This window comes from Pseudomonas sp. KH_017, from assembly GCF_057840285.1.
Window position 1 is genome coordinate 1,631,085 of record NZ_CM174509.1, and the last position, 113,303, is coordinate 1,744,387.

Below are 113,303 nucleotides of genomic sequence, written 5' to 3' on the forward strand. Positions count from 1 at the left end.
GTGTTCGGCGCGGCCAGCGGCGGTAGCCAGAGCTACAACATGGTCGATGCCAAGGGCAACTCGATCGGCACCGGCACCATCGTTCCCGGCCAGAGCAACACCCTGAACCTGAAAGTGGGCATGGTCGATGCCAGCGGTGCGCCGATCATGGACACCAGCGTCACGCCAGCCGTGCAGAAGACCTTCACCGTGCAGACCACGGTCGGCGCCACGCCCGCCAGCGGCGAAAGCTTCACCATCAACCTGACCGGCGCGGCGTCTTCGGACAACCGCAACGCCCAGGCGCTGGTGGGGCTGCAAACCAGACAGACCGTAGACACCGGCACGGCGAGCAAGGGCATCAGCCTGACCGATGCCTACAACAAGCTGGTGACCAACGTCGGCGCCAAGGCTGCCCAGGGCAAGTCCGACAGCGACGCCACCACGGCGATCCTGGACAACGCCAAAGGGGCACGGGATTCGAACTCCGGGGTCGACCTGGATGAAGAAACCGGCAACCTGGTCAAGTACCAGCAGTACTACACCGCGTCTTCGCAGATCATCAAGGCTGCGCAGGAAATTTTCACCACGCTGATCAACAGCCTTTAAGGAGTCGTAATTCATGCGCATTTCCACCGCCCAGTATTACGAAATCACCGCTGCCAACTACCAGCGCAACTTCAACAAGGCCATCGCGACCAGCAACGAAATCAGCAGCCAGATCCGCGTCAACACTGCCGCCGATGATCCGATCGGTGCCGGTCGTTTGCTGCAACTGGGTCAGCAGAGCGCGATGCTTGGTCAGTACGGCACCAACATCAACACCACCAAGAGTGCGTTGAGCCTGCAGGAAACGACGCTCGACTCCATCGGTACCGCTTTGCAGCGCGCCAAGGAACTGGCCCTCGCCGCCAGCAATGGCATTGCCACCGACGCGGACCGCAAGGCCTATGCGTCGGAGTTGGGCCAGATCCTGCAACAAGTGCTGGGCCTGATGAACACCAGGGACTCGAACGGCAACTACCTGTTCTCCGGTTCGAAAACCGACACCGCGCCTTACTCGCAGAACTCCGACGGCACCTACAGCTACAACGGTGACCAGACCACCATCGACCTTGGCATTGGCGATGGCATGACGGTCGGGACCAACACCACTGGCTGGGATGCGTTCCAGCAGACCATCAATACCAGTCGCACCCAGACCACCATGACCGCTCCGGCGGTGGATGACGGTCGCGTGGTGCTGTCCAACGGTACGGTCGGCACCAGCTCCACCTACAACGCGAAGTTCACGGGCGGCCAGCCCTACACCGTCAGCTTCCTCAGCAGCACCCAATTGAAGATCACCGACGCGCTGGGCAACGACGTCACCGCCGAAGCCAGCCAGAACGGCGTGATCAGCAACTCCAATGGTGCCAACCAGACGGTCAGTTTCCGTGGTGTCGACCTGAAGTTGAACATCAACCTCAAATCCACTGATACCAACCCGGATGCGGTGATCGCCGGTCACAGTTTCAATCTGTCTTCCACGTCGGACACCTTCAACGCGTCGCGCAGCGCCGGTAACCCGTCGACCGCGGTCATCACCGGTTCCAGCGTGACCAACCCGACGGATTACACCAACGCCTTCCCGTCGGGCGGGGCGATCCTCAAGTTCACCAGCGCCACCAATTTCGACCTGTATGCCGCGCCGATCACTGCCGACAGCAAGCCGGTGTCGTCGGGCACCATGGTGGGCGGCAACGCCACTGCGGCGGGCGTAACGTTTGCCCTGGGTGGCGGCACCCCGGCGTCCGGCGACCAGTTCGTGATTCAGAACAACAACCATCAGACCCAGAACGTGCTCGACACCCTGGGCCAGATGATCACCGCGCTGAACACGCCGATCGACGGCGACCCGGTGGCCAAGCAGAAGTTACTGGGGGCCATGGAATCGGGAATGGGCAACATCGACAGTGCGGCCAACCAGATCGGCTCAGCCATCACCACGATCGGTGCCCGCGGTCAGGCACTGGATAACCAGACCGCGACCAACGAGAGCCTGACCCTGGCGAACAGCGCGAGCCAGAAGTCAATTCGCGATTCGGACCCGGCTGAACTCATGACTCGCCTGACCTTGCAGCAGACCATGTTGCAGGCGGCGCAGCTGGCGTTCAGCAAGATTTCCCAGCTGGGCCTGTTCAACAAGATCTGACGGTGGTCGGGCGCGCAGGCGCCCGATGGCCTTGCCCCTTCAGTATTTATCGTCTTTTTTGCGGTAACAAAGGGCTCGCTTTTCAGGGCGGGCTCGCGCCGCCTGTGAGCCCGCCGTGAATTCACTTCCGCTTGTCAGCCTGGTCATTCCCGCCTTCAATCCGCGCTTTTTCGGTCGTGCCTTGCACACGGCTGTGAGCCAGAGCTACGGCAATCTGGAGATCATCGTTTGCGATGACAGTCGTGGTCAGGAGATCGAAGACATCGTGGCGTCGGTGGTCGAGCAGGGCGCGACCGTGCGCTATGTGCGTAACCCGCGGACCCTGGGGCTGGTGGGTAACCTGCAGGCTTGCCTGGAGCAGGCGCAGGGCGAGTACATCAAGTTTCTGTGTGATGACGACCAGTTGTTTTCCGCCTGCATCGAGCGTCAGGCCCAGGTGCTCATCGATTGTGCCGACGTCAACCTGGTGGTCGCCCAGCGCCTGCTCTGGGATGCCGACGACATGCCGCTGCCTTCGCGCCTGGAAAACACCCCGCTTTCCCCGGTGGGCGGGGTATTCAAGGGCGAGGACCTGCTGGCGATCTTCGAAAACTTCCCGGTCAACATCCTCGGTGGTTTCAGCAACGCCATGTTCCGTCGGGCTGACGTGCTCGAACTGTTCCCGGCACTGACGCAGCCCGGCCATTGCTTCGTCGCGACCCTCGATTTCGCCTTGTACGTCTGCCTGATGCGGCGCGGCAACCTGGCGGTGTCCAATCACGTGCTCGGCGTCGAACGCCTGTACCCCGAACGTTTGAGCAGCCAGCAGTCGATGAAGGACGCAGCCGAAACCGAACGGCAATGGCTGTCGCAGATGCTCAAGGCCCGTAGCGGCGAATCAGCGCCGGCCCAGGGTTGGGTGCGCTATGTGCCACTGACCAAAGTGGAAGAGTCACCGCGGGTTTGGGAAGAGTTGCCGTTGAGCCGGACCCTGGGCACCAAGCAGACCACCCAGGACTGGCATGTCGGCATCGCCAGTGTCAGTTTCGCGCAACTGTATGCCCAGTGGTTGGCGTGCCGCAGTCTCACCGACGGTCAGCGCGAGCTACTGGCGGATACGTTGGAGGCTTGGCCAAGCAGACCCAGAATCGTTCCGGTCATCATCGATGAGCAAGGCAGCCGTTCGGCACTGGAGCTCACTCTGCAATCGCTGGCGGATCAGGATTACGCCCCTGAACTGACGCTGGTGCTGTCGGCATCGTGCACAGAAGCCGTGCTGGACGAGCGAGTGTTCCGCTTGCCGTTGCAGGACGACTGGCAGCAGCAGATCAACGCCCTGTTGCCGCAACTGGAAGGCACTGGCTGGTTCTATCTGCTGCGTGCCGGTGATCGTCTGGTGGCGCCGGCCTTGCTGGTCATGGCTGAACGCATTGCGCTGTCGCGCTCGCTGACCTGCCTGTACAGCGACGAAGGTGGGCTGCATCAGGGTGAGTCGGCCGAACCTGCATTCAAGCCGGACTTCAACCTGGACCTGATGCGCAGCTATCCCTACGTGGGGCGAGCGCTGGCATTCGAGCGCGAACAGTTCCTGGCGCTGGGTGGTTTCGATTCGGTGTACGGCGAACTGGCGCCACACGATGTGTTGTGGCGAATGGTCGAGAGTGCAGGCACGCACGTGGTCGGGCACATTTCGGAGGTGTTGCTGGAGTCGGCGTTCGACCTGGCCAAATGGCTGTCGCTACCGCAAGTGGTGGACAGCAATCCGCGGTTGCTCGAGGCGCACTTGCAGCGCCTGGGTGTCGCCCACGACATTCGCCAGGGCAGTTCGGCGCTGCTCAATCGGGTCGATTATCAGCATGCTGATCGGCCGCTGGTGTCGATCGTGATCGTCAGCAAGGATCAGACCCTGGCGTTGCAACGCTGCGTCGAGAGTCTGCTGGAGAAAACCGCCTACGGCGAATACGAGTTGCTGTTGGTGGACAACGGCAGCGAGAGCGCCGAGGCGCTTGACTGGTTCGCCGGCATGGCGCAGTTGGGCAGCGAGCGGATCCGGGTGCTGCGCTGCGAGTTGCAGGGCAATGCGGCGGCGGTGCGCAACTTCGCCGTGCAGCAGGCGGCTGGCGAGTACGTGCTGATGCTCAACCCCTACACGGTGATCACTCAGGCGCAATGGCTGGGTGAACTGCTCAATCATGCGCAGCGTCCGGAAGTCGGCGTGGTGGGGGCCAAGCTGTTCAACCCCGATGGTCGCGTGCTGCATGCCGGCCTGATTCTCGGGTTGCAAGGGCCGGCCGGGATGCCGTTCCATGGTGAGATGCTGCACGCAGCGGGGTACATGTACCGCTTGCAGGTCGCTCACAATTTCAGTGCCGTCGGCGGCGATTGCCTGATGGTGCGCAAAGCGGTCTTTGACGTCGTCGGTGGTCTGGATGAGCAGGGCCTGGCGCAGTCCCTCAACGAAGTGGACCTGTGCCTGCGGGTTGGCCAGGAAGGTTATCTGGTGGTGTGGACGCCTCACGCGCAACTGGCCTTGGGCGCGCAACCGGCGGTGGCTGCGCAAGAAGGTGACCAGGCCCGGGGCGAGCAGGAGCAGGAAGTTTTCTATAAGCGCTGGCTGCCGATCGTGGCCCGTGATCCGGCCTACAACACCAACCTGGCGTTGCAGGGATTGGGCGGGGCAAGCTTCAGTCTCGAGCCCGGCTTGCGATCCGGTTGGAGCCCGTTTTCCAAGTCTCAGCTGCCGAAGATTCTCGCGTTGCCGGTCAACGCGTCCGCCATCGGCCATTACCGGGTCACGCAACCGTTGATCGAGCTGGAGGCCGCCGGCAGGGCGCACGGGCGGATTCATTACAACCTGCCGACCATCATCGAAGTCGAGCGCCATTCGCCTGACGTGATCATCTTGCAGGGGCGCTATTCCGAAGGTCCGATCAACGAAATCCCGAGCCTGCAAAAATACTCCAGCGCACGGCGCATCTATGAGCTGGATGACTTCGTGATCAACGTTCCGCACCGCAATGCGCATATCCGCAATATGCCGGGCAAGGACGAAATGGAGGCGCTGGTGCGGCGTGCCATCGGCATGTGCGATCGCGTGGTGGTCTCCACCGAGCCGCTGGGTAACGCGCTGTTGGACATGCATCAGGACATTCGCGTGGTGCCCAACATGTTGGCGTCGCACTTGTGGACCGATCTGCGCAGTCAGCGTCGCACATCGAAAAAGCCCCGGGTCGGCTGGGGGGGCGGCACCAGCCACCACGGTGACCTGGCGGTCATCGCCGATGTGGTTCGCGAACTGGCCAATGAAGTCGACTGGGTATTCTTCGGCATGTGCCCGGACGATTTGCGCCCGTACATGCATGAGTTTCACGGGGTGATCGGGCTGGATGTGTACCCGGCCAAACTGGCCAGCCTGAACCTGGATCTGGCATTGGCGCCGTTGGAGTTCCACATCTTCAACGACTGCAAGAGCAACCTGCGCCTGCTGGAGTATGGCGCCTGCGGTTACCCGGTGATTTGCACCGACACCGAAGCCTATCGCGGCTACCTGCCATGCACCCGGATCAAGACCAACTCCACGGATGAATGGCTGCAAGCGATCCGCATGCACCTGGCCGATCCGGACGCCAGCTATCGCATGGGCGATGAGTTGCGCGAGATCGTGCTGCGTGACTACGTGCTGCGCGGCGACAATTTGCGCTACTGGGAAAATGGCTGGCTGGCGGACTGACCGTTCGCGCATCGATCCCGACCAGGCAGGCGACGTTGAGTCGCCTGCCTTTTTTTTGCCGCCAGACTTTGCAATCAGCGTTGAAAATGCCCGCCAAGCATTGCCCGGTAGCGGATTGAAAGAGCTGGCGCGTTTCCTGCAAGTCCCCCTTATATCGCCATAAAACGAGCACTTCCGGTGAGTCCGGATGCGCCCTGAACGGCGGCAGGTTTAACCCTGATGGCCCGCAAAAGCTTGATACAGCTTGGCTGAGCCCTGTGACGAACAAGAGAGGAAGGGGATGAAGGCAGTTATTTTGGCGGGTGGCCTGGGTACGCGGATCAGCGAGGAGTCGCACCTCAAGCCAAAGCCGATGATCGAGGTCGGCGGCAAGCCAATTCTCTGGCACATCATGAAACAGTACTCCGCCCACGGGATCCACGATTTCGTGATCTGCCTTGGCTACAAGGGCTATGCGATCAAGGACTTCTTCGCCAACTACTTTCTGCACACCTCCGACGTCACGTTCGACATGTGCAACAACCGCATGGATGTTCACCAGAACTACAGCGAGCCGTGGCGCGTCACGCTGATCGATACCGGCGAAGAGACCATGACCGGTGGCCGTTTGCGCCGCGCCCGACGCTACCTCGAAGACGAAAAGGCCTTTTGTTTTACCTATGGCGACGGCGTGTCTGACCTCAATATCGGCGCGTTGGTGGATTTCCATCTCCAGCACGGAAAACTGGCGACCGTCACCGCAGTGCAACCACCCGGCCGATATGGCGCGCTCAATCGCGATGGCGACCGTGTCCTGGGCTTCACCGAAAAGCCTCGCGGCGATGGTGGCTGGATCAATGGCGGGTTCTTTGTCCTGTCGCCCAAGGTGCTGCCGCTGATCGACGGCGACGAGACCTCGTGGGAGTCCGGCCCGCTGGACGGCCTGGCCGAGCGCGGTGAGCTCATGGCGTTCCAGCACGACGGTTTCTGGCAACCGATGGACACCCTGCGTGACAAGAATCACCTGGAAGCGTTGTGGCAGAGCGGGGAGGCCCCATGGAAGCAATGGGGCTGAGCCCGCAATTCTGGCGCGGCAAGCGGGTGCTGGTCACCGGCCACACCGGGTTCAAGGGCAGTTGGCTGACGTTGTGGCTGCAAAGTCTGGGTGCCGAGGTCAGCGGGTTTTCCCTCGATCCGTCCACCGAGCCGAGCCTGTTCGAACTGGCGCGGGTGCATGAAGGCATCAACGATCAGCGCGGCGACTTGCGTGACCTCGGGGCCTTGCTGGAGCTGATCGCCGAGGCCCGGCCGGAAATTGTCCTGCACCTGGCGGCCCAGCCGCTGGTGCGCGAAGGTTATCGCGACCCGTTGGGCACCTATTCCAGCAACGTCATGGGCACGCTCAACCTGCTCGAAGCGATCCGTCAGGTGGGCGGTGTGCGCGCCTGCGTGCTGGTAACCACCGACAAGGTCTACGCCAATCAGGAATGGCTGTGGCCGTACCGCGAAAACGAAGCGTTGGGCGGTCACGATCCCTACAGCAGCAGCAAGGCTTGCTGCGAATTGCTGGCGCAATCCTATGCCGCCTCGTTCTTTGCGCCGCAAAAGCACGCCGAGCATGGTCTGGCGCTGGCCACGGCGCGCGCCGGCAACGTGCTCGGCGGTGGCGATTTCGCCCCGGAGCGGCTGATTCCCGACGTGCTGCGGGCGTGGTCGGCGGATGAACCCGTGACCTTGCGCTATCCGCAGGCGGTGCGCCCATGGCAGCACGCGCTGGAACCGCTGGCCGGCTATCTGCAATTGGCTGCCGGCCTTTACGAGCAAGGCCCGCAATTCGCCGGGGCGTGGAATTTCGGTCCTGGCGAAGCGGATATGTGCAGCGTCGGTGAAGTGGTCGAACTGCTCGCCAGCCGCTGGCCGCAGGCACGCGGGCTACGCATCGAACCGAGCGATTTGCATGAGGCCGGCCTGCTGCGCCTGGACAGCAGCCGCGCCCGTCAATTGCTCGGCTGGCAACCGCGCTGGTCGTTGCAGCAGTGCCTGACCCAGACCCTGGATTGGCATCTGGCGTGGCAGAACGGCGATGACATGCGCGCCATCAGCCTGGCGCAATTGAACCTGTACCGAGGCGCGCTGTGAGTGAATTTCTGCTGAAGGCGTTGCCGCTGAGTGGTTTGTTCTGCGTGCAGCACAAACGCTTCGAAGACGAGCGCGGGCACTTTTCCCGGTTGTTTTGCGAAGGCAGCCTCGGTGCGTTTGGCCAGGCGTTTCATATCCGCCAGATCAATCACTCCTGCACCCGCGAACGCGGCAGCGTGCGTGGCCTGCATTACCAGAATGCCCGTGCGCCGGAAGCCAAATTGATCACCTGCCTGCGCGGTGAAGTCTGGGATGTCGCGGTGGATCTGCGTCCCGACTCCGAGACCTTCCTGCACTGGCACGCCGAACACTTGCGTGCCGGTGATGGCCGCAGCCTGTTGATTGCGGCCGGGTTCGCCCATGGCTTCCAGAGCCTGAGCGCCGACGCCGAGCTGCTTTACCTGCACAGCAACGACTACACGCCGGAACACGAAGGCGGGTTGTCGGTGCTCGATCCACGGCTGGCGATTGCCTGGCCGTTGCCTGTCAATAATCTGTCGGCGCGCGATGCGAGTCATCCGGCGCTCGATGAACACTTTGCCGGAGTGCGTCTATGAACTGCCGTGGTTGCGCGACTGCGCTGACCCTGCCGCTGATCGACCTGGGCACCTCGCCGCCGTCCAACGCCTACGTGCGTGTCGACCAGCTGGAGCAGGCCGAACAATGGGTGCCGTTGAAGGTTGCCGTGTGCCAGCAGTGCTGGCTGGTGCAAACCGAGGATTACACCAGCGCCGACAGCCTGTTCGATGCCGAGTACGCCTATTTCAGTTCGTTCTCCAGCACCTGGCTGGCCCATGCCGAGCGTTATGTGGTCGAGATGGTCGAACGCTTCGGCCTGAGCGCCGACAGCCGTGTGGTGGAAGTCGCGGCCAACGACGGTTACCTGTTGCAGTACGTGGCCGGGCGTGGCATCCCTTGCCTGGGCGTCGAGCCGACCCGCAGCACCGCGCAAGCGGCGCGGGAAAAAGGCCTGGAGATCCGTGAACTGTTTTTCGGTCGCGACACCGCCGCGCAACTGAAAAGCGAAGGCTGGGGCGCCGACCTGATGGCCGCCAACAACGTGCTGGCGCATGTGCCGGACATCAATGATTTTCTCGGCGGCTTTGCGACCCTGCTCAAGCCGACGGGTGTGGCGACCTTCGAATTTCCGCAACTGCTGACGCTGATGGCTGGTCAGCAGTTCGACACGCTGTACCACGAGCATTATTCCTACTTGTCGTTGACCGCTGTGCAGACCTTGTGCGAGCGCAATGGCCTGCAAGTGTTCGACGTCAGTCAGCTCCCGACCCATGGCGGTTCGCTGCGGGTGTTCGTCCAGCGGCTGGACGGCGAGCGTCGCCAAGTGCAACCGGCGGTCCGGCAACAACTGCAGGCGGAACTCGCCGCCGGGGTGAAAACCCCTGAGTTCTACGCGACCCTGGCGCCCGCCGCCGAGCGCATCAAGCATGACCTGCTGCGTTTCCTGTTGCAGGCCAGGGCCGATGGCAAGCGCGTGGTCGGCTACGGCGCCGCCGCCAAGGGCAATACCCTGCTCAACTACGCCGGGGTCAAGCCGGACCTGCTGGCCTGGGTGGCCGATGCCAATCCGCACAAGCAAGGCAAATACCTGCCCGGTAGCCGCATTCCGATCGTGTCGCCGGCACAGATCGACATCGAAAAACCGGACTACGTGCTGGTGCTGCCGTGGAACCTGCTGGATGAGATCACCCAGGCCTTTGCCGGCATCCGTGCATGGGACGGTCGTTTTGTCATTGCCATTCCCGAGTTGATCATTCGATGAGCCGAATTCATTACACCAAACCCAGTGTCGGTGAGCTGGAAGCTGACTACGTACTCGATGCCGTCCGCCATGGTTGGGGAGAGCGCTGCTACGAGTACCTGACGCGCTTCGAAAAGTCCTTTGCCGAGCACCTGGGTGCGACGTACGCGATTGCAACGTCCAGTTGCACCGGCGCGTTGCACATGGGCATGGCGGCGCTGGGCATCGGTGCCGGCGATGAGGTGATCCTCGCCGATACCAACTGGATCGCCTCGGCCGCGCCCATCACCTATCTGGGCGCGACGCCGGTGTTCGTCGACGTGCTGGCCGACAGTTGGTGCCTCGACCCGCAGCAGGTTCGCCGGGCAATTACCCCACGGACCAAAGCGATTCTGGCGGTGCATCTCTACGGCAATCTCTGTGACATGGATGCGTTGCTGGCCATCGGTCGCGAGTTTGGCCTGCCGGTCATCGAAGACGCGGCCGAGGCTATCGGTTCGCAATGGCGCGGTCACGCGGCCGGCTCCCTGGGTGCGTTCGGTGCGTTTTCCTTTCACGGCACCAAGACCATGACCACTGGCGAAGGCGGCATCTTCGTGACGTCGGACAAGGCCCTGTATGACCGCGTACTGACCCTGTCCAACCATGGCCGGGTGGCCGGAAGCAGCAAACAGTTCTGGCCGGATTTCCTCGGTTTCAAATACAAGATGAGCAACCTGCAAGCGGCCGTCGGTTGCGCACAGGTCGAGCGGATCGACGAGTTGATCGAACGCAAGCGCGCGATCTTCGCCCACTACGCCGAGGCGCTGGCGTCGTTGCCGGGCTTGTCCATGAACCCTGAACCGGAACACGCGCGCAACGGTTACTGGATGCCCACCGTGGTCTTTGACCGCGAGCTGGGGATCACGCGGGACATGTTGAGCGCAGCCTTCCAGGCCGCCGATATCGACGCACGGGTGTTCTTCTGGCCGCTGTCGGCCTTGCCGATGTTCAGCCAACTGACGGCCGACTCGCCCGTGGCGCATTCGCTGCCGGAGCGCGCGATCAATCTGCCGAGTTACCACGACATGACCGATGACGATCAGCACCGGGTCATCGAGGTGTTGCGCGCGCTGGTACTCAAAAGGACCCGGCTATGAAGGTTTACCTGCTGGGGGCAGCCAATCCTGAAGCGGTACGGATGATCCTCACCCTGCAACGCAGTCAGCCGGACGTGCAGTTCGCCTTTCTCGATAACGATCCGGCCAAGCAAGGCACGCTGTTTCATGGCGTACCGGTGGTGGGTGGTACCGACAAGGTGGCCGAGCTGAAAGGCCCCGACGCACGCTTTGTCAATTTGATCACCGGCAGCACGGCGCTGCGTTACCGGACCACCTGCGAGATCGTCGAGGCCGGCGGCACCCTGGGCAACTTCATCCACCCAGGCATCGATCTGACGATGATCACCATGGGCGTCGGCACCTATCTGCAAGAGGGCGTGATCATGCAGGCGCAAGTCAGCCTGGGTGACAACACCAGTATCAGCGCCGGCAGCGTGGTCGGGCATGAGGGGCAGGTCGGCCATTCGGTGTTCATGGCGCCGGGCGTCTGCATTGCCGGTTGTGTCGAGATCGGTGACGGCACCTTCATCGGCACCAACGCCACGATCCTGCCGCGTTTGCGCATCGGTCGTTGGGTCACCATCGGTGCGGGCGCCGTGGTGACCAGAGACGTTCCAGACTATGCGGTTGTGGTGGGCAGCCCCGCCAGGACCATCAAGACCAATCCTGCTTCCTTTCAAGACGGTCGGGTTTTCAAGTAACCACCGCGACTAATTTCCGGAGAGTCTGTAATGAATCCTCATGAGCAGTTTCGTGAAGAAGTAAAAGACAACATCGAAGGCCTGCAACAGGACAAAGCCTTGCAAGCCACGTCGCTGGACTGGGTTGGCACCACCGCCAGGCATAAGTACACCTACAACTTCAGCTGGATGGGCCGCCCGATCATTCAGTTCCCCCAAGACATGGTCGCCATGCAGGAGATCATCTGGGCGCTGCGGCCGGACATCATCGTCGAGACCGGTATCGCCCACGGTGGCTCGCTGGTGTTTTACGCCTCGATGCTGGAACTGATCGGCCATGGCGAAGTGCTGGGCGTCGACATCGATATCCGCCAGCACAACCGTGAGGCGATCGAAGCGCACCCGATGAGCAAGCGGATCCGGATGATCCAGGGTTCGAGCATTGATCCGGCGATCGTCGAGCAGGTTCGCCAGCGCGTCGAAGGCAAGACAGTGCTGGTGGTCCTGGACTCCAACCATACCCACGAACACGTACTCGAAGAGCTGCGTGCCTATGCACCGATGACCTCGGTGGGCAGCTACTGCGTGGTGATGGACACCGTGGTTGAAGACATGCCGGAAGACGCCTTCCCGGACCGTCCGTGGGGCAAGGGCGACAACCCGAAAACTGCGGTATGGGCCTACCTGGAAGAAAACCGCGATTTTGAAATCGATCAGGCCATTCACAGCAAGCTGCTGATCACCGTCGCGCCGGATGGCTACCTGCGTCGCGTGCGGTAATCGACAAGACATCGTTGGGTTTTTTCGGCGATTCGCCGTTGTGGGGAAATGTATGCAAGGCAAGAACAATTCTGAACACGGGTTGGCACTCAACGAACAGTTGACCGTGGTGCTGATGTCTCACGAGCGGCCGGCATTTTTGCGCCGGGCGGCACGTTTCTACAGCGGCTTGCCTTGCAGGATTCTGGTGCTGGACTCTTCGACCGAAGGCCAGCCAAGCCTGGCCGGGCAGTTTGAAAATGTGGATTACCAGCATGTCCCGCAGTTTGGCTACTGGGGCGTTCGCGCCAAGCTGGCCTTTGGCGTGGAGCAAGTGACCACACCGTTCATGGTGTTCGCCGCCGACGATGACTTCCATGTGCATGATGCCCTGCGCGCCGCCGTGGCATTCATGGAGGCCAATCCCGACTACGGCCTGTGTCACGGTTACAGCATGATGTACCTGTCGCAACCCAACAGTGTCAGCTACTTTCGGCGTGACAAGAAGGTTTGCGAAGACTATTCGTCCGAGCACGCCGAGGAACGTGTGCTCAATTACATGCACCAGTACCTGCCGCCTTTTTATGCCGTACAGCGCACCGACCTGGTACGTGACTGGTATCAGGTGATGCCTCGGGATACGTCCTTCCAATGGCAGGAAATCGGTCACACGTACTACATGCTGGCGCGGGGCAAGGCGCGGATTCTGCCGATCCCGTATGTGGTGCGGGAGATGAACTACGGGTACTCGGACCACAACACCGAGATCTTTCACACGCTGGCGCATACCGATGCCAAGACGGTCGCCGAGCGTGAAGCCTTTGCCGATTTCCTCTTCGGGCTACCGACTCACGTTCAAAACGAAGACCCGGAGCAAGGCCGGCAGTTCGCGCTGCAAAGCTTTGAAGCCCTGGCCGATAGCTTGCGCACCGGTCGCGCACTGACCACCGAGCTGATTATCGAGTCCGCATGGACGAGTGTCGAGAAAGGCCCAGGGCGCCGTTTCGGCCCCAAGCAATACGTCGAAATGCCGTTCTACAATCAGCAGTTTTTCGATCAGTTGACCCAGTTCGAATTCCTGTTGCACGCCATGCCGGCCGGTCGCGTTCAGTTGGCAGGCCTGGAGGGTATCTGGACCCGTCAGCAGAGCCTGATGCTGGCGCGCAACAATGACACGCCGGAAAGTGTGGTCGACCGTTTGTGGCAGGCCCACGACAGCAACGTGTTCAATCGCGTGGTGGTCAAGCGTCTGGCGGCTCAGTTGGAATTGCTGGGTGAAGACGAAGAGGCTCAGACCCTGCGCGACTGGGCTGCACGTCTGGAGGCGGTGTCGGTCGAGGGTAATCGTGCAACGTTCGACAAGATGCTCTCCGGTCGTTTGCTCAAGTGGCTTGCGCCCCGTCAGCCCGATGCCCATGAGGCAGAGTCGATCGCCCAGCACCTGGCGGCCAACGACGGCGGCCCGCAGTTCGGGATCTTCCTGCTGGACCTGGATAACGATATCGACAAGCTGCAAGTCTCTCTCGACAGCCTGCTCGAAGGCCACGGCAAGGCGTTCAAAATCGTGGTCTTCACCACCGGTGAAGCACCGGCGGCGACCACGGCGCAGAACACTCTGCACTTTGTCCGTGTCACCCAAAGCAATTACGTCGACAAGCTGAACCAGAGCGCTCGTCAGTCGCCTTGCGACTGGTTGATGCTGGCTGAAGCCGGCGACGAATTCACCGCCGGTGGTCTGTTGCGTGCCAGCCTGGAACTGTTGTCTGCCGCGGACTGCCGTGCCGTCGCTACCGACGAAATCCAGCGCACCGCCGAAGGCGCATTGGTGGACGTGTTCCGCCCTGGCTTCAATCTGGATTTGCTGCAAAGCCTGCCGGCCTTGATGGCGCGTCACTGGTTGATCCGTCGGGAAGTGTTCCTTGAAGTCGGCGGCTACCAGCCTGACTTCAGCAAGGCCCTGGAATTCGACCTGTTATTGCGCATCATCGAGCAGGGTGGCCTCAACGGGCTGGCCCACCTGGATGAGCCGCTGGTGATTGCCCGGGCGCCGGCGCTGGTAGAAAACACCGATGAGCGCCTGGCGTTGTTGCGCCACCTGGGTAATCGCGGCTACAAGGCCAAGATCACTTCGACGGTGTCGGGTACTTATCAGATCGATTACCGCCACACCGAGCGTCCGCTGGTGTCGATCATCCTGCCGGCCGGGGATGACCTGGTGGCGCTGCAACAGTGCCTGCAAGCTGTGTTGCTGCGTACCCGCTACATCCAGTACGAAGTGCTGATTGCGGCCAACCCGAATCAGTCAGCCGAGGTCAATGACTGGCTCGGTACTTACCAGCATCCAAAAGTCAGCGTGCTGCGTGCCGACCAGACCCAGAGCGACGCGGCGTTGTACAACGCGGCCAGCCAGCAGGCGCAGGGCGAGTACCTGGTGCTGTTGGCCGCCGACAGTGAAGTGGTCAACCCGAACTGGCTTGAATCGCTGCTCAATCACGCCCAGCGTCCGGAAGTCGGCGTGGTCGGTCCCAAGTTGATCGACCGCGACGGCAAGGTTACCCAGGCCGGGCTGATTCTCGGCATGAACGGTGGTGTGGGCTCAGCCTTTGTCGGTGAAAAACACGACGCCGAAGGTTACCTGCACCGGTTGGCGCTGGAGCAGAACTACTCGGCGGTGTCGAAGGTGTGCCTGATGGTGCGTAAAGCGTTGTTTGACGAACTGGACGGTCTGGACAGCGTGACCTTCGCCGACGGCTTCAGTGATGTCGATCTGTGCCTGCGGGCCGGTCAGGCCGGTTACCTCACCGTGTGGACGCCGCTGGTACAGGTCATTCATTCGGGTGCAGTGCCACAGGTGCCGCAGGCCCTCGATGCGCTGCGTGACAAGTGGGCGGCAGCCTTTGCCCAGGACCAGGCCTATAACGCCAATCTGGCCTTGAGCGGCAAAGGCTTTGCCCTGGGCGAAAGTGCTTCGGTGAACTGGGCGCAGATGCTCGGCTAGGCCCGGCGAAAAGCTATAAGGGATTCAAGGCATGTTCAATGGTAATTCGATTTTCATCGCAGGCCGGACCGGTTCGTTCGAGCGTCAGATCATCCGGGACGCGCTGGTGCGTGTCTGGTTGCCAACATGATTCCTTACGCTCGGCAAAGCCTCGATCAGGCGGACATCGACGCCGTGGTCGGTGTATTGCAGTCTGACTGGCTGACCCAGGGGCCGACCATCGAGCGCTTCGAGCGCGCGATGGCCGAACGCTGCGAGGCCGGTTTTGCCGTGGCGGTGTGCAATGCCACGGCGGCCCTGCACATCGCTTGCCTGGCGGCGGGGCTCGGCCCGGGCGATTGGCTGTGGACGACACCGAACACTTTTCTCGCCTCGGCAAACTGTGGTCGCTACTGCGGTGCCGAGGTGGATTTTGTCGATATCGATCCGCTGACCTGGAACCTCGATGCCGCTGCGCTGGCCGTCAAGCTGGAACGGGCCGAGCGTGAAGGCCGGTTGCCGAAAGTCCTGGTGGCCGTAGCGTTCTCCGGGCAGAGCTGCGACATGCGCAGGATTGCCGCACTGGCCAGGCGATACGGCATTACGGTGATCGAAGACGCGGCCCATGCCGCTGGTGCGTCCTACGCCGGGCGCCCGGTGGGTTGTGGCGAGTTTGCCGCGATGACCGTGTTCAGCTTTCATCCGGTGAAGATCATCACCAGTGCCGAGGGCGGCATGGTGATGACCAACAGCCCGCAACTCGCCGAGCGTTTGCAACGCTTGCGCAGCCACGGCATGACCCGGGATCCGCAGCAAATGACCGGACCCAGCCACGGCCCCTGGTACTACGAGCAGGTGGAACTGGGCTTCAACTACCGCATTACCGACCTGCAAGCGGCCCTTGGTTTGTCGCAGTTGAGCAAACTGGATGAGTTCATCGAGCGTCGGCGTGAGCTGGCGGCGCGTTATGAGCGCTTGCTGGCGTATTTGCCGCTGACCCTGCCCGGTGCACAACCGGAGGCCGAGTCGTCATGGCATCTGTATGTGGTGCGCCTGCAACTCGATCAGATCAGCCTCACTCATCGTGAGGTGTTCGAGGGCTTGCGAGCTGCCGGGGTCGGTGTGAACCTGCACTACATTCCCGTACATTTGCAGCCTTACTATCGTGATCTCGGGTTCGCCGAAGGTGATTTTCCGCAGGCCGAACGTTACTACGCCGAAGCCATCAGCCTGCCGTTGTACCCGTTGCTCAGTGATGAACAACAGGACTACGTGGTCGAGCAGATGCGGCAGCTGATCGAAATAATCCAGCCATTGCGGCGCGTGGGAAATGTGTGATGCGTGAACTGACCGAACAGGAAACATTCTGGCAGGGCGAATTCGGCAACCAGTACGTTGAGCGCAATCTCGGGCAGCCGCTGGTGGCCGCCAACCTGGCGTTGTTCGCCAAGGCACTGACCCGGGTCGGGCACATCGACAGCCTGGTGGAACTGGGCACCAATGCCGGCAACAACCTGCAGGCACTGCGTCAGCTGTTGCCGCGCTGCGAATTGTTCGGCGTGGAGATCAATGCCAGTGCCTGTGCCGCGGCCCGGGCGTTGGGTATTGCACAGATCTGGCAGGGTTCGCTGTTCGATTTCCCCCGGAAACGCACCTTCGACCTGACCCTGAGCAAAGGCGTGCTGATTCACCTGGCGCCGGAGTTGCTGCCGGCCGCGTACGCGCAACTGTATGAGCTGAGCCAGCGCTACATACTGATCGCCGAGTACTACAACCCGGCGCCGGTCGAGGTCCCGTATCGCGGCAACAGCGGCAAGTTGTTCAAGCGCGATTTTGCCGGTGAAATGCTCGATCGCTATGACGACCTGCAACTGGTCGACTACGGTTTCGGTTACCACCGCGATCGGCAATTCCCGGTGGATGACATCACCTGGTTTGTCCTGGAAAAACGCCGTTGAACAACGTCGCCATTATCCCGGCCCGCGGTGGTAGCAAACGTATACCCCGCAAGAACCTCAAGCCGTTCGCCGGTGTGCCGATGATTGCCCGCTCGATTCAGGTAGCCCTGGAGTCCGGGTTGTTTTCCCGGGTGGTGGTCAGCACCGACGACGAGGAAATCGCCGGGCTGGCGCGGGACTGTGGCGCCCAGGTGCCCTTCATGCGCCCGGCGGTACTGGCCGATGATTTCACGGGGACCGCCGCGGTGATCGCCCATGCCCTGAAAGCCTTGGGTGAACAGGGTGATAAGTTTGATCATGCCTGTTGCATCTACGCGACCGCGCCGTTGTTGCAATCGCGATTTCTTGCCCAGGGGCTGAGCCTGCTGGAACAGCATCCCGACAAGTCTTTCGCCTTCTCGGTGTGCGACTTCGGTTTCCCGGTTCAGCGAGCCCTGACCCTTGATGATCACGGTGCATTGACGGCACTGTATCCGCAGTATCGCGATACCCGCTCCCAGGATTTGTCGATCGCCTTTCAGGATGCCGGGCAGTTCTACTGGGGCCGCAGCGATGCCTGGCTGCGGGGCGAAGTGCTGTATTCGCCGTACAGCCTGCCGGTCATCCTGCCGCGGCATCTGGTGCAGGACATCGACACACCGCAGGACTGGAAACGCGCGGAGTACCTGTATGCCGCGCTCAAAGCCGGAGGTGAGCTGCAATGAGAGTGCTGATTCGTTCCGACGCCTCGCCGACCATCGGCAGCGGCCACATCGCGCGCTGCCTGTGCCTGGCCCGGGTATTGCGCAGGCAGGGCAGTCATGTGGCTTTCGCCTGTCGCCTGTTACCAGGGCATCGGCTGGAGGCACTGCGGGCCGAAGGTTTCGAAACCTTCGCGCTGCCCGAGCGCTACAGCGATGAAGACCCGCAGCAAGCCATCGAATCCATGCTGCCCTGGCAGGCGGACATCGCTGCGCTCGAGCCGTTGCTGGAGCTCCAGCCGGCGTTTGACTGGATCATTGTCGATCACTACGGCCTCGATCATCACTGGCAGACGGCTGCGCGGCGCTGGGCGCCACGGATCGCCGTGGTGGATGACCTCGCCACGCGGACCTACAGCGCTGACTTGCTGCTGAACCAGAATCTCTCGGGCACGCCAGTGGCTTATACGTCGCTGCTGGCGCCAGGCTGCCGGACATTGTTCGGCCCCCGGTTTGCCATGTTGCGCGACGAGTTCTGTTGCCCGGCCATCGAAATCAAGCCCCAGGCCCGGCGTGTGCTGGTGAATTTCGGCGGTTTCGACGCAGCCATGCAGACCTATCATGCGATGCAGGCGCTGGCGGACTTTGCCGGGCTGGAAGTCGATTTTGTCGCCGGTGCGGGTAATCCGGCCTGGGCACAGATGCAGGTGATGGCGGCGAGTCGCCCGCATTGGCGCCTGCACAGTTTTGTCAGCGACTTTTATCGATTGATGACCGAAGCCGACCTGTTTGTCGGGGCGGGTGGCGGCACCAGTTGGGAGCGGGCGGCCATGGGACTGCCGACGATTTGCATTGCAGTATCGAACAACCAGCAGGCCAACGGCGAGGTCATGGCGGCCGCGGGCGCCCATGTGTTCATGGGCGCTCGCGAGCAGGTCAGTGTCGAGCAGCTGCGCCTGGCCATTGGCTTTGTCGCGGGTAACCAGGGTCTGCGCCAGAGCCTGGCGCAACAATCTCGACTGTTGGTCGATGGTCGTGGCGCGCAGCGGGTAGCGGCTGCGCTGGCCGGCGCGGTGCTGAGGATGCGCCCGGCAACCCCGGGTGATGCGCAGCTGTTGTTCGACGGGCGCAACACCGAGGCCGTGCGCCGCTGGTCGCTGGAGACCGGCGTGATCGAATGGCCCGCGCATCAGAACTGGCTGACGGCGAGCCTGAGCAATCCCCGGCGGCTGTTGTTGATTGCAGAGGCCGATGACGGCCCGGTCGGTGTGCTGCGTTATGACCTGCGTGGTTTTACCGCCGAGGTGTCGATTTATCTGTTCGAAGGCCGGTTCGGCCTGGGCTGGGGCAGGGCGCTGCTGGACCGTGGGGAGGACGTTGTGAAGGCTCACTGGCCAGAACTGGAGTCGCTCACCGCCCAGGTGTTGCCCGCTAACCAGCCGTCGCTGAAGGTCTTTCGCGAAGCCGGTTTTACCCAGAGTGCCTGCGCGTTCACGCGCGTATTGAAGGATCACGCAGATGACTAGCTTCAAGATTGGCGAGCGCCTGATCGGTGCCGATGCGCCGCCTTTCATCATTGCCGAGATGAGCGGCAACCATAACCAGTCCCTGGACATGGCGCTGCAAATCGTCGAGGCCGCGGCCAAGGCCGGTGCCCATGCGTTGAAGCTGCAGACCTACACCGCCGACACCATGACCCTGGACCTGGCCGAGGGCGAGTTTTTCATCAAGGACCCGAACAGCCTGTGGGCCGGTACTTCGTTGTACGCGTTGTACGAAAAGGCCCACACGCCCTGGGAATGGCATGCGCCGATTTTCGCTCGCGCCAGGGAACTGGGCCTGCTGGCGTTCTCCACGCCATTCGATGACAGCGCCGTGGACTTCCTCGAAAGCCTCGACGTGCCGGCCTACAAGATCGCCAGTTTCGAAAACACCGACCTGCCGCTGATACGCCGGGTGGCCGCGACGGGCAAGCCGCTGATCATTTCCACCGGCATGGCCAGCCTCGCCGAACTCGATGAAACCGTGCGCACCGCCCGCGAGGCCGGGTGCAAGGATCTGGTGCTGCTCAAATGCACCAGCACCTATCCGGCATCACCCACGAACAGCAACCTGCGCACGATTGCGCATTTGCGCGAATTGTTCGATTGCCAGGTGGGGCTGTCCGATCACTCCATGGGCGTCGGTGTGTCCGTGGCGGCGGTCGCACTGGGGGCAACGGTGGTGGAAAAGCATTTCACCCTCGACCGTGCGGCGGGTGGCGTCGACGCCAGTTTCTCGCTGGAGCCTTCCGAACTGGCCAGCCTGGTGATCGAAACCGAGCGCGCCTGGCAAGCCATGGGGCAGGTGCATTACGGCGTCACCGAGGCTGAGCGCCAATCCCTGGTGTACCGTCGGTCGTTGTATGTGACCCGGGACATGGAGGCCGGTGAGCCCTTCGACGGGACAAATCTGAGAGCCATCCGTCCGGGGCTCGGGCTGGCGCCCAAGCATGCGCAAAGCCTCCTGAAACGCCGTGCCCGTCAGGCCATCAAGCGTGGAACACCGCTGGACTGGTCGTTGGTCGAATGACCCGTTGCCGGGCTGATTCGGCAAAATAGCGTGACCTGCGAGTCAGAACGGGCATCTTCACTGTATTGTATTGACCGGGAAGACGGCGCCTGACCCTTTATCGGGTTCAGTGATGGCCCTTTATGCTTCCCGGCCGTCGCCTTGGGGTGGCGGAAATCCAGGTATGTCGGCGCCCCTCGATTGCTGCGAGTGGTGGTATTGGGCTGTTTATTATTGGGAAGCCGTAATGATTGGCATAAAGAGCATTGCGAGCTACGTTCCTGTAGCCGGCGTGGACAATTACGCACAAGGTGCAAAATTCGAGAAGGATGAAGAATTCATCCTGGGCAAGATCGGTTCGGCTTTCCTGCCGCGCAAGGGCGTTGATCAGGAAACTTCCGATCTGTGCGTTGAAGCGGCCAATGCGCTGTTTGCCAGCAACCCTGATCTGAAACGTGAATCCATCGATGCGTTGATCGTCGTCACCCAGAACGGTGACGAAGAAGGCCTGCCGCATACCGCGGCCATCGTGCAGGACAAACTCGGCCTGCCGACCAGCGTCGCCGCGTTCGATATTTCCCTGGGCTGTTCCGGTTACGTCTACGGCATCTATGCGATCAAGGGCTTCATGGAAGCCGCTGGCCTGAAGAACGGCCTGCTGATCACGGCCGACCCGTATTCGAAGATCGTCGACCCCGAAGACCGCAACACCACCATGCTGTTCGGCGATGCGGCCACGGCTACCTGGATGGGTGATAACCCGACCTGGGCACTGGGCAAGGCCAAGTTCGGCACCGATGGTTCCGGCGCTCCACATTTGAAAGTCACCGACGGTGTGTTCTTCATGAACGGTCGCCAGGTGTTCAACTTCGCACTGCTCAAGGTGCCGGCACATTTGCATGAGTTGCTCGGCGAGTCGCAACTGAGCGCCGACGACATCGATGCGTTCTGCATTCACCAGGGCAGCGCGGCGATTGTCGATGCAGTCGCGCGACGCTTCGAAGAGTGCCCGCAGAAGTTCATCAAGGACATGGTCGAAACCGGTAACACGGTGTCGTCGAGCATTCCATTGCTGCTGGAAAAGCATATTCTCGATTCCGAATGGAAGCGCGTTGCGCTCAGCGGTTTCGGTGTGGGGCTGTCATGGGGTTCGGCGATCATCTATCGCCCTTGAGTGAAAGTCCTTCAATAAAAAGGCCGGTACAAAAAAGCGCTCAAGGGTTAACCTTGAGCGCTTTTTTGCTTGTAAGGAATGCGAGGTAGCATGAGCGAATGCTTTGAAGACAATGCTCAGGTTATCCAGCGGCGCTGGCCGTCGCTGTATGCGCGATTGAAAACGGAAGATCGCCTGGCCGTCGAGGTCGACCTGATCGAGGGGCGGGACTCGACGTTGTGTGTGGGTGGCATCCAGCTCACCAGTCGTCATGGTCGCCTGCACGAGGCCCGCCTGCAGGCCGCCAGCCTCCCGCTCGACAAGCCACAGCTGCACGTTTACGGCACCGGTTTCGGGGATCTTCCTTCAGTTTTGCTGGAGCGCACCGGGCTTGAGAAGCTCTATGTCCATATCCTCAACGGCGCGCTTTTCGCACTGGTGTTGCAGCTGATCGATCAGCGTCAGTGGCTGGGCGATCCGCGTGTGCAATTGCTCTACGCCGGCGATCTGTCCGACATATTCACACCGTTTTTTGCCTTGCCCGCCGAAATGCTGCTGGCCGATGACTACAGTGCGAAGATCCGTGATCGCCTGGTCAGTGAAGTGCACTTGAGTTTCAACAATCGTGATTTCGACCCGCAGTCGCCGGTCATTCTGCAGCGTCTGCAGGACACCCTCGGACTACTGCTTGCCGACGACGATGTGGCTCGGCTGTTTGGCACTTGTCCCGAGCGTGAGGTTTATGTGATTGCCACCGGGCCTAGCCTGGAAGGGAATTTCGAGCGCTTGGCAGCGGTGCGCAACCAGTCCCCGCGACCTCTGTTCATTTGTGTCGATACGGCCTACAAGCCCCTTCGCGAGCACGGAATCACGCCTGACCTGGTCGTGAGCATCGACCAGCGCATCAGCGTGCTGCACCTGCCCGGTGAAGCGTCCGAGGATATTGCGCTGGTGTACTTGCCATTGAGCGATCCACAAATGCTCAATGCCTGGAAAGGCAAGCGTTACAGTGGTTACTCCGCAAGCCCGATCTACGCCACGTTGCGCGAACAGCATCCCCGTGCACTGCTGAACGTGGGCGGCAGCGTGATTCACCCGGCCGTGGATCTGGCGGTGAAGATGGGCGCGCAGCGCATCACGCTTTTCGGCGCCGACTTTGCCTTTCCAATGAACCGGACCCACACCGGCTGGAACGATGGTGACCTGGGGCCGCCGGTGAATCAGGCCAAATACTGGGTGCACGATGGTCACGGCCAGAAGGTCAAGACGCAGTTGAATTTTCGCGGCTATCTGTGCGAGCTGGAACGTTACATTGCCAGGCATCCCCAGGTCCTTTTCCTCAACAGCAGTCGGGCAGGGGCAATGATTGCCGGTACGCAGTTCAATCAGGATTTCGTGCAATGAAGTCTCAAGCGAAAGGTATCGAGCAATACCGGCAATGCGCCGGATTGTTCCGCCTGGGGCGTGATGTCGAAGCGGCGTTGAACATGGTCGATCTGTTCGATGAGGCGCAGCGCCTGTTTTTGCAGGCGCCTCAGGACGTGCAGCAGGCGTGGGCATCCTTGCTCAGTCAAATGCTCGCCTGTCAGGAGCGCCAGGATTGGCTGGGGCTCGCCGATTTCATGGAGTATGAGTTGATCGAGCTGCTCGAAAACCTGCCGGACTGAGGGGCATCAACTGCTTTGGCACGGGCGTTTGCGGGCTGGACAGTTTTATGGCGTCATTTTTTCGTGGTTGAGGGGCGCTAAGCCCTTGTTTTCTCGGGGGTGGCAGGGTGATGGCATTTTTTTTAAAAAAAGCCCTCAAGCAACCTGCCAACCCGACGATAACTATTACGAAGGTTCTCTAGGCCATACCCGGCGGTTGCCAGGGCCGGAAGCCGCAGTACCCAACCAACGAGGAATTCGTCATGGCTTTAACAGTAAACACCAACACCACGTCGTTGAACGTTCAGAAGAACCTGAACCGTGCTACCGACGCTCTGTCGACTTCGATGGCTCGCCTGTCTTCCGGCCTGAAAATCAACAGCGCCAAAGACGACGCCGCTGGCCTGCAGATCGCAACTCGCATGGCCGCACAGATTCGTGGTGGCAACCAGGCAGTGCAGAACGCCAACGACGGTATCTCCGTTGCCCAGACCGCTGAAGGCGCGCTGCAAGCTTCGACCGACATTCTGCAGCGTATGCGTGAACTGGCTGTTAAAGCACGTAACGGTACCAACAGCACTGCTGACCAGACCGCTACCAACTCCGAATTCGCTCAGATGTCTGACGAAATCACTCGTATCTCTGCCTCTACCAACCTGAACGGCAAAAACCTGCTGGACGGTACGGCGGGTACCATGCAACTGCAAGTTGGCGCCAACACTGGCTCGGCCAACCGCATCGACCTGGTACTGAGCTCCAAGTTCGACGCCGTATCCCTGTCCGTAGGCAGCGGTACTGTTGTTCTGACCGGTGCGACTTCCGCGACCCTGTCTGCCAACATCGACAACGCGATCACCGCGATCGACGCTGCTCTGGCATCGATCAACGCCACCCGCGCAAACCTGGGTGCTTCGCAGAACCGTCTGACCAGCACCATCTCCAACCTGCAGAACATCGTGGAAAACACCACTGCTGCACAAGGCCGTGTACAAGACACCGACTTCGCCGCAGAAACCGCGAACCTGACCAAGCAGCAAACCCTGCAACAGGCTTCTACCTCGGTTCTGGCTCAAGCCAACCAACTGCCTTCCGCTGTACTGAAGCTGCTTCAGTAATTTCGGCATGAGTTTAAGCGGGGGAGTGTGCTGGTCACGCTCTCTCGCTTTTTACGTTAAGAGGTGATGGGCATGGAGATGAGCGTAAAGCTTGGCGTGTCTTATCCGGCTCCCCAGCCAGCGAGCGCTGTCTCGGATAAAGCGCCGGAAAAGCCTGAAGCCGCCAAAGTGACGCCAGTGGCGGATAAAAAAACGGATGTGGATGACGCCCATTTGAAGCAGGCGGTGCAGCAGATCGAAAAGTTCGTACAGTCGATCAAGCGCAATCTGGAGTTCTCGATAGACGAGCAATCCGGAAAGGTCGTCGTCAAAGTGATTGCAAGCGAAACGGGCGAAGTCGTGCGACAGATCCCCTCCGCAGAAGCCCTCAAGCTAGCGGAAAGCCTGAGCAATGCGAGTCACGTATTGTTCGACGCCAAGGTCTGATAGCTGGCATGAATAGTGTTTGTACGTTCTTGGGCGCAGGTATTGGTCAAAAGAGTGGCAGTAACCTGAAGGGAGACGAAAAATGGCAAGTCCAATTTTGCCGGGTACGGGCTTAGGTTCTGGCCTGGATATCGGTGCGATCGTCACTGCGCTGGTCAACGCCGACAAATCGGCGAAACAGACGCAGATCGATACTCAGACCAAAACCAACACGCTGAAGATTTCCGGTGTCGGTTCCCTGAAAAGCGCACTGACGGCCTTTCAGACGGCGCTGACCAATCTCGGTAGCAAGACCAACCCTGCGTTTGCCGGCTATGCCGCCACTTCGGGTACCCCGTCGATCCTGGGTGCAACTTCCGACAACACCGCCGTTGCCGGTACCTACAGCGTCGTTGTGAATAACCTGGCCACCAGCTCGAAAGTCGCCAGCGCTTCTTTTGCCGGCGGTGCCGCCAGTGCCATTCCGAGTGGTACTTTGAAAATCAGTCAGAATGGCACTGATTACGATGTCACGATTCCAGCCAATGCGACCTTGCAGAGCACCCGGGATGCCATCAACTCTGCGCAGGCGAGTAACGGTATTTCTGCCAACATCGTGACCGACAGCAGTGGTGCGTCGCGACTGGTGATCAGCTCCAGCAAGACTGGCGCGGGTTCCGACCTTACGGTCAGCGGTATCGCCGGCCTTGAAATCGACGGCACCCAACCGATGGGCGCTAACCCTTCGGCTTCCAGTTCGGGGGCTGTCAACGGGGTTGCGGTGGATGCATCGCTGACCATCGATGGCCTGGCAGTGACCAGCAAGAGCAATACGGTGACCGGCGCAGTCAGCGGTCTGACCCTGAACCTGGCGTCCGTGAGTCCGGGTACGCCGCCGGCTGCGGCGACCGTCACCGTCGCGACCAACACCTCCGGATTGCAAACATCGATCCAGTCGTTCATTGACTCTTACAACACCCTGATGAACACCATCAACTCCCTGTCCAAGGCGACAGCGGATGCCGATGGCAACCTGACGGTTCAGGCGGCGTTTACCGGCGACTCGATGTCGCGCACACTGATTTCCGATATCCGCGGTGTGCTGACGGCTCCCGGGGCGGGCGGTCCATTGGCCGTGCTGTCGCAGATCGGCGTGCTGACGAGCGAGAAAACGGGCAACCTGGCGTTCAACACCACGGCGTTCAACGAGAAGATGGCCATCAACGGCATGAGCGGCCAGATGCAGCAGTTGTTCAACGGTAGCAATGCTACCAACGGCCTGCTGGCGCGCATGGGCGCCGCAATCAAGCCTTATGTGCAGACGGGCGGGTTGCTGGACCAGCGCAATACCAACCTGCAGAGCGTGAGCAAGAACCTTTCAACTCAGCAGACTGCGTTGGACTTTCGTGTCGCCAACATGACCAAGACGTTGACCGCCAAATACAACGCAATGGACCTTTTGGTCGGGCAAATGAAGGCGACGGCGAGCAACATCACCTCATTCTTCACTTCCTTGAACGCCCAGAAGTCCAACAGCTAGTCATTAGTTGGCGATAAAAACCTGGCTACGCATTTTCGCGTGTGCCGGGTTTTTGTCTTTTGATCTAAAGTTTTCTGTCTTGCAGGCGATACTCTGGCTATACGAGTCATTGTGGTAATGAGGTAGAACATGAATCCAATGTTAGCCCTTCGGCAGTATCAGAAAGTGGGCGCGCACGCCCAGACGTCCGAAGCAAGTCCGCATCGTTTGGTGCAAATGCTCATGGAGGGTGGCCTGGACCGTATCGCTCAGGCCAAAGGTGCCCTGGAGCGCAAGGACATTCCCGGCAAGTGTGTGTCGATCAGCAAGGCGATCGGCATCATCGGTGGTTTGCGTGAAGGCCTGGATCTTGAAAAATGCGCCGATACCGTGGGCGAACTCGACAGCCTTTACATCTACATGATGAAGCGCCTGGCCGAGGCGAACATCAGCAGCGACCCGAGGATTCTCGATGAGGTCGCGGGCTTGCTGCGCACGGTGAAAGAAGGCTGGGACGGCATTGCTGCGCCAGGTCCGCAGTTCTAGGGAGATCGCCATGAGTCTTGTATTGCAGCGAATAGAACAAACTCGTGAAGCGCTGGTCGGTGCCTTGGCCGAGCGCGACTGGGAGGCCATCGGTCAATTGGACCTGGATTGCCGTTCCTGCATGGAAGACGTCTTGAGCGAGGCTTCGCTGGACGAAGAAGTTCTGCGCAGCAATCTTGAGGAGTTGCTGTATGTCTACAAGCAGCTACTTGAGGTAGCGATGGGGGAGAGGCAGGCGATAGTCGATGAAATGTCTCAGATCCAGCAAGCGCGGAACGCAGCAAAGGTTTACCATCTGTTTGGTTAATTAACCCCAAGTTAATCCAGATATGTGCGCCATAAATTTGACTGTGCGCGGTTTTTTGACTTAACTAGTGGCTGGTTCCAGATTTCAGTCGTCTTCAGGCATAACATGTCTGCAAGCGTCTAGCTTGCCCCAGCATTTTGGGCATTGAGTTGACTAGGGAAGTTGCTATTGCATGTGGCGTGAAACCAAAATTCTGCTGATCGATGACGATAGCGTCCGCCGCCGCGACCTGGCGGTGATTTTGAATTTTCTCGGCGAAGAAAATTTACCCTGTGGTAGCCATGACTGGCAGCAGGCTGTCGGCTCTTTGTCGTCAAGTCGTGAAGTAATCTGTGTCCTCATCGGGACGGTCAATGCTCCTGGTTCACTTCTGGGCTTGTTAAAGACACTCTCGACATGGGATGAGTTCCTTCCGGTTTTGTTAATGGGCGATAATTCTTCCATTGACCTCCCGGAAGACCAGCGTCGGCGAGTGCTTTCCACCCTCGAAATGCCGCCCAGCTACAGCAAATTGCTCGATTCGCTGCACCGTGCCCAGGTCTATCGCGAGATGTATGACCAGGCCCGTGAGCGCGGTCGTCATCGTGAACCCAATCTTTTCCGTAGCCTTGTCGGCACCAGCCGGGCGATTCAACACGTCCGCCAGATGATGCAGCAGGTCGCCGACACCGATGCCAGTGTGCTGATCCTCGGTGAGTCCGGCACCGGCAAGGAAGTGGTTGCGCGCAACTTGCATTACCATTCCAAGCGCCGCGAAGCGCCGTTCGTGCCGGTCAACTGCGGGGCGATCCCGGCCGAGTTGCTGGAAAGCGAATTGTTCGGCCATGAGAAGGGCGCCTTCACCGGGGCGATCACCAGCCGCGCCGGTCGATTCGAACTGGCCAACGGCGGCACCCTGTTCCTCGATGAAATCGGCGACATGCCGCTGCCGATGCAGGTCAAGTTGCTGCGCGTGTTGCAGGAGCGCACCTTCGAGCGCGTGGGCAGCAACAAGACCCAGAGCGTCGACGTGCGCATCATTGCGGCGACCCACAAGAATCTCGAAAGCATGATCGAGATCGGCACCTTCCGCGAAGACCTGTACTACCGTCTGAATGTGTTCCCGATCGAGATGGCGCCGCTGCGTGAGCGCGTCGAAGACATTCCGCTGCTGATGAACGAGCTGATCTCGCGCATGGAACACGAGAAGCGCGGTTCGATCCGTTTCAACTCGGCGGCGATCATGTCGCTGTGCCGGCATGGCTGGCCGGGCAACGTCCGCGAACTGGCCAACCTGGTGGAGCGCATGGCGATCATGCATCCATACGGCGTGATCGGCGTGGTCGAGTTGCCGAAGAAATTCCGCTACGTCGACGATGAAGACGAGCAAATGGTCGACAGCCTGCGTAGCGATCTGGAAGAACGCGTGGCCATCAACGGCCATACCCAGGACTTCTCCGCCAATGCCATGTTGCCGCCGGAAGGCCTGGACCTGAAGGACTATCTCGGTGGTCTGGAACAGGGGCTGATCCAGCAAGCGCTGGATGATGCCAACGGCATTGTGGCGCGCGCCGCTGAGCGCCTGCGCATCCGTCGTACCACGCTGGTGGAAAAGATGCGCAAGTACGGCATGAGCCGTCGTGATGGAGACGAGCAGGCGGATGATTGACGCCTGTTTTTCAACCTATTCATTTATAAGAAGTTTTTTTTAGGCACGGGTATTGCTACGTCCCTCGCAACGTTCCGTTTCACTGACGGTCAGCCAAGCGAGAGAGCACGATGCCCCAAGCCGCCCAGATGTCTCCTGTCCCTGATGCTTTGCGGCAACCGTCGTCCGTAGAGCAGGCGAGCCGGCTTGGCCTTGAGCAGGCATTTGCGCTGTTCAATCAGATGTCCAGTCAGTTGACCGATTCCTACAGCATGCTTGAAGCCCGGGTCACCGAGCTCAAGGGTGAATTGGCGGTGGTCAGCGCTCAACGCATGCAGGAGCTGGCGGAAAAAGAACGCCTGGCCAACCGCCTGCAAAACCTCCTCGATCTGTTACCCGGCGGTGTCATCGTCATCGACGCCCAGGGCATAGTGCGCGAAGCCAATCCGGCGGCGTGCGAGTTGCTGGGGCTGCCGCTGGAAGGTGAATTGTGGCGCCACGTCATTGCCCGCTGTTTTGCGCCGCGCGAAGACGATGGCCATGAAGTCTCGCTCAAGGATGGTCGGCGCCTGTCGATCGCCACGCGCTCGCTGGACGCCGAGCCCGGCCAGTTGGTGTTGCTCAACGACCTGACTGAAACCCGCCATCTGCAGGATCAACTGGCCCGTCATGAGCGGCTGTCGTCGCTGGGGCGCATGGTCGCTTCGTTGGCTCATCAGATACGCACGCCGTTGTCCGCCGCGTTGCTGTACGCCAGTCATTTGACCGAGCAAGAGCTGCCGGTCGCTACCCGGCAGCGCTTTGCCGGGCGCCTCAAGGAGCGCCTGCACGAGCTGGAGCATCAGGTGCGCGACATGCTGGTTTTCGCCCGGGGCGAGTTACCACTGACCGACCGCGTGACGCCAGGCCAATTGATGCAATCATTGCAAGCGGCGGCGCTGACCCACGTACAGGATCTGCCGATCCGCTGGCAGTGCGACAGTCACTCGGGGGAGTTGCTGTGCAATCGCGACACCCTGGTCGGCGCGATCCTCAATCTGATCGAGAACGCCATCCAGGCCAGTGCCGGTCAGTTGCGCCTCAAGGTTCACCTCTACACCCGCGGCAACAACCTGCGCCTGTGCGTCAGTGACAGTGGCTCCGGTATCGATGCCGCCGTTCTGGCGCGATTGGGCGAACCCTTTTTTACCACCAAGAGCACCGGTACAGGTCTTGGCCTGACCGTGGTCAAGGCCGTGGCGCGTGCTCATCGGGGCGAATTGCAACTGCGTTCGCGGCTCGGTCGCGGCACCTGTGCACAGGTGATCCTGCCGTTGTTCAGCAGCGCTCAAGGAGCGGAGTGACACAGATGGGTATCAAGGTTCTGCTGGTCGAGGACGACCGCGCATTGCGCGAGGCGCTGGCCGATACGCTCTTGCTCGCCGGGCACGATTACAAGGCCGTGGGTTCGGCAGAGGAGGCGTTGCTTGCCGTCGGCGGCGAAGCCTTCAGCCTGGTGATCAGCGACGTCAACATGCCGGGTATGGACGGCCACCAGTTGCTGGGCCTGCTGCGAGCGCGGCAGCCGCAGTTGCCGGTGTTGCTGATGACCGCTCACGGTGCGGTCGAGCGTGCGGTCGATGCGATGCGCCAAGGGGCGGCGGACTATCTGGTCAAGCCATTCGAGCCCAAGGCGTTGCTCGATCTGGTGGGGCGTCATGCCCTGGGCAGTCTCGGGCTGACCGAGGGCGAAGGGCCGGTAGCGTTCGAGCCGGCGAGCGCGCAGTTGCTCGAGTTGGCGGCGCGGGTCGCTCGCAGCGATTCCACGGTGCTGATCTCGGGTGAGTCGGGCACAGGCAAGGAAGTGCTGGCGCGTTACATCCATCAGCATTCTCATCGCGTCAGTCAGCCGTTCATTGCGATCAACTGCGCAGCGATCCCGGACAACATGCTCGAAGCGACTTTGTTCGGGCACGAGAAGGGCTCCTTCACCGGCGCCATTGCCGCGCAAGCCGGCAAGTTCGAGCAGGCCGACGGCGGCACCATTCTGCTCGACGAAATTTCCGAAATGCCCCTGGGGCTCCAGGCCAAATTGCTGCGTGTGCTGCAAGAGCGCGAGGTCGAACGGGTTGGGGCGCGCAAACCGATCACGCTGGACATTCGCGTGGTCGCGACCACCAACCGCGACCTGGCGGGTGAAGTGGCGGCGGGGCGCTTCCGCGAAGATCTTTACTATCGCCTGTCGGTGTTTCCCCTGGCCTGGCGCCCGTTGCGCGAGCGCACCGCCGACATACTGCCGCTGGCCGAGCGCCTGCTGGCCAGGCACGTCAATAAAATGAAGCATTCGGCTGCCAGATTGTCGCCCGAGGCCCAGGCGTGCCTGATCGGTTATCCGTGGCCGGGTAACGTGCGTGAACTGGACAACGCGATTCAACGTGCGCTGATTCTGCAGCAGGGTGGCTTGATCCAGCCGCAGGATTTCTGCCTGGCCGGGCCGGTGGCTTGCGCACCACTGCCGGCGCTGGCGCGTCCCGTGGAAGTCGAGTCCGAGTCGGCTGGTGCGCTGGGCGATGACCTGCGTCGCCGTGAATTCCAGATGATCATCGATACCTTGCGCGCCGAGCGCGGTCGTCGCAAAGAGGCGGCCGAGCGCCTGGGCATCAGCCCGCGAACCCTGCGCTACAAGCTGGCGCAGATGCGCGATGCCGGCATGGATGTGGAAGCCTTTTTGTTCGCGACCTGAAAGTTGACGGAATCAACACCGATCCAAATGTGGGAGCGGGCTTGCTCGCGAAAGCTGTAGACCAGCCAGCATCTCTGTTGAATGGAAAATCGTATTCGCGAGCAAGTCGGAACGCCGCACCACCGCTCCCACATTTGTTTTGCGGTGGTTCACGGTTGAGCAAAGCCCGGAATTGGCTTTTGTTTAGAGCAGTCACGGAGCTGGCACCCTTGTTGCTAACACCTCATTACCCGCCGAGTGAGTGTCAAAAAATTGCGGGTCGCCAAAGAGAGAAACCATGAGCCAAGGTATTGAATTCAATCGGTTGATGCTGGATATGCGCGCCATGCAAATGGACGCCATGTCTGCGCCGAAATCGACTGCCGTCCCTGAACTGTCGGGCAGCAGCTTTTCCGACATGTTCGGTCAGGCCATCAATAAAGTGAACGACACCCAGCAGGCTTCCACGCAGTTGGCCAGCGCCTTCGAAATCGGCAAAAGCGGCGTCGACCTGACCGATGTGATGGTTTCTTCGCAGAAGGCCAGCGTGTCGTTCCAGGCGTTGACCCAGGTGCGCAACAAAGTGGTTCAGGCTTACCAAGACATCATGCAGATGCCGGTTTAAAGGACGAGATTGAGTCATGGCAGAAGCAGTCGCCGATAACGTTCCGGCCAAGGCCACTCCAATAGACGGCAAGCCGCCGCTGTTCGGGTTGTCCTTCCTGGAAAACCTCTCCGAGATGACCATGTTGCGTCAGGTGGGCCTGTTGGTTGGCCTGGCAGCGAGCGTGGCGATTGGTTTTGCCGTGGTGTTGTGGTCCCAGCAACCGGACTACCGGCCTCTGTACGGCAGCCTTGCCGGGATGGACGCCAAGCAGGTCATGGATACCCTGGCCTCCGCCGATATCCCCTACACCGTCGAACCCAATTCCGGTGCCTTGCTGGTCAAGGCCGATGACCTGTCCCGTGCGCGGCTCAAGCTCGCGGGCGCTGGTGTCACTCCCAGCGACGGCAACATCGGTTTTGAAATCCTCGACAAGGAACAGGGACTGGGCACCAGCCAGTTCATGGAAGCGACCCGCTATCGTCGCGGCCTGGAAGGCGAACTGGCCCGCACCATTTCCAGCCTGAACAACGTCAAGGGTGCCCGCGTGCACCTGGCGATCCCGAAAAGTTCGGTGTTCGTGCGTGACGAGCGCAAGCCGAGCGCTTCGGTTCTGGTTGAACTCTATTCCGGTCGTTCCTTGGAGCCGGGTCAGGTGGTGGCCATCATCAACCTGGTGGCGACCAGCGTTCCCGAGCTCAGCAAGTCGCAGATCACCGTGGTCGACCAGAAGGGCAATCTGCTCTCGGATCAGGCGGAAAACTCCGAACTGACCATGGCCGGCAAGCAGTTCGACTACAGCCGTCGCATGGAAAGCATGCTCACCCAGCGCGTGCATAACATCCTGCAGCCGGTGCTGGGCAACGACCGTTACAAGGCCGAAGTCTCGGCCGACGTGGATTTCAGTGCGGTCGAGTCGACATCCGAGCAGTTCAATCCGGACCAGCCGGCATTGCGCAGCGAGCAGTCGGTCAACGAACAACGTACCGCCAGCAATGGTCCGCAAGGTGTGCCGGGTGCCTTGAGCAACCAGCCTCCAGCGCCGGCGTCCGCGCCGCAAACCACCGGTGGCGCCGCTGCGTCGGCCGGCATGGTGCAGCCAGGCCAGCCGCTGATTGACGCCAACGGCCAGCAAATCATGGACCCGGCCACCGGTCAGCCGATGCTCGCCCCATACCCTGCGGACAAGCGTCAGCAATCGACCAAGAACTTCGAACTCGACCGTTCCATCAGCCACACCAAGCAGCAGCAGGGTCGTTTGAATCGCCTGTCGGTGTCGGTGGTGGTCGATGATCAGGTCAAGATCAACCCGGCCAACGGCGAAACCACCCGGGCGCCCTGGAGCGCCGATGAATTGGCGCGCTTCACGCGTCTGGTGCAGGACGCGGTCGGCTTCGACGCCAGCCGTGGTGACAGCGTCAGCGTGATCAACATGCCGTTCTCCGCCGAGCGCGGTGAAGTGATTGCCGATATTCCGTTCTACTCCCAGCCGTGGTTCTGGGACATCGTCAAGCAAGTGCTGGGCGTGCTGTTCATTCTGGTGCTGGTGTTCGGTGTGCTGCGTCCGGTGCTCAACAACATCACCGGGGGCGGCAAGGGCAAGCAGTTGGCTGGTATCGGCAGTGACGCCGAGTTGGGTGGCATGGGCGGTCTGGATGGCGAGTTGGCCAACGACCGTGTCAGCCTCGGTGGCCCGACCAGCATTCTGCTGCCGAGCCCGAGCGAAGGTTATGACGCTCAGTTGAACGCAATCAAGAGTCTGGTGGCAGAAGATCCGGGTCGTGTGGCCCAGGTCGTGAAAGAGTGGATTAACGCAGATGAGTGATAACCGAGCCGTTGCCGCCAAACTGTCCAAGGTCGACAAGGCCGCAATCCTGTTGCTGTCCCTGGGCTCCACAGATGCTGCCCAGGTGCTGCGCCACATGGGCCCCAAAGAGGTCCAGCGCGTGGGCGTGGCCATGGCCCAGATGGGTAATGTGCACCGCGAGCAGGTCGAGCAGGTGATGAGCGAGTTCGTCGATATCGTCGGCGACCAGACCAGCCTGGGCGTCGGCTCCGACGACTATGTGCGCAAGATGCTCACCCAGGCCCTGGGCGAAGACAAGGCCAACGGCCTGATCGACCGCATCCTGCTCGGTGGCAACACCAGCGGCCTCGACAGCCTGAAGTGGATGGAGCCGCGCGCCGTCGCCGACGTGATCCGTTACGAGCACCCGCAGATCCAGGCGATCGTGGTGGCGTATCTCGATCCGGACCAGGCCGGTGAAGTGCTCGGCAACTTCGACCACAAGGTGCGGCTGGACATCATCCTGCGCGTGTCTTCGCTGAACACCGTTCAGCCAGCGGCCCTGAAAGAACTCAATCAGATTCTCGAGAAGCAGTTCTCCGGCAACTCGAATGCCTCGCGCACCACCCTGGGCGGCATCAAGCGTGCGGCGGACATCATGAACTTCCTCGACAGCTCGATCGAAGGCCAGCTCATGGACTCGATCCGCGAAGTCGACGAAGACCTGTCCGGTCAGATCGAAGACCTCATGTTCGTGTTCAACAACCTGGCCGATGTCGACGACCGCGGGATCCAGGCGCTGTTGCGCGAAGTGTCCTCCGATGTGCTGGTGCTGGCCCTCAAGGGATCGGACGAAGGCGTCAAGGAGAAGATCTTCAAGAACATGTCCAAGCGTGCGGCTGAACTGTTGCGCGACGACCTGGAAGCCAAGGGCCCGGTGCGCGTCAGCGACGTGGAAACCGCGCAGAAGGAAATCCTCACCATCGCCCGTCGTATGGCCGAAGCCGGAGAGATCGTTCTCGGCGGCAAGGGCGGCGAGGAAATGATCTAACACCATGGTCAAGAATGATGATGCACCCACTGACCTGATCCGGGCCAGGGATGTCGGTGGCTTTGAGTCCTGGGCGCTGCCCAGCTTCGACCCGCCGGAACCCGAGCCGGAACCTGCGCCGGAACCCGAACCGCCGGAAATGGAAGAGGTGCCGCTGGAGGAAGTCCAGCCACTGACCCTCGAAGAGCTCGAAAGCATTCGCCAGGAGGCCTACAACGAAGGCTTCGCGGTGGGTGAAAAGGAGGGCTTCCACAGCACCACGCTCAAGGTCCGCCAGGAAGCCGAACAGGCATTGGCGCCGAAGCTTGCCGGCCTGGAGCAACTGATGAGCCATCTGTTCGAGCCCATCGCCGAGCAGGACACCCAGATCGAAAAGTCCCTGGTCGACCTTGTGCGGCACATCACCAGGCAGGTGATCCAGCGCGAACTGGCCATCGACTCGACGCAGATCGAACACGTGATGCGCGAGGCGCTCAAGCTCTTGCCGTTGGGCGTGGGCAATGTGCGGCTGTACATCAATCCGCAGGATTTCGCGCAGGTCAAAGCCCTGCGCGAACGCCATGAAGAAACCTGGCGCATCGTCGAGGACGAATCGTTGTTGCCCGGCGGTTGCCGGGTCGAGACAGAACACAGCCGCATCGACGCCACGGTGGAAACCCGCATCGCGCAGGTGATGGACAAGCTGTTCGATCAGTTGCACGAGCAAACCTTGCACCCGGCCGCGCCGGACTTGAGCCTGGAACTGCCGATCGACAGCAAACCTGCTGCCGCGCCAGAAGCGGATGCACCTGATGCGCCTTGAACGCACCAGCTTCGCCAAGCGCCTGGACAGTTACGCCGAGGCCACGGAGCTGGCCGGCGCACCGATTCTTGAGGGCCGCTTGCTGCGCATGGTCGGCCTGACCCTCGAAGCCGAAGGTCTGCGCGCCGCCATGGGCAGCCGCTGCATGGTGATCAACGACGACAGCTATCACCCGGTGCAGGTTGAAGCCGAAGTCATGGGCTTCTCCGGCAGCAAAGTCTTTCTGATGCCGGTCGGCAGCGTTGCCGGTATCGCACCTGGCGCCCGCGTTGTTCCCTTGTCCGATACCGGACGTTTGCCGATGGGCATGAGCATGCTCGGGCGGGTGCTGGATGGCGCCGGTCGCGCGCTGGACGGCAAGGGCGGGATGAAGGCCGAAGACTGGGTGCCGATGGATGGCCCGACCATCAACCCGCTCAAGCGCGAACCGATCAGTGAACCGCTGGACGTGGGTATTCGCTGCATCAACGGCATGTTGACGGTCGGTCGCGGTCAACGGCTCGGGCTGTTCGCCGGTACCGGCGTCGGTAAATCCGTGCTGCTGGGCATGATGACGCGCTTCACCGAGGCCGACATCATCGTCGTCGGGCTGATCGGTGAGCGGGGGCGTGAAGTTAAAGAGTTCATCGAGCACATCCTCGGTGAAGAAGGGCTCAAGCGTTCAGTGGTGGTGGCGTCCCCCGCGGACGATGCGCCGCTGATGCGACTGCGCGCGGCCATGTATTGCACGCGCATCGCCGAATATTTCCGCGACAAGGGCAAGAATGTCCTGTTGCTGATGGATTCGCTGACCCGTTTCGCCCAGGCCCAGCGGGAAATCGCCTTGGCCATCGGCGAGCCGCCGGCGACCAAGGGCTATCCGCCGTCGGTGTTCGCCAAGCTGCCGAAACTGGTGGAACGGGCCGGCAACGCGGAGAAGGGCGGTGGTTCGATCACCGCGTTCTACACCGTGTTGTCCGAAGGCGATGATCAGCAGGACCCGATTGCCGACTCGGCGCGGGGCGTGCTCGACGGACACATCGTGCTGTCCCGGCGTCTGGCCGAGGAAGGGCATTACCCGGCCATCGACATCGAGGCGTCCATCAGCCGGGTGATGCCGGCGGTGGTGTCGCCGGAACACATGGCCCGTGCGCAATATTTCAAGCAATTGTGGTCGCGCTATCAGCAGAGTCGCGACCTGATCAGCGTCGGCGCCTATGTCGCCGGCGGAGATCGCGAAACCGATCTGGCGATTTCCCTGCAACCGCAACTGGTCAAATACCTGCGTCAGGGCCTCAACGACAGCATCAGCCTGGGTGAAAGCGAGGCATATCTCGCCTCGATCTTCGCGCCCGCGGCAGGCGGTTAAGCGGTCATGGCCCTGAGTCGGGCGGGAAGGCTGGCGCCGGTGGTGGAAATGGCCGAAAAGGCCGAGAAAACCGCGGTCCAGCGCCTGGGGCACTTTCAAGGGCAGGTTCGCCTGGCACAAAGCAAACTGGCCGACCTCGAAGCCTTCCGTCTCGACTATCAGGAACAATGGATAGTACGCGGCAGTGGCGGCGTCTCGGGCCAATGGTTGCTGGGCTATCAGGGCTTTCTCGCGCAACTGGGCACGGCCATCGACCAGCAACGGCAAAGCCTGGCCTGGCATCAGAACAACCTGAACAAGGCCCGGGACACCTGGCAGCAGGCGTTTGCCCGGGTCGAAGGTTTGCGCAAGCTGGTTCAGCGCTATGCCGATGAAGCGCGGGCGCTTGAGGACCGGCGCGAACAGAAACTGCTGGATGAATTGTCCCAGCGTTTGCCGCGCGAGAACCCCTATTGAGCGTGCTTTCAAAAACAGGCTGGCTTGCCCCCATCCACAGCTGGTGCTAAACCTTCTAAACGTTTTCCAAAGACAAGGAAGCCATTGAATGTCAGTCGTTACTGAAGTGTCCCCTGATGGGCAAAAGTTGACGATATCGGTCAAAGGACGATTCGATTTCGCCAAGCATCAGGAATTTCGTCAGTCCTACGAAGATAAACAGCTATCGGCGGTTGTGGTCGACCTGAAAGACGCCACATACCTCGACAGCTCGGCCCTGGGCATGCTGCTTTTGCTGCGCGATCACGCCGGTGGCGACGACTCCGATGTGCGCGTCGTCAACAGCAGTACCGACGTGCGCAAAATCCTCGCCATCTCCAACTTCGACAAATTGTTCGACATCAGTTGAATGCCATGCAGCCACTGGAGCCGCTGACGATCCTGATTGCCGAGGACAGCGCCGCCGATCGCCTGCTGCTGTCTAGCATCCTGCGCCGCCTGGGGCACGACGTGCTGACGGCGGCCAACGGCGCCGAAGCGGTCGACACGTTTCGCCAGCAGCAACCACATCTGGTGTTGATGGATGCAATGATGCCGGTCATGGACGGCTTCGAGGCGGCCCGGCAGATCAAGGCCCTGGCCGGGGAAACCCTGGTGCCGATCATCTTCCTCACGTCGTTGTCCGAAAGCGAAGCGCTGGCCCGTTGCCTGGAAGTCGGCGGTGACGACTTTCTGGCAAAGCCCTACAACCAGGTGATTCTCGCTGCCAAGATCAAGGCGATGGATCGCTTGCGGCGCTTGCAGGACACCGTGCTGCAACAGCGTGACCAGATCGCCCGGCACCACGACTACCTGCTCAACGAACAGCGCGTGGCCAAGGCCGTTTTCGACAAGGTGGCGCACTCCGGCTGCCTGAATGCCGCTGCGAATATCCGTTATCTGCAATCGCCCTATGCGCTGTTCAACGGCGACCTGTTGCTGGCCGCGTTCACCCCGGCCGGAGACATGCACGTGCTGCTGGGCGACTTCACCGGCCACGGTCTGCCGGCGGCGGTGGGCGCCATGCCTCTTGCCGAAGTCTTCTACGGGATGACCGCCAAAGGTTACGGCCTGGCGGAAACCCTGCGCGAGATGAATGCCAAGCTCAAGCGCATCCTGCCGGTGGACATGTTCTGCTGTGCCACGTTGCTGTGCCTGAGTTTTCAGCGTCGTTCGGTGGAAGTCTGGAACGGCGGCATGCCGGACGGTTACCTGCATTGCGTTGCCAGTGGCGAGCGAACGCCTCTGCCGGCGCGGCACCTGCCTTTGGGGGTGCTGAGCCCGGAATCCTTCGATGAGCGTACCGAGGTGTTTCCCATGGCGCTCGGGGATCGGGTGTTTCTCCTGTCCGATGGGGTGATCGACACTTGCGACGCCAACGATCAGTTGTTTGGCGTGCAGCGATTGCAGCAGGTGTTTGCCGCCAATCGCCAGCCAGATGCGCTGTTCGAAGAGATCGAGCAGGCGCTGCGACAGTTTGGCGCAGAAGCGCGTGACGATGTCAGCATGGTCGAAATCAGCCTGCTGGAGTCGGCGCAGATCACTGCGCCGGTGTTGGTCTACTCCGACAGCGGCCAGTCCTGCCCGCTGGACTGGTCGGTGAGTTTCGAGTTTCGCGCCGCCACGCTCAAGCGCTTCAATCCCTTACCCTATCTGTTGCAGTTGCTGCTTGAGGTGCATGGCCTCCGGGCTCAGAGCAGTGCGCTCTACAGTGTGCTGGCGGAGCTCTATTCCAATGCGCTGGAGCATGGCGTGCTGGGGCTGGATTCGAGCCTCAAGCGCGATGCCTCGGGGTTTGCGCGGTATTATCAAGAGCGCAATACCCGGCTGGACGAGCTTCAGGAAGGCTATGTACGGTTACATTTCAAGGTGGCGCCAACAAGCGACGGCGGTTGCCTGACCATTCACATCGAAGACAGCGGCAAGGGTTTCGATGTCGAGCGGGTGATGGCAAGACCTGTGGATGACATCCGCCTGTCGGGACGTGGCGTCAGTCTGATCCGTCAGTTGGGGCGTAATGCCCGCTGGATCGACGATGGTCGAAGTGCACGCGTGGAGTTTGTCTGGGAGGCTCTGGCATAATCCGCGCATTCTTGATCAAGGAGTGAGCAAGTGGACGACACACATGTGGATCGCGACGTGCTGAGTGCATTGCAGGAAGTGATGGAAGAGGGCTATCCGGATCTGCTGGATATCTTTCTTGCGGACTCCGAAGAGCGCCTGCAAGCATTGAGAACAGCTGACAGTGCCGCACTGCTCGTTGAAACCGCCCATAGCTTCAAAGGCAGCAGCAGCAATATGGGCGCGCGCAGGCTGACCGAGCTATGCCATCAACTTGAGCAGCAGGCCAGAAGTTTGCCATGCACCGCCATTGCGGAACTGGTCGGCGAAATCGACCGCGAGTTCGCCGCTATCCGGCCTCTGTACGAAGCTGAACGACAGCATTGCCCGACGAAAATCTGAGCATTCGACGCATTTGATCTCCTTCGAGTGAAGCTGGCTCGACCTTTGCATTTAACTCGTCCAACTGTACTTACGAGCCCCGTGCAGCGGAGACCGTTTCATGCCCGTTACCCCCAATATTCTGCTTCCGGCCTCCAGACAGGCCAAGATTCAAGCGGCCTGCGCCAATCCTCCGGCGCTGACCGCTGAGCCCGGGGACAAGGCCGCAAGCTTCGCTCATGTCTATGCCAATCAGGCCCAGAGCAAGCCCGATGCGTTGGCGGATGCCTCGGTCAAGCCGGGGCGCGAAAAAAGCTCCGATGTCGCCGGAAAAGAAGACACTGGCGACGACAAACCTGCCGCCGGGGAACCGGCGGTTGCCGATGGCGGCAAATCCTTGCCTGCCGACACGCCGATGCAGGCTGACGACAAGACTGTCGGTGATGAAGCGTCAGTTGCTGACCCGGCTCCGGTCGTCGATGTCGCACCGCTCGATCCGGCGCTTGATCTTTCATTGCAGCCAGTCCTTCAGCCAGTCGTGCCGGCACCGGTAGCACCCGCCGTGGCCGACACCGTGCAACCTGCCGCCGTAGAAGCGCCAGTTGCCGCCGCGGCTACGGCTACGGCAGCAATCGCTCCAGCGCTGGCCACTACCGACGGCGATTTCGATCCCTCGACCGATCCGCTCGATGCATTGCCGGCGGTGCGCCTGGCGATGGAGCAGAGCGGTCACGTATCGGCTTCCAGCCAGGCGCAGCCCAAGGCTGCACCGACACAGGCGCAAGCCCGGGCTGATGGTGAGCTGACACCGGCGCAAAGCTTTGCCGCCGGCATGGCGACCCTGCTGGATGTTCAGGGCGACAAGAGCAGCACCGGTCAGGGCGATGACAAGGCGTTCAGCGGCTTGATCGATGATGGTCTGAAGGATCTCAAATCCGCCAGCAGCGACACCCGTGTCGATGATTTCGCCAACCGTCTGGCAGCGCTGACACAGGCGGCCACACCGAAGGCAGCCAATGCCTTGCCGGTGAACCAGCCGATCGCCATGCACCAGAGCGGCTGGACCGAGGAGGTGGTGAACCGGGTCATGTACCTGTCCAGCGCCAATCTCAAGGCCGCCGACATCCAGTTGCAGCCCGCCGAGCTGGGGCGCCTGGACATTCGGGTGAGCATGGTTCCCGATCAACAGACCCAGGTCACGTTCATGAGTGCGCATCCGGGTGTCCGTGAGGCGCTGGATGGCCAGGTCCATCGCTTGCGCGACATGTTCGCGCAGCAGGGCATGGGGCAGGTCGATGTCAACGTTTCGGACCAGTCCCGTGGTTCGCAGCAAGGGCAGGAACAAGCCCGGCAAAGCCAGAGCGGGCGGACCAGTGCCAGCGGCGGTCGCCTCGATTCAATGGATGACGACGTGGCCCCGGGCATTGCTGAAGTGGCTGCCAATACCACCCGCGTGATCGGCTCCAGCGCGGTCGATTACTACGCCTGACGAACACAACACCTAACCCTGTGGGAGCGGGCTTGCTCGCGAATGCGGTCAGTCATTCAACATCTCTGTCGACTGACACGGCCCCTTCGCGAGCAAGCCCGCTCCCACAGTGGTTTTGCGCCGTCTTTAAATTGTGGCCAGCCCACCCATCCCCCCTCCCAACCGTTCTGGCATAACACTTGCTTTTGCCTTGCCGTGCGACTGTGAAAACCCGAATAGTGACGGATTATTGGCATGGCGAAGAGCGACGCAGTAGTAAAAGACCCCGCAACCAAAGGCAAACTCAAGCTGATTATCGTGATCGTGCTGGCCCTGCTGCTGGCGATCGGTGTGTCCGTGGGGGCGACCTGGTACTTCATGCACAGCGCTCAGAGCAAGCCTGCCGCCGCCGTGGCGCAAACCGCTCCCGTCGGTAAGCAGCCGGCGATTTTCGAGGCGATGGCGCCGGCTTTCGTGGCCAATTTCAACCAGAACGGTCGCCAGCGCTACATGCAAGTGAGCATCACCATGCTCGCGCGCAACCAGGCGGACCTGGATGCACTCAAGGTCCACATGCCGGTGATCCGCAATAACCTGGTGATGCTGTTCTCCGGGCAGGACTTCGCGACCCTCGCCTCGCCGGTCGGCCAGGAAATGCTGCGGCAGAAAGCCACCGCCAGCGTCCAGGAAGTGGCGCAGAAAGAGCTCGGCAAAGTGGTGATCGAACAGTTGCTTTTCACTAATTTCGTACTGCAGTAGGAACACGACATGGCCGTGCAGGACCTGCTGTCCCAGGATGAGATCGACGCGCTGTTGCATGGCGTCGACGATGGTCTGGTACAGACCGAAAACGCTGCCGAACCCGGCACCGTCAAAAGCTATGACCTGACCAGCCAGGATCGCATCGTCCGTGGACGCATGCCGACCCTGGAAATGATCAACGAGCGTTTCGCCCGCTACACGCGTATCAGCATGTTCAACATGCTGCGTCGCTCGGCGGACGTTGCGGTCGGCGGCGTGCAGGTGATGAAGTTCGGCGAATACGTGCATTCGCTGTACGTGCCGACCAGTCTCAACCTGGTCAAGATCAAACCCCTGCGCGGCACCGCGCTGTTCATCCTCGACGCCAAGCTGGTGTTCAAGCTGGTGGACAACTTCTTCGGTGGCGACGGCCGGCACGCCAAGATCGAAGGCCGTGAATTCACCCCGACCGAACTGCGTGTGGTGCGCATGGTGCTGGAGCAGGCCTTCGTCGATCTGAAGGAAGCCTGGCAGGCGATCATGGAAGTCAACTTCGAGTACATCAACTCGGAAGTGAACCCGGCCATGGCCAACATCGTCGGCCCGAGCGAAGCCATTGTGGTGTCGACCTTCCACATCGAACTCGATGGCGGTGGCGGCGACCTGCACGTGACCATGCCGTACTCGATGATCGAGCCGGTGCGCGAAATGCTCGACGCCGGCTTCCAGTCGGACCTCGATGACCAGGACGAGCGCTGGGTCAACGCCCTGCGCCAGGACGTGCTGGACGTCGACGTGCCGATCGGGGCCACGGTGGCTCGTCGTCAGTTGCGCCTGCGCGACATCCTGCACATGCAGCCGGGGGATGTGATCCCGGTCGAGATGCCCGAAGAAATGATCATGCGCGCCAACGGCGTGCCGGCCTTCAAGGTCAAGATGGGCTCGCACAAGGGCAACCTGGCGTTGCAAGTGATCGAGCCGATCGAGCGCCGTTGACCGGCGCTCGTACCCATTCGCGATTAACCGAATTCTGAATTTTTGCTCGCCGAGGACACTGACAATATGAACATACAGGACGACCAGGCACTGGCCGATGAATGGGCTGCGGCCCTGGAAGAAACCGGTGATGCCGGGCAGGCTGACATCGACGCTTTGCTGGCCGCCGATTCCGGCAGTTCCGCGTCTAACCGTCTGCCAATGGAAGAGTTCGGCAGCGTGCCGAAAAACAACGAGCCGGTCAGCCTCGAAGGCCCGAACCTGGACGTGATCCTCGATATCCCGGTGTCGATTTCCATGGAAGTGGGCAGCACCGACATCAACATCCGCAACCTGCTGCAACTGAACCAGGGTTCGGTGATCGAGCTTGATCGCCTGGCCGGCGAGCCGCTGGATGTGCTGGTCAATGGCACGCTCATCGCCCACGGCGAAGTGGTGGTGGTCAACGAGAAGTTCGGCATCCGCCTGACGGACGTGATCAGCCCAAGCGAACGTATCAAGAAGCTGCGCTGAGTGAAAAAGGTTCTTGGGTTTGTGCTGGCGATGCCGTTCAGCGTGCTGGCGGCCGAACCGGTCGCAACAGTGACCACCGCCGCTGCGCCTGCGGTGAGCAGTGGTGTGGCTGGGCAACTGACGCAACTGGTGTTCGGCTTGCTGCTGGTGCTGGGGTTGATCTTCCTCCTCGCCTGGTTGCTGCGTCGGGTCCAGCAGGCCGGTCCGGCCGGCAAGGGGCAGGTGATCGAGATTGTCGGCTCCCGCGCGCTGGGACCTCGCGATCGCCTGATGCTGGTGCAGGTCGGCAACGAGCAGATTCTGTTGGGCCTGAGCCCCGGCAACATTGCTGCGCTGCACGTTCTCAAGGAGCCGGTGCAAGTGCCGAGTACCGAGAAGCCGGCGCCGGAGTTTGCCCAGCGCCTGCTGGAGATGCTGGGTAAAGATCAGAAGGATAAGAAGTAATGGGTGCGCTACGCATCGTCTTGATGCTGGCCCTGATGCTGGCCGCGCCGCTGGCATTCGGCGCCGATCCGCTGTCGATCCCGGCCATCACCCTGGGCACCAATGCGCAGGGTGCGCAGGAATACTCGGTCAGCCTGCAAATCCTGCTGATCATGACCGCGCTGAGTTTTATCCCGGCGTTTGTCATGCTGATGACCAGCTTCACCCGGATCATCATTGTGTTCTCGATCCTGCGCCAGGCCCTGGGCCTGCAGCAGACACCGTCGAACCAGATCCTCACCGGCATGGCGCTGTTCCTGACCCTGTTCATCATGGCGCCTGTATTCGACCGGGTGAATCAGGACGCCTTGCAGCCGTATCTGGCGGAAAAACTGACGGCCCAGGATGCGGTCGCCAAGGCGCAGGTGCCGATCAAGGACTTCATGCTTGCCCAGACCCGCACCAGCGATCTGGAGCTGTTCATGCGCCTGTCCAAGCGCACTGACATCGCGACGCCGGATCAGGCGCCGTTGACCATCCTGGTGCCGGCCTTCGTCACCTCCGAGCTGAAAACGGCGTTCCAGATCGGCTTCATGATCTTCATTCCGTTCCTGATCATCGACCTGGTCGTGGCCAGTGTGTTGATGGCGATGGGTATGATGATGCTCTCGCCGCTGATCATTTCCCTGCCGTTCAAGATCATGTTGTTCGTGCTGGTGGATGGCTGGGCGCTGATCATCGGCACGTTGGCCAGCAGCTTCGGCGGTGTCTCGCCATGACGCCAGAAGTTGCGGTCGACATCTTCCGCGAAGCGCTGTGGCTGACCACCATGATGGTGGCGGTGCTGGTGATTCCAAGTTTGCTTGTGGGCCTGCTGGTGGCGATGTTCCAGGCCGCTACCCAGATCAACGAACAGACCCTGAGCTTCCTGCCGCGCCTGCTGGTGATGCTGGTGACGCTGATCGTCGGCGGCCCGTGGCTGGTGCAGACTTTCATGGACTACATCCTGCAGTTGTACGGCAGCATTCCTCAGGTCATCGGCTAAACCATGTCACTGCTAGCGCTGACCGATACGCAGATCAGCACCTGGGTGGCGACGTTCATGCTGCCGCTGTTTCGCGTCGGCTCCTTGCTGATGGTCATGCCGGTGTTTGGCACGACCCTGTTGCCCCGGCGCATCCGCCTGTATTTCGCCTTGGCCATTACCGTGGTCATCGCGCCGGGCCTGCCACCGATGCCCCCGGTGAATCCCCTGGATTTGAGCGGGCTGTTGCTGATTGCCGAGCAGATTCTCATCGGTGCGGTGATGGGCTTTTCCTTGCAGCTGTTCTTCCAGGCCTTTGTGGTCGCCGGGCAAATCGTCGCCATCCAGATGGGCATGGGCTTCGCTTCCATGATCGACCCGGCCAACGGTGTATCGACGGCGGTGATCGGGCAGTTTTTCACCATGCTGGTGACGCTGCTGTTCCTGTCCATGAACGGTCATCTGGTGGTGTTCGAGATCCTCACCGAGAGTTTCACCACGTTGCCGGTGGGTGGCGGCCTGATGGTCAATCACTACTGGGAACTGGCTGGCAAGCTCGGCTGGGTGCTCGGTTCGGCGTTGTTGCTGGTGCTGCCGGCGATCACCGCGTTGCTGGTGGTCAACATCGCGTTTGGCGTCATGACCCGGGCGGCGCCGCAACTGAATATTTTCTCTGTCGGCTTCCCGCTGATCCTGGTGCTTGGGCTGTTCATTGTCTGGGTCGGGCTGGCGGACATTCTCAACCAGTATCAACCGCTGGCCACTGAGGCCTTGCAGTTGTTACGTGAAATGGCGCGGGCGAGCTGAGTCATGGCTGAGAGCGAAAGCGGTCAGGATAAAACAGAAGACCCCACGGAGAAGCGCAAGCAGGACTCCCGTGAAAAGGGTGAGATAGCCCGGTCCAAGGAACTCAACACCCTGGCGATCATGCTGGTCGGTGCCTCGGCGTTGCTGATTTTTGGCGGCGCCATGGCACAGGACATGATGGAGCTGATGCGCATCAATTTCTCGCTGCCGCGGGAAGTGATCCTGGATCAGCGCTCCATGGCCACCTACCTGATGCGCTCGGGGCAAATTGCCCTGTGGTCGATCCAGCCGGTGATGATCACGTTGGTACTGGCCGCCATCATCGGTCCGATTTCCCTGGGTGGCTGGCTGTTCGCGGCGAGTTCCATGGAGCCCAAATTCAGCCGCTTGAATCCCGGTCCAGGCCTCAAGCGCATGTTCTCGACCAAGTCGCTGGTCGAACTGCTCAAGGCCCTGGCCAAGTTCATCATCATCCTGTTCGTGGCGCTGGCGGTACTGTCGTCGGACATCGATGACCTGCTGCGCATCGCCCATGAGCCCCTGGACATGGCGATTATTCACAGCCTGCAAGTGGTGGGCTGGAGCACCCTGTGGATGGCGTGCGGGCTGATCCTGATCGCTGTGGTGGATGTGCCGGTGCAGCTCTGGGAAAGCCACAAGAAACTGCTGATGACCAAGCAGGAAGTGCGTGACGAGCATAAGGATCAGGAGGGGCGGCCAGAGGTCAAGCAGCGGATTCGACAGCTGCAACGCGAGATGTCCCAGCGGCGGATGATGGCTGCCATTCCCGAGGCCGACGTGGTCATCACCAACCCGACGCACTACGCCGTGGCCCTCAAGTACGACCCGGAAAAAGGTAATGCGCCGGTATTGCTGGCCAAGGGCAGCGACTTCCTGGCCCTGAAGATCCGCGAGATCGCAGCGGCCAACGAGATCTTGCTGTTGGAGTCGCCGGCGCTGGCGCGGTCGATCTACTACTCCACCGAACTTGAGCAGGAAATTCCCGGCGGGCTCTACCTGGCGGTCGCGCAGGTGCTGGCTTACGTTTATCAGATTCGCCAGTACCGGGCGGGCAAGGGCAAGCGACCGGATCCGCTAAAGGATGACCTGCCGATTCCGTCGGATTTGCGCCGCGATTCCTGAGTTTCGCATTGCTGCTGATGGCCCCTTCGCGGGCAAGCCCGCTCCCACAGGTTCAACGAAATCTTGTGGGAGCGGGCTTGCTCGCGAAGAGGCCAGTCCAGGCACTACATAACCCCCTGAAAAACTCTGTATTTCTCCCTCTGCAAAAGTTGGAAAGCTTCTTGCAGTAGCCGCTCTGCGCCTGCTTCGGGCGTCAAAAGTTTGCTTTAAAGGAACGGGGAAAACCGGTGGATCGCTCTCAGTTAATCAACAGTGCCCGCAGCAACATTGCCGACCTCAGTCGAGGCAATCTGGGCGTGCCGCTGTTGCTGCTGGTCATGCTGGCGATGATGATGTTGCCGGTTCCGCCGTTCCTGCTGGACGTGTTCTTCACCTTCAACATTGCCCTGTCCATCGTCGTGCTGCTGGTGTGCGTCTACGCCTTGAGGCCGCTGGATTTTGCGGTGTTCCCGACCATTCTGCTGGTGGCGACGCTGTTGCGCCTGGCCTTGAACGTGGCCTCCACGCGGGTGGTGATGCTCCACGGTCAGGATGGCCATGCCGCCGCCGGCAAGGTGATCCAGGCCTTCGGTGAGGTGGTGATCGGCGGTAACTACGTGGTTGGTATCGTGGTCTTCGCGATCTTGATGATCATCAACTTCGTCGTGGTCACCAAGGGCGCGGGGCGGATTTCCGAGGTGAGTGCGCGTTTCACCCTCGATGCGATGCCCGGCAAGCAAATGGCGATCGACGCCGACCTCAACGCCGGTCTGATCGATCAGGCCCAGGCCAAGGCCCGCCGTTCGGAAGTCGCTCAGGAAGCCGAGTTCTACGGCTCCATGGACGGTGCCAGCAAGTTCGTCCGCGGTGACGCCATTGCCGGCCTGTTGATCCTGTTCATCAACCTGATCGGCGGCATGGCGGTCGGTATCTTCCAGCACGGGATGACCTTCGGCGACGCCGGCAAGGTGTATGCGCTGCTGACCATCGGTGACGGTTTGGTGGCGCAATTGCCATCACTGTTGTTATCGACAGCCGCCGCGATCATGGTGACCCGTGCTTCCGGTTCGGAAGACATGGGCAAGCAAATCAATCGCCAGATGTTCGCCTCGCCCAAGGCGCTGGCGGTGGCGGCGGGCTTGATGGCGGTCATGGGCCTGGTGCCTGGCATGCCGCACTTCTCGTTCCTGAGCATGGCGGCCCTGGCGGCCGGTGGCGCTTACCTGTTCTGGAAAAAGCAGAACGTCGCCAAGGTGCAGGCCCTGCAAGAGGTCAAACGCCAGCAGGAGTTGCTGCCGTCGCCGGCCCGCGCCCAGGAAACCAAGGAGCTTGGCTGGGATGACGTGACACCCATCGACATGATCGGCCTGGAGGTGGGTTATCGCCTGATTCCGTTGGTGGACCGCAACCAGGGCGGCCAGTTGCTGGCGCGGATCAAGGGCGTGCGCAAGAAGCTGTCCCAGGACCTGGGCTTCCTGATGCCGACCGTACATATCCGCGACAACCTCGACCTGGCGCCCAGTGCCTATCGCCTGACCCTCATGGGGGTGATCCTGGCCGAAGCGGAGATTTACCCGGATCGCGAACTGGCGATCAACCCGGGGCAGGTCTACGGCACGCTCAACGGCATTACCGCCAAAGATCCGGCTTTCGGCCTGGAGGCGGTCTGGATCGAAATCAGCCAGCGCGCCCAGGCGCAATCCCTCGGTTATACGGTGGTCGATGCCAGTACCGTAGTGGCTACCCACTTGAACCAGATTCTCTACAAGCATTCCAGTGAGCTGATCGGTCACGAAGAAGTGCAGCAGCTCATGCAATTGCTGGGCAAAAGCTCGCCGAAACTGGCCGAGGAGCTGGTGCCGGGCGTGGTTTCGCTGTCGCAGCTGCTCAAGGTGCTGCAAGCGCTGTTGGCCGAACAAGTGCCGGTGCGCGATATCCGCAGCATTGCCGAGGCCATCGCCAACAATGCCGCCAAGAGTCAAGATACCGCCGCGCTGGTGGCTGCCGTGCGGGTTGGCGTATCCCGTGCAATCGTGCAAAGCATTGTAGGCACTGAGTCGGAGCTGCCAGTTATCACGCTGGAGCCAAGGTTGGAACAGATATTGCTCAATAGTCTGCAAAAGGCCGGGCAAGGCTCGGAAGAGGGCGTTCTGCTGGAGCCAAGCATGGCTGAGAAGCTGCAACGCTCGCTGATTGACGCAGCGCAGCGCCAGGAGATGCAAGGTCAGCCGGTGATTCTGCTGGTGGCCGGTCCGGTTCGCGCGATGCTCTCGCGATTTGGTCGGCTCGCAGTCCCGGGTTTGCACGTGTTGGCTTACCAGGAAATCCCTGACAACAAGCAAGTGACCATCGTTGCGACAGTAGGGCCCAACGGCTGAGGTAGTGGTTTATGCAAGTTAAGCGTTTTTTCGCCGCCGATATGCGTCAGGCCATGAAGCTGGTTCGCGATGAGCTGGGCGCTGATGCCGCCATCATTGGCAACCGCCGGATCGCCGGGGGCGTCGAACTGACGGCAGCGCTGGATTACAAGTTGTCGGCGCTGGCGCCGCGGGTTCCGAACATGGAACTCGAAGACGAGCTGCGCAAGACTCAGTCGCGGATCGTCACTGCCCAGGCGGAATTGAGCCTGCGTGGCGACGGCGAGAGCGACAATGCGACCAATCGCCAGTTGTTCGCGGGCTTGCCGCTCACCGCAGCCGAGCCGTTGATCGAGCCCACCTACGCCGAGCCCCGTCGCCCCGCACCGGCTGCTGCACCAGCGTCCGGTGGCGTGGACCCGCGCGCATTCGACTCGATGCGTTTCGAGCTCAACAGCCTGCGCGAACTCATGGAAGTCCAGCTCGGCTCCCTGGCCTGGAATCAGCTGCAAGGCAGCCGTCCGGACCAGGCCAACCTCTGGCGTCGCCTGCAACGCATCGGCCTGTCTGGCCCGCTGTCGCGCGACCTGCTGGCGCTGATCAGCGAAATCGAAGAACCTCGTCAGGCCTGGCGCATGTTGCTGGCGCACCTGGCGCGCATGATCGTGACACCGGAAATCGAGCCTCTGGAGGAAGGCGGCGTGATTGCCATGGTCGGCCCGGCCGGCATGGGCAAGACCACCACCCTGGCCAAGCTGGCCGCCCGTTACGTGCTCAAGTACGGCGCGCAGAACATCGCGCTGGTGAGCATGGACAGCTTCCGCATCGGTGCCCAGGAGCAGCTCAAGACCCTGGGGCGCATTCTCAATGTGCCGGTGACCCACGTCGATCCGGGCCAGTCCCTGGTGCAGGCGCTGGAACCCTTGCTGCGCAAGCGCGTGGTGCTGATCGATACCGCCGGCCTGCAGGCCAGCGACCCGGCCTTGCGCATGCAACTCGAAAGCCTGGCCGGTCGTGGCATCCGCTCGAAAAATTATCTGGTCCTGGCAACCACCAGCCAGAAACAGGTTCTAACCGCCGCCTATCATAGTTACAAGCGTTGCGGGCTCGCTGGCTGCATCCTGACTAAACTGGATGAAACGGCTAGTCTGGGTGAGGTGTTGAGCCTTGCCATCAGTCATGAGTTGCCGGTGGCTTACCTGACCGATGGCCCGCGGATCCCGGATGATTTGCATCTGCCGCGTCGTCACCAGTTGGTCAGTCGCGCCGTGAGCGTGCAAATGCAGGAAGAACCCAGCGAAGAAGCCATGGCTGACATGTTCGCTGACATCTACCACAGCCCGACCAAGCAGGTTGGCTGAGGTAAAAATGAACAGTTTTTGTACCTACATCGATGGTCTGCCATGCATTGTTCCGTTTGTGAACGCGCAGCCAGTAATGTGGCCTCCGTCTATGCAAGACAAGGTAAAGAAATAACATGGGCAGCATGCATCCCGTACAGGTGATCGCGGTGACCGGCGGCAAAGGTGGCGTCGGGAAAACTAATGTGTCAGTGAACTTGTCCCTGGCTCTGGCTGAGCTTGGCCGGCGCGTCATGCTGTTGGACGCCGACCTGGGACTGGCGAACGTTGACGTTCTGCTGGGCCTGACACCCAAACGTACCCTGGCCGACGTGATCGAAGGCCGCTGCGAACTGCGCGATGTACTGCTGCAGGGACCCGGTGGCATCCGAATCGTTCCGGCCGCATCCGGCACTCAGAGCATGGTGCATCTGAGCCCCGCGCAACACGCCGGCCTGATCCAGGCCTTCAGCGATATCGGCGACAACCTCGACGTATTGGTGATCGATACCGCGGCGGGCATTGGTGACTCGGTAGTCAGTTTCGTTCGCGCAGCCCAGGAAGTGCTGCTGGTGGTGTGCGACGAGCCGACCTCGATCACTGACGCCTACGCATTGATCAAACTGCTTAACCGTGACTACGGCATGAACCGCTTCCGGGTCCTGGCCAACATGGCCCAGAGCCCGCAGGAAGGGCGCAACCTGTTCGCCAAGTTGACCAAGGTCACGGATCGCTTCCTCGACGTCGCCCTGCAATACGTCGGCGCGGTGCCCTACGACGAAAGTGTGCGCAAGGCCGTGCAAAAGCAGCGCGCCGTCTACGAGGCCTTCCCGCGTTCCAAGTGCTCGCTGGCCTTCAAGGCCATCGCACAGAAGGTCGATACCTGGCCGCTGCCTGCCAACCCGCGCGGGCACCTGGAGTTTTTCGTCGAGCGGCTCGTGCAGCAGACAGCAGGACCGGTTCTATGACGGCAAGCGGTTACAACCTCTACAAAAAATCGGCGCGTGATGCGCAATACGAGCTGATCGAGCGTTACGCGCCGCTGGTTAAACGCATTGCCTACCACTTGTTGGCGCGCCTGCCGGCCAGTGTCCAGGTCGAAGACCTGATCCAGGCCGGGATGATCGGCCTGCTTGAAGTGTCGACCAAATATGACGCCAGCAAAGGCGCCAGTTTCGAGACGTACGCGGGCATTCGAATCCGCGGCGCCATGCTCGATGAAGTGCGCAAGGGGGACTGGGCGCCACGTTCGGTTCACCGCAATACACGCATGGTCAGCGACGCCATTCGCTCGATTGAAGCTAAAACCGGCCGTGACGCTAAAGATCACGAAGTTGCGGCCGAACTCCAATTGAGTCTCGACGATTACTACGGGATTTTGAACGACACCCTGGGCAGCCGGCTGTTCAGTTTCGACGATCTGTTGCAGGACGGCGAACACGAAGGGCTGCACGAGGATGGCGCGAGTGCTCATATCGAACCGTCACGCGATCTGGAAGATGAACGCTTCCAGGCTGCGCTGGCGGATGCGATTGCCAATTTGCCGGAGCGTGAGCGACTGGTGTTGGCGCTGTACTACGACGAAGAGTTGAACCTCAAGGAAATCGGTGAGGTCCTGGGAGTCAGCGAATCTCGGGTCAGCCAGTTACACAGCCAGTGCGCGGCCCGTTTGCGGGGGCGTTTGGGGGAGTGGCGAGCGCGCTGAAGGCAGTGTGGGGGACACTGCGAACGAGGCAGGTGTGGTGTTGAACTGCGCCGGTCGCGATCTGTTGTGCTCCAGACAGTCATCGAGTGCTTTGCCGGATTGATTGAAGTGGCGCGTCCAGGTGCTGGGCGCGTTTAAGACTGCTTGGAGGTCGAATTGGACAAGAACATGAAAATCCTCATCGTTGATGACTTCTCAACGATGCGGCGGATCATCAAGAACCTGCTGCGTGACCTTGGGTTCACCAACACCGTCGAGGCCGACGATGGCACTACCGCCATTCCGGTGCTCAACAGCGGAAGCATCGACTTTCTGGTAACGGACTGGAACATGCCTGGCATGACCGGTATCGATCTGCTGCGCCACGTGCGTGCCGATGAAAAGCTCAAGCACCTGCCGGTGCTGATGGTGACCGCTGAAGCCAAGCGTGAGCAGATCATCGAAGCGGCCCAGGCCGGCGTTAACGGCTATGTGGTCAAACCCTTCACGGCCCAGGCGTTGAAAGAAAAAATCGAGAAGATTTTCGAACGCATCGGTTGATGAGTGCGCCACGGGGGAGCTATGGGCAATAACGAAACTTCATTGGGCGACTTTGAGTCGACCCTGAAAAAACACGCCGTCGAATTGGTCGCCAGCCTTGAAAAAGGCAAGTTCGGCGACGCGGTGCAATTGATCCATGAGCTCAACCAGACCCGTGACCGCGGCCTGTATCAGGAAGTGGGCAAGCTCACTCGCGAACTGCATAGCGCGATCGTCAATTTCCAGATTGACCCGCACATGCCGCAAGCCGAAGAAGTGTCGCAGATCACCGACGCCACCGAGCGCCTGGGCTATGTGGTCAAGCTGACCGAGGCCGCGGCCAACCGCACCATGGATCTGGTGGAAAGTGCCACGCCGCTGGTCAATGGCCTGGCCGATGAAGCCAAGGTGTTGAGCGCGGACTGGGGGCGCTTCATGCGTCGTGAGGTCGGCGCAGAAGAGTTTCGTGAACTGGCCCGGCGGGTCGACGGGTTCCTGGCGCGCAGCGGCACGGACAATCGCGCGGTGTCGGGCAACCTCAACGACATCCTGCTCGCCCAGGATTACCAGGACCTCACAGGCCAGGTGATCAAGCGTGTGACCCAGTTGGTCACCGAAGTTGAAAGCAACCTGCTCAAGCTCGTGCTGATGGCCAGTCAGGTGGACCGCTTTGCGGGCATCGAACATGACCGCGAAGCGATGCTTGCAGAAAAAGATCCACAAAAACATCTCTCTCAGGGTGAAGGTCCGCAGATTCATGCCGATAAAAGAGAAGACGTTGTGTCCGGTCAGGACGATGTGGACGATTTGTTATCCAGCCTGGGATTTTAGAGTTTTAGAATTTTAGGTTTTTTGGGTTTTTAGACCTGTAGGAGCACCCCCCTTAATGAGCTTCGGCGCCGATGAAGAGATCCTTCAGGATTTCCTGGTTGAGGCCGGCGAGATTCTAGAGCAACTGTCCGAGCAACTGGTCGAGCTGGAAAGCCGTCCGGATGATGCGGATCTGCTCAATGCAATTTTTCGCGGTTTTCACACTGTAAAAGGGGGCGCCGGCTTCCTCCAGCTCAACGAGCTGGTGGAGTGCTGCCACATCGCCGAGAACGTGTTCGACATCCTGCGCAAGGGTGAGCGTCGCGTCGACTCGGAACTGATGGACGTGGTTCTCGAAGCGCTGGACGCGGTGAACAGCATGTTCAGCGAAGTCCGCGAGCGCAGTCCGATCACCGCTGCGACACCTGAATTGCTCGCGGCGCTGGCCCGTCTGGCCGAGCCGCAATCGGCTGACGAAGTGGCGCCTGCGCCCGTCGCCGAAGTGATTGAAGAACCGGTGGCCGAAACCGGTTCCGACGACATCACCGACACCGAATTCGAACAACTGCTGGACTCGCTGAACGCCGTCAAGGCGCAGGCCGAGGCGCCGGCGGCTGCTCCAGCGCCTGCCAGCAATGTCGCCGGCAGCGATGAAATCACCGATGCCGAGTTCGAGTCGTTGCTCGATCAACTGCATGGTAAAGGCCAGTTCGCCGTTGACGCAGTGGTCCCGGCGCCAGCTGCGCCAGAAGCACCGAAAGCGGCAGGCGACAGTTCCGATATTACTGACGACGAATTCGAAGCACTGCTCGACCAACTGCACGGCAAGGGTAACTTTGCTGTCGAGGCACTGGAGTCGGCCATTGCTTGCGTGCCAGCACCTGCCGCGCCAGCCGCCGCAGCGGTCGGCAGCGATCTGATCACCGATCACGAATTTGAATCGCTGCTCGATGAGTTGCACGGCAAAGGCAAGTTCAGCGAAGTCGGCACCGCGACGGTTGCCAGCGGATCGAACACGTCCGTTGCCGCGCCGGCCGCGAAGGCTGCGGCGCCGAAACCGGTGGCCAAGGCACCCGAGCCAAAAGCCGAAACGCCGGCTGCTGCCGCTGCACCTGCTGCTGCCCGGGCCCCGGCCGCGCCACCGGCGGAAAAGCCGGCGAGCGAAGCTGAGACCACCGTACGCGTCGATACTGCGCGTCTCGACGAGATCATGAACATGGTCGGCGAGTTGGTGCTGGTGCGTAACCGCCTGGTCCGCCTCGGCCTCAACAGCGGCGACGAAGCCATGTCCAAGGCCGTGTCGAACCTCGACGTGGTCACCGCCGACCTGCAGACCGCGGTCATGAAGACCCGGATGCAACCGATCAAGAAAGTCTTCGGGCGCTTCCCGCGCCTGGTTCGCGACCTGGCCCGCCAGCTCAAGAAAGAGATCAACCTGGAACTGGTCGGCGAAGAAACCGACCTCGACAAGAACCTCGTCGAGGCCCTGGCCGACCCGTTGGTCCACTTGGTGCGCAACGCGGTCGACCACGGCATTGAGTCGCCGGAAGAACGCGAAGCCTCGGGCAAGGCCCGGGGCGGCAAGGTGATTCTGGCGGCCGAGCAGGAGGGCGATCACATCCTGCTGTCGATCTCCGATGACGGCAAAGGCATGGACCCGAATGTCCTGCGCTCCATCGCGGTCAAGCGCGGGGTGATGGACAAGGATGCGGCCGATCGCCTGAGCGACACCGAATGCTACAACCTGATCTTCGCCCCGGGTTTCTCGACCAAGACCGAGATCTCCGACGTATCGGGTCGCGGCGTGGGCATGGACGTGGTGAAAACCAAGATTTCCCAGCTCAACGGTTCGATCAACATCTACTCGGCCAAAGGCCAGGGTTCGAAGATCGTCATCAAGGTGCCGTTGACCCTGGCGATCATGCCGACGCTGATGGTCATGCTCGGCAACCAGGCCTTTGCGTTCCCGCTGGTGAACGTCAACGAGATCTTCCACCTCGACCTGTCGACCACCAACGTCGTGGACGGCCAGGAAGTGGTGATCGTGCGGGACAAGGCGCTGCCATTGTTCTATCTCAAACGCTGGCTGGTCCGCTCCGCCGCTCACGAAGAGCAGCGCGAGGGCCATGTGGTGATCCTTTCGGTGGGCACGCAGCGGATCGGCTTTGTCGTCGATCAACTGGTAGGCCAGGAAGAAGTGGTCATCAAGCCATTGGGCAAAATGCTCCAGGGAACGCCGGGCATGTCCGGCGCCACCATCACCGGTGACGGCCGCATCGCGCTGATTCTCGATGTTCCGAGCATGCTCAAGCGTTACGCCACACGGCGTATTTGATTCTGGTGGAGCGGGGCGCCTGGCCTCGCTCCATCTAATGGAGTGTTTATGGCAGTCAAAGTCCTGGTGGTGGACGATTCGGGGTTTTTCCGCCGCCGCGTCTCGGAAATTCTTTCAGCGGATTCCAATATCCAGGTCGTCGGCACGGCGACCAACGGCAAAGAGGCGATCGATCAGGCACTGGCCCTCAAGCCCGACGTGATCACCATGGACTACGAGATGCCGATGATGGACGGCATCACCGCCGTGCGGCACATCATGCAACGCTGCCCGACCCCGGTCCTGATGTTCTCCTCGCTGACCCACGAAGGCGCCCGGGTCACCCTCGATGCGCTGGATGCCGGTGCGGTGGACTTCCTGCCGAAGAATTTCGAAGACATCTCGCGCAACCCCGAGAAGGTCAAGCAACTGCTGTGCGAGAAAATCCTGAGCATTTCTCGCAGCAATCGTCGCGTCAGCACTTATAGCGCTCCGGCCCCTGTGGCCGCACCTGCACCAACACCTGCGCCTTCCAGTATCGGCAGTTACGGCAGCAGCGCGCCCGTGCGTGCGGCACCGGCATCGATCCCTGCGCGTACCCATGGTGCCACCGCGTCGTCGCCCGCGCCGAAACGCAAAGCCTACAAACTGGTGGCCATCGGTACGTCCACCGGCGGCCCGGTCGCCCTGCAGCGAGTGTTGACCCAATTGCCGACCAACTTCCCGGCCCCGATCGTGCTGGTTCAACACATGCCGGCCGCCTTCACCAAGGCCTTCGCCGAGCGCCTGGACAAGCTCTGCCGCATCAGCGTCAAGGAAGCCGAGGATGGCGACATCCTGCGTCCAGGCCTGGCGCTGCTGGCGCCGGGTGGCAAGCAGATGATGATCGACGGCCGCGGCGCGGTGAAAATCCTCCCGGGTGACGAACGTCTCAATTACAAGCCCTGCGTGGACATCACCTTCGGTTCGGCGGCCAAGACCTACGGTGACAAAGTTCTGGCGGTGGTCCTGACCGGCATGGGCGCCGACGGCCGCGAAGGCGCGCGCCTGCTCAAGCAGGGCGGCAGTTCGATCTGGGCACAGGACGAAGCCAGTTGCGTGATCTACGGCATGCCGATGGCCATCGTCAAAGCCGAGCTCGCCGACGCGGTGTATAGCCTGGACGACATTGGCAAGCACCTGGTCGAGGCCTGTATCTGATGGATGTTCTAAGCCTGATCGGCATCATCATGGCCTTCGTCGCCATCATCGGCGGCAACTACCTCGAAGGCGGTCACCTCGGCGCCCTGGCCAACGGCCCGGCAGCGCTGATCGTGCTCGGCGGCACCATTGGCGCCGCGCTCCTGCAATCGCCGATGAGCGCCTTCAAACGCGCCATGCAGATCCTCGCCTGGATCCTGTTCCCGCCCCGTGTCGACCTGGCCGGTGGCATCGACCGCGTAGTGAACTGGAGCCTGACCGCCCGCAAGGAAGGCCTGCTCGGCCTTGAAGGCATCGCCGACGCCGAGCCCGACAACTACGCGCGCAAAGGCCTGCAACTGCTGGTCGACGGCGCCGAGCCGGAAGCGATCCGCAGCATTCTGGAAGTGGATTTCTACACCCAGGAAAGCCGCGATGTCGAAGCTTCGAAGGTCTTCGAAAGCATGGGCGGTTACGCGCCGACCATCGGCATCATCGGTGCGGTGATGGGCCTGATTCACGTCATGGGCAACCTGGGTGATCCGTCGCAACTGGGTAACGGCATCGCCGTGGCCTTCGTCGCCACCATCTATGGCGTGGCCAGTGCCAACCTGGTGCTGCTGCCGATTGCCGCCAAACTCAAATCCATTGCGTTGCGCCAGTCGCGTTATCGCGAAATGCTGCTGGAAGGGCTGCTGTCGATCGCCGAAGGTGAAAACCCTCGCTCCATTGAGTTGAAGCTCCAGGGCTTCATGGATTAAGGGAATAAGCTCATGGCTCGCCGTCGCCAGCATGAAGAACACGTCAACCACGAACGCTGGCTGGTGTCCTACGCGGACTTCATCACCTTGCTGTTCGCCTTTTTCGTGGTGATGTACTCGATCTCTTCGATCAACGAAGGCAAGTACAAGGTCATTTCCGAAGCGCTGATCGGCGTCTTCACCGATTCCGATCGTTCGCTCAAGCCGATCCCCATCGGTGACGAGCGGCCGAAGACCGTGACCCCGGCCAAGCCGCTGGTCAAGGACAGTGACCAGGTCGATGCCGGTGTCGCGGGCGCCAGCGATCCACTGAAAAGCATCGCCGACGACATCAGCGCGGCGTTCGGCGACCTGATCAGCTCCAACCAGATGACCGTGCGCGGCAACGAGTTGTGGGTCGAGATCGAGCTCAATTCCAGCCTGTTGTTCGGCAGCGGCGACGCCATGCCCAGCGACATCGCGTTCAACATCATCGACAAGGTCGCGGCGATCCTGAAGCCGTTCGACAACCCGATTCATGTCGAAGGTTTCACCGACGATCAGCCGATCCGCACCGCGCAGTATCCGACCAACTGGGAGCTGTCGTCGGCCCGCTCGGCCAGCATCGTGCGCATGCTGGCGATGCAAGGGGTGAACCCCGGTCGCCTGGCTTCGGTGGGCTATGGCGAGTTTCAGCCGGTGGCCAACAACGCCACCGCTGAAGGCCGCGCACGCAACCGTCGCGTGGTGCTGGTGGTGTCGCGCAACCTCGATGTTCGCCGCAGCCTGACCGGCACCGGAACCGCCCATGCGCAACCGGATGCCGCATTGAAGCGTGCTGGCACACAAACTGCACCGACCCCGGTCAAGTCGCCGGTACGAGAGAACGCCGTCAATTCTCCGTCACCGGCATTAACACGTTGAGCTATTTCTCGGTCGATCCATTCGGTCGGGAGGAACAATCCGAATGAGAGTCTGGGCAGTCGCCAATCAAAAGGGTGGTGTCGGTAAAACCACTTCCTCCATCGCTTTAGCCGGTTTACTGGCGGAGGCGGGCAAGCGCGTGGTCGTGGTCGATCTCGACCCCCACGGCTCGATGACCAGCTACTTCGGCTACGATCCCGACGCCCTGGAGCACAGCAACTACGACCTGTTCCTGCACAAGGGCAGCGTGCCGCAAGGCCTGCCGGGTCAACTGCTGCTGTCGACCAGTGATGAACGCATCTCCCTGTTGCCCTCCAGCACCGCGCTGGCCACCCTTGAGCGCCAGTCGCCGGGGCAGAGCGGTTTGGGCCTGGTGATTGCCAAGAGCCTGGCGCAACTGTGGCAGGACTTCGATTACGCGGTGATCGACAGCCCGCCATTGCTCGGCGTGCTGATGGTCAATGCCTTGGCAGCGAGCCAGCAACTGGTGATCCCGGTGCAGACCGAACACCTGGCGGTCAAGGGTCTGGAGCGCATGGTCAACACCTTGGCGATGATCAACCGCTCGCGCAAACAGGCGTTGCCATTCACCATCGTGCCGACCCTGTTTGACCGACGCACCCAGGCGTCCCTCGGGACGTTGCGCGTGCTGCGCGACAAATTCCCCGAGGAAATCTGGCAGGGCTACATCCCGGTGGACACGCGCCTGCGCGATGCCAGCCGCGCCGGTCTGACGCCTTCGCAGTTCGACGGCAAGAGCCGTGGCGTTCTGGCTTATCGCGCGTTGCTCAAGCATCTGCTGGCGGCGCAACTTGTTGCGCAGGTGGCGTGACATGACCCCGACCCCTGTAGGAGCGAGCATGCTCGCGATGGTCGTCAACGATGACGCGGGAAACCTGACACCCCGTGGCGCTCTCAGGTTCATCGCGAGCATGCTCGCTCCTACAGGTGCGTGCTCATGAACCGGCCATTGAAGACCACTTCGCGCCCGCAACTGGCATTGCAGTCCTACCTGGACAGCTTGCTGCAGGACGTGACTGAGGAGCTGACGCCGCCAGTAGAGGCGGTGGTCGAGGAGATCGCAGCCGAAGCCGTATTGGACGAGTTTCAGGCTGCGGTACTCGAAGAGCAGGCTCGCGATTCCCGCACAGCGACGGTCAATGCCGCCCCGGTACAGGCATCGGTAGTGCCATCGGCCAAGGCTCCCGTTGCCTTTGCCGTGGCCGAAGCCCCAGCACCCGTCATGGCGCCGGTGTCCACCATCGCTCCGCTGCTGCAAGCGCTGGTGCCGCCACCGGTCGAGGTGCCGCCAGCACTGGAGCCCGACGTCGTCGAGGTACAGCAGACGCTGGTGCCTCCCGTCGTCGAAGTGCATCTACCACCGAGCAACACGCCGCCCCCGGTTGAGTCAGACGGTCGTCCGTCCTGGGCTGCCGAACCCTTCGAATGCCTGCTGTTCGATGTCGCCGGTTTGACCCTGGCGGTGCCGCTGGTGTGCCTGGGGTCGATTTACTCACTGGCCGGTCACGAGCTGACGCCGTTGTTCGGCCAGCCGGAATGGTTCCTGGGCATCCTGCCGAGCCAGGCCGGCAACCTCAAGGTGCTCGATACCGCGCGCTGGGTCATGCCCGACCGTTACCGCGACGATTTCAAGCAGGGCCTGCAATACGTGATTTCGGTGCAGGGCTACGAATGGGGGCTGGCGGTGCATCAGGTCAGCCGCTCGTTGCGTCTGGACCCGAATGAAATCAAATGGAGAAGCCATCGAGGTCAGCGGCCATGGCTCGCCGGCACGGTGATTGAACACATGTGCGCCTTGCTCGATGTCGCCTCACTTGCCGAGTTGATCGCCAGCGGCGGCGCCAGGCAGATGTCTGGCGGCAAGCCGGGCCAAAAACCGACATCAGTCAAATAAACAAAACAGGCGACGTCACCCTGATGGCGTTGCACGGAACACACACCGCCAGGGCGGTTTCTTGAGGGGCTGGGTATGAATGACAAGGCAACGGCGGCAAAGGGTTCCGAAGATCCGATCCTGCAATGGGTCACCTTCAAGCTGGACAACGAGACCTACGGCATCAACGTGATGCGCGTCCAGGAAGTCCTGCGCTACACCGAAATCGCCCCGGTCCCGGGTGCCCCGAGCTACGTGCTGGGCATCATCAACCTGCGCGGCAACGTCGTCACCGTGATCGACACCCGCCAGCGCTTCGGCCTGATGAATGCCGAGATCAGCGACAACACCCGTATCGTCATCATCGAAGCCGACAAGCAGGTGGTCGGGATCATGGTCGACAGCGTGGCCGAAGTGGTTTACCTGCGTCAGTCGGAAATCGAAACCGCGCCGAACGTGGGTAACGAAGAGTCCGCCAAGTTCATTCAAGGCGTGTGCAACAAGAACAACGAACTGCTCATCCTGGTCGAGCTCGACAAGATGATGAGCGAAGAAGAATGGTCGGAACTGGAGAGTATCTGATTGATTCTCGAGGTTGCGGTCATTGTCCTGTTCCTGTTTTGGGCAGGCACGCTGGCGATGTTCCTGGCGTACATTCGCGGTCAAAAACAGATCGCCGCGCAACAGGCCAAGGGTGATGCGCTGCGTGATCAGCGCATCAAGGACCTGGCCAAGCGCGTCGACGACTACCAGAACGGCAATGTGTGCATGGGCGAAGACCTGCATGAACTGCGGGCGATCGTGGCGCCGTTGCCGGACAAACTCGCCCAGCTGGAACAGCGTGATCCTTCAAGCCTGTCGTTCGCCCAGGCGGCGCGACTGGTCGGGATGGGCGCCAGCGTCAACGAACTGACCCAGTCCTGCGGCTTGACCCAGGCTGAGGCGGAGTTGATGAGCAAACTGCACAAGAACTGAGTGTTGCTATCCGGCTGAAATCGCTTTCGTCGGAACGCCGCCCGGAGCAAGCCCGCTCCCACACTGGATCAATGTCGTACACAAAATTTGTGTTCACAGAAGACCAAATGTGGGAGCGGGCTTGCTCGCGAAGGCGTCCTCGAATGCGCAGCAATCTTCCCCGCGATCCGACTCATTCCTCCCTATCCTCAGACAGGGATTACGCTGTCGTAGTCTCCTGCCTATAACATTCTCAGATCCCACCGTCTTGTGATCGCAACCAGCGATCAGTAGTTTGATCTGCTCAAACATACACAGTGCCAGGAAGGCTTATGATCGACATTTTGCGTGGTACACCGCTGTGGGTTTATGCGGTGTTTTTTATTCTGAGTTACTACGGCGTCATCGCCTGTTTCAGGAGCCACGTATCGAAAAGGTCATTGCAGATATCACCCGTGATATTCGTGGCTTTGTCCCTCGCATCGCTCAATCCCTCCCAGGAAATTGCAATCCAGCTTTCAGTCTATGCATTGGGATTGTTGGCGGGGTGGTTGCTGGCACTGCGTTTTTTCTCGTACAACAATGTGCAGTGCGAGGGGCAACATCTGGTTCTACCCGGTACGATCAAGGTGCTGATTGTGTATTGGGGCTTTTTTGCCTGGCGTTATTACGAAGGTTACCAGGCGGCCATGTACCCGGAACTGGCCAATGAAATGTCGGCGGTTGCAGGGGCGGCGCTGGGGGCAGGGCTCATCAATGGTTTGATTGTTGGTCGCAGTTTCAAGCTATTGCGTTTCGTAGGAGCTGGCTTGCCAGCGAAGGCGGCTAAATGATCGGTGCAATATTCAAGTTCGCATTCGCCGGCAAACTGGCTCCTACATAACGGGTTCGTAAGCTCAATAATCATCCCCGCGCTCGGTGATGTCCTTCTCGACCATCAGCGCATCCGGATCCTGCCCCGCCGGAACCTTCCCCTTCAAACTCCACGCAAACGCAATGATTTCGGCAATCGTCAGATAGAGCTCCTGCGGAATGCTGTCCCCCAGCTCCATCCGCGCCAGCAATCTCACCAGCTCGGCATTTTCATAGATCGGCACTTCGCAGTCGCGGGCAATCCGCAGGATTTCTTCCGCCAGCGCTTCGTCGCCCTTGGCGGCGAGGGTGGGGGCGTGGCTGCCGTCGTATTTGAGAGCGATGGCCTGGCGTGGGGTGTTGGGGTTTTTCATGCGGTTTCGTCGACCCAGCGTTGTTCGAGGCGGGTTTGCGGGCCTTGGGGCGGTGTGCCGAGGTGGCAATCCAGGTCGCCGACGTTCAGGCCGGCGGACAGCAGGCGCTCGCGTAGCCCGCTCAGATGGCTTTCGATCAGGCTGGCGGTGTAAGGCCGTTCGGCCCAGAGCTGGCTTGAGAGGCTGCCCTTGATCAGTTGCGCCTGGATTTGCAGCGGCCCCAAAGGCTCCATGGCGAAGGCCAGTTCCACACGCCACAGCAGCTGCTTGGGCTCGCGTTCTTCGCGACGTTCCTTCGGCTGTTCTTTTTCGGGCGCATCCTCACGCTGGAACTTGACCTGCAAGGGCACGATGTCCTGCATGTTGCGCATCGGGATTTCCAGTTGCCAGGTGCTCATCAGCCGTCCGTCGGCGGTTACGCCGGTCTGTTCCAGGCTCGACAGTTGATGGCTTTGCAGGCGTGAAACCGCGGCGGCGGCCAGGCGCAGCAGGTGGTCGAGGTCGTTTTCACCCTCGGCGCTTTGCAGTAGGCGCTCGGGCAGCGGGAAACCGCTCGGCGACGGCTTGGCACTGACCTGGCCGAGCATGCCCAGGGCATTGCGGACAAAATTCGGCATGGCCTGGGCCAGGGTGTTGGCGGCGATGATCGCGCCGAGGCTGGTGTTGGCCGGCAAGCCCTGACTCAATTGCGCAACCAGTTTGAGCAGGTCGCCTTTCATGTCCGGCGCGAGCGTCGGGTTTTGCCCGGTGAGCAGTTTGCTTTCGAGAAATACACCGCTGCTGGCCAGGGCCTGGGCCAGCCCCTTGGGGGTGCTCAACTGTTGAGCATCCGGCAGGCCGGCGAGCAACCGGGCAGCGGCACTGCGCAATTCAACGGATGTCTGGTCCGAGGGCGGCAGGTTTTGCAGGAGCTTGAGCAAGCCATCCAGCGATCCCTGGCGGCTTTGCTGGTCGACCAGTTGCCGGGTCACCGCCAGTTGTTCCTGTCGGCTGCTCAGGGGCACGAATTTCACGGTCTGGGCGTCCTGCACCTGAGCGCTCAACAAGGTGCCGATGCGCAAGGGTTGCGGGCTGTCGATGTTCAGGGTGCTGCCGCTCAGTGCAGTGTTGAGCAGGCCCACCATCGAGCGAAATACCATGGGCTGGCCGGGCACCTGGGGCAGCACTTGCGAGGTCAGCACTTTGCCCTGCAGCAGGGTGCCAACGGGCAGTTGCGCGGTGTCGAGGCGGGTGAGGGTCGCGACATTGGAGGCAATGGCCTGTTGCACCGTCACGGCCAGGTTGCCGGCCGAGGGCTGAGTGACGATCAGCGTGGTGCCCTGGGCCAGCGGTTGATTACTGGTGGTCTGGACCGTGGTCTGGCGGCCGCTGTCGAGGGTGACCTTGAGCAGCATCTGGAAAGTCTGGTCCGCCTGCTTGAGCGACAGTACTTCGGCCTGGGCGGTTTGACCGACGCTGATCAGCCCCTCCACCGGCGTCAGCAACTTGAGCAACTCACCACTGACCACCGGCGGGCGCGAAGTCGCCGGGAGGGTTTGCGGTAGCGGGAGGATGTTCATTTCGCCTGTCATACGCGGTCACAACCTGAGGAAAATGCACTCTTTAGAGTAAGGTCTGGCATGTATAATGCCGCGCCGTTGTATCCAAAAATGGCGAAAACTTTGCAATTGTTTGACGCAGCTCTCTAGAACAAGACGTCATTGCATCTATGCTGCATCTCTTTAACGGCCGCGCCAGAGCCGACTTGAACCGTATAAGGCCCGTGAACCCTTGACCAGTCCTGTCCTGCAAACCGTTGCCCTTGCCTGTGAGCGAGACCTTCGGCTGCTCTTCGAAAATCTCGATTTGCGACTGGCCAGTGGCGAAATGGTACAAATCAGCGGCCCCAACGGCAGCGGCAAGACCAGCCTGTTGCGCCTGCTCTCGGGGCTGATGCAGCCGACCGCCGGTCAAGTGCTGCTCAACGGCCAGCCGCTGAACGAACAACGCGGTGAGCTGGCGCGCAACCTGCTGTGGATCGGCCACGCGGCCGGGATCAAGGATTTGCTGACGCCGGAAGAGAACCTGAGCTGGCTGTGCGCCTTGCATCATCCGGCGACCCACGAGGCGATCTGGCAGGCGCTGGCCGCGGTCGGCCTGCGTGGTTTCGAGGATGTTCCCTGTCATACGTTGTCCGCTGGTCAGCAGCGTCGCGTCGCGCTGGCGCGTCTATATCTGGACAGTCCGCCGCTGTGGATCCTCGATGAACCCTTTACCGCCCTCGACAAGCAGGGCGTGGCACAGCTTGAATCTCATCTGGCCGGCCACTGCGAACGCGGCGGCATGGTGGTGTTGACCACCCACCACACGCTGAGCCGGATGCCGGCCGGTTATCGCGACATCGATCTGGGGAGCTGGGCCGTATGAGTGTTTTCGGCCTGTTGGTCGCCCGCGAAGCTCGTCTGCTGTTCCGCCGTCCGGCGGAACTGGCCAATCCGCTGGTGTTCTTCGCGATCGTCGTTTCGCTGTTCCCGCTGGCGGTCGGCCCCGAGTCTCAATTGTTGCAAACCTTGTCTCCGGGGCTGGTCTGGGTCGCGGCACTTTTATCGGTCCTGCTCTCGCTGGACGGGCTTTTCCGCAGTGATTTCGAGGATGGATCGCTTGAACAGTGGGTCCTTTCGCCGCACCCCCTGGCTCTTCTGGTTTTGGCCAAGGTGCTGGCACACTGGGCTTTTTCCGGCCTGGCACTGGTTTTGCTCGCGCCCTTGCTGGCGCTGATGCTCGGTTTGCCTGCCGCCTGTCTGCCAGTGTTGCTGCTTTCGTTGCTGCTCGGTACACCGGTACTGAGTCTGCTCGGTGCGGTGGGCGCGGCGCTGACGGTGGGCTTGAAGCGTGGTGGCCTGTTGTTGGCACTGCTGATTCTGCCGTTGTACATCCCGGTGTTGATCCTTGGCAGTGGCGCCTTGCAGGCCGCCTTGCAGGGGATGCCGGCGACCGGTTATCTCCTGTGGCTTGGCAGCCTGACCGCCCTGGCGATAACCCTGACACCTTTTGCAATAGCTGCTGGCCTGAAGATCAGCGTCGGCGAATAATAATGAGGCCTGGTTATTTTTTAACCACTTCTTTTGAAGAAAGGCAGGCCCTGGCTCTTCATAGTAAAGAGCAACCGTGACGGAAACATAGTATGAACTGGACGTGGTTTCACAAGCTTGGCTCGCCCAAATGGTTTTACGGCATCAGCGGCAAACTGCTGCCCTGGCTGAGCGTCGCGGCGTTGCTGCTGATCAGCGTTGGCGTGGTCTGGGGCCTGGCCTTCGCGCCACCGGACTACCAGCAGGGCAACAGCTTTCGCATCATCTATATCCACGTTCCGGCCGCCATGCTGGCGCAGTCCATCTACGTGATGCTGGCGGTATGCGGCATCGTCGGCCTCGTGTGGAAGATGAAACTGGCCGACGTCGCCCTGCAATGCGCGGCGCCCATCGGTGCCTGGATGACCGCCGTGGCGCTGGTCACCGGGGCGATCTGGGGCAAGCCGACCTGGGGCTCGTGGTGGGTCTGGGATGCACGCCTTACGTCCATGCTTATCCTGCTTTTCCTGTACTTCGGTCTCATTGCGCTGGGCAACGCGATCAGCAATCGTGACAGCGCGGCCAAGGCCTGTGCGGTGCTGGCGATCGTCGGCGTGATCAACATCCCGATCATCAAATACTCGGTGGAGTGGTGGAACACCCTGCACCAGGGCGCGACCTTCACCCTCACCGAAAAACCGGCGATGCCGGCCGAAATGTGGCTGCCACTGCTGCTCACGGCGTTGGGTTTCTACTGTTTCTTCGGCGCGGTGCTGTTGCTGCGCATGCGTCTTGAAGTGCTCAAGCGCGAAGCCCGGGCCAGTTGGGTCAAAACCGAAGTGGAAAACAGCCTGGAGGTCGCTCGATGAGCTTTGCTTCATTCGGCGACTTCATCGCCATGGGTCATCATGGCCTGTATGTCTGGTCAGCCTATGGTATCTGCCTGGCGGTTCTGACCCTCAACGTGGCGGCGCCGATCCTGGCCCGCAAGCGGTATCTGCAACAAGAGGCGCGTCGTCTGCGCCGGGAGAACGGCAAGTGAATCCGCTGCGCAAAAAGCGTCTTATCATCATTCTCGCGATCCTCGTCGGGGTCGGCGCTGCCGTCGGCCTGGCCCTGAGCGCCCTGCAGCAGAACATCAACCTGTTTTACACACCGACCCAGATCGCCAACGGCGAGGCCCCGCAGGACACGCGCATTCGTGCCGGCGGCATGGTCGAGGCCGGTTCCTTGCAGCGCTCCGGCGACTCACTGGACGTGAAGTTTGTCGTCACCGACTTCAACAAATCCGTGACCATCACTTATCGCGGCATCCTGCCGGACCTGTTCCGCGAAGGGCAGGGCATCGTCGCCCTGGGCAAGCTCAACGCTGACGGCGTGGTGGTGGCCGATGAAGTGCTGGCCAAGCACGACGAGAAATACATGCCGCCGGAAGTGACCAAGGCCTTGAAAGACAGCGGCCAGTCGGCACCTACACCTGCGAAAGAGGGTTAACCGATGACATCTGGAATATTTATCCCGGAGCTGGGCCACCTGGCCATGATCCTGGCGCTGTGTTTCGCGCTGGTTCAGGCCGTGGTGCCATTGGTCGGTGCCTGGCGCGGTGACCGTTTCTGGATGAGCCTGGCCCAGCCGGCCGCGTGGGGGCAGTTTGCGTTCTTGCTGTTCGCCTTCGGTTGCCTGACCTACGCCTTCATGGTCGATGACTTCTCCGTGGCTTATGTGGCCAACAACTCCAATAGCGCCTTGCCGTGGTACTACAAGTTCAGCGCCGTGTGGGGTGCCCACGAAGGCTCCCTGCTGTTGTGGGCCTTGATTCTCGGCGGCTGGACCTTCGCGGTGTCGGTGTTCTCCCGGCAGTTGCCGCAGGTCATGCTGGCCCGCGTGCTGGCGGTAATGGGCATGATCAGCATCGGTTTCCTGCTGTTCCTGATCATGACCTCCAACCCGTTCAAGCGCATCCTGCCGCAAGTGCCCACCGACGGTGCCGACCTCAACCCCTTGCTGCAAGACATCGGCCTGATCGTTCACCCGCCGATGCTGTACATGGGCTACGTCGGTTTCTCCGTGGCGTTTGCTTTCGCCATCGCGGCGCTGATGGGCGGTCGCCTGGATGCCGCGTGGGCGCGCTGGTCGCGTCCATGGACCATCGTGGCCTGGGCGTTCCTCGGCATCGGTATCACCCTCGGTTCGTGGTGGGCTTACTACGAACTCGGCTGGGGTGGCTGGTGGTTCTGGGACCCGGTGGAAAACGCCTCGTTCATGCCATGGCTGGTGGGCACCGCACTGATTCACTCGCTGGCGGTCACGGAAAAACGTGGCGTGTTCAAGAGCTGGACCGTGTTGTTGGCCATCGCCGCATTCTCCTTGAGTCTGCTGGGCACCTTCCTCGTGCGTTCCGGCGTGCTGACCTCGGTGCACGCCTTTGCCTCCGACCCGGAGCGCGGGGTGTTCATCCTGATTTTCCTGCTGTTCGTGGTCGGCGGTTCGCTGACCCTGTTCGCCCTGCGCGCGCCGGTGGTCAAGAGCCAGGTCGGCTTCAACCTCTGGTCCCGGGAAACCCTGTTGCTGGGCAACAACCTGGTGCTGGTGGTGGCGGCTTCGATGATCCTGCTCGGCACCTTGTATCCGCTGATTCTGGACGCCATGACCGGCGCCAAGCTGTCGGTCGGCCCGCCGTACTTCAACGCGTTGTTCATCCCGTTGATGGCGTTGCTGATGATGGTGATGGCGGTCGGCGTGATCGTGCGCTGGAAAGACACCCCGGTGAAATGGCTGGTGAGCATGCTCACCCCGGTCCTGCTCGGCAGCGCCGCGCTGGCAGTAGTGGCCGGCGTCGCCTACGGCGATTTCAACTGGGCCGTGCTCGCGACCTTCATGCTCGCCGCCTGGGTATTGCTGGCCGGTGTGCGTGACATCTTTGACAAGACCCGTCACAAGGGCCTGATCAAGGGCCTGCCAACCCTGACCCGCAGCTACTGGGGCATGCAGATCGCGCACTTGGGTATCGCCGTGTGTGCGCTGGGTGTCGTGCTGTCGAGCCAGAACAGTGCCGAGCGCGACCTGCGCCTGGCGCCGGGTGAATCCATGGCCCTGGGCGGCTATCAGTTCGTCTTTGAAGGCGCCAAGCACTTCGAAGGCCCGAACTTCACCTCCGACAAGGGCACCGTGCGGGTGATCCGCAACGGCAAGGAAATCAGCGTGCTGCACCCGGAAAAACGCCTGTATACCGTGCAGAACTCGGTGATGACCGAAGCGGGCATCGACGCCGGTTTCACCCGCGACCTCTATGTCGCCCTCGGTGAACCCTTGGGCAACGGCGCCTGGGCTGTGCGCGTGCATGTCAAACCGTTCGTGCGCTGGATCTGGTTCGGCGGTTTGTTGACCGGCTTCGGCGGGTTGCTGGCGGCGCTGGATCGGCGTTATCGGGTCAAGGTCAAAAGCCGCGTGCGCGAAGCACTGGGCATGTCGGGAGCCACTGCATGAAGCGTTGGTTGATGTTGTTGCCACTGGCGATTTTTCTGGTGGTCGCTGTATTCCTTTACCGTGGGTTGTACCTTCGCCCGGCCGAGCTGCCTTCGGCCATGATCAACAAGCCGTTCCCGGAGTTTTCCCTGCCATCGGTGCAAGGCGACAAGACCCTGACCCGCGCTGACATTCTGGGCAAACCGGCGCTGGTCAACGTCTGGGGCACCTGGTGCATTTCCTGCCGGGTCGAGCACCCGGTGCTGAACAAACTGGCCCAGCAGGGCGTGGTGATCTACGGCATCAACTACAAGGACGTCAACGCCGACGCCTTGAAGTGGCTGACGGACTTCCATAACCCGTATGTGCTGGACATTCGTGACGACGAAGGCTCGCTGGGCCTGAACCTCGGCGTGTATGGCGCGCCGGAAACCTTCTTCATCGACGCCAAGGGCATCATCCGCGACAAGTTCGTCGGCGTGATCGACGAGCAGGTCTGGCGCGAAAAACTGGCGGGCAAGTACCAGGCGCTGGTCGACGAGGCCAAGCCATGAAGCGCTGGATCGCTGCCGTTATCCTGGGCTTGAGCCTGGCGGGGGTGGCCCACGCGGCCATCGATACCTACGAGTTCGCCAAGGAAGAAGATCGCGAGCGTTTTCGCGAGCTGACCAAAGAGCTGCGTTGCCCCAAGTGCCAGAACCAGGACATCGCCGACTCCAACGCACCGATTGCCGCCGATCTGCGCAAAGAGATTTTCCGCATGCTCGGCGAGGGCAAGGACAACCAGCAGATCATCGACTTCATGGTCGACCGCTACGGTGATTTCGTCCGCTACAAGCCTGCGCTGAACGCCAAGACCGCCTTGCTCTGGTTCGGCCCCGCCGGCCTGCTGCTGGGCGGTGTCGTGATCATCGCGGTGATCGTCCGCCGTCGTCGCGTGCAACGCGCCGGCACCCCGGGCTCGCTTTCTGCCGAGGAGCGCTCGCGCCTCGACCACCTGTTGGATAAAACCAAGAATGATTGATTTCTGGCTCGCTGCAGGTCTGCTGCTTCTGGTTGCCCTGAGTTTTCTATTGATCCCGGTGCTGCGCAGCCGTCGCGCCCAGCGCGAAGAGGATCGTACCGCCCTGAACGTCGCGCTTTATCAGGAGCGCGTGGCTGAGTTGCAGACTCAGCAGGAAGAGGGCGTACTCGATGCGGCGCAAATGGACGCCGGTCGCGCCGAAGCCGCCCGTGAATTGCTGGCGGACACCGAGGGCGCTGAAGCGCCGCGGGTGTCGCGTCTGGGCAAACCCTTGCCGTTGCTGGCGGCCATTCTGGTCCCGGTGCTGGGCTTGGGCCTGTATCTGCATTTCGGTGCCAGCGACAAGGTCGAACTGACCCGCGAATTCTCCCAGGCACCCCAGTCGATGGAAGAGATGACCCAGCGTCTGGAGCGTGCGGTCGCCGCTCAGCCGGATTCCGCTGAAGGCATGTACTTCCTCGGTCGTACCTACATGGCTCAGGATCGCCCTGCGGACGCGGCGAAGATGTTCGAACGCACCGTGAACCTGGCCGGTCGCCAGCCCGAACTGCTCGGTCAGTGGGCCCAGGCCCAGTACTTCGCCGATGGCAAGAAGTGGTCGGACAAGGTCCAGGCCCTGACCGACGAAGCGCTCAAGGCCGATCCGAAAGAAGTCACCAGCCTTGGCCTGCTCGGCATTGCTGCGTTCGAAAGCGAGCGATATCAGGACGCCATCGATTACTGGAATCGCCTGTTGGCGCAGTTGCCGCCGCAAGACAAGTCCCGCGAAGCGCTGCAAGGCGGGATTACCCGGGCCACGGAGAAGCTGGTGGCCGGTGGCGGCAAGGTTGCGCAAGCACCGGCAGCCAAGGCCGCGGCGTTGCTCAAGGTCAGCGTCGATCTGGCAGCGGACCTCAAATCCAAGGTCCAGCCTGGCGACAGCGTGTTCATCTTCGCCCGTGCGATCTCCGGTCCTCCGGCCCCGCTGGCGGTCAAGCGCATGACCGTGGCCGACCTGCCGGTGACCGTCGAACTGGGTGATGCCGACGCAATGATGCCGCAATTGAAACTGTCGAACTTCCCTGAAGTCCAACTGGTTGCGCGCATTTCCCGTGCCGGCAAACCGACCGCCGGCGAATGGATCGGTCGCAGCCAACCACTGGCCAGCAGCACCACCGCGCCGCAAACACTGACCATCGACAGCCCGGACAAATAACAGGAAAACGCAATCATGACCGCATTCGCTCGTATCACCCTGCTCAGCGTCGTTATGGGGTTAAGCGCTTGTGCGGTCCAGCAGCCAACGGAACATCAGGCACCACCACCGCCGTTCCCGCCGTCGCAGCCCAGTCCCACGCCTTCGACGTCGCCTGTACCGAGCAAGCCGACCATCCCGGCCAAACCCTCCAAGCCGTTGCCACGCACTTCTGCGAGCTTCGCGCCACCACCTGGGGGGAATAGCCATTGGGATCCGAAGCTTGGGGTGTATGTGCTTGATGACCAGCCCAATACCTTTTATCGCCAGCGTACCTATTATCGCTGGGATAACGGCTGGAGCCGGTCGATCAGTGCTGACGGGCCGTGGGAGGATACTGACATTCACGGTGTGCCGGGTGGGCTGGGGCGGCAATTCGGGCAGTAACGCAATGAGGCGACCTTCGGGTCGCCTTTTTTGTGCCTGTTGAAATGTGATTGCCGGGGGATTGCTGAACCCTGTGGGAGCGGGCTTGCTCGCGAAGGCTTTGTGTCGGGCGGAGTGTTTTTTGATGGTGTACGTATCCATTCCTGCGGTAACGGCCACTTATGGTTTCGCCCTTACGGCGAGTCACTTTTTTTACAAGCGCCTAAAAAAAGTAACCAAAAAAACGCTCGCCCCGAACGTACGGCCCCTCGCCAAGGCTCGGGGTTCCTTCGCTCCGGCATTCATCCGGGGGGCATCGCCTCCGGTCGGCTTCGCTCGACCTCCTCTCGATGTGTTCGGCTGCGCCGAACGGCGCTGCGCGCCTACCCCCGGATGAACACCTCCACTCAGCCTTCCGAGGGGGCGGGTGGATCAAGATCAAAAGCTGCAGGCGAGCTAACGCTCGGCCTGATGAGTGGTGAGAAGCGACGGGGTGGTGTGGGCTACTCTACTTTTGTTTTTCTGTGGGAGCGAGCTTGCTCGCGATGACGGCCTGACAGCCGACCAATCTCCTGCAGATGCATCACAGGTGAACGAACCCAGCAAACAGGCCGGCCGGTAGGCTGCCTCGCTTTTGCTTTGGCTTTGGCTTTTGATCTTCTTGCCCCCTCGAGAGGCCGAGTGGAGGTTCTGCGTAGTGGGCAACCCGGCATGGATGGCGGCGGGCCCACGGAGCAGGACCGGAGCGAGGGCATGCCGAGCTTAAGCGAGGCACCGAACGTCAGGGGCAAGAGCCCTTGGTTACTTGGGGCTCTTCCAAGTAACCCGCCGTAAGGGCGGAACCCTAAGTTGCCGTTACCGCAGCAATGGATATGTACACCCACAAAATAATCATCGCCTGACACAAAGCCTTCGCGAGCAAGCCCGCTCCCACAGGGTTCTTCAGTGGACACCCAATCTGGGTACAACCGCGACCAGATGCAGAAACCTCCAGCTCAACCTTTCACAAAACCTTCATCAAATGGCCCATCCAGTGACATGTGCAAGTCATAGGGCTGACATGCCTCATGCCTAAAGTCTGTTGAACTCAAATACAGCCACGGACGGCTGTTCAACCAGACAGAGAAGCCCATGAACGCAGCTATCCATGTCGATCATCTGAACAAGACCTTTGCGCGCAAAACCGCACTGGTCGACCTCGAACTGACCATCGCGGCCGGTGAGATGGTCGCGCTGATCGGCGCGTCCGGCTCCGGCAAGTCCACTTTGCTGCGCCACCTCGCGGGTCTGGCCTGTTGCGATAAAAACAACGGCGGCAGCATCAAAGTGCTGGGGCGGGAAGTACAGGCGAGCGGACGACTCAATGGCAAGGTGCGCCGCCTGCGCGCCGACATCGGCTACATCTTCCAGCAGTTCAACCTGGTCAACCGATTGAGCGTGCTCGACAACGTGCTGCTCGGTTGCCTGGGGCGCATGCCGCGCTGGCGTGGCAACTTGAGCCTGTTCAATGCCGAGGAAAAGCAGTTCGCCATGGAGTCCCTGGACCGTGTCGGCCTGGCTGACCTGGCGGCACAACGGGCCTCGACCCTGTCCGGCGGCCAGCAACAGCGCGTGGCGATTGCCCGTGCGCTGACCCAGCGGGCCGAAGTAATTCTGGCGGATGAACCGATTGCCTCCCTCGATCCGGAATCGGCGCGCAAGGTCATGGAGATCCTCGCCGACATCAATCGCCGTGACGGCAAGACCGTGGTGGTGACCCTGCATCAAGTCGACTACGCCACCCGTTATTGCCCGCGTGCAGTGGCGCTCAAGGCCGGCCGGATTCATTTCGACGGTCCGGGTTCTCAATTGAGCGGCCAGTTCCTCAACGATTTGTACGGTGCCGACGTCGACACCAGCCTCATGTGTTCCGAGTCATCCCGTCATAGCGAAGCGGCGCCGCGACTGGTGTTGGCGCGCGTGTGATCAACCCCGGATTCCCCCACCGTTCACCCTCAGGAAACCATTCCATGTTGAACCGTATCGGTCGCGTTTTTGCTGGCGCAGCGCTGCTCGCCAGCTGTGTATTGGGCACCGCCCAGGCGGAAGAAAAAGCCATCAACTTCGGCATCATGTCCACCGAGTCTTCGCAAAACCTCAAGAGCATCTGGCAGCCGTTCCTGGATGACATGCAGAAGCAGACCGGCCTGAAGATCAACGCCACGTTTGCCTCTGACTATGCCGGCCTGATCCAGGGCATGCGCTTCAACAAGGTCGATGTGGCCTGGCTGGGCAACAAGGCGGCCATCGAAGCGGTGGACCGCTCCAACGGCGAGATCTTCGCCCAGACCGCTGCCGCCAGTGGCGCCGCCGGTTACTGGAGTGTGCTGATCGTACGCAAGGACAGCCCGATCAACTCGGTTGACGACATGCTGAGAAACGCCAAGAACCTGACCTTCGGCAACGGTGACCCGAACTCCACCTCGGGCTACCTGGTGCCGGGCTATTACGTGTTCGCCAAGAACCACGTCGATGCCGCCACTGCGTTCAAGCGCACCCTCAATTCCAGCCATGAAGTCAACGCGCTGAGCGTGGCCAAGGGGCAAGTGGATGTGGCGACCTTCAACACCGAAAGCTGGGATCGCCTGGAAGTCACCCAGCCGGACAAGGCAGCACAGCTCAAGGTGATCTGGAAGTCGCCGCTGATTCCGGCCGACCCGCTGGTGTGGAGCAAAGCGCTGAGTGACAGCGAGAAAACCAGGATCCGCGATTTCATCTTCAGCTACGGCGACACCGACGAAGAGAAGGCCGTGCTCAAGGGCATGCAACTGGGCAAATTCCTGAAATCCAGCGACGACCAGTTACTGCCGATTCGCCAGCTGGAGCTGTTCAAGCAGCGCACCACGATCAGTGCTGACGACAAGCTGGAAGCTGCGGACAAGGCCAAGAAACTGGCGGATATCGATGCCGAGTTGGCCAAGCTGCAAGAGCGTCTGACCTTGCTGGAAAAGACCAACACCGAGAAGAGCGCGGCCAACGCCGGTTGATCTAACGGCGCGGTAAATGTGGGAGCGGGCTTGCTCGCGAATGCGGACTGACCTTCACCATCAATGTTGACTGACGCACCGCTTTCGCGAGCAAGTCGAATCGTCGCACCGCCGCTCCCACAGGGTTTGCACCAGGCATCACTGAACGCTTTTTAAAGAGAACCTTCATGACCACTCTGCACGCTGAAGCTGTCGGCAAGCGCACCTGGCCGCAGTACCTCGGTTGGGGCCTGTTCCTGGTCCTGCTGGCCTGGGCCTGGCACGGCGCCGAAATGAATCCGATAGCGCTGTACCGCGACTCGGGAAACATGGCGACCTTCGCCGGGGACTTCTTCCCGCCGGATTTCCATGAATGGCGCATGTACCTCAAGGAAATGCTCGTCACCGTACAAATCGCTCTGTGGGGCACGGTGCTGGCGATTGTCTGCTCGGTGCCGCTGGGCATTCTCTGCTCGGAAAACATCACACCGTGGTGGATCCACCAACCGCTGCGCCGGGTGATGGATGCGTTCCGTTCGATCAACGAAATGGTCTTCGCGATGTTGTTCGTGGTGGCCGTCGGGCTGGGACCGTTTGCCGGGGTCCTGGCGCTGTGGATCAGCACCACTGGCGTACTCGCCAAGCTGTTCGCCGAAGCCGTCGAGGCGATTGATCCCGGCCCGGTCGAAGGCGTTCGCGCCACCGGTGCCAGTGCCTTGCAAGAGGTGATCTACGGGGTGATCCCGCAAGTCATGCCGCTGTGGGTGTCCTACGCGCTGTACCGCTTCGAGGCCAACGTGCGCTCGGCGACGGTGGTGGGAATGGTCGGCGCCGGTGGGATCGGGGTGATCCTGTGGGAGAACATCCGCGCCTTTCAGTTCACGCAGACCTGCGCGGTGCTGCTGGTGATCATCGTCATCGTCAGCCTGATCGACATCCTCTCGCAACGCCTGCGCAAGCAGTTCATCTGATTTTTCGGAGGGGTGCCCACGGGCGCTTTTTTTAAAGCATGCAGTTGTCTAGACAAGATGAGCCGGTGTACCGCGAATTGGCCGACATCCTGCGCCGGGAGCTGGCGGATTACCGCGCCGGTGATTTCCTGCCGGGCGAGGTGATGTTGGCCGAGCGCTTCGGGGTCAACCGCCATACCTTGCGCCGCGCCATTGATGAACTGGTGTTCGAGGGCAGCTTGTTGCGTCGCCAGGGCAAGGGCACCCAGGTGCTGGAACGGCCGCTGATTTATTCGATGACCGCCGACAGTGCCTACAGCCAGTCGTTGTCGGCCCAAGGACATGGCGTCGAGGCAGTGCTGCTCAAGCGTCGTTACTGCTTCGCCAGCCGCGAAGAAGCCCAGTATCTGGGCATCGCCGAGATGGCTCCGATGATCGAATTGCAGACTTTGCGCAAGCTCGACAACCAACCGGTCAGCCTGATCCGCCATCGCTACTGCGCCAGTCACGCGCCGCTGCTGGCCGATTACACCGGAGGCTCCCTGCGCAAATACCTGAGCGAACGGGACTTGCCGCTGACCCGCACCCAAAGCCTGATCGGCGCCCGTTTGCCCAACCGCGAAGAAGCCGCGCTGCTGCTGATGCCCCGGCATCTGCCGGCCCTGAGTGTGTTCACCCTTTCCCGCGATCGCGACGGCCGTGCCGTGGAGCTGGCCCAGTCCACCAGCCGTTCGGATCGCTTCCAGTACCAGGTCGTCACCTGATGGAGAACGCAATGCACAACCCTGTTCCTCATACCGAACGGCAGCACTGGATCGGTGTGCTGGCCCGCGCCAGCCGCAGTGAATTGCAGCCTTTCGAAGCCGCTTTGCGCGATGTCGAATACCAACTGATCCGCGCCCCGGAAATCGGCATGACCCTGGTCCGTGGCCGCATGGGCGGTAACGGCGCGCCGTTCAACGTCGGCGAAATGAGCGTGACCCGCTGCGTGGTGCGCCTGGCCGATGGCCGTACCGGCTACAGCTATCTGGCGGGGCGCGACAAGGTCCACGCCGAACTGGCCGCGTTGGCTGACGCGCATTTGCAAGGCGCGCAACAGCGCCATTGGCTGGCGGAAATGATCACGCCGCTGGCGACCGTGCAGGCCGAACGCCGGGCACAGAAAGAGGCGGAAACCGCCGCCACCAAAGTCGAATTCTTCACCCTCGTGCGAGGAGAAAACTGATGAGCGCACAGCTGTTGCAACCGGCGTTCGCCGACCCGGTGCTGGATGCCCAGCGCGGATTTCGCGCTGCACTCAAGGCCTTGGCCGGCCCCGGTCTGATCCAGACGCTGCACGCCTCGCCGAGCCTCGAAGGCTTGGCGCCTGCGACCTATGCGCTGTGCCTGGCGTTGCTGGATGTCGACACGCCGCTGTGGCTGGCGCCGTCGTTCGATACGCCGCTGATCCGCGCCAACCTGGCGTTCCACTGTGGTTGCCCGTTGACCACCAAGCGTGAAGACGCGCGGTTTGCCTTGCTTGCCGCCGAGGATCTGCTCGACCTGAGCCGCTTCGATACGGGCAACGATCGCTATCCCGACCAGTCCTGCACCTTGCTGGTTCAGCTGCCAAGTCTCGACGGCGGGGCAGGGCTGCTGTGGCGCGGGCCGGGCATCGAAAGCGAACACGGCGTTGCGCTGCCGCTGGCCGGTGACTTCTGGCGCGAGCGTGAACTGCACAACGAATTCCCCCGGGGCCTGGACCTGTTTTTCACCACCGGCCATGACCTGATCGGCCTGCCCCGCAGCACCCGTATCGCAGAGGAGCGCGCCTGATGTACGTAGCCGTCAAGGGTGGCGAACAGGCCATCGACAATGCCCACCGCCTGCTGGCGAAAAAGCGCCGGGGCGATACATCGGTCACTGAGCTCGGCGTTGAGCAGATCCGTCAGCAACTGCCGCTGGCAGTGGCGCGGGTGATGAGCGAAGGCTCGCTGTACGACGAAGAACTGGCCGCGCTGGCCATCAAGCAAGCGGCGGGGGATCTGGTGGAAGCGATCTTCCTGCTGCGGGCCTACCGCACCACGTTGCCGCGCTTCAGCCCAAGCCTGCCGATCGACACGCAAAACATGCAGCTCAGCCGACGCTTGTCCGCGACCTTCAAGGACGTGCCGGGCGGACAACTGCTGGGCCCGACCTTCGATTACACCCATCGTCTGCTGGACTTTGCACTGCTGGCCGAAGGCGAATACCCGGGACCGCAAGTCACCCCGAATGCCAGCCTTGAGCCCTGTCCGCGAGTCATCGGTTTGCTCGCCCAGGAGGGCCTGATCAAGACCGAATCGGACAACGGCGAAAGCGTGGCCGACATCACCCGCGACCCGCTGGAGTTGCCTGCCAGTCGCGCGCAACGCCTGCAAGCGTTGGCCCGTGGCGACGAAGGTTTCCTGCTGGCGCTGGGTTATTCGACCCAGCGCGGTTATGGCCGCAATCACCCGTTCGCCGGGGAAATTCGCATCGGTGAAGTCGAGGTCTGGATCGATCCCGAAGAGCTGGGTTTCCCGATCAACCTGGGCTGCATCGAAGTCACCGAGTGCGAGATGGTCAACCAGTTTGTCGGCTCGGCCACGGAGCTGGCGCAGTTCACCCGCGGCTACGGCCTGGCCTTCGGCCACGCCGAGCGCAAGGCCATGGGCATGGCGCTGGTCGACCGTGCGTTGCGCGCCGACGAATACAACGAAGAGATCGTCTCGCCGGCCCAGCAGGAAGAGTTCGTGCTGATGCACTGCGACAACGTCGAGACCGCAGGCTTCGTTTCGCACCTGAAGTTACCTCACTACGTCGACTTCCAGGCCGAACTGGAACTGATCCGCAAACTGCGCAAGCCTGCCGAGGGGCAAAACCATGAATGACTTGAGCCAGGCACCGGTGCGCGATGCGGCGTACAACTTCGCCTACCTCGATGAGCAGACCAAACGCATGATCCGCCGCGCCTTGCTCAAGGCCGTGGCGATCCCCGGGTACCAGGTGCCGTTCGGTGGTCGCGAGATGCCGCTGCCTTATGGCTGGGGCACCGGCGGCATGCAGTTGACCGCCGCGATTCTGGGGGACGATGACGTGCTCAAGGTTATCGACCAGGGCGCGGACGACACCACCAACGCCGTGTCGATTCGCCGATTTTTCGCCCGCACCGCTGGCGTCGCAACCACCGAAAGCACACCGGAGGCGACGGTGATCCAGACCCGTCACCGCATCCCGGAAACGCCACTGCACGCCGACCAGATCATGGTCTATCAGGTACCGATTCCCGAGCCGCTGCGCTTTATCGAACCGTCGGAAACCGAGACCCGGACCATGCACGCCCTCAACGATTACGGGGTCATGCACGTCAAGCTTTACGAAGACATTGCCACCTTCGGCCACATCGCCACGGCGTACGCCTATCCGGTGATGGTCGACGAGCGTTACGTGATGGACCCGTCGCCGATCCCCAAATTCGACAACCCGAAACTCGACATGAGCCCTGCGCTGATGCTGTTCGGCGCCGGCCGTGAGAAGCGTCTGTACGCGGTGCCGCCGTACACCAAAGTCACCAGCCTCGACTTCGAGGATCACCCCTTCGAAGCACAGAAGTGGGAAGAGTGCTGCACGATCTGTGGCAGCCGCGATTCGTTCCTCGATGAGTTGATCCTCGACGACGCCGGCACCCAGAGCTTCGTCTGTTCCGACACCTATTACTGCGCCCAGCGCGTCAGCCATCAGGAGCAGGACCAATGAACCAGGCGCTGAATAACCAATTGTCCGTGTCCACCGAGCCCTTGTTGCGGGTGCGCGATCTGTCGCTGTTGTACGGCCCGGAGAAGGGCTGCCAGGACGTCAGTTTTGATCTGTACCCAGGTGAAGTACTGGGCATTGTCGGAGAGTCCGGTTCGGGCAAGTCGACCTTGCTGTCCTTGCTCAGCGGTCGTCTACCACCGCAACGCGGAAACATCGGTTACCGCGACAAACAGGGCCAATGGCTGGACCTGTACAGCGCCAGCGAAGCCGAGCGCCGGACCTTGCTGCGCACTGAATGGGGCTTCGTCGAACAGAACCCTCGCGACGGTTTGCGCATGGGCGTGTCCGCCGGCGCCAACATCGGCGAGCGCCTGATGGCCCAGGGCGTGCGCAATTACCAGCAACTGCGTGGGGCGGGGCTCGACTGGCTGAGCCAGGTGGAAATCGATCCGCAGCGCATCGACGACTTGCCCCGGACCTTCTCCGGCGGCATGCAGCAGCGCCTGCAAATCGCCCGCAACCTGGTGTCCAGTCCACGGCTGGTGTTCATGGACGAGCCGACCGGTGGCCTCGATGTCTCGGTGCAGGCACGCTTGCTCGACCTGCTGCGCGGGCTGGTGCGTGAGCTGGACCTCGCCGTGGTGATCGTCACCCACGACCTGGCAGTCGCTCGTTTGCTGGCTGACCGTTTGATGGTGATGCGCCGCTCGCGAGTGGTGGAAACCGGGCTGACCGATCAGATCCTTGACGATCCGCAGCACCCTTATTCGCAACTGCTGGTGTCGTCGGTGTTGCAGCCGTGAAGCCCCGTTCAATAGTGGAAAACCCTGCGATGAATACCTTGATCGAGGTCCGTGACCTCTCGAAAACCTTCACGTTGCATCAGCAGAACGGCGTGGTTCTCAATGTGCTGCGCGCAGTGGATTTCAGTGTGGCGGGCGGCGAATGCCTGGTGCTGCATGGTCAGTCCGGCGCGGGCAAGAGCACCTTGCTGCGCACCCTGTATGGCAACTACCTGCCGGCGGGTGGCAGCATCCGCGTGCAGCACGACGGCCAATGGCGGGAGCTGGTGGGCGCCGAGCCCCGGGACATCCTGCAAGTGCGCCAACGCACCCTGGGTTATGTCAGTCAGTTCCTGCGGGTGATCCCGCGGGTGGCGTGCCTGGACGTGGTGATGGAGCCGGCCCTGGCCCGCGGCTGGTCGAAAGAGCAGGCGCAAGCACGAGCTGAATCCTTGCTCAGCCGCCTGAACATTCCGCAACGCCTCTGGCAACTGGCGCCTGGCACCTTCTCCGGTGGCGAACAGCAGCGGGTCAACATCGCCCGCGGTTTCATGGTGGCGTGGCCGGTGATGTTGCTCGATGAACCGACTGCCTCACTCGACGACAGCAATCGCCAGGTGGTGCTGGAGTTGATGAACGAAGCCAAGAACGCCGGTGCCGCGCTGATCGGCATCTTCCACGACCGCATCGCCCGCGAGGCGGTTGCCGATCGCCATCTCGACATGACCCCAGCCGCCGTGAACCAAGAGGAATACGCCGATGCCCGTTGAACAGATCCTCAGCAATGCCCAACTGGTCACCGCTGACCGTGTGTTCTACGGCACCGTGGTGCTGCGCGACGGCTTGATCGCCGAGGTCGCCGAAGGCCCGAGCCGTTTGCCCCAGGCCCTGGACCTCAATGGCGATTATCTTCTGCCGGGTCTGGTGGAACTGCACACCGACAACCTGGAACGCCACATGACCCCGCGTCCGGGCGTGGACTGGCCGTCGGTACCGGCGGTGCTCAGTCACGATGCGCAGATCATCGCGGCGGGCATCACCACGGTATTCGACGCAGTGTCCATCGGCGACGTGAACCCCAAGGGTAATCGCATGCAGAAACTGCCGGCGATGCTCGACGCTATCTCCAAAACCTCCGACGCCGGGCTGACCCGCGCCGAACACCGCCTGCACTTGCGCTGCGAACTGTGCCACCCGGACACGCTCAGCGTGTTTCGCGATCTGGTGGAGAACCCGCTGGTGCAACTGGTGTCGGTGATGGACCATTCGCCGGGTCAGCGCCAGTTCGTGCTGGAATCCAAGTACCGTGAGTACTACATGGGCAAGTACCATCTGACCACCACGCAGATGGATGATTTCATCACTTTGCAGATGGCCAACTCGCGCACCTACAGCGACCGCTACCGCGCGGCGATTGTCGAGCACTGCCTGGCCCTTGGCTTGTCCGTGGCCAGTCATGATGACGCGACCCTGGCCCACGTCGAGGAGTCGGCGCGCTACGGCATGACCATCGCCGAGTTCCCGACCACCGTCGAGGCCGCGCGCGGTTGCCGGGAGCACGGCATGAATGTGTTGATGGGCGCACCGAACATCGTGCGCGGCGGGTCGCACTCGGGTAACGTGGCCGCCTTCGATCTGGCCGCCGAAGGTTTGCTGGATATTCTGTCCAGCGACTACTACCCGGCGAGCCTGCTGCAATCGGCGTTCGCGCTGGCGGCGCAAAGTGAGCGGATCGGTCTGGCCGAAGCGGTGCGCCTGGTCAGCCTGAATCCGGCCCGGGCGGCTGGTTTGACTGATCGCGGTGAAATTGCTCCGGGGTTGCGTGCCGACCTGCTGCAAGCGCGCAGTCAGGACGGTTTGCCGGTGGTCCAGCAAGTATGGCGACAAGCGAAGAGGGTGTTTTGATGGCAGGCAGGTTGATCTATCTCATCGGGCCTTCAGGTTCGGGCAAGGACAGCCTGCTGGATGCCGCGCGAACGCGGTTGGCCGAACGCGGCTGCCGTATGGTACGGCGAGTCATTACCCGCTCGGCCGAAGCCGTGGGCGAGGCGGCGCTGGGCGTCAGCGCGCAGCAGTTTGCCGACATGGAAGCTCAAGGGGTATTTGCCCTGAGCTGGCACGCCAATGGGTTGTCCTATGGCATCCCGCGGGAAATCGACGATTGGCTGGCCGCCGGCCAGGACGTACTGGTCAATGGCTCGCGGGGGCATTTGCAGAACACCCGCCTACGTTATCCGAAGGCATTGGTGCTGTTGCTGGCTGTAGATCAAGCGGTGTTGCGCCAACGACTGCTGGAACGCGGGCGAGAATCATTGGTCGAGATCGATCAGCGCCTGGCACGCAATACCCGATTCAACGAGCGGCTGCTGGCTGAAGATCCGGCCGTGCACTTGCTCGACAACTCCGGGTCGCTGGAGTCTACGGTCGAACGCTTGCTGGCCTGCATTGACGAGCAAGCCCCATGCGCCTGACGTTGCTGGGCACTGGTGATGCCCGACAAGTGCCGGTCTACGGCTGCGAATGTGTGGCTTGCGATGTGGCCCGCCACGATGAACGCTTGCAGCGTCGACCATGCAGTGCGCTGATCGAGTGCGCAGATCAACGCTGGTTGATCGACAGCGGTTTGCCTGACCTGTGCGAACGTTTCCCGCCGCGCAGTTTCAACGGCATTTTCCAGACCCACTACCACGCCGATCACGCCCAGGGCCTGTTGCATATGCGCTGGGGCCAGGGCCTGGTGATTCCGGTCCACGGTCCCGTGGACCCGGAAGGCCTGGCCGACCTCTACAAACACCCCGGCATTCTCGATTTCAGCCAACCGTTTGTTAGCTTCGAAACCCGGCAGTTCGGCGCGCTCAGCGTCACCGCGCTGCCGCTGCAACACTCGAAACCGACCCTCGGTTATCTGCTGGAAGGAGAAGGGCGGCGAATCGCCTACCTGACCGACACCGTAGGCCTGCCGCCGGACACATTGAGCTGGCTGCGGCGTGAACCACTGGATGTGCTGGTGCTGGATTGCTCCATGCCGCCGCAACCCCAGGCACCGCGCAATCACAACGACCTGAACCTGGCCTTGCAGTGCATCGATGAGTTGCAGCCGAAGTCGGCGGTATTGACCCATGTCGGGCATACCCTGGATGCCTGGTTTATGGCGCATCGAGGTGAATTGCCGGCGAATGTCAGGGTCGGGTTTGATGGGTGTGTGTTGTAGCGATCAGGCGTGGTGATTTTCAGAGCATTGCCCGGAAACTGTTCAATGCCTTGACCGACTGAACCAGGCCTTGACGTAACAAGAGATCGAGATAAGTGTCAGTGTTCATCGGTGGGGCCTTCAGTTGCTTGCGCTGTCGTTGTGTCGCGGCGACCACAGCTGCCGGATCCAGGTCGAAAAGGTTATCGACGAACTCGTCGGGGTGCTGGGCCTCGATGCCATAAGGTTGCAGCGCGGTGCGGGGGAAGTCTTTCTGGTTGAAGGTGACAATGACGCTGGCGTTGCAACGAATGGCAGCCGCCAGGACATGTCGGTCATCCGCGTCGGGCAGCGTCAGTCCTTGTATCAAAGCTTCGTACCCCGACACGCAGGCGTCGGGGATCGCCAGATCCATTAGCTCGCAGGTGCGATTCAATTGCGCAGCGTTGAGATCCGGGCGGTTTCTTAGCAGATTGCGTTTCCATTCATCGTGTATTGCCACTGACCACTTCGCCCTGAAAAGCCCGGAGAGCGCGAGCCACATCAGAAAGTCTCTCAAGGGAGCGGGGTAAAGAACACAAGCGTCATATACAGCGGTAAATGAAGTGTGCCTCACTCGTATCCTGTCCTTAACGCCTGTGCCTGCTCGGCGAGAAGCATCATTGCTTGCTCGCTGGCGGTGTCGCGCCGGTTTTTATAGTCCATCAAATCGGCAAAGCGCACACGTCGGTGCTTGCCGGTTTTGTGGTAGGACAGTTCGCCGGATTCGAGCAGTTTGATCAGGTGTGGACGTGAGACATTGAGCAGGTCCGCCGCTTCTTGCGTAGTCAGTTCAGCATGGACCGGGACTACTTTCACTGCGTTACCGGCTGCGAGCTCCGCCAGAATATCGACCAGCAAACGGAGTGCCGAGGTGGGCAGTTCGATGTTATGCGCTTCGTTCTGCTCATCGAATATCTGGATGTGCTGAGTTTCGAACCGGGTGGCGAGATAGGCCGCCAGGGTGCGTTGCCCCTCGATTGCGGCCTGTATTTCGTGTTTCGCGGGCAAATTGATTGGCGGATGAATGACGGTCGACATGACGGTTTCCAATATTCTGAATAATCGATGATGGCAGGCTATTCGAATTAATCGAAAATCGCAATAAACGAAACGGATGCTTTCAAACCTCGTTCATCAACAACCCCTGCACATACTCCACAAACGCCCGAGCCTTGGCGCTGGCCATTCTCCCGGTGGGGAACACCGCCCACAGATCCAGGTTCGGCAGTGCCCAGTCCGTCATCACTTCCCGGACCGAACCGTCGGCCAGTTCCGGCGCGAACATCCATTGCGAGGCCATGGTCAACCCTTGATCGGCCAGCACGGCTTCACGCAGGCCTTCGGCGGCGTTGACGCGGATCCGGCCGCTGATGTTCACCGACTGCTCCTCGCCGGCCTTGTTGAACTGCCAACTGGCACCGCCACCGAGGGTGTAGAGGATGGCCTGATGCTTGCGCAGATCGGCGGGGTAGGTGGGCTCGCCGTGTTTTGCGAAGTACGCCGGCGTGCCCAGTACCATGCGCCGGCATTCGGCGATTTTGCGGGCGGTCAGGCCCGAGTCGCTCAGCACGCCCATGCGCAGGGCGATGTCGACGCCTTCTTCCACCAGGTTGACGTTGCGATCATCGAGCATCAGATCGATGTTCAGCGCCGGGTTTTGCTCCAGGAAGGGGCCCAGGTGCGGAACGATGTGCAGCCGACCGAAGGTGACCGCCGCGCAGATGCGCAGGTTGCCACTCAGCCCACTGGCGGAACCCCGTGCGGCGTTATCGGCCTCGTCGGCTTCTTCGATGGCGCGCTTGGCCCGCTCGAAAAAGGCCAGCCCGGCCTCGGTGGGCGTCAGGCCCCGGGTAGAACGCAGCAACAGTCGCACCGCCAACCGTGATTCGAGCTGCGCGATGGTTTTCGACACGGCTGGCTGGCCGATGTTCAAGCGCCGGGCCGCGGCGGAAAACGAACCGGTTTCCACCACGTAGACGAAGGTTTCCATTGCGCCGAGGCGGTCCATTGAAGGTCCTTGTGCAATTCGAATGGCTGTGAAGATCCAGTGTGGGAGCGGGCTTGCTCGCGAATGCGGGCAGACATTCAACATTGACGTCGACTGAAACACTGCTTTCGCGAGCAAGCCCGCTCCCACAAGGGATATGTGGCGACAGTCAGGCGACACTTGAACGGGTCAACCGCGAATCGCATCCAGCATCGCTTCAGGATCTGGGCGCTGAGTGTAATCGGGGTTGACCTCGGCGTAACGGATCACGCCATCTTGCCCGATCACATAGCGCGCCGGCATCGGCAATGTCCAGGACGGATCATCGTTTTTGGGGGGAATGGTGGGGCTTTCATCAGAGGCTTTCATCACACTCTGTAAAACAACCGGACGTCGCACTTCGGTTTTTTGTGCTTGAGTAAAGATAACTCTAGGGTTATTTTTGTTTTTGCCAAGCAAGGAGGCTGGTGGTGCAGAGCAGGCTATTGATCAAGGAGTTGGTGGAAGCGGGTTGGACCCTGGACCGGGTCACTGGCAGTCATCACATCTTCACGCACCCTTACAACCCGTACACCATTCCCGTCCCTCATCCAAAAAAGGATTTACCGATCGGGACGGTCAAGAGCATCAGGCGGCGAGCCGGGCTGTACTGCCCGCCAGCCAGTTACGCAGGAGATCCATAATGCAATATCCAATCTGTATCGAATGGGGCGACGAGAACACCGCCATCGGTATCCAGATCCCCGATATTCCAGGCGCGGTGACCGCCGGGGATACCTTTGAAGAGGCTTACAACGCCGCCGTCGAAATTGCCCACATCATGTTGCAGGAGATGGTGGCAGACGGCGATACGGTTCCGATGCCGACTTCGGCGGCGCTGCACCGTGGCAATCCCGAGTTCGCCGACATGGGCTGGGGCATGCTGGAACTGGACATCTCGCCGTACATGGGCAAGACCGAGAAGGTCAATGTCACACTGCCCGGCTATGTGATCCAGCGCATCGACCGTTATGTGCGCGAGCACAACGTCAAAAGCCGTTCCTCCTTTCTGGCGGATGCGGCGATGGAGAAGCTGGTTCGGCAATGAGTTGTCTCGGCCAGATCGCCTTCGCGGGCTTGCCCGCGAAGCTTTTGAGGCCTTAAGCCGTCGCCAATGAAGCCTTCGGCGAAACACTCAAGAACCGCAACAATGCCAGCAACGGAAACGCGCTGCCGACGATCACGATCCACAACCAGCCGCCGTGTTCGTACACCGCGCTGGCCACCGAAGAGCCGAAGGCGCCGCCGATGAAGATGCTGGTCATGTACAGCGCATTCAGGCGGCTGCGGCTTTTGCCGTCGAGGGCGTAGACCGCGCGCTGGCCGAGAACCATGTTCATCTGCACGCAGAAGTCGAGCACCACGCCGGTCACTGCCAGGCCGATGACGCTGTAGGCCGGATGGATAAACGCCGGCATGAAACTCAGGCTGGCGAACAGCAGGGCCAGCAACGAGGCGATGCGGGTGTGACCGGCATCGGCCAGGCGTCCGGCGATGGGGGCGGCGATGGCGCCGATGGCGCCCACCAGGGCGAAAATCGCGATCTCGCTTTGCGACAAACCGTGATTGCGCGCCAGTTCCAGTGGCACGGCGGTCCAGAACAGGCTGAAGGTGGCAAACATGCAGCCCTGGTAAAACGCCCGCTGGCGCAGCACCGGTTGTTTGCGCAACAGCGTCCACAGCGAGCCCAGCAATTGGCCATAGGAAGCGCTGTGATCAGGCTCTCGCTTGGGAATGGTCACGGCCAGCACGATGCTGATGGCCGCCATCAACACCGCGGCAATCATGAACATCGCCCGCCAGCCGAAGTGGTCGGCCACCACGCTGGACACCGGTCGGGCCAGCAAAATGCCGAGCAACAAACCGCCCATGATCCCGCCCACCACACGGCCACGGGTTTCTTCCGGCGCCAGATGCGCGGCCAACGGAATCAGGATCTGCACCGACACCGAACTGAACCCCACCAACAGCGAAATCAGCAAAAACACGTTCGGCTGATCGGTGAACGCCGCGCCCAGCAGGCTGACAATTGCCACCAGGGTGGTGATGATCATCAACCGGCGGTTCTCCAGCAGATCCCCCAGCGGCACCAGGAAAAACAGCCCCAGCGCATAGCCGATCTGGGTCAGGGAAACGATCAGGCTGGCCATGGTGTTGGTCAGGCCGATGTCCGGAGCGATCAGGCCGATGATCGGCTGGGCGTAGTAGATGTTGGCGACAATCGCGCCGCAGCAGAAGGCGAACAGCAGCACCATGCCTGGGGTCATTGTCGCGGTGCCGTGGGACACCTGGGTCGCTGGGTTCATAACGGGTCTCGCTGTACGGAAAGGAATGCGCGCAGGCTAATGGGCTGACTGAAACGGCGGAAGCGGGATTGGAGTGATAGCAGTCATTCCATTGCGGAATGACTGACGAACGCGTGTGTCGTCCGTCGAAGAGCCTTGCGTCAGAACTATGCAGGTGAATGATACATTCACTTACATCTTGTTCGATAGCGTGCTTATGTTCTCTCTCCCTGTCTCACCACCGGAGGGCCGTCCCATGAAGGTAAAGTTTCGTCAGCTGATTCGCTGGGTTTCCGTCGTCACCTTGATCAGTGTATTCAACGCTGGCCTGGCTCAGGCCGAAGATGCGCCGGGCATGCGCATCGGTGTGCGCGGCGAGATCACAGGTGTCGGTCCGGACATTCTGAAAGTCCATGCCAACAGCGGCGACAATGTGGTGGTCAACCTGACCAAGGACACCAAGGTCCGCGCCGTGACCCTGGCCAACATCGAAGACATCAAGCCCGGCAGCTACATTGGCTCCGCAGCTGTTCCCCAGGAGGATGGCACCCTCAAAGCCCTGGAGGTCCACGTTTTTCCGCCGGAGCTGGCCGGCAGTGGCGACGGTCATCGGCCGTTTGACCTGGTCAAGGGCAGCAGCATGACCAACGGTAGCGTCGGCGACCTGGTGGTGAGCAATGGCCGGGTGCTGACCGTCAACTACAAGGGCGGCCAACAGAAGATTCTGGTGCCCGAAGACGTACCCATCGTCAACCTGGTGCCGGCCGATCGCAGCCTGTTGAAGGTGGGCGTGAAGATCGTGAGCTTTGTGACGCAGGGTGCGGACGGTACGCTCACCGCTCAATCCATCTCGGCGGGCAAGGATGGCGTGACGCCGCCTATGTAGCGGGATGTCGCAGAACCTGTGGGAGCGAGCTTGGTCCGGGCGGCGTTCCGACGATGACGGTCTGACATTCAACAGATGTGTTGATTGATCCGCAGTCTTCGCGAGCAAGCCCGCTCCCACAATGGATTTGCAGTGAATTCTGATCCGTACAAAAAAGGCGACCTGCACAGGTCGCCTTATTCATTGCCGCTCAGCGATTACTGACCGCTGTAGATCTGGTCGAAAATCCCGCCATCATTGAAGTGGGTCTTCTGCACGGTGCGCCAGTCGCCGAAGGTTTTCTCCACCGACAGGAAGTCCACTTTCGGGAAGCGGTCGGTGTACTTGGCCAGCACGGCCGGGTCACGCGGGCGCAGGTAGTTCGCCGCGGCAATCTCCTGGCCTTGCGGCGACCACAGGTACTTCAGGTATTCCTCGGCCGCTGCACGGGTGCCTTTCTTGTCGACGGTCTTGTCGACCACCGACACCGGTGGTTCGGCTTCGGCGGAAACGCTTGGGTAGATGACTTCGAACTGATCACGGCCGAACTCGCGGGCGATCATTTCCGCTTCGTTCTCGAAGGTCACCAGCACGTCGCCGATCTGGTTGGTCATGAAGGTGGTGGTGGCGGCACGGCCACCGGTGTCGAGTACCGGCGCTTGCTTGAACAGCTTGCCGACGAAGTCTTTGGCCTTGTTCTCGTCGCCGCCGTTTTTCAGCACGTAGCCCCAGGCCGAGAGGTAGGTGTAGCGACCGTTACCGGAGGTTTTCGGGTTCGGGACGATGACCTGAACGCCGTCCTTGAGCAGGTCCGGCCAGTCTTTCAGGGCTTTCGGGTTGCCCTTGCGCACGATGAACACGGTGGCCGAGGTGAACGGCGCGCTGTTGTTCGGCAGGCGCGTGACCCAGTTGTCCGGGACCAGTTTGCCGTTGTCCGCCAGGGCGTTGATGTCGGTGGCCATGTTCATGGTGATGACATCGGCCGGCAAACCGTCGATGACCGAACGCGCCTGTTTGCTGGAGCCGCCGAAGGACATTTGCAGGGTGATGTTTTCGTTGTGCTCGGCTTGCCAGTGTTTCTGGAACGCAGTGTTGTAGTCCTTGTAGAAATCTCGCATCACGTCGTAGGAAACGTTGAGCAGGGTCGGTGCAGCCTGGGCGATGTTGCCCAGGGCCAGGCCAGCGGCGAGAAGTGAGGCGCCAAAGAGTTTTTTCACTGCGCATTCCTTGTTCTATTAAAAGCGGGGCAATTTGCCAGCGACTATAACTGGGCTCGTTTAGTCCCATAAAGATTAAAAAGCTCTTTGCTTATTCCAGTTTTTTGAATAGTGCGTTACCGCAACGGGAGCAGAACGACGCCTCGGGTTCATGGCTGTCCTTGGCGCACACCGGGCAGTCGCGATGCAGCTGGCCGCCACGCATGGCCGTGGCCAGTTCGGCGGTGAAGATCCCGGTGGGCACGGCGATGATCGAGTAACCGGTGATCATCACCATCGACGAGATGACCTGGCCCAGTACGGTCTTGGGCACGATGTCGCCGTACCCGACGGTGGTCAAGGTCACGATAGCCCAGTAAATGCCCTTGGGAATGCTGGTGAAACCATGTTGCGGGCCTTCGACCACGTACATCAACGTGCCGAACACGATGACCAGCGTGCAGACGCTGAGCAGGAACACGAGGATTTTCTGCTTGCTGCCGCGCAAGGCATCGAGCAGGTAATGGGCTTGTTTGAGGTACGGGCCGAGCTTGAGCACGCGGAAGATCCGCAGCATCCGGATGACCCGGATGATCAGCAGGTACTGGGCATCGCTGTAGTACAGCGCGAGGATCCCGGGCACGATGGCCAGCAGGTCCACCAGCCCATAGAAACTGAAGGCATAGCGCAGGGGCTTGGGCGAGCAGTACAGGCGCAGGATGTACTCGCCGAGGAAGATCACCGTGAAGCCCCACTCGATGTACGCCAGCAGGCTGGCGTAGTTCTGGTGGACTTCATCGATGCTGTCCAGGATCACCACCACCAGGCTGGCGAGGATGATCAGCAGCAGGCTGGTGTCGAAGCGTCGACCGGCAACGGTGTCGGTCTGGAAAATAATCACGTACAGGCGATTACGCCACGTGTCGTTGCTGTTCATGCATATCGCCTTGGCCGCAAATCAGCGCAGCCTAGGTTGATTCTCCCCGGGAGTGCAAGGCGCGCTTTCGACCGTGGCTTTGCCGAGCATTTGCACGACGCTGCGAATCAGCCAGCCGGCAAGAATGAACGGCGCGGTCAGCGTGGGCAGACCGATGGCGGCAAACACCGGCGTCAGCAACAGCGCCAGGCCGATGCCAACCAGCGGCAGCCACGGTTGGCGACGCTGCGAGCTGAAGGCGAGGGCGGCCAGCACGGCGTTATAGCCACCGAGGCCGAGCAGTGCGGTATAGAAATCGTGGTTCAGCAGGCTCCAGCCCATGCCCGCGACAGAGGCCAACAACGCCCAGCAGAATGCGCGGCGATCAGCGATCAGCAGACCGGCGGCAATCATCGCACCGGCCAGCGGATGACCGAGGAACATCACCTGGCCGAGGCCTTTGAGGGGGGCGGCGAGCATGTTCAGGGTGCTGACTTCGATCAAATGCGGCTCTGTCGAGGGCGTGGCGAAGCACAGCAGCAACCAGCCAAGTCCGACGAAGGGTGCGGTGTAGGCCGGCAGGCATTGGCTGAACCGGACGCGCTTGAGCCACTGCTGGGTGACCATCGCGCTCAGGCCACCGGCGGCCAGAATCAGTGGCGGCATCATCGCCGACCAGGGGAAATAAAGGCTCAGCAACAGTCCGAGCAGCACGCCGTTGTAGCTGAACAACCCGGCCTGACGATCAGCCTTGGCATAGTTGCGGCGTTGCGCAGTGAGCAGCCCGGCGACACCACCGAGCAAGGCGCCGCCGAGCAAGGCGGGTGCAGTGAACAAAATGGCCAGGACGCACAGCAGGCCGCACAGCGGATTGCGCTGGAGAAAGATCTGGCTGAAGCCGTTGAGCAATGCTTCGGCCCAGTCGGGACAGTGGGTGTTGAAATGGTTGGCAGGCATGATGAAGTCTGTGGTGTTTCCGGTGAATCGTGTCGCCTGCTTCGCGAGCAAGCCCGCTCCCACATTGAATCTTTGTTCAGTCATTGATTCTGTGGTGCACACAGATCAACTGTGGGAGCGGGCTTGCTCGCGAAGAGGCCAGTTCAAGCGCTAGATCAATGTCTCGATGCGCAAAGAGTTAGTCGACCCCGGCTGCCCAAACGGCACACCCGCAGTGATCAATAACGTGTCGCCACGCTGTGCCATGCCCTGGGCCTGTGCGATCTCCAGTGCCGTCGAGCAGACTTCATCGACCTGACGCAGGCGGTCGTTGACCACCGAGTGCACACCCCACGCCACGCTCAGGCGACGGGCGGTCTGCAGGTTCGGTGTCAGGTTGAGGATCGGCACCGTCGGCCGCTCCCGCGCCGCACGCAGGCTCGATGCGCCAGACTCGCTGTAGTTCACCAGCACCGCCACCGGCAGCACGTTGCTGATGCGGCGAATGGCGCAACTGATCGCGTCGGAAACAGTCGCCTCGGCTTTCGGTCGGCTGACGTCGAGTTGAGTCTGATAGTCCGGACCGTTTTCCACCTGGCGGATGATCTTGCTCATCATCTGCACGGCTTCGAGCGGGTATTCGCCGGACGCGGTTTCCGCCGACAGCATCACCGCGTCCGCACCTTCGGCCACGGCGTTGGCGACATCGGTGACTTCGGCGCGGGTTGGCGCCGGTGAGAAGCGCATCGACTCCAGCATCTGCGTCGCCACCACCACCGGTTTGCCGAGCTGGCGGCAGGTGCTGATGATGTTCTTCTGGATCTGCGGCACGCTTTCGGCCGGCACTTCCACGCCCAGGTCACCACGGGCAACCATGATCGCGTCGCTCAGTTCGGCGATCTCGCGCAGTTGTTCGACGGCCGAGGGCTTCTCGATCTTGGCCATCAGGAACGCCTTGTCGCCGATCAGGGTGCGGGCTTCGCGGATGTCATCGGGACGTTGCACGAACGACAGCGCCACCCAGTCCACACCCAGCTCCAGACCGAAGGTCAAGTCGCGGCGATCCTTGGCGGTCAGCGGGCTCAGGTCGAGCACCGCTTGCGGCACGTTCACGCCTTTGCGGTCCGACAGTTCGCCGCCGTTGAGCACGGTGGTGTCGATGGCGTCGGCGTATTTGGTCACCACCCGCAGACGCAGCTTGCCGTCGTCCAGCAGCAGGTCCATGCCCGGCTCCAGGGCGGCGATGATTTCCGGGTGCGGCAGGTTGACCCGGCGCTCATCGCCCGGCGTGGCATCAAGGTCCAGGCGCAAGGCCTGGCCGCGCACCAGTTGCACCTTGCCTTCGGCAAACTTGCCGACCCGCAGTTTCGGGCCTTGCAGGTCCATCAGGATGCCCAATGGATAATTCAGCTGGCGCTCGACTTCACGAATCCACTGGAAACGCTGGGCGTGGTCGGCGTGATCACCATGGCTGAAGTTCAGGCGGAAGATGTTGACCCCGGCCAGCACCAGCTCACGGATGGCGTCGATGCCGTCGGTGGCCGGGCCGAGCGTGGCGAGGATTTTGACCTTTTTATCAGGCGTCATGTTTAGTGCTCTCAAGGATCAGAATGGCGCGGAAGTCGTTGACGTTGGTACGGGTCGGCTCGGTGACGATCAGGGCGTCGAGCGCCTCGAAGTAGCCGTAACCGTTGTTGTTGTCCAACTCGTCGCTGGCGCTCAGGCCCTTTGCCGCGGCGCGGGCGTAGCTGTCCGGGGTCATGATCGCGCCGGCGTTGTCTTCGGAACCGTCGATGCCGTCGGTGTCACCGGCCAGCGCGTAGACGCCGGGCAGGCCCTTGAGGCTGTCGGTCAGGCTGAGCAGGAACTCGGCATTGCGTCCGCCACGGCCATTGCCGCGCACGGTGACGGTGGTTTCACCGCCAGAGAGAATCACGCAGGGCGCCGCCAGCGGCTGGCCATGCAGGACGATCTGTCGTGCGATGCCGGCGTGGACTTTCGCCACCTCGCGGGATTCGCCTTCGAGGTCGCCGAGGATCAGCGGGCTGAACCCGGCCTGACGGCATTTCACTGCGGCCGCTTCAAGGGATTGCTGCGGGCGGGCGATCAACTGGAAATGACTGCGGGCCAGGCTCGGGTCGCCGGGTTTGACGGTTTCCGACTCAGGGCTTTGCAGCCAGCTGCGCACCGAGACCGGAACCTCGATGGCGTAGCGCTTGAGGATCGCCAGCGCTTCGGCCGACGTGCTCGGGTCGGCCACGGTAGGGCCGGAGGCGATGACCGTTGCGAGGTCGCCCGGCACATCGGAAATCGCATAGGTGTAGACCGTGGCAGGCCAGCAGGCTTTACCCAGGCGGCCGCCCTTGATCGCCGAGAGGTGCTTGCGCACGCAGTTCATCTCGCCGATGGTCGCGCCGGACTTGAGCAGGGCTTTGTTGATCGACTGCTTGTCGGCCAGGGTGATGCCTTCGGCCGGCAGTGCCAGCAGGGCAGAGCCACCACCGGAGAGCAGGAAGATCACGCGGTCGGATTCGTTCAGGTCGCTGACCAGTTCCAGCACGCGCTTGGCCACGGCCAGACCGGCAGCGTCCGGTACCGGATGTGCGGCTTCGACTACTTCGATTTTTTCGCAAGGTGCGCCGTGACCGTAACGGGTCACCACCAGGCCGCAGATTTCACCCTGCCAGCAGCGCTCGACCACCTGGGCCATGGCGGCTGCGGCTTTGCCGGCGCCAATGACGATCACGCGGCCGCTACGGTCGGCAGGCAAATGGGCTTCGAGGACTTGTTGCGGATGCGCCGCGTCGATGGCTGTGGCAAACAGCTCGCGCAGCAATTGTTGCGGATCGACCGACATGGCGGGCTCCCGGAATTCTTGTTATTTGAGGTAGAGCAACTCGGTCCAGTGTGGGAGCGGGCTTGCTCGCGAATGCGGCTTCAAATTCAACAGGGATGTTGACTGACCTGACGCTTTCGCGAGCAAGCCCGCTCCCACATGGGGATGGGGCAGGGCTTACTTCTTGTCGCGAATCGAGAAGTTCGCCATGTGTTCCAGGCCCTTGATCAGCGCCGAGTGGTCCCAGTTGCTGCCACCGATGGCCGCGCAGGTGCTGAACACTTGCTGGGTGTTGGCGGTGTTCGGCAGGTTGATGTTCAGCTCCTTGGCACCTTGCAGGGCCAGGTTCAGGTCCTTCTGGTGCAGGCTGATGCGGAAGCCTGGATCGAAGGTGCCCTTGATCATGCGCTCGCCGTGCACTTCGAGGATCTTCGAGGACGCGAAACCGCCCATCAGTGCTTCACGCACCTTGGCTGGATCGGCACCGTTTTTCGAAGCGAACAGCAGGGCTTCAGCCACGGCCTGGATGTTCAGGGCCACGATGATCTGGTTGGCTACCTTGGCGGTTTGACCGTCGCCGTTGCCACCGACCAGGGTGATGTTCTTGCCCATGGCCTGGAACAGCGGCAGGGCGCGTTCGAAGGCGTCGGCATCACCGCCGACCATGATGCTCAGGGTCGCAGCCTTGGCGCCGACTTCACCACCGGATACCGGGGCGTCGAGGTATTGCGCGCCTTTTTCATTGATCTTTGCAGCGAAGGCCTTGGTGGCAGTCGGCGAGATCGAGCTCATGTCGATGACGACTTTGCCTTTGCCCACGCCAGCAGCGATGCCGTCGGCACGGAACAGCACGTCATCGACCTGCGGGGTATCGGGCACCATGACGATGATGAACTCGGCTTCCTGGGCAACTTCTTTCGGGTTCGCCAGGGCAACGGCGCCAGCGGCGATCAGGTCGGCAGGCGCAGGGTCGTGGTGGGCCGACAGGAACAGGCTGTGACCGGCTTTCTGCAGGTTCGCCGCCATTGGGTGGCCCATGATGCCGGTGCCGATAAATCCGATTTTAGCCATGAGAAAATCCTCTTGTTTTTGTGCTGTCTGTAGGAGCGAGCTTGCTCGCGAAAAACCTCAACGAAAACGCTTGCTGCCTGAGTAAACGCGGCGCCTGATCGTTCTTCGCGAGCAAGCTCGCTCCTACAGGTAATGGGTCAGATCGCGTTATGGGTCTTCAACCAGCCCAGGCCCGCTTCAGTGGTGGTCAGCGGCTTGTATTCGCAGCCTACCCAGCCCTGGTAACCGATGCGGTCCAGGTGTTCGAACAGGAAGCGGTAGTTGATTTCACCGGTACCAGGTTCGTTGCGCCCAGGGTTGTCCGCGAGCTGCACGTGGTTGATCTCGCCCAGGTGCGATTGCAGGGTGCGGGCCAGATCGCCTTCCATGATTTGCATGTGGTAGATGTCGTATTGCAGGAACAGGTTGGCGCTGCCGACCTGCTCGCGAATCGACAGGGCTTGCGCCGTGTTGTTCAGGTAGAAGCCTGGGATGTCACGGGTGTTGATCGCTTCCATCACCAGCTTGATACCCGCCGCTTGCAGCTTGTCGGCCGCGTACTTGAGGTTGGCGACGAAGGTCTTCTCCACGGTGGCATCGTCAAAGCCCTGCGGACGAATACCGGCCAGGCAGTTGACCTGGGTGTTGCCCAGCACTTGCGCGTAAGCGATGGCCAGGTCGACACCGGCACGGAACTCTTCGACCCGGTCCGGCAGGCACGCGATACCGCGCTCGCCCTTGGCCCAGTCACCGGCCGGCAGGTTGAACAGCACTTGGGTCAGGCCGTGTGCGTCGAGCTGGGCCTTGATTTCGGCGGAGCTGAAGTCGTACGGGAACAGGTATTCGACACCAGTGAAGCCGGCCTTGGCGGCCGCTTCGAAACGGGCGAGAAAGTCCTGTTCGGTGAACAGCATGGACAGGTTGGCTGCGAAACGCGGCATGGTGGTCTCCTGTATGTGTTTGATGTCCTCTGTGGGAGCGGGCTTGCTCGCGAAGGCGGTGGTTCAGTCAACATTGATGTCGACTGACACTCCCTCTTCGCGAGCAAGCCCGCTCCCACAGGGGGAGCGGTCAGCAGTTAATCCAGCAACGAAATCGCAGTCGGTGCGTCGTCGCCGACCAGCGCCAGGTCTTCGAATTCGTTGACGGCGTTGATCTCGGTGCCCATGGAAATGTTGGTCACGCGCTCCAGGATGATCTCGACGATCACCGGCACCTTGAACTCTTCGATCAGCTCCTGGGCCTTGCGCAGGGCAGGCTGGATCTGAGCCGGTTCGAATACGCGCAGTGCCTTGCAGCCGAGGCCTTCGGCAACTGCGACGTGGTCGACACCGTAGCCGTTGAGTTCCGGCGCGTTCAGGTTGTCGAAGGACAGCTGTACGCAGTAGTCCATGTCGAAACCGCGCTGCGCCTGACGGATCAGACCCAGGTACGAGTTGTTCACCACAACATGAATGTACGGCAGCTTGAACTGCGCACCCACCGCCAATTCCTCGATCATGAACTGGAAGTCATAGTCCCCCGACAGGGCCACGACTTTACGGTTCGGATCAGCCTTGACCACGCCCAGCGCTGCAGGAATGGTCCAGCCCAACGGGCCTGCCTGACCACAGTTGATCCAGTGGCGCGGCTTGTAGACGTGCAGGAACTGTGCGCCGGCAATCTGCGACAGACCGATGGTGCTGACGTAGCAGGTGTCTTTGCCGAACACCTGGTTCATCTCTTCGTATACACGCTGCGGCTTGACCGGCACGTTGTCGAAGTGAGTCTTGCGCTGCAGGCTGGCTTTACGCTGCTGGCAGTCTTGCAGCCAGGCGCTGCGGTTCTTCAGCTTGCCGGCGGCTTGCCATTCACGAGCGACTTCGATGAACACGGTCAGCGCGGCAGCGGCGTCGGACACGATGCCCAGGTCCGGGGTGAACACGCGGCCGATCTGAGTGCCTTCGATGTCGACGTGAATGAACTTGCGGCCTTCGGTGTAGACGTCGACCGAACCGGTGTGACGGTTGGCCCAACGGTTACCGATACCCAGAACCACGTCGGATTTCAGCATGGTCGCGTTGCCGTAGCGGTGCGAGGTCTGCAAGCCAACCATGCCCACCATCAGCGGGTGATCGTCCGGAATGGTGCCCCAGCCCATCAGGGTCGGGATGACCGGGATGCCGGTCAGCTCAGCGAACTCGACCAGCAGATCGCTGGCATCGGCGTTGATGATGCCACCACCAGCGACCAGCAATGGACGCTCGGCCTGATCCAGCATGGCCAAGGCTTTTTCAACCTGGACGCGGGTAGCGCTCGGCTTGGCCAATGGCAGCGGCTGGTAAGCATCGATGTCGAATTCGATTTCGGCCATCTGCACGTCGAACGGCAGGTCGATCAGCACCGGGCCTGGACGGCCGGAGCGCATTTCATAAAAGGCTTTCTGGAACGCGTAAGGCACCTGGCCCGGTTCCATGACGGTGGTTGCCCACTTGGTCACTGGCTTGACGATGGTGGTGATGTCGACAGCCTGGAAGTCTTCCTTGTGCATACGGGCGCGGGGTGCCTGGCCGGTAATGCAGAGGATTGGAATCGAGTCGGCCGAGGCGCTGTAGAGCCCGGTGACCATGTCGGTGCCGGCAGGGCCGGAAGTGCCGATGCACACGCCGATGTTGCCGGCCTTGGTGCGGGTGTAGCCCTCGGCCATGTGCGAGGCGCCTTCAACGTGGCGAGCGAGTACGTGATCGATGCCGCCGACCTTTTGCAGGGCGGAGTACAGCGGGTTGATGGCGGCACCCGGGATGCCAAAAGCGGTATCGACCCCTTCACGGCGCATCACCAGAACGGCGGCTTCGATTGCTCTCATTTTGCTCATGGTTTTGTGCCTCTTTACGTTTTGTAATTGTATACAAGTGGCTTTGCGCAGAGTGTATTCACGGCGGACGGCGCAGGTCAATCCATTTTCTCAAGCGCTTGTTTCATTCGTCGGAAGCCCGTTCTGCTGTGGCTTTTCGTCGCATGTGGCGCCTTTCGAGAATTATTGTATACAAAAAAATAATTCATTGTGTTCTATTTGTTGCATCGGGCTGCGACGCAAGCGTGCGCACTTGTGCCGCAGCCCACCGACTTTCCGAAAAACAAAATGAGGACGGCACCATGAGCGCTTTAACCTTGAAAGTCGCAGTCAACCTGGTCAACGAGGCCATCAACGCAGGGCGTGCAATCTCTGCGGCACCCTTGACCATTGCGGTACTGGATGCCGGCGGGCATCTGATCACCCTGCAACGCGAAGACGGCGCCAGCCTGCTGCGCCCGCACGTCGCCATCGGCAAAGCCTGGGGCGCCATCGCGCTGGGCAAGGGCTCACGCCTGCTGGCGCTGGACGCCCAGCAACGCCCGGCGTTTATCGCCGCGTTGAACAGCCTGGGGCAGGGCAGCGTCGTGCCGGCACCGGGTGGTGTGCTGGTTCGCGATCAGGACGGGAACGTGCTGGGGGCGGTGGGGATCAGCGGCGATCTGTCGGATGTCGATGAGCAGTGCGCGATCAATGCCATCGAGGCGTTGGGGTTGGTGGCTGATGCTGGGGTGGCGGCTTGATCTTCGCTGACTGAACTACCGCTTTCGCGAGCAAGCCCGCTCCCACATTGGATTTTTTGCGTACACAAATTTTGTGAACGTCAGCGATCAAGTGTGGGAGCGGGCTTGCTCGCGAAGGCAATCTCCCAGACACATCCAGCTAAAGGTCTGCCCCCACAATCGTGTAGTCGCTGAACTAGCCTTTTCATGATTTCAACATGAGAGAGGGCAAGGAATGCCTGAGCTGTCAGCATCACACCGTCTGCGCATCGGCCGCTACGCCGAGCAAAACCGCATTTACCTACTGACTGCCAATACCCTGAAACGAGAACCTGTTTTCAGGGATTACACCCTGGGCAGACTGGTTGTTCACCAATTCAGGCAAGCACAGGATGACGGCTTTGCCGAAACACTGGCGTGGGTGGTCATGCCGGATCATTTCCATTGGCTGATTCAATTGCAAAAGGGATCGCTTGCGCAGCTGATGTGTCAGGCGAAATCCTTGAGTACTCGTGCAATCAATAGGGCAACAGGCAGAACGGGGAGCCTCTGGCAACAGAGTTTTCATGACCGTGCGCTGAGAAAAGAAGAGGATTTGGTAAAGCTGGCTCGATACGTTGTGGCTAACCCATTGCGGGGAGGGCTGGTCGAGAAGCTTGGTGACTATCCGTTGTGGGACGCGATCTGGCTTTGATCAATGGATCGAGTTGCCCCATTCGCGAGCAAGCCCGCTCCCACATTTGACCGAGTTTCGCCAGGAGGATAGAGATTAAATGTGGGAGCGGGCTTGCTCGCGAATGGTCTTGATACGGTCTACCGCTCAGGCTCACACCCCTTCAACACCAACCGGATAATCGTCTGCGCCGCCGCTTCATAATCTTCTTCATCCAGCCTGGCCTTGCCGGTGATGGCGGTGATCTGCCAGTCGAAGTCGGCGTAGGTCTGGGTTGCGGCCCAGATGCTGAACATCAGGTGGTTGGGGTCGATGGGGGCGATTTGCCCGCGGTCGATCCAGGTCTGGATGCACTCGATGTTGTGTTTGGCCTGACCATTGAGCTGTTCGACCAGATCGCTGCTCAGGTGGGGGGCGCCGTGCATGATTTCGCTGGCGAACACTTTGGAAGCGAAAGGCAGGTCGCGGGAGATGCGGATCTTCGAGCGAATGTAGCCGCTGAGCACTTCACCGGGCTCGCCGTCCGGATTGAACGGAGTCGAGGCCTGCAGGATGGGCTCGATGATGCTTTCCAGAACCTCGCGGTAGAGGTTTTCCTTGGATTTGAAGTAGTAGTAGACGTTGGGCTTGGGCAATCCCGCCTTGGCTGCGATGTCGCTGGTTTTGGTCGCAGCGAAGCCTTTGTCGGCGAATTCCTCACTGGCGGCACGCAGGATCAGTTGTTTGTTGCGCTCGCGGATAGTGCTCATAAACCGGGTGATTCCTTGCCTGTTCTGGCGGTTGCGCATGGTATCACCGGCCTCGCGCGGCGCTCAAGAATGCACCGTAGGCTCTTGTGTCGCGCTATGCTGCTGCGCATTCATTGCAGAAGGAAACCCGATTCATGGCAGGAAGCAGTTTGCTGGTGCTGATCGACGACATCGCGACCGTGCTGGACGACGTGTCTTTGATGACCCAAATGGCCGCCAAGAAAACAGCCGGCGTACTCGGTGACGACCTGGCACTCAATGCCCAGCAAGTCAGCGGCGTGCGTGCCGAACGGGAAATCCCGGTGGTCTGGGCGGTCGCCAAGGGTTCGTTCATCAATAAACTGATCCTGGTGCCGTCGGCGCTGGCGATCAGTGCATTCATTCCGTGGCTGGTCACGCCGTTGTTGATGGTGGGCGGGGCCTATCTGTGCTTTGAGGGATTTGAAAAACTCGCCCACAAGTTCCTGCACAGCAAGGCTGAGGACCACGCTGAACATGCCGAACTGGTCGAGGCGGTGGCGGACCCGGCGGTGGACCTGGTTGCATACGAGAAGGACAAGATCAAGGGCGCGATCCGTACCGACTTCATTCTTTCTGCAGAAATCATCGCTATCACCCTTGGCGTCGTGGCCGATTCGGCGCTGACCCAACAAGTCATGGTGCTCTCGGGTATCGCCATTGTCATGACCGTCGGCGTCTACGGGCTGGTGGCCGGCATCGTCAAACTTGATGATTTGGGTCTGTGGCTGACCCAGAAGCCTGGGCAGATGGCCAAAAGCATCGGCAGCGGAATTTTGCGCGCGGCTCCCTACATGATGAAAAGCCTGTCGGTGATTGGCACGGCGGCGATGTTCTTGGTTGGCGGCGGCATCCTTACCCATGGCGTGCCGGTGGTGCATCACTGGATCGAAAGCGTCAGCGCAGGGGCGGGCGGTGCAGGGTTTATCGTGCCTGTGCTGCTCAATGGCATCGCGGGGATTGTGGCGGGTGCGGTGGTGCTGGTGGGTGTTATGGCCGTCAGCAAAATCTGGAAAGCGCTGAAAGACTGACCCAGCACATAGCAAAATGTAGGAGTGAGCCTGCTCGCGATTACGTCGTGTCAGTCAACATCAAAGTTGACGGGTATTGCACTATCGCGAGCAGACTCACTCCTGCAAGTGTTTTGTATTAGCCGAAATTACTCGGCAATCTGCAGTTTGCGCACCTCGGTGTAAACGTATCGCACCTTCTCGTCCTCGAACGACAAGATTATCTTTTTTGACGAAAGACAGCTTGTACGGCCGCTTAGAGCGTCTGAGACCATTCGTCTGAACTGTGATTTATGACAGTAGATTATTCGACCTGAAAATCTTTTGATTAGTGGCAGCGCAAGCATCTCGTAAGCGCGATCTGCAGGCGGAAAAATTTATGGACAGTGAAAGTGCATATGGTCGTTTTCAAGGAGATATTGTTATTACTCCTCCTGGTCCTGGTGCCGGTCGCGGCATGGGTGTATCGATCAGTCCAGATGGCACACGTGCTTTAGTTTGTGTGCCTAATCAAGGCTCGTTGAGGGCTTTCGATACTCACACGGGACATGCCGTTGCAACTGTGAAGCACGAAAGTGACTTGCAACAGCCTGTTAGAAGTGTTTTTAGTAACGATGGTGGGCGAGGATTTTATATTCATAATAATAAAACTGGCATATCAGTATATAGAACCTCTGATTGGAAGCTTGAAAGGACTGTCGAGTTGGGGGGCGGCTTGCGTAGACTGGCACTTTGTCAGGAAAAATTTAATCTCTATATTGCTCAAGAAGGAGGTTTGTTGGTAGTTGATTCAGTTAATTTGGGCTTGAAAAACACTATTCCTATCGCGAAAGTAATAGATGATTTGGTCGTGAGCCCCGATGGCGAGAATATCTACGTACTTGCGGGTGATCGGCTTTTTATTGTCAAGGTATCGAATTGGGAAGTGAGATCTATCCCCATTAATGGGGGTGATCCAGGGTATGGCTGCATATCACTCAGCGTGGATGGCCGTCGAGCATATATTGTTGGGAATCATCAAGGGGGCACTATGCATGTGCTCGATGTTGATGAAGAGGTTGTTAGTGCTTCGATTAATGTTGGGATGGGTGGCGGGCGAGATTGTAAGTTACATCCATCGGGAAGATACTTTTATTATCTTTCTGAGTATGAATCGAAGGTGTGTGTGGTTGATGTCTTGAATACCCCTATAATGGTTCGGAGTGTTTCGGTGGGGGGTAATCCGGTTGGGCTTGATATTACCCCGAATGGTGCCAGGGTTTATATTTGCATCGGGTTTTCTATTCGCGTGCTCGCGATAGTGGATGGAGTGCCAACTTCTGTTGCTTAAGTAAATTTTTTTTAGTGGGACGTGGATGCAATGTGCTTATCGTTCTTGGTTTGCGAACCTATGATTTTATGGAGGCACTAAATAAAAAGGCCATTCGATCCGCATCGAATGGCCTTTTTTGTTTTCGATCGAAATTACTCGGCAATCTGCAGTTTGCGCGCCTCTGTGTAAACGTAACGCACTTTGTCGTACTCGAACGGCGAGTTCGTCTGGCCATAGCGGAAGGAGGTCTGGTAGCGCTTGTCGATGCCGCGCAGGATCAACACTTCCGGATGGTTGGAGCTGACTTCAGCCACGTTGAGGAAGTTGATCGCACTCTCGGCCGAGTAATCCACCAGCAGGCCGCCGGTATCACGCAGGTTCGACGGACCGAGGATCGGCAGGACTAAATAAGCGCCGCCCGGCACGCCGTAGAAGCCCAGGGTCTGGCCGAAGTCTTCGCTCTGGCGCGGCAGGCCCATGGCGGTGGCCGGGTCCCACAGGCCGGCGATGCCGATGGTGGTGTTGAGCAGCAGTCGCCCGGTGGTTTCCAGCGAGCGCTGGCCCTTGAGTTGCAGCAGGCTGTTCATCAGGTTCGGCACGTCGCCGAGGTTGTTGAAGAAGTTGCTGACGCCGGTGCGCAGGAAGCTCGGGGTGACGTAGCGGTAACCATTGACCACCGGCAGGAACACCCATTGATCGAAGCGGTAGTTGAAGTGATAGACGCGCCGGTTCCACTCTTCCAGCGGATCGTAGACGGTCAGCGCGCTGAGGGTTGAACGCTCGAACTCACGCTGGTCCAGACCCGGGTTGAATTTGAGTTTGCTCAGCGGTTCCTTGAAACCATCACTGTCGACGACCACGGGGGCGTTGGCTTTGCTGTTGTCGGCATTGGCGACGCCTGCACAGAGTAACGCTGCGAAAAGCAGGAGGTATTTAGCCACGGAAGAACTCCAGCATGGCGTCGCTGTTGACGCGGTAGTTAATGTTGCCGCAGTGGCCGCCGTACGGGTAAACGGTCAGGCGATCACCGAAGGTCCTGCGCAGGAAGCCCAGGTCGCCAGGGCCGAGGATCACGTCATCGGCGTTGTGCATCACAGCGATTTTCGGGCTTTCGTGCAGATAGTCCTTCAGCGCATACAGGCTCACCTGGTCAATCAGTTGCAACAGGCTGCCGCCGTCGGTGCGGGCGCGCCACATCGGGATCACTTGTTCGGTGATGTAGCAGTCGAAGTCGCATTGCAGCGCACGCTTGAGGAATGGCGTGAGGCTGGTGCCCTCGGTGATCGGGAACTTGGGTGGGGTGATCAGGCCGCGACGGTTGACCAGGTCCGAAGTGAAGGCAATGTCGGCCGCCGAAAAGCGGAACGAGGTGCCGATCAGCATGGCCATCTGTTCGTTGGTCAGGTGCTGTTTGGACTGCTGGAAGTCGTAGAGCAGGGCGTCATTGAGGTCGATGTAGCCCTTCTGCTGGAAGTAGCGGGTCAGCTTGTCCAGTACCAGTTCATAGAACGTGGTGCTGGTGTTGATGCCCTTGACCTCGGTCTGGACCAGCTTGTCGAGGTTGGTGATCGAGGTGTAGAGGTTGACCGGCGGGTTGAGCAGCAGGACTTTCTTGAAGTTGAAGCTGCGGCGGGTTTCGTCCAGGTGCGAGACGAAAGCGGCATCCAGTGCCCCCAGGCTGTACCCGGTCAGGTAGTAATCGGTAACCGGCATTTTCGGGTTCTGTGCCCGTACGGCCTGCATCACCCGGTACAGATCTTCGGCGTCTTCCTTGGAAACACCCGGTGTGGCGAAGCGTGATGCGGCGCTCATGAAGTCATAGCTGGTGGGCGATGACAACTGCACCACGTGGTAGCCGGCTTTGTAATAGAGCTTCTTCAGGTATTCGTTCAGGGTGCTGTCATAGCGCGCGCCGGTGCCGGCGATCAGGAACATCAGCGGTGCGGCGTGATCCTGCGTGGCAATGCGGTAGTCGAGTTTCTTGACCGCCCAGAAATTGTCCGGCAGCTCGAACGCCCGTTCCGGACGCAAGGTGACGCTGCGCACTTCCTGATCGATATCGTCGTCCAGGGGTAACTCCGGACGCAGGTCCGGCGGCGTGGTCGCGATGGTCGCCTCGAACGGGTTGGTCAGGGGGTAGCCGTAACTGGCGGCGTCAATGTCGACCGCCAGTGCGGACGCACTCAATATAAGGCCGCCAAACAGGGCAGCGAAGCGCAAGGAACGGAGCATGACTAAATCCCTTAGAAGAAGGTGCCGAATGAATTTCGCAGGCTATGACCACCGGATTTGCGCCAAAGTGCCAACCCTCGGCACCAAGCAGGCCTAATTTCGAAGTAATAGTAGCTGGACGATACACTTTGCAGCGATTGAATGACCAGTTAACAGTTGTTATCGCTTGCGAAACCCTTGAGGGCGATTAAGCTGGCCGCCGCTTTTCGCCAATTGGAGTGTTTCATGTCTCGCCGCCTGCCCGTGATTCTGCTGCTTGTTTTGTTGCCTGTATGGCTGGCCGCCAGTTATGGCGCGCGCTATGGGTTCATGGAGGATGCGCAGTGGGTCGGCATTTGCGTGGATGAGGCCAATCGTTGGGAATGCCTGGTGCGTTCGAACCTGGGGCTGATGATTCACTTCGGGGTGCTGGGCTGGGCTGCGCTGGGCGCGGCGATCATCGGCTTTGTCGTGCCGGGGCGGGCAGGCTGGTGGCTGGCGGTGCTGGCGCTGGTGTTCGGCTTTCCGGCGCTGGCGTTGTACAACACGACGCTGGCGGTGTTTGCGGTAGTGATTGCGGGGTTGCGGTTGGTCAGGGCTTCTCGCGGCGTTTAAAAGTCCGTCTTCGCGAGCAAGCCCGCTCCCACATTTGATCTTTGTCACACACAAATTTTGTGTTCACTGAAGGTCTACTGTGGGAGCGGGCTTGCCCGCGAAGAGGCCGGTTGAGTCGCTAAAGAATCAAGCCTTGCGAACCCGCAAGCAGCGCCACAACGCAGCCACCATCAACACACTCACCAGCGCCCAGCCCCAGGCCTGCTGATTCTGCAAACCTTCACGAAACAGCTGCGGTGCAATGCCGGCACCGATGATGAAGGTCAGCAACGCAATCTCGCGGCGCGGCACGTTCACCGGGCGGCACAGATACACCAGCGCAGGCACGATGAACGCGACACTCGGGAAGCTGCGATAACGCGGATCGAGTACCAGTTCCAGCATCATCACGGCTGCCGCGAAACCTGCCGTTGCAACCAGCCAGCCAGCACGGCGCTCGAGCCAGTTGAAAGCCCGCCCGCGCCATCCGCCACGAGGGCTCAATGTCAGCGCAGCATGGGCCAGCACCAGCAGATTCAGGGCGGTCAGCAATCCGACCCACAACCACTCACTGGTAAAACGCGTGGTCACCCGCGCCAGGTCGCCCCAGGCGCCAATCGAACACGCAGCCAAGGCACCGAGCAGGGGCAGCACCAGTGCCGAACGCGTCGTGCGGACCCGGCCACCGAGCAGCAATGTACCGATGAAGATCAGGCCACCCACCGCCAGCCACTGCGACCAGTACGGAACGTTTGTCACTGGCCCTGCCAGCACGCCCTTATCCTGGCGATCGGCATCGAACAGCCCCCAGTAACCACCGACCGCACCTTCACTGGCGCGTTTCCAGGGCTGGTCGAAGGCTTCGATCAGGTTGTAATGCCAACCCTGTTGCTCGGCCATGGCGACAAAGCCGCGAATGAATCTGGCTTCGTTGACCCGGCTCGGCAGGGCCGTTTCGCGCTGGCGACCTTCGCTTGGCCAGCCGGTTTCGCCGATCAGCACATCCTTGGGCGCGAACTTGTTGCCGAACACCTGGCGTACTTCGGCCACATGCTGCAGGGCGGCGTCGATGTTCGACGGATCATCTTCCCAGTACGGCAGCAAGTGGATGGTCAGGAAGTCCACGGCGGGGGCGATTTGCGGATGCTTGAGCCAGAACTCCCAGACGTCGGCGTAGGTGACAGGCTGTTTGACCTGGCTCTTGACCTTGTTGATCAGCTTCACCAGCTGCGCGCCAGTGACTTCCTTGCGCAGCAGGGTTTCGTTGCCGACGATCACCGCGCTCACCACATCCGGGTTGGCGTTGGCCGAGGCGATCAGCAGGTCGACTTCTTTCTCGGTGTCCACCGGGTTGCTGTTGACCCAGGCGCCGATCATCAATTTCAAGCCATGCTTGCGCGCTAGATCCGGCAGGGCTTCCAGGCCGGTCATGGAATAGGTGCGGATGCATTCGAAGCTTTTGGACAGCAGTGCGAGGTCGGCATCCATGCGCTCGGGGCGCAAGTTGAATGGCACGTCAAACGGCGATTGATCCTTGTCGAACGGGGTGTAGGAGGCACATTGCAGCTTATGCGTGGCGCTGGCCACGTCCGGCAAAATCACCGGTTTGCCGAGGCCGTACCAGAAGCCGCCAAGGGCAAACAGCCCGAGCAGGCAAGCGAATAGATAAGCAGCAAAAGGGAAGCGGGAGGTCGCGGACATGGTCAGGCCGTGTGGGAACAAAGCGGCGCATGTTACCTGCATTTGCCGCGTGCCTGGTGGCCTGCATGATTTTGACATGCAAAGTTCGGGCGGTTTGGCGGGGGTGTTTGTAGCGCTGAGGATTAATGGCTTTCTGATGTCGTTTCTCGATGCCTTGAGGTCGCTGGCAGAGCAGGTCGCCATGAGCGTCAGGTTGATTATCGCAAGTGTCAGTACTCCGCTGATGTTCGAACGAGTTTGCGGTGGGCGTGATGGGGGCGCTGTGCACCATAACAATACGTTTAAGCGACTCGGCATCCGTCGAGCGCAGCACTTTCGGGGAAGTAACGATGAAGATGCGACGACTCTTGGGCGCAGGTGCGGCTTTGGTGCTGGCGATCAGTTCGACCGTGGCGAGCGCCGCGGGCAAGGACGTGACGCTTGGTTATGTCGATGGCTGGTCGGACAGTGTCGCCACGACCAACGTGGCGGCTGAAGTGATCAGGCAGAAACTCGGTTATGACGTGAAGCTGCAAGCCGTCGCTACCGGGATCATGTGGCAGGGCGTGGCCACCGGCAAACTCGACGCCATGCTGTCGGCCTGGCTGCCGGTGACCCACGGTGAGTACTGGACGAAGAACAAGGATCAGGTCGTCGACTACGGCCCGAACTTCAAGGACGCGAAAATCGGCCTGATCGTGCCGGAGTACGTCAAGGCCAAGTCCATTGACGACCTCAAGACCGATGACACCTTCAAGAACCGCATCGTCGGCATCGACGCCGGTTCAGGCGTGATGCTCAAGACCGATCAGGCGATCAAGGACTACGACCTGACCGGTTATCAACTCAAGGCCAGTTCCGGCGCCGGCATGATTGCCGAGCTGACCCGTGCCGAGAAGAAAAACGAATCCATTGCGGTCACCGGCTGGGTACCGCACTGGATGTTCGCCAAGTGGAAACTGCGCTTCCTCGAAGACCCGAAAGGCGTGTATGGCGCGGCTGAGACCGTGAACAGCATCGGCAGCAAGGGCCTGGAGGCCAAGGCGCCGGAAGTGGCCAAGTTCCTGAAGAACTTCCAGTGGGAATCCAAGGATGAAATCGGCCAGGTGATGCTGGCGATTCAGGATGGTGCCAAGCCTGAAGCCGCGGCGAAGGATTGGATCGCCAAGCACCCAGAGCGTGTGGCTGCCTGGACTAAATAACAGGCACCTCGCTTTAAATTGTGGGAGCGGGCTTGCTCGCGAAAGCGGTGTAACAGTCAACAATAATGTTGAATGTTATGGCCCCTTCGCGAGCAAGCCCGCTCCCACACTTGTTTATGGCGTACTGGAATTTGGCGAAAACACCATGGGGTTCTAAGACTAAGGTCGTCTGGAACCTGCCCCGCAGCCGCATAGAGTGGATACCGTTCCAACTCAATCTGTGCTGCGAGGATAAAAACAATGAACGACAGCATTTACCTCTCGATTCAAAACAGCCCGCGCTTCAAGGAGCTGGTTAGCAAGAGGGAACGATTCGCCTGGATTCTTTCGGCGATCATGCTAGGGCTTTACTCCGGATTCATCCTTCTGATTGCCTATGGACCGCAGGTGCTGGGGGCGAAAATCAGCCCTGAGTCCTCGATTACCTGGGGCATACCGATCGGTGTCGGGCTGATTGTCTCGGCCTTCATCCTGACCGGTATCTACGTACGACGCGCCAACGGCGAGTTCGACGACCTGAACAATGCGATTCTCAAGGAGGCTCAGCAATGATCCGCCGTCTAATGGCTCTTTTGAGCATCGCAGCTTTCGCACCTGGCGCCTGGGCGGCTGACGCCCTGACCGGTGCCGTGCAGAAGCAACCGCTTAACGTGTCCGCGATCGTGATGTTTGTCGCCTTCGTCGGTGCCACCCTGTGCATCACCTACTGGGCTTCCAAGCGTAATAATTCGGCGGCCGACTACTACGCCGCTGGCGGCAAGATCACCGGTTTCCAGAACGGTCTGGCGATTGCCGGTGACTACATGTCGGCAGCGTCCTTCCTGGGTATTTCCGCGCTGGTGTTCACCTCCGGCTACGACGGCCTGATCTATTCGATCGGCTTCCTGGTGGGCTGGCCGATCATTCTGTTCCTGATCGCCGAGCGCCTGCGTAACCTGGGCAAATACACCTTTGCCGACGTGGCGTCCTATCGCCTTGGGCAAACCCAGATCCGCTCGCTGTCCGCTTGCGGTTCGCTGGTGGTGGTGGCGTTCTACCTGATCGCGCAAATGGTCGGTGCCGGCAAGCTGATCCAGCTGCTGTTCGGTCTCGATTACCACATTGCGGTGATCCTGGTCGGTATCCTGATGTGCCTGTACGTGTTGTTCGGCGGCATGCTGGCGACCACTTGGGTGCAGATCATCAAGGCTGTGCTGCTGCTGTCCGGTGCTTCCTTCATGGCACTGATGGTGATGAAGCACGTCAACTTCGACTTCAACATGCTGTTCTCCGAGGCGATCAAGGTTCACCCGAAAGCTGAAGCGATCATGAGCCCGGGCGGCCTGGTGAAAGATCCTATCTCGGCGTTCTCCCTCGGTCTGGCGTTGATGTTCGGTACCGCTGGCCTGCCGCACATCCTGATGCGCTTCTTCACCGTGAGTGACGCAAAGGAAGCTCGCAAGAGCGTGTTGTACGCAACCGGCTTCATTGGCTACTTCTATATCCTGACCTTCATCATCGGCTTCGGCGCGATCCTGCTGGTCAGCACCAACCCGGCTTTCAAAGACGCTGCTGGCGCCTTGCTGGGCGGTAACAACATGGCGGCGGTGCACCTGGCCAACGCGGTGGGTGGCAGCATTTTCCTGGGCTTTATCTCGGCAGTAGCGTTCGCGACCATTCTGGCAGTGGTTGCCGGTCTGACCCTGGCCGGTGCTTCGGCGGTGTCCCACGACCTGTATGCCAGCGTGATCAAGAAGGGCAAGGCCAACGAGAAGGACGAGATTCGCGTTTCGAAAATCACCACCATTGCCTTGGCGGTACTGGCGATTGCGCTGGGTATCCTGTTCGAAAGCCAGAACATCGCGTTCATGGTCGGCCTGGCATTCTCCATCGCGGCGAGCTGCAACTTCCCGGTGCTGCTGCTTTCCATGTACTGGAAAAAGCTGACCACTCGCGGTGCGATGATCGGCGGCTGGATGGGCCTGATCAGTGCCGTGGGCCTGATGGTGCTTGGTCCGACCATCTGGGTGCAGATCCTGCATCACGAGAAGGCCATCTTCCCGTATGAGTATCCGGCGCTGTTCTCGATGATGATTGCCTTTGTCGGGATCTGGTTCTTCTCGGTTACTGACAAGTCGACTGCGGCTGACAATGAGCGGGCGCTGTTCTTCCCGCAGTTTGTTCGTTCGCAGACGGGTCTTGGGGCGAGTGGGGCGGTATCGCACTAAGGCTTTATATATAAGTTGCACTAACACTCAATGCCCCGGTCGAGAGATCGGGGCATTTTTGTTGGGCGATAACCGACCGGAATCTGGCGGATGTACCCGGTCCACTGTGGGAGCGGGCTTGCTCGCGAAGGCGGCCTGACAGCTGACCTGTCTTTTGTTGACTGTGTACATATCCATTTCTGCGGTAACGGCGACTTATGGTTTCGCCCTTACGGCGAGTCACTTTTTTTACAAGCGCCTAAAAAAAGTAACCCAAAAAACGCTCGCCCCGAACGTACGGCCCCTCGCTAAGGCTCGGGGTTCCTTCGCTCCGGCATTCATCCGGGGGCATCGCCTCCGGTCGGCTTCGCGCGACCTCCTCTCGATGTGTTCGGCTTTGCCGAACGGCACTGCGCGCCTACCCCCGGATGAACGCCTCCACTCAGCCTGCCGAGGGGGCGGGTGGATCAAGATCAAGAGCTGCAGGCGAGCTAACGCTCGGCCTGATGAGTGGTGAAGAGCGAAGGTGTACAGCGCTCTGTCTCTGCTCTTCTGTGGGAGCGAGCTTGCTCGCGATGGCGGCCTGCCAGTCAACATCGATGTCGGATGTACTGGCCTCATCGCGAGCAAGCTCGCTCCCACAGGTTTGGTGCTGTTCGAATAATTTGTGTTCGATGCAAATACTGTGGGAGCGAGCCTGCCAGCCGACCGAAATCTCGCAGATCCAAGCCAGCAAACAGGCCGGCCGGTAGGCCGCCTCGGGCCCACGGAGCAGGACCGGAGCGAGGGCATGCCGAGCCACAGCGAGGCACCGAGCGTCAGGGGCAAGAGCCCTTGGTTACTTGGGGCTTTTCCAAGTAACCCGCTGTAAGAGCGGAACCAAAAGCGGCCGTTACCGCAGCAACGGATATGTACACAATTAAAAAAGGCAAACAAAAACGGCCTCTATATAAGAGGCCGTTCCTGGTACAACTCAACACCCTACAGCAAGACAGCCCTTACTTGCGGTCTTCCAGCTTGGTGATGTCACGCGACTCGTAGCCGGTGTACAGCTGGCGCGGGCGGCCGATCTTGTACGGGCTGGAGAGCATTTCCTTCCAGTGGGAGATCCAGCCGACGGTCCGCGCCAGGGCGAAGATCACGGTGAACATGCTGGTTGGAATGCCGATCGCCTTGAGGATGATCCCCGAGTAGAAGTCGACGTTCGGGTACAGCGAGCGCTCGATGAAGTACGGGTCGGTCAGGGCGATCTCTTCCAGGCGCATGGCCAGTTCGAGTTGCGGATCGTTCTGAATGCCCAGTTCCTTCAATACTTCGTCGCAGGTCTGCTTCATTACCGTGGCGCGCGGGTCGCGGTTTTTGTAAACGCGGTGACCGAAGCCCATCAGTTTGAACGGATCGTTCTTGTCCTTGGCCTTGGCGATGAACTTGTCGATGTTCGAGACATCGCCGATTTCATCGAGCATGGTCAGTACCGCTTCGTTTGCACCGCCGTGGGCAGGGCCCCACAGTGCAGCGATGCCGGCGGCGATACAGGCGAACGGGTTGGCACCCGAAGAGCCGGCCAGGCGTACGGTGGAGGTCGAAGCGTTCTGCTCGTGGTCGGCATGGAGGATGAAGATCCGGTCCATGGCCTTGGCGAGTACCGGGCTGATCGGTTTGATCTCGCACGGGGTGTTGAACATCATGTGCAGGAAGTTTTCCGCGTACGACAGGTCGTTGCGCGGGTACATCATGGGTTGGCCCATGGAGTACTTGTAAACCATCGCGGCCAGGGTCGGCATCTTGGCAACCAGGCGGATCGCGGAGATTTCGCGATGCTGCGGGTTATTGATGTCCAGGGAGTCGTGGTAGAACGCCGAGAGGGCGCCGACTACGCCGCACATGACGGCCATCGGGTGGGCGTCGCGACGGAAGCCGTTGAAGAAGGTCTTCAGCTGCTCGTGAACCATGGTGTGGTTTTTCACGGTGCTGACGAACTGGGCCTTCTGTTCTGCGGTCGGCAGTTCGCCGTTGAGCAGCAGATAGCAGGTTTCCAGATAGTCCGACTTTTCAGCCAGCTGTTCGATCGGGTAGCCGCGGTGCAGCAGGATG

The 113,303-nt window shown here is 60.8% G+C and carries 114 protein-coding genes (2 of these 114 cut by a window edge); 94 read left to right on the forward strand and 20 right to left on the reverse strand.

Annotated elements, in window-relative coordinates:
• The 60 genes from flgK to AC3IT6_RS07655 all read left to right on the forward strand — a co-directional run.
• Window positions 1–588: the 3' end of a flagellar hook-associated protein FlgK gene (gene flgK / locus AC3IT6_RS07360; RefSeq protein ID WP_489354751.1), read on the forward strand. 1,458 nt of this gene lie to the left of the window's left edge; the window shows 588 of its 2,046 coding nt (coding positions 1,459–2,046); the start codon falls outside the window, past its left edge; it ends in the stop codon at window positions 586–588.
• A 13-nt stretch (window positions 589–601) separates the two neighbouring features.
• Complete coding sequence (locus AC3IT6_RS07365) at window positions 602–2,173, forward strand: flagellar hook-associated protein 3 (RefSeq protein WP_489354752.1); 1,572 nt, start codon at window positions 602–604, stop codon at window positions 2,171–2,173.
• A 115-nt stretch (window positions 2,174–2,288) separates the two neighbouring features.
• Window positions 2,289–5,882 (forward strand): glycosyltransferase, encoded by a 3,594-nt coding sequence (locus tag AC3IT6_RS07370; RefSeq protein ID WP_489354753.1) that lies wholly within the window; start codon window positions 2,289–2,291, stop codon window positions 5,880–5,882.
• A gap of 280 nt (window positions 5,883–6,162) precedes the next feature.
• A complete protein-coding gene (rfbF, locus tag AC3IT6_RS07375; protein ID WP_223441194.1) occupies window positions 6,163–6,936 on the forward strand; it encodes a glucose-1-phosphate cytidylyltransferase in 774 nt (257 codons plus the stop codon).
• Complete coding sequence (gene rfbG, locus AC3IT6_RS07380; protein ID WP_489354754.1) at window positions 6,918–8,000, forward strand: CDP-glucose 4,6-dehydratase; 1,083 nt, start codon at window positions 6,918–6,920, stop codon at window positions 7,998–8,000. Before rfbF ends, rfbG begins: the two co-directional genes overlap by 19 nt.
• Window positions 7,997–8,557: a dTDP-4-dehydrorhamnose 3,5-epimerase family protein gene (locus tag AC3IT6_RS07385; protein ID WP_489354755.1), complete on the forward strand. Its 561-nt coding sequence runs from the start codon at window positions 7,997–7,999 to the stop codon at window positions 8,555–8,557. The genes rfbG and AC3IT6_RS07385 overlap by 4 nt, the downstream gene beginning before the upstream one ends.
• Window positions 8,554–9,780, forward strand: a complete 1,227-nt coding sequence (locus AC3IT6_RS07390; protein WP_489354756.1) for a methyltransferase domain-containing protein — start codon at window positions 8,554–8,556, stop codon at window positions 9,778–9,780. Before AC3IT6_RS07385 ends, AC3IT6_RS07390 begins: the two co-directional genes overlap by 4 nt.
• Window positions 9,777–10,898: a DegT/DnrJ/EryC1/StrS family aminotransferase gene (locus AC3IT6_RS07395; protein ID WP_489354757.1), complete on the forward strand. Its 1,122-nt coding sequence runs from the start codon at window positions 9,777–9,779 to the stop codon at window positions 10,896–10,898. The genes AC3IT6_RS07390 and AC3IT6_RS07395 overlap by 4 nt, the downstream gene beginning before the upstream one ends.
• Window positions 10,895–11,560 (forward strand): acetyltransferase, encoded by a 666-nt coding sequence (locus AC3IT6_RS07400; RefSeq protein WP_489354758.1) that lies wholly within the window; start codon window positions 10,895–10,897, stop codon window positions 11,558–11,560. The genes AC3IT6_RS07395 and AC3IT6_RS07400 overlap by 4 nt, the downstream gene beginning before the upstream one ends.
• Window positions 11,561–11,590: 30 nt before the next feature.
• Entirely contained in the window at window positions 11,591–12,319 is a 729-nt protein-coding gene (locus AC3IT6_RS07405) for a cephalosporin hydroxylase family protein (RefSeq protein WP_489354759.1), read from the forward strand.
• A 52-nt stretch (window positions 12,320–12,371) separates the two neighbouring features.
• Window positions 12,372–15,296 (forward strand): TIGR00180 family glycosyltransferase, encoded by a 2,925-nt coding sequence (locus AC3IT6_RS07410; protein WP_489354760.1) that lies wholly within the window; start codon window positions 12,372–12,374, stop codon window positions 15,294–15,296.
• Between the two features lie 126 nt (window positions 15,297–15,422).
• Entirely contained in the window at window positions 15,423–16,613 is a 1,191-nt protein-coding gene (gene pseC / locus AC3IT6_RS07415; RefSeq protein ID WP_489354761.1) for a UDP-4-amino-4,6-dideoxy-N-acetyl-beta-L-altrosamine transaminase, read from the forward strand.
• Window positions 16,613–17,233 (forward strand): pseudaminic acid biosynthesis-associated methylase, encoded by a 621-nt coding sequence (locus AC3IT6_RS07420; protein WP_489354762.1) that lies wholly within the window; start codon window positions 16,613–16,615, stop codon window positions 17,231–17,233. Before pseC ends, AC3IT6_RS07420 begins: the two co-directional genes overlap by 1 nt.
• Window positions 17,230–17,937, forward strand: a complete 708-nt coding sequence (gene pseF, locus AC3IT6_RS07425) for a pseudaminic acid cytidylyltransferase (RefSeq protein ID WP_489354763.1) — start codon at window positions 17,230–17,232, stop codon at window positions 17,935–17,937. Before AC3IT6_RS07420 ends, pseF begins: the two co-directional genes overlap by 4 nt.
• Window positions 17,934–19,439 carry a UDP-2,4-diacetamido-2,4,6-trideoxy-beta-L-altropyranose hydrolase gene (gene pseG / locus AC3IT6_RS07430; protein WP_489354764.1) on the forward strand — a complete coding sequence of 502 codons (1,506 nt, stop codon included), beginning with the start codon at window positions 17,934–17,936 and terminating at the stop codon, window positions 19,437–19,439. Before pseF ends, pseG begins: the two co-directional genes overlap by 4 nt.
• On the forward strand, window positions 19,432–20,484 hold the full coding sequence (gene pseI, locus AC3IT6_RS07435; RefSeq protein WP_489354765.1) for a pseudaminic acid synthase: 1,053 nt from the start codon (window positions 19,432–19,434) through the stop codon (window positions 20,482–20,484). The genes pseG and pseI overlap by 8 nt, the downstream gene beginning before the upstream one ends.
• A gap of 226 nt (window positions 20,485–20,710) precedes the next feature.
• On the forward strand, window positions 20,711–21,637 hold the full coding sequence (locus tag AC3IT6_RS07440; protein WP_150724451.1) for a ketoacyl-ACP synthase III: 927 nt from the start codon (window positions 20,711–20,713) through the stop codon (window positions 21,635–21,637).
• Between the two features lie 90 nt (window positions 21,638–21,727).
• Window positions 21,728–23,020 carry a motility associated factor glycosyltransferase family protein gene (locus AC3IT6_RS07445; RefSeq protein WP_489354766.1) on the forward strand — a complete coding sequence of 431 codons (1,293 nt, stop codon included), beginning with the start codon at window positions 21,728–21,730 and terminating at the stop codon, window positions 23,018–23,020.
• On the forward strand, window positions 23,017–23,283 hold the full coding sequence (locus AC3IT6_RS07450; protein ID WP_150724453.1) for a hypothetical protein: 267 nt from the start codon (window positions 23,017–23,019) through the stop codon (window positions 23,281–23,283). Before AC3IT6_RS07445 ends, AC3IT6_RS07450 begins: the two co-directional genes overlap by 4 nt.
• A gap of 242 nt (window positions 23,284–23,525) precedes the next feature.
• Window positions 23,526–24,377 carry a flagellin domain-containing protein gene (locus tag AC3IT6_RS07455; protein WP_057715895.1) on the forward strand — a complete coding sequence of 284 codons (852 nt, stop codon included), beginning with the start codon at window positions 23,526–23,528 and terminating at the stop codon, window positions 24,375–24,377.
• 72 nt (window positions 24,378–24,449) lie between these two features.
• Complete coding sequence (locus AC3IT6_RS07460; protein WP_489354767.1) at window positions 24,450–24,803, forward strand: flagellar protein FlaG; 354 nt, start codon at window positions 24,450–24,452, stop codon at window positions 24,801–24,803.
• Between the two features lie 82 nt (window positions 24,804–24,885).
• On the forward strand, window positions 24,886–26,322 hold the full coding sequence (gene fliD, locus AC3IT6_RS07465; RefSeq protein ID WP_489354768.1) for a flagellar filament capping protein FliD: 1,437 nt from the start codon (window positions 24,886–24,888) through the stop codon (window positions 26,320–26,322).
• Between the two features lie 129 nt (window positions 26,323–26,451).
• Entirely contained in the window at window positions 26,452–26,847 is a 396-nt protein-coding gene (fliS, locus tag AC3IT6_RS07470; RefSeq protein WP_151213381.1) for a flagellar export chaperone FliS, read from the forward strand.
• A 10-nt stretch (window positions 26,848–26,857) separates the two neighbouring features.
• Entirely contained in the window at window positions 26,858–27,154 is a 297-nt protein-coding gene (gene fliT / locus AC3IT6_RS07475; RefSeq protein WP_015096255.1) for a flagellar protein FliT, read from the forward strand.
• Between the two features lie 172 nt (window positions 27,155–27,326).
• Complete coding sequence (locus AC3IT6_RS07480) at window positions 27,327–28,802, forward strand: sigma-54 dependent transcriptional regulator (protein ID WP_223441156.1); 1,476 nt, start codon at window positions 27,327–27,329, stop codon at window positions 28,800–28,802.
• 128 nt (window positions 28,803–28,930) lie between these two features.
• Entirely contained in the window at window positions 28,931–30,124 is a 1,194-nt protein-coding gene (locus AC3IT6_RS07485) for a sensor histidine kinase (protein WP_489356496.1), read from the forward strand.
• A gap of 5 nt (window positions 30,125–30,129) precedes the next feature.
• Window positions 30,130–31,503 (forward strand): sigma-54-dependent transcriptional regulator, encoded by a 1,374-nt coding sequence (locus tag AC3IT6_RS07490; RefSeq protein ID WP_489354769.1) that lies wholly within the window; start codon window positions 30,130–30,132, stop codon window positions 31,501–31,503.
• 277 nt (window positions 31,504–31,780) lie between these two features.
• Window positions 31,781–32,107 carry a flagellar hook-basal body complex protein FliE gene (gene fliE / locus AC3IT6_RS07495; RefSeq protein ID WP_150753434.1) on the forward strand — a complete coding sequence of 109 codons (327 nt, stop codon included), beginning with the start codon at window positions 31,781–31,783 and terminating at the stop codon, window positions 32,105–32,107.
• Between the two features lie 16 nt (window positions 32,108–32,123).
• Entirely contained in the window at window positions 32,124–33,911 is a 1,788-nt protein-coding gene (gene fliF / locus AC3IT6_RS07500; RefSeq protein WP_489354770.1) for a flagellar basal-body MS-ring/collar protein FliF, read from the forward strand.
• Window positions 33,904–34,923 (forward strand): flagellar motor switch protein FliG, encoded by a 1,020-nt coding sequence (gene fliG, locus AC3IT6_RS07505; protein ID WP_007983391.1) that lies wholly within the window; start codon window positions 33,904–33,906, stop codon window positions 34,921–34,923. Before fliF ends, fliG begins: the two co-directional genes overlap by 8 nt.
• Window positions 34,924–34,927: 4 nt before the next feature.
• A complete protein-coding gene (gene fliH, locus AC3IT6_RS07510) occupies window positions 34,928–35,725 on the forward strand; it encodes a flagellar assembly protein FliH (RefSeq protein ID WP_489354771.1) in 798 nt (265 codons plus the stop codon).
• Window positions 35,715–37,073 carry a flagellar protein export ATPase FliI gene (fliI, locus tag AC3IT6_RS07515; RefSeq protein WP_489354772.1) on the forward strand — a complete coding sequence of 453 codons (1,359 nt, stop codon included), beginning with the start codon at window positions 35,715–35,717 and terminating at the stop codon, window positions 37,071–37,073. The genes fliH and fliI overlap by 11 nt, the downstream gene beginning before the upstream one ends.
• Before the next feature lie 6 nt (window positions 37,074–37,079).
• A complete protein-coding gene (fliJ, locus tag AC3IT6_RS07520; protein WP_150753430.1) occupies window positions 37,080–37,529 on the forward strand; it encodes a flagellar export protein FliJ in 450 nt (149 codons plus the stop codon).
• A gap of 88 nt (window positions 37,530–37,617) precedes the next feature.
• Complete coding sequence (locus AC3IT6_RS07525) at window positions 37,618–37,917, forward strand: STAS domain-containing protein (protein WP_223441148.1); 300 nt, start codon at window positions 37,618–37,620, stop codon at window positions 37,915–37,917.
• A 5-nt stretch (window positions 37,918–37,922) separates the two neighbouring features.
• Complete coding sequence (locus AC3IT6_RS07530; protein ID WP_489354773.1) at window positions 37,923–39,629, forward strand: ATP-binding SpoIIE family protein phosphatase; 1,707 nt, start codon at window positions 37,923–37,925, stop codon at window positions 39,627–39,629.
• A gap of 30 nt (window positions 39,630–39,659) precedes the next feature.
• Window positions 39,660–40,010 (forward strand): Hpt domain-containing protein, encoded by a 351-nt coding sequence (locus tag AC3IT6_RS07535; RefSeq protein WP_489354774.1) that lies wholly within the window; start codon window positions 39,660–39,662, stop codon window positions 40,008–40,010.
• A gap of 100 nt (window positions 40,011–40,110) precedes the next feature.
• On the forward strand, window positions 40,111–41,478 hold the full coding sequence (locus AC3IT6_RS07540; protein WP_489354775.1) for a flagellar hook-length control protein FliK: 1,368 nt from the start codon (window positions 40,111–40,113) through the stop codon (window positions 41,476–41,478).
• 234 nt (window positions 41,479–41,712) lie between these two features.
• Complete coding sequence (gene fliL, locus AC3IT6_RS07545; RefSeq protein WP_489354776.1) at window positions 41,713–42,216, forward strand: flagellar basal body-associated protein FliL; 504 nt, start codon at window positions 41,713–41,715, stop codon at window positions 42,214–42,216.
• Window positions 42,217–42,225: 9 nt separating this feature from the next.
• Complete coding sequence (gene fliM / locus AC3IT6_RS07550) at window positions 42,226–43,194, forward strand: flagellar motor switch protein FliM (RefSeq protein ID WP_057398369.1); 969 nt, start codon at window positions 42,226–42,228, stop codon at window positions 43,192–43,194.
• A gap of 66 nt (window positions 43,195–43,260) precedes the next feature.
• Window positions 43,261–43,707: a flagellar motor switch protein FliN gene (gene fliN, locus AC3IT6_RS07555; RefSeq protein WP_150753423.1), complete on the forward strand. Its 447-nt coding sequence runs from the start codon at window positions 43,261–43,263 to the stop codon at window positions 43,705–43,707.
• Entirely contained in the window at window positions 43,708–44,151 is a 444-nt protein-coding gene (fliO, locus tag AC3IT6_RS07560; RefSeq protein ID WP_489354777.1) for a flagellar biosynthetic protein FliO, read from the forward strand.
• Window positions 44,151–44,909, forward strand: coding sequence for a flagellar type III secretion system pore protein FliP (fliP, locus tag AC3IT6_RS07565; RefSeq protein WP_150724472.1), 759 nt, complete (start codon window positions 44,151–44,153; stop codon window positions 44,907–44,909). The genes fliO and fliP overlap by 1 nt, the downstream gene beginning before the upstream one ends.
• Window positions 44,906–45,175, forward strand: a complete 270-nt coding sequence (gene fliQ, locus AC3IT6_RS07570) for a flagellar biosynthesis protein FliQ (RefSeq protein WP_057398373.1) — start codon at window positions 44,906–44,908, stop codon at window positions 45,173–45,175. Before fliP ends, fliQ begins: the two co-directional genes overlap by 4 nt.
• A 3-nt stretch (window positions 45,176–45,178) precedes the next feature.
• On the forward strand, window positions 45,179–45,961 hold the full coding sequence (gene fliR / locus AC3IT6_RS07575) for a flagellar biosynthetic protein FliR (protein ID WP_150724473.1): 783 nt from the start codon (window positions 45,179–45,181) through the stop codon (window positions 45,959–45,961).
• A gap of 3 nt (window positions 45,962–45,964) precedes the next feature.
• Window positions 45,965–47,104, forward strand: coding sequence for a flagellar biosynthesis protein FlhB (flhB, locus tag AC3IT6_RS07580; RefSeq protein ID WP_489354778.1), 1,140 nt, complete (start codon window positions 45,965–45,967; stop codon window positions 47,102–47,104).
• 227 nt (window positions 47,105–47,331) lie between these two features.
• Window positions 47,332–49,461, forward strand: coding sequence for a flagellar biosynthesis protein FlhA (gene flhA / locus AC3IT6_RS07585; protein WP_150753420.1), 2,130 nt, complete (start codon window positions 47,332–47,334; stop codon window positions 49,459–49,461).
• Window positions 49,462–49,472: 11 nt separating this feature from the next.
• Window positions 49,473–50,801: a flagellar biosynthesis GTPase FlhF gene (gene flhF, locus AC3IT6_RS07590; RefSeq protein WP_489354779.1), complete on the forward strand. Its 1,329-nt coding sequence runs from the start codon at window positions 49,473–49,475 to the stop codon at window positions 50,799–50,801.
• A 116-nt stretch (window positions 50,802–50,917) separates the two neighbouring features.
• Window positions 50,918–51,748: a flagellar synthesis regulator FleN gene (gene fleN, locus AC3IT6_RS07595; protein ID WP_008001746.1), complete on the forward strand. Its 831-nt coding sequence runs from the start codon at window positions 50,918–50,920 to the stop codon at window positions 51,746–51,748.
• Window positions 51,745–52,485: an RNA polymerase sigma factor FliA gene (fliA, locus tag AC3IT6_RS07600; protein ID WP_150724477.1), complete on the forward strand. Its 741-nt coding sequence runs from the start codon at window positions 51,745–51,747 to the stop codon at window positions 52,483–52,485. Before fleN ends, fliA begins: the two co-directional genes overlap by 4 nt.
• Window positions 52,486–52,653: 168 nt before the next feature.
• Window positions 52,654–53,025, forward strand: coding sequence for a chemotaxis response regulator CheY (locus AC3IT6_RS07605; RefSeq protein ID WP_003183998.1), 372 nt, complete (start codon window positions 52,654–52,656; stop codon window positions 53,023–53,025).
• A gap of 21 nt (window positions 53,026–53,046) precedes the next feature.
• The gene (locus tag AC3IT6_RS07610; protein WP_489354780.1) at window positions 53,047–53,835 is read left to right on the forward strand and encodes a protein phosphatase CheZ; all 789 of its coding nucleotides are present in this window, start codon (window positions 53,047–53,049) and stop codon (window positions 53,833–53,835) included.
• A gap of 55 nt (window positions 53,836–53,890) precedes the next feature.
• Window positions 53,891–56,149, forward strand: a complete 2,259-nt coding sequence (locus AC3IT6_RS07615; RefSeq protein WP_489354781.1) for a chemotaxis protein CheA — start codon at window positions 53,891–53,893, stop codon at window positions 56,147–56,149.
• Between the two features lie 48 nt (window positions 56,150–56,197).
• Window positions 56,198–57,328, forward strand: a complete 1,131-nt coding sequence (locus AC3IT6_RS07620) for a protein-glutamate methylesterase/protein-glutamine glutaminase (RefSeq protein ID WP_489354782.1) — start codon at window positions 56,198–56,200, stop codon at window positions 57,326–57,328.
• The gene (locus AC3IT6_RS07625) at window positions 57,328–58,068 is read left to right on the forward strand and encodes a flagellar motor protein (protein WP_150724481.1); all 741 of its coding nucleotides are present in this window, start codon (window positions 57,328–57,330) and stop codon (window positions 58,066–58,068) included. Before AC3IT6_RS07620 ends, AC3IT6_RS07625 begins: the two co-directional genes overlap by 1 nt.
• A 12-nt stretch (window positions 58,069–58,080) precedes the next feature.
• Window positions 58,081–58,971, forward strand: coding sequence for a flagellar motor protein MotD (gene motD / locus AC3IT6_RS07630; RefSeq protein WP_151213369.1), 891 nt, complete (start codon window positions 58,081–58,083; stop codon window positions 58,969–58,971).
• Window positions 58,972–59,014: 43 nt separating this feature from the next.
• A complete protein-coding gene (locus AC3IT6_RS07635; RefSeq protein WP_489354783.1) occupies window positions 59,015–59,803 on the forward strand; it encodes a ParA family protein in 789 nt (262 codons plus the stop codon).
• A gap of 126 nt (window positions 59,804–59,929) precedes the next feature.
• Window positions 59,930–60,886 carry a CheW domain-containing protein gene (locus tag AC3IT6_RS07640; protein WP_489354784.1) on the forward strand — a complete coding sequence of 319 codons (957 nt, stop codon included), beginning with the start codon at window positions 59,930–59,932 and terminating at the stop codon, window positions 60,884–60,886.
• A gap of 75 nt (window positions 60,887–60,961) precedes the next feature.
• Window positions 60,962–61,447: a chemotaxis protein CheW gene (locus AC3IT6_RS07645; protein ID WP_007980742.1), complete on the forward strand. Its 486-nt coding sequence runs from the start codon at window positions 60,962–60,964 to the stop codon at window positions 61,445–61,447.
• Complete coding sequence (locus AC3IT6_RS07650) at window positions 61,448–61,840, forward strand: DUF2802 domain-containing protein (RefSeq protein ID WP_489354785.1); 393 nt, start codon at window positions 61,448–61,450, stop codon at window positions 61,838–61,840.
• A gap of 311 nt (window positions 61,841–62,151) precedes the next feature.
• Complete coding sequence (locus tag AC3IT6_RS07655) at window positions 62,152–62,652, forward strand: DUF6622 family protein (RefSeq protein WP_150724485.1); 501 nt, start codon at window positions 62,152–62,154, stop codon at window positions 62,650–62,652.
• 63 nt (window positions 62,653–62,715) lie between these two features.
• Here AC3IT6_RS07655 and AC3IT6_RS07660 read toward each other — a convergent pair whose 3' ends face one another.
• On the reverse strand, window positions 62,716–63,045 hold the full coding sequence (locus AC3IT6_RS07660; RefSeq protein ID WP_489354786.1) for an EscU/YscU/HrcU family type III secretion system export apparatus switch protein: 330 nt from the start codon (window positions 63,043–63,045) through the stop codon (window positions 62,716–62,718).
• A complete protein-coding gene (gene fliK / locus AC3IT6_RS07665) occupies window positions 63,042–64,616 on the reverse strand; it encodes a flagellar hook-length control protein FliK (protein ID WP_489354787.1) in 1,575 nt (524 codons plus the stop codon). Before fliK ends, AC3IT6_RS07660 begins: the two co-directional genes overlap by 4 nt.
• A 199-nt stretch (window positions 64,617–64,815) precedes the next feature.
• Between fliK and ccmA the strand changes: the two genes are divergently transcribed.
• The 23 genes from ccmA (at window position 64,816) to phnP (ending at window position 83,888) form a co-directional block, all read left to right on the forward strand.
• Window positions 64,816–65,451 (forward strand): cytochrome c biogenesis heme-transporting ATPase CcmA, encoded by a 636-nt coding sequence (ccmA, locus tag AC3IT6_RS07670; RefSeq protein WP_150724488.1) that lies wholly within the window; start codon window positions 64,816–64,818, stop codon window positions 65,449–65,451.
• Window positions 65,448–66,116, forward strand: coding sequence for a heme exporter protein CcmB (ccmB, locus tag AC3IT6_RS07675; RefSeq protein WP_007980754.1), 669 nt, complete (start codon window positions 65,448–65,450; stop codon window positions 66,114–66,116). The genes ccmA and ccmB overlap by 4 nt, the downstream gene beginning before the upstream one ends.
• 92 nt (window positions 66,117–66,208) lie before the next feature.
• On the forward strand, window positions 66,209–66,964 hold the full coding sequence (locus AC3IT6_RS07680; protein WP_489354788.1) for a heme ABC transporter permease: 756 nt from the start codon (window positions 66,209–66,211) through the stop codon (window positions 66,962–66,964).
• Window positions 66,961–67,137, forward strand: coding sequence for a heme exporter protein CcmD (ccmD, locus tag AC3IT6_RS07685; protein WP_060541438.1), 177 nt, complete (start codon window positions 66,961–66,963; stop codon window positions 67,135–67,137). Before AC3IT6_RS07680 ends, ccmD begins: the two co-directional genes overlap by 4 nt.
• Window positions 67,134–67,589: a cytochrome c maturation protein CcmE gene (ccmE, locus tag AC3IT6_RS07690; protein WP_008052305.1), complete on the forward strand. Its 456-nt coding sequence runs from the start codon at window positions 67,134–67,136 to the stop codon at window positions 67,587–67,589. The genes ccmD and ccmE overlap by 4 nt, the downstream gene beginning before the upstream one ends.
• Window positions 67,590–67,592: 3 nt before the next feature.
• Complete coding sequence (locus tag AC3IT6_RS07695) at window positions 67,593–69,581, forward strand: heme lyase CcmF/NrfE family subunit (protein WP_489354789.1); 1,989 nt, start codon at window positions 67,593–67,595, stop codon at window positions 69,579–69,581.
• Window positions 69,578–70,114, forward strand: coding sequence for a DsbE family thiol:disulfide interchange protein (locus tag AC3IT6_RS07700; RefSeq protein WP_223441099.1), 537 nt, complete (start codon window positions 69,578–69,580; stop codon window positions 70,112–70,114). The genes AC3IT6_RS07695 and AC3IT6_RS07700 overlap by 4 nt, the downstream gene beginning before the upstream one ends.
• The gene (locus AC3IT6_RS07705; protein ID WP_223441098.1) at window positions 70,111–70,584 is read left to right on the forward strand and encodes a cytochrome c-type biogenesis protein; all 474 of its coding nucleotides are present in this window, start codon (window positions 70,111–70,113) and stop codon (window positions 70,582–70,584) included. Before AC3IT6_RS07700 ends, AC3IT6_RS07705 begins: the two co-directional genes overlap by 4 nt.
• Complete coding sequence (ccmI, locus tag AC3IT6_RS07710; protein ID WP_489354790.1) at window positions 70,577–71,779, forward strand: c-type cytochrome biogenesis protein CcmI; 1,203 nt, start codon at window positions 70,577–70,579, stop codon at window positions 71,777–71,779. Before AC3IT6_RS07705 ends, ccmI begins: the two co-directional genes overlap by 8 nt.
• Before the next feature lie 15 nt (window positions 71,780–71,794).
• Complete coding sequence (locus tag AC3IT6_RS07715; protein WP_489354791.1) at window positions 71,795–72,205, forward strand: hypothetical protein; 411 nt, start codon at window positions 71,795–71,797, stop codon at window positions 72,203–72,205.
• A gap of 1,110 nt (window positions 72,206–73,315) precedes the next feature.
• Window positions 73,316–74,149 carry a phosphonate ABC transporter ATP-binding protein gene (gene phnC / locus AC3IT6_RS07720; protein WP_489354792.1) on the forward strand — a complete coding sequence of 278 codons (834 nt, stop codon included), beginning with the start codon at window positions 73,316–73,318 and terminating at the stop codon, window positions 74,147–74,149.
• 44 nt (window positions 74,150–74,193) lie between these two features.
• The gene (gene phnD / locus AC3IT6_RS07725) at window positions 74,194–75,210 is read left to right on the forward strand and encodes a phosphonate ABC transporter substrate-binding protein (RefSeq protein ID WP_489354793.1); all 1,017 of its coding nucleotides are present in this window, start codon (window positions 74,194–74,196) and stop codon (window positions 75,208–75,210) included.
• Window positions 75,211–75,377: 167 nt separating this feature from the next.
• The gene (gene phnE, locus AC3IT6_RS07730; RefSeq protein ID WP_489354794.1) at window positions 75,378–76,160 is read left to right on the forward strand and encodes a phosphonate ABC transporter, permease protein PhnE; all 783 of its coding nucleotides are present in this window, start codon (window positions 75,378–75,380) and stop codon (window positions 76,158–76,160) included.
• 38 nt (window positions 76,161–76,198) lie between these two features.
• Window positions 76,199–76,903: a phosphonate metabolism transcriptional regulator PhnF gene (gene phnF, locus AC3IT6_RS07735; RefSeq protein WP_223447979.1), complete on the forward strand. Its 705-nt coding sequence runs from the start codon at window positions 76,199–76,201 to the stop codon at window positions 76,901–76,903.
• An 11-nt stretch (window positions 76,904–76,914) separates the two neighbouring features.
• On the forward strand, window positions 76,915–77,364 hold the full coding sequence (phnG, locus tag AC3IT6_RS07740) for a phosphonate C-P lyase system protein PhnG (RefSeq protein WP_223460691.1): 450 nt from the start codon (window positions 76,915–76,917) through the stop codon (window positions 77,362–77,364).
• Window positions 77,364–77,954, forward strand: a complete 591-nt coding sequence (gene phnH / locus AC3IT6_RS07745) for a phosphonate C-P lyase system protein PhnH (RefSeq protein WP_489354795.1) — start codon at window positions 77,364–77,366, stop codon at window positions 77,952–77,954. The genes phnG and phnH overlap by 1 nt, the downstream gene beginning before the upstream one ends.
• Complete coding sequence (locus tag AC3IT6_RS07750) at window positions 77,954–79,030, forward strand: carbon-phosphorus lyase complex subunit (protein ID WP_489354796.1); 1,077 nt, start codon at window positions 77,954–77,956, stop codon at window positions 79,028–79,030. Before phnH ends, AC3IT6_RS07750 begins: the two co-directional genes overlap by 1 nt.
• The gene (locus tag AC3IT6_RS07755) at window positions 79,023–79,895 is read left to right on the forward strand and encodes an alpha-D-ribose 1-methylphosphonate 5-phosphate C-P-lyase PhnJ (RefSeq protein WP_489354797.1); all 873 of its coding nucleotides are present in this window, start codon (window positions 79,023–79,025) and stop codon (window positions 79,893–79,895) included. Before AC3IT6_RS07750 ends, AC3IT6_RS07755 begins: the two co-directional genes overlap by 8 nt.
• Window positions 79,892–80,698: a phosphonate C-P lyase system protein PhnK gene (gene phnK, locus AC3IT6_RS07760; RefSeq protein ID WP_489354798.1), complete on the forward strand. Its 807-nt coding sequence runs from the start codon at window positions 79,892–79,894 to the stop codon at window positions 80,696–80,698. Before AC3IT6_RS07755 ends, phnK begins: the two co-directional genes overlap by 4 nt.
• 29 nt (window positions 80,699–80,727) lie before the next feature.
• The gene (phnL, locus tag AC3IT6_RS07765; RefSeq protein ID WP_489354799.1) at window positions 80,728–81,447 is read left to right on the forward strand and encodes a phosphonate C-P lyase system protein PhnL; all 720 of its coding nucleotides are present in this window, start codon (window positions 80,728–80,730) and stop codon (window positions 81,445–81,447) included.
• On the forward strand, window positions 81,437–82,582 hold the full coding sequence (locus AC3IT6_RS07770; protein WP_489354800.1) for an alpha-D-ribose 1-methylphosphonate 5-triphosphate diphosphatase: 1,146 nt from the start codon (window positions 81,437–81,439) through the stop codon (window positions 82,580–82,582). The genes phnL and AC3IT6_RS07770 overlap by 11 nt, the downstream gene beginning before the upstream one ends.
• A complete protein-coding gene (phnN, locus tag AC3IT6_RS07775) occupies window positions 82,582–83,148 on the forward strand; it encodes a phosphonate metabolism protein/1,5-bisphosphokinase (PRPP-forming) PhnN (RefSeq protein WP_489354801.1) in 567 nt (188 codons plus the stop codon). The genes AC3IT6_RS07770 and phnN overlap by 1 nt, the downstream gene beginning before the upstream one ends.
• Window positions 83,139–83,888 (forward strand): phosphonate metabolism protein PhnP, encoded by a 750-nt coding sequence (gene phnP, locus AC3IT6_RS07780; protein ID WP_489354802.1) that lies wholly within the window; start codon window positions 83,139–83,141, stop codon window positions 83,886–83,888. Before phnN ends, phnP begins: the two co-directional genes overlap by 10 nt.
• A gap of 19 nt (window positions 83,889–83,907) precedes the next feature.
• On the opposite strand, the gene AC3IT6_RS07785 is transcribed toward phnP, so the two are convergent.
• From AC3IT6_RS07785 to AC3IT6_RS07800, 4 genes are all read right to left on the reverse strand, one after another.
• On the reverse strand, window positions 83,908–84,483 hold the full coding sequence (locus AC3IT6_RS07785) for a VapC50 family PIN domain-containing toxin (RefSeq protein ID WP_489354803.1): 576 nt from the start codon (window positions 84,481–84,483) through the stop codon (window positions 83,908–83,910).
• Window positions 84,480–84,947 (reverse strand): helix-turn-helix domain-containing protein, encoded by a 468-nt coding sequence (locus AC3IT6_RS07790; RefSeq protein ID WP_095964055.1) that lies wholly within the window; start codon window positions 84,945–84,947, stop codon window positions 84,480–84,482. The genes AC3IT6_RS07785 and AC3IT6_RS07790 overlap by 4 nt, the downstream gene beginning before the upstream one ends.
• 82 nt (window positions 84,948–85,029) lie before the next feature.
• A complete protein-coding gene (locus tag AC3IT6_RS07795) occupies window positions 85,030–85,917 on the reverse strand; it encodes a LysR family transcriptional regulator (protein ID WP_489354804.1) in 888 nt (295 codons plus the stop codon).
• A gap of 168 nt (window positions 85,918–86,085) precedes the next feature.
• On the reverse strand, window positions 86,086–86,355 hold the full coding sequence (locus AC3IT6_RS07800; RefSeq protein WP_489354805.1) for a thioredoxin domain-containing protein: 270 nt from the start codon (window positions 86,353–86,355) through the stop codon (window positions 86,086–86,088).
• An 11-nt stretch (window positions 86,356–86,366) separates the two neighbouring features.
• On the opposite strand from AC3IT6_RS07800, the gene AC3IT6_RS07805 reads away from it, so the two are divergent.
• Entirely contained in the window at window positions 86,367–86,579 is a 213-nt protein-coding gene (locus AC3IT6_RS07805; protein ID WP_223447966.1) for a type II toxin-antitoxin system HicA family toxin, read from the forward strand.
• The gene (locus AC3IT6_RS07810; RefSeq protein WP_223447965.1) at window positions 86,579–86,983 is read left to right on the forward strand and encodes a type II toxin-antitoxin system HicB family antitoxin; all 405 of its coding nucleotides are present in this window, start codon (window positions 86,579–86,581) and stop codon (window positions 86,981–86,983) included. Before AC3IT6_RS07805 ends, AC3IT6_RS07810 begins: the two co-directional genes overlap by 1 nt.
• A 52-nt stretch (window positions 86,984–87,035) precedes the next feature.
• Here AC3IT6_RS07810 and AC3IT6_RS07815 read toward each other — a convergent pair whose 3' ends face one another.
• Entirely contained in the window at window positions 87,036–88,241 is a 1,206-nt protein-coding gene (locus AC3IT6_RS07815) for an MFS transporter (protein WP_489354806.1), read from the reverse strand.
• A gap of 235 nt (window positions 88,242–88,476) precedes the next feature.
• Here AC3IT6_RS07815 and AC3IT6_RS07820 point away from each other — a divergent pair, with 235 nt between their 5' ends.
• On the forward strand, window positions 88,477–89,106 hold the full coding sequence (locus tag AC3IT6_RS07820; protein ID WP_489354807.1) for a hypothetical protein: 630 nt from the start codon (window positions 88,477–88,479) through the stop codon (window positions 89,104–89,106).
• A 197-nt stretch (window positions 89,107–89,303) separates the two neighbouring features.
• On the opposite strand, the gene AC3IT6_RS07825 is transcribed toward AC3IT6_RS07820, so the two are convergent.
• The 8 genes from AC3IT6_RS07825 to gcl all read right to left on the reverse strand — a co-directional run bounded on the left by AC3IT6_RS07825 (window position 89,304) and on the right by gcl (window position 98,873).
• Window positions 89,304–90,302 carry a sulfate ABC transporter substrate-binding protein gene (locus tag AC3IT6_RS07825; protein WP_489354808.1) on the reverse strand — a complete coding sequence of 333 codons (999 nt, stop codon included), beginning with the start codon at window positions 90,300–90,302 and terminating at the stop codon, window positions 89,304–89,306.
• A 91-nt stretch (window positions 90,303–90,393) separates the two neighbouring features.
• Window positions 90,394–91,218, reverse strand: a complete 825-nt coding sequence (locus tag AC3IT6_RS07830) for an ion transporter (protein ID WP_223447961.1) — start codon at window positions 91,216–91,218, stop codon at window positions 90,394–90,396.
• Between the two features lie 21 nt (window positions 91,219–91,239).
• Window positions 91,240–92,154 carry an urea transporter gene (locus AC3IT6_RS07835; protein ID WP_489354809.1) on the reverse strand — a complete coding sequence of 305 codons (915 nt, stop codon included), beginning with the start codon at window positions 92,152–92,154 and terminating at the stop codon, window positions 91,240–91,242.
• Between the two features lie 150 nt (window positions 92,155–92,304).
• Window positions 92,305–93,720 carry a pyruvate kinase gene (gene pyk / locus AC3IT6_RS07840; protein WP_046037667.1) on the reverse strand — a complete coding sequence of 472 codons (1,416 nt, stop codon included), beginning with the start codon at window positions 93,718–93,720 and terminating at the stop codon, window positions 92,305–92,307.
• Entirely contained in the window at window positions 93,710–94,990 is a 1,281-nt protein-coding gene (locus tag AC3IT6_RS07845) for a glycerate kinase type-2 family protein (protein WP_489354810.1), read from the reverse strand. The genes pyk and AC3IT6_RS07845 overlap by 11 nt, the downstream gene beginning before the upstream one ends.
• Before the next feature lie 156 nt (window positions 94,991–95,146).
• On the reverse strand, window positions 95,147–96,040 hold the full coding sequence (locus AC3IT6_RS07850; RefSeq protein WP_223447959.1) for a 2-hydroxy-3-oxopropionate reductase: 894 nt from the start codon (window positions 96,038–96,040) through the stop codon (window positions 95,147–95,149).
• Between the two features lie 137 nt (window positions 96,041–96,177).
• Window positions 96,178–96,960 (reverse strand): hydroxypyruvate isomerase, encoded by a 783-nt coding sequence (hyi, locus tag AC3IT6_RS07855; RefSeq protein ID WP_458370862.1) that lies wholly within the window; start codon window positions 96,958–96,960, stop codon window positions 96,178–96,180.
• A 137-nt stretch (window positions 96,961–97,097) separates the two neighbouring features.
• Entirely contained in the window at window positions 97,098–98,873 is a 1,776-nt protein-coding gene (gcl, locus tag AC3IT6_RS07860) for a glyoxylate carboligase (protein WP_223447957.1), read from the reverse strand.
• 281 nt (window positions 98,874–99,154) lie between these two features.
• On the opposite strand from gcl, the gene AC3IT6_RS07865 reads away from it, so the two are divergent.
• Window positions 99,155–99,595, forward strand: a complete 441-nt coding sequence (locus tag AC3IT6_RS07865; protein WP_218475308.1) for a GlcG/HbpS family heme-binding protein — start codon at window positions 99,155–99,157, stop codon at window positions 99,593–99,595.
• 214 nt (window positions 99,596–99,809) lie between these two features.
• On the forward strand, window positions 99,810–100,268 hold the full coding sequence (locus AC3IT6_RS07870) for an REP-associated tyrosine transposase (RefSeq protein ID WP_489354811.1): 459 nt from the start codon (window positions 99,810–99,812) through the stop codon (window positions 100,266–100,268).
• A 119-nt stretch (window positions 100,269–100,387) separates the two neighbouring features.
• Here AC3IT6_RS07870 and AC3IT6_RS07875 read toward each other — a convergent pair whose 3' ends face one another.
• Complete coding sequence (locus AC3IT6_RS07875; RefSeq protein ID WP_015096199.1) at window positions 100,388–100,996, reverse strand: TetR/AcrR family transcriptional regulator; 609 nt, start codon at window positions 100,994–100,996, stop codon at window positions 100,388–100,390.
• A 134-nt stretch (window positions 100,997–101,130) separates the two neighbouring features.
• On the opposite strand from AC3IT6_RS07875, the gene AC3IT6_RS07880 reads away from it, so the two are divergent.
• Both AC3IT6_RS07880 and AC3IT6_RS07885 read left to right on the forward strand, forming a co-directional pair.
• Window positions 101,131–102,045, forward strand: coding sequence for a DUF808 domain-containing protein (locus tag AC3IT6_RS07880; RefSeq protein ID WP_489354812.1), 915 nt, complete (start codon window positions 101,131–101,133; stop codon window positions 102,043–102,045).
• Between the two features lie 358 nt (window positions 102,046–102,403).
• A complete protein-coding gene (locus tag AC3IT6_RS07885; RefSeq protein WP_489354813.1) occupies window positions 102,404–103,354 on the forward strand; it encodes a YncE family protein in 951 nt (316 codons plus the stop codon).
• A 134-nt stretch (window positions 103,355–103,488) separates the two neighbouring features.
• Here the strand turns inward: AC3IT6_RS07885 and AC3IT6_RS07890 are convergent, their stop codons facing one another.
• Together AC3IT6_RS07890 and AC3IT6_RS07895 are read right to left on the reverse strand one after the other, a co-directional pair.
• The gene (locus AC3IT6_RS07890) at window positions 103,489–104,277 is read right to left on the reverse strand and encodes an MlaA family lipoprotein (RefSeq protein WP_489354814.1); all 789 of its coding nucleotides are present in this window, start codon (window positions 104,275–104,277) and stop codon (window positions 103,489–103,491) included.
• A complete protein-coding gene (locus tag AC3IT6_RS07895) occupies window positions 104,270–105,568 on the reverse strand; it encodes a serine/threonine protein kinase (RefSeq protein ID WP_489354815.1) in 1,299 nt (432 codons plus the stop codon). The genes AC3IT6_RS07890 and AC3IT6_RS07895 overlap by 8 nt, the downstream gene beginning before the upstream one ends.
• A gap of 225 nt (window positions 105,569–105,793) precedes the next feature.
• Between AC3IT6_RS07895 and AC3IT6_RS07900 the strand changes: the two genes are divergently transcribed.
• On the forward strand, window positions 105,794–106,162 hold the full coding sequence (locus AC3IT6_RS07900; RefSeq protein WP_489354816.1) for a hypothetical protein: 369 nt from the start codon (window positions 105,794–105,796) through the stop codon (window positions 106,160–106,162).
• A gap of 126 nt (window positions 106,163–106,288) precedes the next feature.
• Here AC3IT6_RS07900 and AC3IT6_RS07905 read toward each other — a convergent pair whose 3' ends face one another.
• Complete coding sequence (locus tag AC3IT6_RS07905; RefSeq protein WP_489354817.1) at window positions 106,289–107,884, reverse strand: glycoside hydrolase family 17 protein; 1,596 nt, start codon at window positions 107,882–107,884, stop codon at window positions 106,289–106,291.
• 287 nt (window positions 107,885–108,171) lie between these two features.
• Here AC3IT6_RS07905 and AC3IT6_RS07910 point away from each other — a divergent pair, with 287 nt between their 5' ends.
• The 3 genes from AC3IT6_RS07910 (at window position 108,172) to AC3IT6_RS07920 (ending at window position 111,230) form a co-directional block, all read left to right on the forward strand.
• On the forward strand, window positions 108,172–109,023 hold the full coding sequence (locus AC3IT6_RS07910; protein ID WP_223447950.1) for a glycine betaine ABC transporter substrate-binding protein: 852 nt from the start codon (window positions 108,172–108,174) through the stop codon (window positions 109,021–109,023).
• A gap of 240 nt (window positions 109,024–109,263) precedes the next feature.
• On the forward strand, window positions 109,264–109,575 hold the full coding sequence (locus tag AC3IT6_RS07915) for a DUF485 domain-containing protein (protein ID WP_008052644.1): 312 nt from the start codon (window positions 109,264–109,266) through the stop codon (window positions 109,573–109,575).
• Entirely contained in the window at window positions 109,572–111,230 is a 1,659-nt protein-coding gene (locus AC3IT6_RS07920) for a cation acetate symporter (protein ID WP_489354818.1), read from the forward strand. Before AC3IT6_RS07915 ends, AC3IT6_RS07920 begins: the two co-directional genes overlap by 4 nt.
• Before the next feature lie 977 nt (window positions 111,231–112,207).
• Here the strand turns inward: AC3IT6_RS07920 and gltA are convergent.
• Window positions 112,208–113,303, reverse strand: partial view of a citrate synthase gene (gene gltA, locus AC3IT6_RS07925; protein ID WP_007977501.1) — the 3' portion only. It continues 194 nt past the right edge of the window; the window shows 1,096 of its 1,290 coding nt (coding positions 195–1,290); the start codon falls outside the window, past its right edge — the gene reads right to left on this strand; its stop codon occupies window positions 112,208–112,210.

Bases quoted from the DNA above. Each gene is read 5' to 3' on its own strand.
- AC3IT6_RS07365 (WP_489354752.1), top strand. From the start codon at position 602: ATGCGCATTTCCACCGCCCAGTATTACGAAATCACCGCTGCCAACTAC.
- rfbF (WP_223441194.1), top strand. From the start codon at position 6,163: ATGAAGGCAGTTATTTTGGCGGGTGGCCTGGGTACGCGGATCAGCGAG.
- rfbG (WP_489354754.1), top strand. From the start codon at position 6,918: ATGGAAGCAATGGGGCTGAGCCCGCAATTCTGGCGCGGCAAGCGGGTG.
- AC3IT6_RS07390 (WP_489354756.1), top strand. From the start codon at position 8,554: ATGAACTGCCGTGGTTGCGCGACTGCGCTGACCCTGCCGCTGATCGAC.
- AC3IT6_RS07395 (WP_489354757.1), top strand. From the start codon at position 9,777: ATGAGCCGAATTCATTACACCAAACCCAGTGTCGGTGAGCTGGAAGCT.
- AC3IT6_RS07400 (WP_489354758.1), top strand. From the start codon at position 10,895: ATGAAGGTTTACCTGCTGGGGGCAGCCAATCCTGAAGCGGTACGGATG.
- AC3IT6_RS07405 (WP_489354759.1), top strand. From the start codon at position 11,591: ATGAATCCTCATGAGCAGTTTCGTGAAGAAGTAAAAGACAACATCGAA.
- AC3IT6_RS07410 (WP_489354760.1), top strand. From the start codon at position 12,372: ATGCAAGGCAAGAACAATTCTGAACACGGGTTGGCACTCAACGAACAG.
- pseC (WP_489354761.1), top strand. From the start codon at position 15,423: ATGATTCCTTACGCTCGGCAAAGCCTCGATCAGGCGGACATCGACGCC.
- AC3IT6_RS07420 (WP_489354762.1), top strand. From the start codon at position 16,613: ATGCGTGAACTGACCGAACAGGAAACATTCTGGCAGGGCGAATTCGGC.
- pseG (WP_489354764.1), top strand. From the start codon at position 17,934: ATGAGAGTGCTGATTCGTTCCGACGCCTCGCCGACCATCGGCAGCGGC.
- pseI (WP_489354765.1), top strand. From the start codon at position 19,432: ATGACTAGCTTCAAGATTGGCGAGCGCCTGATCGGTGCCGATGCGCCG.
- AC3IT6_RS07440 (WP_150724451.1), top strand. From the start codon at position 20,711: ATGATTGGCATAAAGAGCATTGCGAGCTACGTTCCTGTAGCCGGCGTG.
- AC3IT6_RS07445 (WP_489354766.1), top strand. From the start codon at position 21,728: ATGAGCGAATGCTTTGAAGACAATGCTCAGGTTATCCAGCGGCGCTGG.
- AC3IT6_RS07450 (WP_150724453.1), top strand. From the start codon at position 23,017: ATGAAGTCTCAAGCGAAAGGTATCGAGCAATACCGGCAATGCGCCGGA.
- AC3IT6_RS07455 (WP_057715895.1), top strand. From the start codon at position 23,526: ATGGCTTTAACAGTAAACACCAACACCACGTCGTTGAACGTTCAGAAG.
- AC3IT6_RS07460 (WP_489354767.1), top strand. From the start codon at position 24,450: ATGGAGATGAGCGTAAAGCTTGGCGTGTCTTATCCGGCTCCCCAGCCA.
- fliD (WP_489354768.1), top strand. From the start codon at position 24,886: ATGGCAAGTCCAATTTTGCCGGGTACGGGCTTAGGTTCTGGCCTGGAT.
- fliS (WP_151213381.1), top strand. From the start codon at position 26,452: ATGAATCCAATGTTAGCCCTTCGGCAGTATCAGAAAGTGGGCGCGCAC.
- fliT (WP_015096255.1), top strand. From the start codon at position 26,858: ATGAGTCTTGTATTGCAGCGAATAGAACAAACTCGTGAAGCGCTGGTC.
- AC3IT6_RS07480 (WP_223441156.1), top strand. From the start codon at position 27,327: ATGTGGCGTGAAACCAAAATTCTGCTGATCGATGACGATAGCGTCCGC.
- AC3IT6_RS07485 (WP_489356496.1), top strand. From the start codon at position 28,931: ATGTCTCCTGTCCCTGATGCTTTGCGGCAACCGTCGTCCGTAGAGCAG.
- AC3IT6_RS07490 (WP_489354769.1), top strand. From the start codon at position 30,130: ATGGGTATCAAGGTTCTGCTGGTCGAGGACGACCGCGCATTGCGCGAG.
- fliE (WP_150753434.1), top strand. From the start codon at position 31,781: ATGAGCCAAGGTATTGAATTCAATCGGTTGATGCTGGATATGCGCGCC.
- fliF (WP_489354770.1), top strand. From the start codon at position 32,124: ATGGCAGAAGCAGTCGCCGATAACGTTCCGGCCAAGGCCACTCCAATA.
- fliG (WP_007983391.1), top strand. From the start codon at position 33,904: ATGAGTGATAACCGAGCCGTTGCCGCCAAACTGTCCAAGGTCGACAAG.
- fliH (WP_489354771.1), top strand. From the start codon at position 34,928: ATGGTCAAGAATGATGATGCACCCACTGACCTGATCCGGGCCAGGGAT.
- fliI (WP_489354772.1), top strand. From the start codon at position 35,715: ATGCGCCTTGAACGCACCAGCTTCGCCAAGCGCCTGGACAGTTACGCC.
- fliJ (WP_150753430.1), top strand. From the start codon at position 37,080: ATGGCCCTGAGTCGGGCGGGAAGGCTGGCGCCGGTGGTGGAAATGGCC.
- AC3IT6_RS07525 (WP_223441148.1), top strand. From the start codon at position 37,618: ATGTCAGTCGTTACTGAAGTGTCCCCTGATGGGCAAAAGTTGACGATA.
- AC3IT6_RS07530 (WP_489354773.1), top strand. From the start codon at position 37,923: ATGCAGCCACTGGAGCCGCTGACGATCCTGATTGCCGAGGACAGCGCC.
- AC3IT6_RS07540 (WP_489354775.1), top strand. From the start codon at position 40,111: ATGCCCGTTACCCCCAATATTCTGCTTCCGGCCTCCAGACAGGCCAAG.
- fliL (WP_489354776.1), top strand. From the start codon at position 41,713: ATGGCGAAGAGCGACGCAGTAGTAAAAGACCCCGCAACCAAAGGCAAA.
- fliM (WP_057398369.1), top strand. From the start codon at position 42,226: ATGGCCGTGCAGGACCTGCTGTCCCAGGATGAGATCGACGCGCTGTTG.
- fliN (WP_150753423.1), top strand. From the start codon at position 43,261: ATGAACATACAGGACGACCAGGCACTGGCCGATGAATGGGCTGCGGCC.
- fliP (WP_150724472.1), top strand. From the start codon at position 44,151: ATGGGTGCGCTACGCATCGTCTTGATGCTGGCCCTGATGCTGGCCGCG.
- fliQ (WP_057398373.1), top strand. From the start codon at position 44,906: ATGACGCCAGAAGTTGCGGTCGACATCTTCCGCGAAGCGCTGTGGCTG.
- fliR (WP_150724473.1), top strand. From the start codon at position 45,179: ATGTCACTGCTAGCGCTGACCGATACGCAGATCAGCACCTGGGTGGCG.
- flhB (WP_489354778.1), top strand. From the start codon at position 45,965: ATGGCTGAGAGCGAAAGCGGTCAGGATAAAACAGAAGACCCCACGGAG.
- flhF (WP_489354779.1), top strand. From the start codon at position 49,473: ATGCAAGTTAAGCGTTTTTTCGCCGCCGATATGCGTCAGGCCATGAAG.
- fleN (WP_008001746.1), top strand. From the start codon at position 50,918: ATGGGCAGCATGCATCCCGTACAGGTGATCGCGGTGACCGGCGGCAAA.
- fliA (WP_150724477.1), top strand. From the start codon at position 51,745: ATGACGGCAAGCGGTTACAACCTCTACAAAAAATCGGCGCGTGATGCG.
- AC3IT6_RS07605 (WP_003183998.1), top strand. From the start codon at position 52,654: ATGAAAATCCTCATCGTTGATGACTTCTCAACGATGCGGCGGATCATC.
- AC3IT6_RS07610 (WP_489354780.1), top strand. From the start codon at position 53,047: ATGGGCAATAACGAAACTTCATTGGGCGACTTTGAGTCGACCCTGAAA.
- AC3IT6_RS07615 (WP_489354781.1), top strand. From the start codon at position 53,891: ATGAGCTTCGGCGCCGATGAAGAGATCCTTCAGGATTTCCTGGTTGAG.
- AC3IT6_RS07620 (WP_489354782.1), top strand. From the start codon at position 56,198: ATGGCAGTCAAAGTCCTGGTGGTGGACGATTCGGGGTTTTTCCGCCGC.
- AC3IT6_RS07625 (WP_150724481.1), top strand. From the start codon at position 57,328: ATGGATGTTCTAAGCCTGATCGGCATCATCATGGCCTTCGTCGCCATC.
- motD (WP_151213369.1), top strand. From the start codon at position 58,081: ATGGCTCGCCGTCGCCAGCATGAAGAACACGTCAACCACGAACGCTGG.
- AC3IT6_RS07635 (WP_489354783.1), top strand. From the start codon at position 59,015: ATGAGAGTCTGGGCAGTCGCCAATCAAAAGGGTGGTGTCGGTAAAACC.
- AC3IT6_RS07640 (WP_489354784.1), top strand. From the start codon at position 59,930: ATGAACCGGCCATTGAAGACCACTTCGCGCCCGCAACTGGCATTGCAG.
- AC3IT6_RS07645 (WP_007980742.1), top strand. From the start codon at position 60,962: ATGAATGACAAGGCAACGGCGGCAAAGGGTTCCGAAGATCCGATCCTG.
- AC3IT6_RS07655 (WP_150724485.1), top strand. From the start codon at position 62,152: ATGATCGACATTTTGCGTGGTACACCGCTGTGGGTTTATGCGGTGTTT.
- AC3IT6_RS07660 (WP_489354786.1), bottom strand. From the start codon at position 63,045: ATGAAAAACCCCAACACCCCACGCCAGGCCATCGCTCTCAAATACGAC.
- fliK (WP_489354787.1), bottom strand. From the start codon at position 64,616: ATGACAGGCGAAATGAACATCCTCCCGCTACCGCAAACCCTCCCGGCG.
- ccmB (WP_007980754.1), top strand. From the start codon at position 65,448: ATGAGTGTTTTCGGCCTGTTGGTCGCCCGCGAAGCTCGTCTGCTGTTC.
- AC3IT6_RS07680 (WP_489354788.1), top strand. From the start codon at position 66,209: ATGAACTGGACGTGGTTTCACAAGCTTGGCTCGCCCAAATGGTTTTAC.
- ccmD (WP_060541438.1), top strand. From the start codon at position 66,961: ATGAGCTTTGCTTCATTCGGCGACTTCATCGCCATGGGTCATCATGGC.
- AC3IT6_RS07695 (WP_489354789.1), top strand. From the start codon at position 67,593: ATGACATCTGGAATATTTATCCCGGAGCTGGGCCACCTGGCCATGATC.
- AC3IT6_RS07700 (WP_223441099.1), top strand. From the start codon at position 69,578: ATGAAGCGTTGGTTGATGTTGTTGCCACTGGCGATTTTTCTGGTGGTC.
- AC3IT6_RS07705 (WP_223441098.1), top strand. From the start codon at position 70,111: ATGAAGCGCTGGATCGCTGCCGTTATCCTGGGCTTGAGCCTGGCGGGG.
- ccmI (WP_489354790.1), top strand. From the start codon at position 70,577: ATGATTGATTTCTGGCTCGCTGCAGGTCTGCTGCTTCTGGTTGCCCTG.
- AC3IT6_RS07715 (WP_489354791.1), top strand. From the start codon at position 71,795: ATGACCGCATTCGCTCGTATCACCCTGCTCAGCGTCGTTATGGGGTTA.
- phnC (WP_489354792.1), top strand. From the start codon at position 73,316: ATGAACGCAGCTATCCATGTCGATCATCTGAACAAGACCTTTGCGCGC.
- phnD (WP_489354793.1), top strand. From the start codon at position 74,194: ATGTTGAACCGTATCGGTCGCGTTTTTGCTGGCGCAGCGCTGCTCGCC.
- phnE (WP_489354794.1), top strand. From the start codon at position 75,378: ATGACCACTCTGCACGCTGAAGCTGTCGGCAAGCGCACCTGGCCGCAG.
- phnF (WP_223447979.1), top strand. From the start codon at position 76,199: ATGCAGTTGTCTAGACAAGATGAGCCGGTGTACCGCGAATTGGCCGAC.
- phnG (WP_223460691.1), top strand. From the start codon at position 76,915: ATGCACAACCCTGTTCCTCATACCGAACGGCAGCACTGGATCGGTGTG.
- phnH (WP_489354795.1), top strand. From the start codon at position 77,364: ATGAGCGCACAGCTGTTGCAACCGGCGTTCGCCGACCCGGTGCTGGAT.
- AC3IT6_RS07750 (WP_489354796.1), top strand. From the start codon at position 77,954: ATGTACGTAGCCGTCAAGGGTGGCGAACAGGCCATCGACAATGCCCAC.
- AC3IT6_RS07755 (WP_489354797.1), top strand. From the start codon at position 79,023: ATGAATGACTTGAGCCAGGCACCGGTGCGCGATGCGGCGTACAACTTC.
- phnK (WP_489354798.1), top strand. From the start codon at position 79,892: ATGAACCAGGCGCTGAATAACCAATTGTCCGTGTCCACCGAGCCCTTG.
- phnL (WP_489354799.1), top strand. From the start codon at position 80,728: ATGAATACCTTGATCGAGGTCCGTGACCTCTCGAAAACCTTCACGTTG.
- AC3IT6_RS07770 (WP_489354800.1), top strand. From the start codon at position 81,437: ATGCCCGTTGAACAGATCCTCAGCAATGCCCAACTGGTCACCGCTGAC.
- phnN (WP_489354801.1), top strand. From the start codon at position 82,582: ATGGCAGGCAGGTTGATCTATCTCATCGGGCCTTCAGGTTCGGGCAAG.
- phnP (WP_489354802.1), top strand. From the start codon at position 83,139: ATGCGCCTGACGTTGCTGGGCACTGGTGATGCCCGACAAGTGCCGGTC.
- AC3IT6_RS07790 (WP_095964055.1), bottom strand. From the start codon at position 84,947: ATGTCGACCGTCATTCATCCGCCAATCAATTTGCCCGCGAAACACGAA.
- AC3IT6_RS07795 (WP_489354804.1), bottom strand. From the start codon at position 85,917: ATGGACCGCCTCGGCGCAATGGAAACCTTCGTCTACGTGGTGGAAACC.
- AC3IT6_RS07810 (WP_223447965.1), top strand. From the start codon at position 86,579: ATGCAATATCCAATCTGTATCGAATGGGGCGACGAGAACACCGCCATC.
- AC3IT6_RS07815 (WP_489354806.1), bottom strand. From the start codon at position 88,241: ATGAACCCAGCGACCCAGGTGTCCCACGGCACCGCGACAATGACCCCA.
- AC3IT6_RS07820 (WP_489354807.1), top strand. From the start codon at position 88,477: ATGAAGGTAAAGTTTCGTCAGCTGATTCGCTGGGTTTCCGTCGTCACC.
- AC3IT6_RS07830 (WP_223447961.1), bottom strand. From the start codon at position 91,218: ATGAACAGCAACGACACGTGGCGTAATCGCCTGTACGTGATTATTTTC.
- AC3IT6_RS07835 (WP_489354809.1), bottom strand. From the start codon at position 92,154: ATGCCTGCCAACCATTTCAACACCCACTGTCCCGACTGGGCCGAAGCA.
- pyk (WP_046037667.1), bottom strand. From the start codon at position 93,720: ATGACGCCTGATAAAAAGGTCAAAATCCTCGCCACGCTCGGCCCGGCC.
- AC3IT6_RS07845 (WP_489354810.1), bottom strand. From the start codon at position 94,990: ATGTCGGTCGATCCGCAACAATTGCTGCGCGAGCTGTTTGCCACAGCC.
- AC3IT6_RS07850 (WP_223447959.1), bottom strand. From the start codon at position 96,040: ATGGCTAAAATCGGATTTATCGGCACCGGCATCATGGGCCACCCAATG.
- hyi (WP_458370862.1), bottom strand. From the start codon at position 96,960: ATGCCGCGTTTCGCAGCCAACCTGTCCATGCTGTTCACCGAACAGGAC.
- gcl (WP_223447957.1), bottom strand. From the start codon at position 98,873: ATGAGCAAAATGAGAGCAATCGAAGCCGCCGTTCTGGTGATGCGCCGT.
- AC3IT6_RS07865 (WP_218475308.1), top strand. From the start codon at position 99,155: ATGAGCGCTTTAACCTTGAAAGTCGCAGTCAACCTGGTCAACGAGGCC.
- AC3IT6_RS07870 (WP_489354811.1), top strand. From the start codon at position 99,810: ATGCCTGAGCTGTCAGCATCACACCGTCTGCGCATCGGCCGCTACGCC.
- AC3IT6_RS07875 (WP_015096199.1), bottom strand. From the start codon at position 100,996: ATGAGCACTATCCGCGAGCGCAACAAACAACTGATCCTGCGTGCCGCC.
- AC3IT6_RS07880 (WP_489354812.1), top strand. From the start codon at position 101,131: ATGGCAGGAAGCAGTTTGCTGGTGCTGATCGACGACATCGCGACCGTG.
- AC3IT6_RS07885 (WP_489354813.1), top strand. From the start codon at position 102,404: ATGGACAGTGAAAGTGCATATGGTCGTTTTCAAGGAGATATTGTTATT.
- AC3IT6_RS07895 (WP_489354815.1), bottom strand. From the start codon at position 105,568: ATGCTCCGTTCCTTGCGCTTCGCTGCCCTGTTTGGCGGCCTTATATTG.
- AC3IT6_RS07900 (WP_489354816.1), top strand. From the start codon at position 105,794: ATGTCTCGCCGCCTGCCCGTGATTCTGCTGCTTGTTTTGTTGCCTGTA.
- AC3IT6_RS07905 (WP_489354817.1), bottom strand. From the start codon at position 107,884: ATGCAGGTAACATGCGCCGCTTTGTTCCCACACGGCCTGACCATGTCC.
- AC3IT6_RS07910 (WP_223447950.1), top strand. From the start codon at position 108,172: ATGAAGATGCGACGACTCTTGGGCGCAGGTGCGGCTTTGGTGCTGGCG.
- AC3IT6_RS07915 (WP_008052644.1), top strand. From the start codon at position 109,264: ATGAACGACAGCATTTACCTCTCGATTCAAAACAGCCCGCGCTTCAAG.
- AC3IT6_RS07920 (WP_489354818.1), top strand. From the start codon at position 109,572: ATGATCCGCCGTCTAATGGCTCTTTTGAGCATCGCAGCTTTCGCACCT.